The sequence below is a fragment of the Candidatus Hamiltonella defensa 5AT (Acyrthosiphon pisum) genome (genome assembly GCF_000021705.1).
GTDB classification, from domain to species: domain Bacteria; phylum Pseudomonadota; class Gammaproteobacteria; order Enterobacterales; family Enterobacteriaceae; genus Hamiltonella; species Hamiltonella defendens.
The window spans coordinates 1038085-1153427 of record NC_012751.1 but is presented as its reverse complement, the minus strand read 5'-3'; the positions used below and the strand labels follow the sequence as shown (position 1 = coordinate 1153427).

The following is a 115343-nucleotide window of genomic DNA, read 5'->3' as shown; positions in this document are numbered from 1 at the left end:
CACATTAACAATATGGTCGATTGTTTCAGTAGGGTCGAAGACCTGGAAAAAAGCAGGAATGAATTAAAACAGGAATTGAAAAATCGGTATGGAAATAACTGGGAATGGGTTTATCAAAACCTGGAATTCGTAGAAACCAGTGAATACTATCATACCCCAATATTTAAGGAAGTAGATGATATATTTGACGCTTCTGACACTGACTCTATAAAAAATGCCTTTTCATTAGATAATCTGGATAATAACAGAGCGGATGGCAGTATTCTGTTTAATCTCGGGGATGGCAATGACCAGGCCATCGGTTATAGAAGAAGGCGTAATATCTTTTTAGGCGGGAAAGGGGCAAAAAAATACACAGGTAGAGCTTTAAATGATCTGTTTTACTTAGGCGGTAGCAGTCAGGATTCTACTCGTGAGGACTTCATCGGCAGTCATTTTGATGGTCAAGGGGGCGAAGATACTCTGGTCATTCAAGCCACCCCTGAAGAGGTTGACGGTTATTTGGTTAGACTTGTAGACGGATATATTTACTACAAGGGAAGAGGGAAGATTCCCCGTATGGAAAAAATGGCCCAAATTACCGATATTGAGCACATTATAGGGCATGCTACACTCAATGACACAATCATGGGTAATGAGCATGACAACCAGCTCAATGGTCAAGGGGGTGAAAGTTTGCTTTATGGTTTAGGGGGAAATGATACCTTAACCCTAGAACAAGGTTCTGCTTACGGAGGGGAAGGAGAAGACAGCTACATCATCCTGCAAAATGACACCGGGAAAGATGCCTGTATAGACATCATAGACGGAGGAGCAAAAGGAGAAAGAAGCCACGTCATATTGAAACACAGTGTGAAGCAAATCAAGTCAATCACCCTGGTTAAAAAAGGCTCAACCGAAGGCCATTATTCCCTGCGTATCCTTCTGAATAACGATAATGGTACCCGCACCCAACTGGATTTAGCAGATGGCTATCGGCGCTCTGCAGATGGCGCGCAACTTGAGTTATGTGGTCGCTACAGCTTAACTACCCACGACGGTGTGCAACTTGATACAACGAGCTGGCCTGAGCGCATCAAAGTAGATGATAACAATACAGAAATCTGCCCACTCCCCGTGCTGTCGGCTCAATATGTGGCATCTTTAGATAATACTCAAAAACAGGACTCTAACTCTGCTGTTATTTTTGATCTTTCAAAAAAACAGTCTGGCGCTTCTTTGCCTGTGCCAGATGCCCGAGTTATCAAGATGAGCAGGCTGATCGGGGATACGTCATTACATAACCGGATGTATGGTGATGAGGATAATAACCAGCTCATTTCTCCGAGGGGGCGCAGTGTACTCTATGGTATGCCGGGCAATGATATGCTCGCATTATCGAATGGCCTGGCTGACGGAGGTCTGGGAGAAGACAGCACGAGCGTTTTGCAAAATACCGACAACCGAAAAGCCGAGATAGACATCATAGATACCGGTAGTGTCACAGCAGAACACAATCACGTTGTGCTGCAACACGATGTAACACAAATTCAATCGATTGTATTGATCAAAAAAGACGCGGCTTGGGTAAACCCAAAATGGGAATACAGAGACAATTACACCTTACGTATTCTGCTCACCAATGACAACGGAACCACCACCCAAGTTGATTTAGAAGACACTTACAGGCTTTCCAAAGATGGCACGCAACTGCAATCCCATGATCGCTATAGCCTCACCACGCGTGATGGCATACAGATTGATGTGATGAGTTGGCCAGAAACCTTAAAAGTCGCCGATAAACAAAAACAGCAAGGTGTAGATACCTGGCCACTTCCATTAATTTCTGGGCAATATGTCCCTGTCTACGATCTTAAAAGAAGCGCCTTTCTTGGCAGCCCGGCCGCAGAAAACGGTGTGATTGAATTCATACAGAAAAATCCTGAAGGATACAGTGAAATCAACGTGGGGGAGCAAAAAACGGTCCTACCGAAATGGCTAACATTGAGCTTAAGAGATACTGGGTATAACGATAAAATAGAGGGTCATCATAACGATGAACTATTATCCAGCACGCTCGGTAATGACCTTTTAAAAGGAGGGCCGGGCGCTGATATCTATGAGATTGACTCTACACCTTACATGAAAAAAACCATCACGATTGATAACGAGGATGAGACAGACAGCCCCAAGACAGATTTGATTGTTCTCAAGTCTGTTTCTATGGATCAATTGAATACACTTACTGTCAAAGATGACCATGATCTGGTGTTAAGTGCGGCGACACCCCAAATTGCCGTAGGTATCCTTGAACTGCGCCTTCGTCGTTTTATGCAGGATAAACGTTATCAACATATGGTCATCATCGATAAAACAGGGGACAGCTATCTTTTAGAGAAAGGCGCAGACGGCCAGGCCCATATTTACATGGCTGACTTTGATGAGCCCACTGGTGAATTCAAAAAAGGCAAGCAACAAGATAACTTTAAAGAGCAGGCCAGCTCGAGCAACGATCTGGTTAAATTATCTAATGCGGCGGTATTGACCGAAAATACTTTTCGTGCGTTGGCGGGTGATGATAGCGTAATCGATGAAAGCGACCTGGATGTCAAGGTCTATGGGGGCACAGATAATGACATTGTGATCGTGGCTAAAGATCGAACGGGTCAGTTTAGAAAAGTAGACAAAACCTTCTATGGTGAAGGCGGTGATGATTTTCTTGCCGGTGGGGCCGGCAGTGATCATCTCTATGCTGGCATCGGCAAGGATACCCTTCAAGGTAACGCAGGAAATGACCGACTGGAGGGAGGCGAGGGAGATGATACCTACCTTTACACAGTGGGTGATGGCGATGATGTTATCAAAGAAATCGGGGGTAATAATGTCCTGGTATTACTGGGTGAGATCACTGAAAAGGACGTTAAACTACGAAAACAAGGTGACCATCTCTATATTTTAATTGCGACAGGTGAAGGCAAAAAGGCGGGTGACATCAAGATCGAGGATTACTTTGCTTCAGAGAAACATCAAATCGAAAAATTATGGATAGCGAATAAGGAATATCATATGAGAGCGCTGCTCAAACGCAGTGCCACCGAAAATGGGTTTCATCAAGATTGGCCAGTCGCGCTCAGTGATTTACTCGATCATGCTGACCGCTCGCTGAGTGGGATCACTCAGGCAATGAGTGCATTCCATCAGCCGCACGTCGTGAATACCGTTTTTGGGCGACAGGACATGGGTTCAGTTTTTGGGCTGCCGTTAAGCTTTGTCGAATTAACTCCTTAGTGTTCCTCACGCCGATCAAGTAGCACACACCGAATGCTGCATTTTGATAAATTAAATAAAAAAGCGGATCGGTTTTTGATATTTATCTTTATTAAAAGGATATAACATTTAGACAAAAAACAACCAAAATTAAATCAAAAATACACGAATTATGCCTATCAAAAGCGTAATATAAAAATACTTGGAGGCTTATTCAATTTATCAATAAATTCCCTAAAAAATATTAGGGAATTTAAAAATGTTTGTTAATAAAAAATTTGTACTGAATCAATCTAATAGAACCTCCTTTTTAGAAGTCAACCCTAAAAATTTAAACTCTTTTGAATCTATCTCTGCATCTAATACACCTACACCTAAAAATTTGCCAAAATCCGGTTACACACATAATCATTTCCTGGCTACATTAGACTTCTTCGGAAACTCTCATTCATGTAGGAATTTTGGTAAAAATCTCCCGAAAAAGGAGCCCCGATGAAATATGAAGTAATAAAGGGACTGGAAGAGGAAAAATTTCGGCGCTTAACCGGAGTGAAACGCAGTATATTTGAAAAGATGCTCAAGATATTGAATGACTCAGATAAGTGTCAGCAAGGGAAAGGAGGTCGGAAACCCAAGCTGTGTATAGAAGACCGATTATTAATGGCTCTTGAGTATATAAGAGAATATCACCCTTATTTTCATCTGAGCCAAAGCTATGGGGTGAGTGAGAGCAGCTGCTGTGAAACGATTAAATGGATAGAGAATACGCTCATAAAGCATCCTGATTTCACCCTACCGGGACGCAAAGCGTGATTAAAAAGTGATAGGGAGTATGAGGTGGTTCTTATTGATGCCACAGAAATGCCAATTGAGCGTCCCAAAAAAAACAAAAGCGGTTTTACTCAGGGAAAAAGAAATGACACACCTTAAAAACCCAGGTAATCGTGGATAAAAAAAGCAAAGCAGTGCTCTGTACAGCCTTGACTCATGGGAGAGGTCATGATTTCAGGTTGTTCAAGGAGTCTGGTGTAAGAATACATCCTGAAATCAAAACAGTGACAGATACAGGTGACCAGGGGCTTGGCAAGATTCATTCAAACTCGGGGTTGCCTAAGAAAAAGACAAAGAAGAATCCGTTAAAAAGAAGACAAACGGAACAATCGTGAGTTATCAAGCCAGGGGGTATTAAACGAAAATGTCATTGGTATGATTAAAAGATTTAAAATAGTATCAGATCGGTATCGAAACCGGCGAAAACGTTTTGGATTAAGATTTCATCTCATTGCCGCAATTTATAACATGAAAATGAGATAAATGAGAGTTTCCGAAGAAGTCTATTCAATACTACTGCCAAGAAGAAGATACCGACACACAACGGCCCTATAATTCTCGTTACATAGGCTCTTTAGTGGCCGATTTTCATCGTAATTTATTGAAATGGGGAATTTATATTTATCCCAATACAACTTGTCATCTTGAGGGTAAATTAAGATTACTTTATGAATGCAACCCTATGGCCTTTTTAGCAGAGCAGACCGGAGGCAAAGCCAGTAATGGAAGCCATAGAATTTTAGACATCACGCCAGAGACGCTTCATCAAAGATCTCCTTTTTTTGTCGGCACCGAATCAATGGTAAAAGATTCAGAACGCTTTATGACGCTGTATCCGAATCAATAGCAGTACATTAGGAGCGTTGCTTGTTGACGCGAAAAGCAGTTCTTTTATATTGCACGAGAACTTGCGCATCAAGAACAAGAAATGATGATAGCCTGTGGAGTATTAATTCACTCGATTGGCATGCCACAAAATCATAGAACCACCTAAAATTTAGAATAGGAAGTCAATTACGAGTAACCGAACAAAGCCCTCTTTTTATGGGATAATGTCTGTCTGTTTCTCATTTTTTATCATTCTCAAAAAGACAGAGCTTATCTTAAGACTTTGTTAACACTGCCACTGCTAAACGAAATAATATTAATCGTATAAAGTGAATAACTCATAGTAAACTCATTCGAATTGATTCTTTATGTCTTATACTAAATTTAAATCGCTTAGCCACAGATCATGAAATCTTATTTATCGTCATTTTACAGAGGCAAAATTTATTTACAAAAAATTAAATAAAAATTACATCAGTAAACTTCACTATTTTTAATGAAAATGATTCTCGTATGAAATATGGATACATGATATTAACTGATCACTTTAATAATGAGTTAGATATTAATCATTCTGTACCTGGGGCTAAAAAACTAAATATAAAAGAAAATTTTCCAGATTTTTTTGATGACTGTGATTATCAGAGCTTCAAAAAAGTAACAGATCTCCATTCAAGCAAAAATCCAATATTTTCATATCAGCATATGAAAGAAGCTCTATCTTTAAACATGATTAACGAATTAAGAGAAATAGATAAAATCTTTAGAAATTTTGCTCTCAATTGCCTTCCAGGAAGTTCAGAGCTCAATACAGGAAGACATATTTTTTTCAACCAGAATTTCATGTTCCCAGGTTAGCATCAACGTACGAGCCAATTAGCGCTAAGATTTTCGAAGAAAATTAAAAAAACAGCCTTAATAGTTTATTAGAACTCAATAATGTATCAAAAGCCTGCAAGAGGAAATAGTTGAAGTTGCTACGGCTCAGCATTTTTCAAAAAAAATAAGGGCAACTTTGAGGCTGCTCTATAACCCGTTCATGAACGGCAATGAATAATGACGAGTGTGTTCTATTGTCCAGAGATTTTTGAGTTGTTCAAAAATGGTTTCAATCAATGAGCGCTCCTTCAAAAAGGCTTCATTAAATTCAGTGTGATTAAGTAGGGAAAAATACCCACTTTAAAGGAATGGTATAGTTATCCTGTGCCGTAAAATGTAATACATCGCAATGCCTCCTCCACCAATAACAAAGATAATCCCTTTTAATTTATGCAAAAACGCGAAAGTGGCAATATGCAGCATATTGGCAAATGTGGTACGCAACACAAAACACAAACAGCGAAGGCCGGTTATCAAAATTTGACCTGTACATGAGGATTCCGAGCACCGGGCAACGCAGAAGTCGCGACCTTCTCTACGGTTTCGAAAGAGGTCTATTTTAATAAAATTGAAAATATCTTCGCTCTGTATGCCATGCTATGGGATGTAACATCCATTTATTTAAAAAATAATGATGAATAAAAAAAATAAAAAATCTTTATCTGCTGCCTCTTTGGCGACCATTGGCATCGTTTATGGCGATATAGGTACCAGTCCGCTTTATACATTACGCGAATGTTTTTCGGGCTATTATAATTTTAGTGTTCAACCTGATGTCGTGTTTGGTTTTTTGTCGCTCATTTTTTGGGCACTGATTTTAATCGTTTCCCTAAAATATTTAGTTCATGTTATGCGTGCCGACAATGAAGGTGAAGGAGGTATTTTAACTCTGATGTCTTTGGCGGGACGCAATACAACTCCTCGTGTGACGTCTATTCTTGTGATGATTGGGCTGATTGTTGCTGGGTTTTTTTATGGTGAAGTGGTGATCACTCCCGCTGTCTCTGTGATCTCTGCGATTGAAGGGCTCGAAATAGCCGCTCCCTCCTTGGAGGCTTATATTGTGCCCTGTTCTATAGGGCTGTTGACTCTGCTTTTTTTAATTCAAAAACACGGTACTGGCAGTGTCAGTCGATTTTTTTCGCCTATTATGTTGATTTGGTTTTTAACTTTAGCTTTACTGGGTATTTCCGGTATTTTAATAAATCCCGAAGTCCTGAAAGCTGTTCATCCTAAATGGGCCATTTCCTTTTTTAAAGAATATCAACTTGCCTCTTTTTTTGTTTTAGGAGCCATCGTCCTAGCCGTTACAGGGGTTGAAGCACTCTATGCAGATATGGGCCATTTTGGTAAATCTCCGATTCGTTTAGCTTGGTTCAGTATTGTATTGCCCTCTTTAGTGCTCAACTATTTTGGTCAAGGTGCTTTGCTGCTAAAAAACCCCGCCGCTATTAAAAATCCTTTCTTTTTATTAGCACCAGAATGGGCTTTGATTCCTTTATTAATATTGGCAACGCTAGCTGCTATTATCGCTTCACAAGCCGTTATTTCTGGCGTGTTTTCATTGACAAGACAAGCGGTACGTTTAGGTTATTTGCCTCCCATGAAAATTATTCATACTTCAGAGATGGAATCAGGTCAGATTTATATCCCGATGGTGAATTGGACACTGTATATCGGCGTTGTTTTGGTCATTATCAATTTTCAACATTCTAGCAATCTGGCCGCAGCTTATGGCATTGCTGTCACAGGCACCATGGTATTAACGAGCATTCTTATCTGTGCTGTTGCACTCAAAAATTGGAACTGGAATCCAGTTTGTGTTGGTTTGCTTTTATTTTCATTTTTAATCATTGATATTCCCCTTTTTTCAGCCAATTCTCTGAAATTTTTTTCAGGTGGCTGGTTACCGCTGACATTGGGCTTGCTGATATTCATTATTATGATCACTTGGAAAAGTGAACGTTTTCGGATGCTCCGCCGCATGTACCAGCATAATAATTCTTTAGAAGCCATGATCTCTTCTCTTGAAAAAAATTCTCCCATCAGAGTGCCAGGGACAGCGGTATATTTATCTCATACTGTGAATGTGATCCCTTTTGCTTTTTTATATAACTTAAAACACAACAAGATCTTACATGAAAGAGTGATTCTCCTCACATTACGTACGGAAGATGTGCCTTATGTACATAATATTCGAAGAGTCACGATAGAAAAGTTGTCTGGCACTTTTTGGCGTGTGGTTGCCTATTATGGTTTTAAAGAAATCCGGAACGTAGAAGACATTTTTCATCGTTGTGGTTTAGAAGGTTTATCATGCAAAATGATGGAAAGTTCTTTCTTTATATCTCGCGAGACTTTAATTCTCAGCAAACGGCCATGGTATTTATTTCTGCGCGGTAAATTATTCATTGCACTCAGTCGTAATGCTATGTATGAGCCTGATGAATTTGAAATTCCCCCAGACAGGGTGATTGAATTAGGTTCTCAGGTAGAAATTTGACCTGATTTTTTACGCGGTTTATGGAAGTTTTTTGACAACAGATCTTTTAATCAAATTCTCTCCATCTTGGGGTTTTAAGAATAAAAAGAACCAGCCTGATAATATCGTGATCATCCCCATTGTAATAAAGGTGTAATGAAAATAATCGACCTTACTACCGGCAGTCTCTGTATTGAAGAACTGTAAAGCGATGGCACTAAAAGCCACACCATATCTAATCGCAAGTTGTTGGCTGACCGGCCAATTGTTCTGGCCTGATAAATTTGGACAGTAAAGAGAAGGTATCAAAAAATGTTTAGTCAAGAATTTACGCCAGAATTGAAACGAGAAGTCACCAATTTGGTGATGAAAAAAAATTACACGCATTGCCAAGCGGGTGATTCAAGCGCATCAAGCCTCAGTGTTATTGACTTCCAGACTCAAAGTGCTCCGTGCTTACAAAAATACCTAGAGCAAAGAAGCGGATAAAACTGAATCCGACTTCATTAAATACTGTAATGGTCAAGTAAAACCGGACACATTTTTAAGACACATTGATTAATGGTATTCGCTCAAACTGCATGGGTGAAAGATATCCCAGTACACTGTGGGGACGTTTACTATTGTAATAAGCCAAATAATCCAACACACTCAACTTGGCATCAAGATGATCTTTCAGCTTCGTAGTGCAAATATGGCACTGTTAACAAAGTTAATGTTAAGATATTCTCTGTTTTTTAGGGGGATAAAGAAATGAAAAACAGGCACTATCCGCTCAAAGAGTGTGATTTTATAAAAATAATCGAACCTCATATTATAAAATATGATAAACGTCCAGGTAGACCTGCAAGCATCAGTCATTATCAGTTTTTTTCAGCTGTTTTGTACGTATTGAGAACGGGTATCCCTTGGCGTGATGTACCTGATTTATACGGTCATTGGCATACGATTTATATGCGCTTTAAAAGATGGAGTGAAAATGGCTTGTTCTGGAACTTGCTTTATCGTTTACAACAAAAAAAGAAAATCAAAATGGACTGTACATGGGTAGACAGTACGACGGTCGCCATCCACCGACACGGCTCAGGAAGCCTTAAAAAAAGGGACCTCAATCGATAGGGCGCGGCCGAAAAGGCGTGAGCACTCAAATTCACGTGGGTCTTTCAGGCCGCTTTCTCCGGAGTGCCTGTCTATCTGAAGGACAGCGCTCCGATATGAAAGCCTTTACTGAGCTGTGGATAAAGGGAAATGGGAGGAAGGTGAGCTACATCATCGCTGATAAGGGAGTTGACTTTTTTGATGTCAGAAAATTAATCCGGGATAGTGGAAAGAGCCCTGTGATACCCCGACGAAAAGGGGCTGTTTGCACCGGCATTCAACCTAATGATAAAGAAAAATACAAAACACGCTCTGCGATTGAACGTTTCTTCTTCAGCATAAAAGAACAAAAAAGACTCGCTTTACGCTTTGATAAACTCGATATCACCTTCTTTTCTTTCTTCGCTATCGCTTGTCTTAAGGTCTTTAATTTACTTTGTTAACACTGCCATATAATAACTATAGGCGATATTTTAAGTGTGATTTTACAATCACTTAATTTTTATTATGACCTGTGATTTTGCTCATTTTCCCGCCTTTATATTAACTATTTTAAACCCATATTCAGGTTGTTTCCTGATATTTTTATGATTTAAAATTTATTTAAAATATCTAAGCAATCTAGAAAATGGCTCAATTTCTTTTGTTTCGCCTTTATTTTTTTTATGTGACAAAAGTATTTTAAAGAAAACTTTCATAAATACGAAGTGTTTGAAACTATTGACTAAAATAATTTAATAGTTATGAATGTAATTATAAATAATTTACCGAGGGTAAATCATGTTTACAAAGAATGTTAAGTCTTTAATATCCGATATGAGTTTTTTTACCTATAAAAAAATCGGTGAAAATAAAAAAAATTCAAAAAATTTTGAGCATTTTACTAACGTTGTAAATTCTTACCATAAGATTCAAATTGAAAATTTAGATCAAAGAGAATTGCAGTATCTAAAAAAATCTGCCTTGTTAGCACAATATGGTGATAAATTCTTGTTTGATGAAGATATTCTGCCTTCTTTTTTAGATTGCAGTAAAGAGATATTGAATCAAGAAAATAAGAATATGACTGTCAAAATAGCTAAAGAATCAAGAGCTCCAGGTAAATTAAAGCAAAAAAATATAGACGAAACTGTAGAGGAACATGGCGGCAAAGTAATTAAACATTATCAACAAGACACTGGAAAGTTTGCATCTATTCTTGATTTTTCTGATTCAACGAAACCAGGTGTTTGTCTTGGTTTTTCAATACAACAGTTAATAGAGTTCTCTAAAGGAAAAACAATAGATACAGATATGCGAGTTGTTAGTAAAGAAAACGGAAAATCAAAGATCAAAATTTCAAAAGTTAACGAAATCTGCAAATTGCAAATCGAAGCTAATGAAAAGAAAAAGAATATGATTTCATAGATGAATTGTTAGAAAAGAATGATCTTACAAAGATTGATTGTAATCAGGTTAAAAATAACGAAACTCATGATAAATTTGTTTCACGTTCAATCGATTTGATAACTCTTAATAAACACAAAGGAGAAAATATTTATATATTATTTTCTTCATCAAGTAGTAAGTATAAATCAGGCCATGCAGCAGCTATTATGATTGAAAATCAACAAAATAAAGTAAAAATTATTTTTTCTGATCCAAGCCATAAATTGTTTATTTTTGATTATCCAGAATACTTTGAAAAATGGTTTCGTTTTGCTTGTTCAAATCATTTTTGGTATAAAAACTGCGATTTGTTTAGAATAGAAAGTCATATCAAATTAAAAAAATAACTCGGCACTTCCGGACAAGCTATTTCCCCCTCCTAGGGGTCGAGGGGCTTTCCAGATGAATCGGGGTATTCTACAAAGGCATCCACCTCAAGCGCCTCGAACAATGTAGTTGAACGCCACATTACGGGGTCGGTTTTCGTGGGCGGTGGGGACGACCCGAGACGCATCAAACGCAGAGACGGAGCCCCAGTTATCGGGGTCGCCTCTTTTGATGGCCGCACTAAATGTCGAGGTCTGATAAAAAGCCCCAGTGGCGGTCACCTAGGGTCCCCACTGCCCTTGCCTCACATACCCGAATTGGCCCGTGATGTTTCTGATAGCATCGCCCTGTGCACTCAGTACCTTTCTGCCCGTATCAATTTTCCTGCCCGCATCCGCGCCCCGAATAAATTCTCCCCATTAAGTCCGGCAATTGTCCTGAAGGATAGGCTGAGGCCAGAAGGGGATAGCGTGTTTTGTCAAATTGTAGTGGTCAAGTAAAACAGGCCAGTATCTTGTGTTTTTTCCAGTACAACCGCTGCGGTTCATTTGGCGTTCATCCCCCGTTGTATTGATGAGGCCGCGTTTGACTGTAGTAGCCAATGAGATCATCAACAAGATCCCGCCTGGCTTCTTGTTGAGTTGGATACCCTGCTTTGGGTACCCATTCTGTTTTGAGGCTTCTGAACAGGCGTTCGATAGGAGAGTTGTCCCAACAATGACCTTTACGGCTGAGACTTTGGGTCATACGATAGCGCCAGAGTGGCTGCCTGAACGTCAGGCTCGTGTCATGGCAACCTTGAGCTGAATGAAACCTGACGCCGTTGGGGCGTCCTCTTGATTCATAAGCCATCCACAATGCCTTGCAGGTGAATTCACTGTCTGGGGAAGAAGAGAGGGCCCATCCTGTCGGTTTACGTGCAAACAGGTCTATCAGTACGGCTAGACAGGTCCAACGATTCCCTGCCCAGAAGAGATAGGTCACATCTGATGAGGGGCAGCCACAGAAAACTGACGCGCTCACACGTCAGGAATAGCCTGATGTTCCTGTCTCGCCTTTTTATATTGATGAGTCGGTGGCTGATGGCTGACCGGTTCCAACTGACGCATGACTCTCGTTGCCCGATAGCGACTTGGCGGAATACCCCGTTCTGATACCATGACAGACATCGTTCTTGCTCCTGACGTACCTGAGCTTGTCACTCTATCTGTTCAGGCTTGATTCTATTAACCCCCTTTACCCAATATTGATAACGGCTTCGATGTATCCCAAACACTTGACATCAGCGTGTCACTGCATGGCTCTTCTTAAGTTTCTCTACTCACGGGAAGTGTTCAGGAACTCTGACATTAAGAGAGATGAAGCCTTTTTGAGGATATCTTTCTCCCGTTCAACCTTGCGGAGTTTGGCTTCCAGCTCTTGAATCCGTTGTTGGTCTGCTGTCATTGTTTTACCTTGGGAAATAGTTTGTCCACTTTTTTCGCTCATTGACCGCCTCACCCCATCACGGAGGGCGATGATACTCACGCCCATGGCTTTTGCTCCTTCTATCCCCCTATATCCTTGTTTTGTCACTCATTGAGCCCCTTCTAGCTTAAATTCAGGGCTGTAGGGGAGTTTGTGTTTTTTGTTCATTGTTCCCCCTTTTTTGATAACGTGAGTTTATCACCTGGTTTTTATCAGGTGGCCAAATTAACTATGCCACTACAGTGTGGGATGCAAGGGGTTATTCACGATATCCCCAAAAATCATCACTAACATTTGCCGGGATAAATCGCCACTGCGCTTGGCGGCGTCAGATCAGTTTTAAGTTTTGAAAATTGACCTCTTCGGCAAAAAGTGACCTAGAAAACAGCATCAGCGCCAAGACATAAGACGGAAGGTGTTTTTCATCTTTATTTTTCCCGATAAGCCCGGTGTGGGGATAAATTTGACATGTAGCTACAAAAAAGCTACATTAATTCAAATTAATCGGAGGTTTTTATGACGGATACTGTTGTACGTGCCAGAGTGTCTTCTGCATCTAAAGTTGCCGCAATGGCTAATGCCAAAGTCTTGGGTATGGATCTCTCGACTGTGATCCGGATGCTTGTTAACCGTTTGGCGGTGAGTGCCGAATTACCCAAAGATTTACTTCAACCCAATCAGGAAACTTTACAAGCTATTCGTGATTTGGAAAGGGGTGTCAAGGTTCACAGGGTGGATACGATTGAGGAACTCAAACGTGATCTCGGTTGGTGATCATGCTAAAAATTGTTTATCAAAGCCGTTTTAAAAAAGACGCCAAACGGTATGAAAATAATAAAAAAGCTCAAAAAATCATTTTAGAAACGATAAACTTATTACAAACTGGAAAACCACTCCCAAAAAGATACAAAGAGCATTCCTTGATAGGGAACTATATTGGCTATATTGAATGTCATGGTATGTCAGATGTATTACTCATTTATCAACGTACCGACACTGAACTAAAATTATATCGGGTCGGCAGTCACTCTGATTTATTTTAGCCTTTGTCGGCTCTGACGAAAGGGTTCGTAGTGCCCATAGCACACCAAAGAGACTTAACGCGGTGACCAGGGCGGGTAATCCGCTCTCCGGGGACAGCAGAAAACGAAAGACGGCTCCGGTCACACCAAAGGCCAGAGTAAAACAGCGCGGCAAACACCGGCTGGCCGCATCCAGATAGATGAACAGGGATAAAAAAGCGAGGAAAACCAGAGAAAACAGCCCCTGTAGTGCGGAGGGCGACAACAGGGCCGATAGAAAGGATAATCCCGTAAAAATCACGCGAGTGACTATCACCCCTCTACCGATGGCTGACAGCGGTCGCTCGTGATGAACCTCCAGAAAATGCCGGGCGACCATGACCGCGACGCTTTGCATGAGGACGGCACAGAGTCCCAGCCCCACCAGACTCACCGCGCTCACGGTGTTCTCCTGTCACCGCTGACCACCGGCCAGTAGCGGGCATAAACCTGTTGGGCATAGTGCAGGCGTTTCTTTTCATGACGGGGGTGGAAGCCCGCGTTATACGACCCCAGACAGGCCCAGTTGACGCCACATGCACGAAGATGTTTCGCCAGTATCCACGCGCCAATCTTGACGTTCAGGCAGGGCTGATGGAGCAAATCCTCAGGGTGGCGGAGAACCCCCATTTTCTGGAGTCTGGGGATATGCGTCGAATTCACCTGCATCAGCCCGTCATCTACGCTCAACACCCGACCCCTTTTATCCCGATTGGTGTTTACGGCTTTCGCCGACAGGCGACTTTCCTGCTGTGCGATGGCTTTCAGCAGTGTCGGGTCAATCTGGTATATCGCCCCCGCTTCATTAAAACAAAACGCCTGTGCCGCCGGGGTTAAACTGATGGCAAGCCAAAAAGTCATCATTGTCACGACATCTGCTCCTTAAATGCAGAAAAAGCCACCCATGCCCTTTCTGCATCAAAAGGCGTTAAACATGAAATAAAGAAGGGAGGGATTAATGACTGGATTTAAAAATGAGGGTATTCACGCCGACAGAACCGTTATCGGGTTTGCATTGCGCCCCGGCTTTTTCTGCGGTGACTCCCCCCACGTTATGACTGCCAGAGATGGAGACCTCCTGTATCATGGCGCTGCCACTGAGTTTCGTCGCCATCACGCTACAGGCTTCCTGCGGGACATTTTTATAGGTCACGGAAAAGCCCTTGTTATTCACAGAGCCCTGCACCTTTTCTGGCGCAATCATCACCTCACCGCCCCAGCCGTTAGTGATTTTTGCCTCGCCTTTGGATTTATCGCCGTTAATGGTCATGTTGCCGGGCACACCGCCAAACTGCACCAGGGTGCCCGTCATTTTTGCGCCATTGCTGAAGGGATATTCCCCCTGGGTTTTTAACAGGCCACGAGATTGTGTCACTAAGGATTGTACATTCGCGATTTCATCGTTGAGCGTGCTTTTGTTAAACAAACTCGACACGGTGCCGACTGCCAGGACAATCGCGAAAGAAATCACGGCTAACACCCCCATCGCTTCCAGACTGAGAAACCCTCGATGACAGTGGGACGGTGTGTTCATACTGTTCTCTTGGGTGGGGTGATAACATCTCACTGAATGGTTTTTCATTTTTACCTCATTTGATTGACCAGGGTACTTAAATCGTTGCTGGCCAATAACAGCAGCAACATGTAACCGAACACCAGTAAGAAGCAGAGTCCGGTTAAATAACGTGATGTTGTCCTGACCTGTTGAATGGTGATGGCCAACCATCGGTCGGCATACTGCTCAAGGCTGTTTTCCGCGCCCGTGCCTTCGGTTAACAACATCATCTGATTGACACAATCGCGTGAGGGAAAGTGGTAGCCGGTACTTTTTAAAGCCAGCCCCAGATGTTCGCCCTGTCGCATATAATGGAGCGTTTCATTAATTCGCCTTTCCAGCCATGGACTGGCGGTTTCACCCAGCATATGGACCGCCTGCATCACCGGGATATTGACCCGTAGCAACGCGGCGATATTCAGCAAAAAGTAAACCCCCTGTACGGCGCGATACACGGACCACGGCGGCAGACGGTCGGCGATTTTTCGCGTTGTCCAATGCCCCATTGACCATGCCATCAGTCCGAACAGTGCCAGCAGGCCAAACAGCAATAACCCCTCAAAATGAACCATAAATTCAGAAAGGCCGGTTAACAGGCTGAGCGGCCCTTCCCATTTTTCACGCGGCACCAGTCTGGCCAGCTTGGGGGTAAACTTCTCACACACCATATGCATCATCAGCACCACGATACCCAGCAGAAAACAGGGGTAGCCCAGTGCACCGAACAGGGCGGAGAGCATCGTTTTCTTGCCTTCGACCATCTGTCTGGCACGGCGCAGGGCATCGGAGAGCTTTCCGGAGAGCATACCGGAACCCATCAGGGTGGCTTCCTGAACCGGCACCCATTCCAGCAAGACCTTTTCAAACGCACTTTGTCCCTCATCGATTGCAGACAGGCAATCGGTCAACAGCACCGAGCAGGGATGATGTTTTCGGCCAAAATCGGTGACCACGTGGCGCATATCGATAAAGGCCTGCTGCAACGATTTGTTGTTATCCAGCAGGAAGGCCAGCATGTCGTAAAAGGCAATGCGGTCTCTGGCGGAAAAGGTTTTTTGGTAAATCCATCTCAGTGTGGCGTCAATGCGAGGTTTGACGGCAACAACGGTTGACGTTAATAAGGGCAACATGGTTTTTTTCTCAGGTTGAGGGGGGCGCTTGAAAACGTCTCCACTGCCCCTATATGAAGGGTGTGAGGGGAATGTTTTATTCACTGTGTATTATTAAAGGAGGAGTCTATGGCCAATCGTTCTTTCTCTCTTATCCCGGCATTCAGCCATCATCCGCTTTCTGACCGGCTTTCGCAGATAGATAATCTGTTCAGTCGTCTGACCGGCGAAAAACCGCTGGCAGACTCACCCGCCTATAATCTGCTGCAAAAAGACAAAGCGCATTATGAGCTGACAGTGAGCGTACCGGGTTATGTTCGGGATGAACTCGATATTTCCGTGCTCAATAACCAGTTAACCATTACCGGCAAGCCGCACGTTGAAAAAACAGATTCTGTCGAGGAAAAAGACGGCATGAAATGGGTGCATCAAGGCATGACAAGAAGTGAGTTTTCCTTAAGTTTTAGCCTGGAGCATCGAATCAATATCCAGAAAGCGTATCTGGATAAAGGGCTACTCACTCTGGAATTTACCTACGATATTCCAGAACAGGAAAAACCCCAGAAAATTTCCATTGGCGTTAAAAATGAATCCGGTCGTGTGCTTGAACACAACGCCGCTTAACAATGACGCCCATGATTGGGGCGTCATTTATCAATGATTAAATCACAATTTTTTGCTTAACGCCTAGACGTTCAATAATCAAGGTTAACTTGTTTTTTGGGGTTAATGATAAAATTTCACCGACTTTTTTAATTTCTCGTGGTGAATAATTTATGCCGTTAATGCTTTTAATGACATCACCATCTTTAAGATGATATTGATCAAGTTCTTTTTTGTCATTATAGAAAATCTCGAGGTGCTCATTATAATACCTGACACCAATGTGCCTGATGGGGTATTGATGTTCTTTATAGAATGAGTTTGTGTTATAGCAGAAAAGCATTTTGCTCGGCATAAAAGCATATTGATTAAATCGTGACAGGAAATTCATCCCTAAAAAATATTGATTGTTGTTGTTTTCTGATATGATCATTTCCCCAACCGGATGATTATTAAAGGTTAAACCCGTAATTATATACTGACGGATTTTAATCAGCCCTGTTGCCTCAGCTGCTGTAACGCTATATTCGATAGGTGTTATTTTCCCTTTTTGTTTTTTTGCGTGCTCAATAAAATCGTTTCCAAAATCACTGCCATTGTGCCCTGTATCAATTTGCATCTTAATAAAATCATTATTTCCATAATCTAGATAAAAGTATGGGGATTTTCCATAGGCATCTTCGTATGCTACACAGTGTGAGTAAGTTGATATTGGAGGTGATTTTCTCGATATGGTTAAACGTCCTTTTTTATTATCAACAAGCCAGTTAAATTTTCTAAAGGTATCAATCCCAATAATACCATCTATCATTTGTACCGGATGCTTGAGTAAGAAGACTTAAATCTTTTGCAATCCAGATTTCATTATCACTGACTTCTTCATTACCAATAAACATCTTCACTGGCTTAAGCAATTTAAGATTCTCAACGTCGATTTTATCGTGAACCGTTTTAACGTTAGAAAAAATTTTCTTATGGAATGGATGCAGCGTTGAGTATGAAACTTCCTGTGTTATTTCTTTAGCTGTTCCTTCGTTGATAACGGTAGTACTAGCCCCAGTATCAACTAAAAAACGATATGATTTATTATTGATGGTGACAGGAATAACCAACAAACTACTATAAAACTTTTCATTTAAAATATCATTGGCAGCTTCATTTGATTTCTCTGGTTTTTTAACCAGACATCCAGATAAAGATGAAGTTAAAAGAGCCATAGAGAAGACCGCAAATGTTGTTTTTTTATATATATTCATTACTCATGCACTCATACAATGATAAAGTCATCATAATACACATAAACAACAATGTGTGTAAGTTATTGAGGCAACAACGTATAACTGTCTTCATCGATTGGACAAATACAATGGGCGGCCAGTGGGTCAACTTCTCCTGCATGGATGTAGTGCAATACGTACTGATTACGGGTCATGCCACCTAGTTTACGATGCCAGTAGGTTTTCGCGGCCGCCTTGCTTTTTGTCAGGTACAGTTCAAAAAAGGGGGCATCCGGGGCAATCACTTCTGCCACCACCATCCGACCGATAATCCCGTGATAACAGTGTGCGCAGCCTTCCACATGGCGCATAAACACCTTTTCAGGCTGACAGTGATTAGGTAAGCAGGCCGCAAGTGCCCACTCCCTCAAGAACCGTACGTGCGAGTTACCCCGCATACGGCTCACGCAACTTACTCACTTCAACATTTTTCCTTTTTTTGCTATGTAATTGTCTGTGGCAATTAGCATGTAACAATCTTAGATTAGCCAGCTTGTTGTCACCCCCTTCAGCTTTAGGCTGAATATGATGAACATGCAATTGTTCACCATTGTCCAACTCTTGATCACAGAGAGGACAATAACCTTTCTGTCGCTTATAGAGGTTAACTTTGACACCGTAAATAAAAGGCTGTTTACGTGCCTGCCTATTACGCCAATAGTCACGCAATTCCGGATTGTCGGGGGAAGCATTTTTTGGAACTAGCCAATGACGCTGTATTTTTGTCCATGCATGCTTCCAAAGAAATCCACCGGTTGATTTATCCATAAATACTGAATAGTCTTCTCTACCTGGTATCTTGCCTAAGTAGTGTTTTCTTCGCCACCACCAGTGTTTATTGGGATGACGTCGATACAAATATCTACGTTGGCGGATCCACATCCATTGGTCTAATGCACTGAATGTTCTTTTTGAAGCACCAATACGATAGTAATTACACCATCCTATTATCTTGGCATTCAGTTGTCTTATTCCTTCTTGTGTCGGCATACCGATAATACCTTTCCAGGTCATTCTCATTTGCTGTTTGTACCTTTTCATCGACTCCTTTGAGGGCTTCGTTAACAATATATATCCCCGTTTTCTGTGGCGATTGTCATAATGTCGTATATTAAATCCCAGGAAGTCGAATCCTTCCTTCAAGTGTTTGATACTGGTTTTTTCTTCAGAAAGAGCTAACCCTCTCTGAGCTAACCAAATTTGCAACTTTATTTTGGCAGTTTCGCACTCTTCACGGGATTTACCGAATACGACAAAATCATCCGCATAACGAACTACTGCATAAGGTTGCCCTTGTTTTGGCGTGCCGTTTTTCCAGTATTGAATACCCAGTAAGGTCTCCATTCCGTGGAGTGCAATATTGGCCAGTAGTGGACTGATAATCCCGCCTTGCGGAGTACCTGCAACATTGGGTATATAGTTGCCATGTTCCAGCACACCGGCTTGTAACCATTGTTTAATCATGTTTCTTTCGGGGAATCCCCCGATTTTTTTTATGAGAAAATTATGGTCAATGTTGTCAAATGCGCCTTTAATATCTGCATCTAGTACCCAGTGCCGTGTCCCTCGTGCTCTGGCAATACAGAAAATTTTTTGTATTGCGTCATGGGCACTTCGCCCCGGTCTAAATCCGTAGCTGACTGGTTCAAATTTTGCTTCCCAATAAGGTTCCAGCGCCGATTTAACTATCGCTTGTCTACAGCGGTCGAGAATGGTTGGGATCCCAAGAGGGCGTTTTTTTCCATTCTTTTTTGCTATGTAAACTCGTTTTACTGGATAAACCTTTTCTGAAGTTGTTTGGCTTAATAACTTATAAAGATGTTCTCGTCCTTTATGGTCATTAATTACCTGATTATCTACTCCAGCCGTGTGTTTTCCCCGATTGACCTGAGTGACTTTCCTGATAGCCAGAAGATGGTTAGCTCTTGATTTCATCATGAGTTTTTGCAGATTTCTGACTTTCTTTAAGTCACCTGTTGCTGAAGCCCTATATATTCTTTGCCTTAGATTATTAATCATGGCTGTCACAACACGCCAGTTAATAGCATGCCATTCCAGTTGTTGTTCATAGTTTTGATTTATTACGTTTGCCATAGGCATCTAACTCTTCTAAATCAATTCATAACCTTGGTAAAGGATTATATGGGTAAGTCACCCGTTCCACGTCAGCCTCTTTTCAGAGTAAAGTAATTACCTCTATCAATCCTGTTATGATTTCCAGTTGCCTTTCGGCTGATTGCCTTCGCTTTTTGGAACGTCTTATGCCCACTGTCTCTTAGTATTTACATCAACACTAAAAGATTAATGGGGTTACCGTGTTTCACACCATGAAGATACATTGAGTGGGCTGCCTCCTCTATGCCGGGGAACGGGATCCGTCGTAAAGAACGAACACTCTTCTTTACCCGTTTCTAACTGTCGTTAAATTTCCCCTTAACACGTCACATCTGATTTCGTGTTTTCGTTGCTGACGACATTTTAATCACGGAGATTCACTTTATTCAGCCCATTTCAATTTTGCCTAGCCCCTATTTCTTATTCAGCTTAATACTTTAGTTAGGCTTTCATTCTCGCTTAGCACAAGAGAATTACTCCTCTTGCACCGAGTAAGTGGCAATAAGGTTTCGGATCAACCTTACCCTTTTTCAAGGGACTTCTGTGGTGCAACTTTCACGTCGCACATGCTCTTCAATAATATAACGAACAGACAAAGCAAAACATAATCCGTCTTTATCATAATATGTCGACAAATGATTAATATTATTTATTCGATTTTTTGCTTTTATAAAAATATGGTGATGCTGGCTAAAATCAAATGAATATTCTGGAACGAAGTGAGTGCTGAAATCTGAATGAGGTGATGAGAATGAGTGGTTTGGCATATATTGAATCCTTTTAATATATTTTTATTAACTTGTTGATGTGAAAGTGAATTTCAGTTTTAAAAATGAATCATCAAATTTTTTTGAGATAATTTTGTCAGAATAATTTGTCCCATAAAGCAATATCAATAGATACTGCTTTGCCTATCATGATTCAATTGGTATTTTTGCATCGAAAGGAATCCTTGATTTTAAATAATAATACTTCGCGTGAGATCAACGTTTCATCGCCGCACATGCCTGTTTTTCCTTTTAATTTCTCTCGATATTTCATTTTTGATTACTTTATTGCCTTTATTTTTTTGTAAAGTTACTTAAAGTTATTTCATTTTTATGATGGATGAATATCGTTAAAAATTCTTAATAATATGTTTTTACTAATGTATTTTTTTATTATTTTGAATACTGATGAAAATAAAATAATTCATCATATTTTAATCATGATGGCCAATAAAAATATTGTTAATGTTTATCCGAAATATCGATTCTGAAAATTTAAACAGGCTTTTATAAAAATGATAGAGACACAGAATAATCAAGAAATCCAAGAGCCTCAAATGATTATCCGCCTTCTCAACGGAGTTCTAAAAGGATATGAATTTGAATTAGGCAAGGGTAAAACATTATTTGTGGCAGGTAAAGAAGAAGCCATTCTTAAAAAAGAAAATGAGGCGAAATTACCTGAAAATACGATTTTTATTCCTTTTGATGTAGAAGAATTTCAATTCGAAATAGAAGTTGATTCAAGCAATAAGATTTTATTACGAGAATTTATTCATCATGCAAGTAAAGAAAAAACGATTGATTTTAATCACATTGTTTCTGTAGAAACATTAAATTTTGCGATTAAAGCCATCAATACAGAATGGGACGAAGCCATTCTAACGGGTAAGAAAAAAGAAATGGCTGTATCGAAACAGTCTAAAAAATCATTCGTGAGACTTTTAATGACATTGTTGATATCCGGATTCGTCGTTGGGCTGATTTTTTTCATGCTGTCTCATTTCAAAACGACAGACGAAGAAAAAAAAGAAAAAGAGAAAACCAAAGAAATCAGTCAAATTTCTTATGTGCTTGGCGATTATCAAGGGAAATATGAAATCTTGGGGGCTCATGATCATTGGATGTATGTTTTTGCAAAAAATGAAAAAGAAGCGACCTGGGCCAGGCAATCTTTAACACGGGCGGATATTAAAAACCCCATTCGGGTGATCAATTTACAGGATGAAGAAAAACGAGTGGCCGCCTGGTTATCAGAAAATTGGTCTTGGGTGAAATATCACAGGGTAAAAATAGAAACACCTTTAGTGCCGGTGTTATTGATCAGTCAGGAACGCACCGTTTTAGATGCTCAAAAAAGTTTGAATTTAATGCAAAGTTTAAAAGAACAAATGCCTTATGCAAAAGAGATCAAAATCATTGATATCAGTGATCAGGAAGTGGCGTCTCAAGCAGAGGCAGGTATTCAAAAAATCTCGGTCCCTTATATCAGACAAGATCACGGTAACAGCGTCACCTTTGTGATTAAAGGGGCTTTAGAAGATGGCCATATACAACAGCTTCGCCGTTTTGTCGTCAATTACAACAAAGCCTGGGGCCAACAATATGTGCAATTTTCTATTGAGCTACAAGACGATTGGCTGAAAGGCAAATCATTGAAATATGGTCATCAGGGGAGTTATGTCAAGGTGTCTCCTGGTTACTGGTACTTCCCTAAACCTTGATAACCAAACAATAAATGAATAGTGAGGAAAATAATATGGCAGACAGTACAGTCAGCATCAATTTAGAAAAAAGCAGTGAAGATTTGAGGAAAGATCCGGGAATGATAAAGGCTATGAATGCAATAATTGCAGACACAGGAGGAGACACATATATAAAAGCACACACAGATGCCTTTGCTCAAAAAATTATAACTTCGGAAGCTCAATATAAAACACACTTAAATGCCTTGGAGAAAGCCCCTTCTGATCCCGTGGCTTTATCAAACGTGCAAAGAAGCCTGAGTGCGCTTCAAATGATGATCAATGCACAAACCAACGCCATCAAAAAATTCACTGACAATGCGATGGCGATTATTAATAACTTCCGTTAGTCAATAAACAATATTTTATTTAGATACTCCCTTTTTTATTTTAAATAAAGAGAAATGATGCATGCAAAATATAGCCCATATTAGAAAAATAGCGTCAGAGGCGCTGAGTGTCACAGAAAGCACACCAAGCGTGGTCTCTCTGGAAGATAGGCTAATCCACAACTATGCTCAATCGATGGTCGAACTGGCTGATCAAAAAATGGACCTAAAGAGCCGTTTAACGGATTTAAATAGATTGATGGATCCCAAACTGTCGATCAGAGATCAAGAAGATTTATCAAAACATAATATCGAGCTGAGTGCATTATCGACGCTGGTTAGAAAGGCAACCAGTGCTATTGAGACGGTGTTAAGAGCATGATGAAGAGAATACGTTTCGTGATTTGTTTTTGCTTTATAGGGCTTTTAGTCGGCTGTAAAGAGCAGAATTTGCTCAAAGGGCTAGATCAACAACAAGCCAATGAGGTTTCTGCATTATTATTGCGTCATAATATTCCCGCTCAAAAAACAGACCAACTCAAAGAGGGGTATAGCATCAGTGTGAACCCTGAGGATTTTGTCGCTGCGGTAGGTTTAATTAAAACCTATAATTTACCTTCTAAACCGAGAGTCGAAATTTCTCAAATGTTTCCTGGCGATTCTTTGATTTCCTCTCCTCGACAAGAGAAAGCCCGTTTATACTCGGGCATAGAACAGCGGCTTGAACAATCATTACAAAGCATGAGGGGCATTGTGACAGCCAGGGTTCATGTGAGCTATGACCTTGATTCAGGAGAAGGGGGTCGCAAAACGCCGGCCATACATCTATCTTCATTAGTGAATCACGATCAAGGGATGGATACCAGCTTGTTAATTGGGGATGTCAAACGTTTTTTGAAAAACAGTTTCAATGATTTGGATTATGAAAACATTTCAGTGATTCTGTCAGAACAAGCCCCAATGCAGCACCAGGCGCCCGTTCAAAAAGCAGCTCAAGTTAATTACAGCTTGATTTATACGATGATGGCGTTGCTTTTTTTGATAAGCAGTTTTTTATTATTTACAAAATTCTCCTTCTTAAGAGAAAAGATAGAAAATTTTGTCTCTAAAAGTAAGGAAAATAAAAAATAGATGTTGAAGATCACTGCATTGGATAAAGTGTTATTTGATCCGGTATCCTATTTTCATCACACCTGGTTTCATTTACCTGCGAGATTTAATAGGCCTTCATCCAAATCGATATGGAATGATTTATTAATCGAACAATATGAATTAGAGGTGAAACGCCCGGTGATTAAAAATACCAGTGTGGCAGAAAAATGGTTAACTCATTGGTTCTACCTGCCTCAAATTGCTTTTATTATGGCTTGCCAGAGGCATCGCACTATTTTACTGAAAAAAGGCATGTTATTGCGTTTACCATTATGGGTTCAGCAATTTGCAAAACTTGAAATGGTCGAGGCATTGCCTTATCAATTTAACCAGAAGATGAATTTTTTGCAGTTATTGGCTTACGGTGCGAAAGAATTAAGTTTATGGGAGAAGGAATTGCCTGGAGCAATATCACAAAGAATGCCTTTTTTATTCCCTTTTTCTATGAACGCTGTTTTGGATTTTGATCGAAAAATATCCCCTAACTTATTATTTATCAATTTGGCCATTCAACATGTCAAAAAAAATCCCCAATCTCTCGCCTTTATCGGCGCGTGAAGGCGTATTACTGACTTATGCTCAGATCCAGCAGCATAAGCGCGCCAAAAATATTTTGAATGAAGCATATCGAAATGCAAAAAAAATCATTCGACAGGCAGAAGAAGATGCAGAAAAAATACAGAAACAAGCTTATATGGACGGCTATCAGCAAGGGGTTATGAGCGCTATTAAGCATATAGTAGGGTATATGAATAATACTAAAAATTTAATGCATCAATTAAATCTTGATTTAGAAGATCATGCTCGACAAATTTTCTCTACCGCTCTGGATCATCCTGATATTTTAATCGTTTTACTGGATGAATGGTTAAATACATTGCCTTCACAAAACGAAGGCTCCCAGTCTGTCTTGCATTTGATTTTTCCAGAAAAATCGAAAATCGAAAAAAAAACATGCGGATTTATTACATTTTTTGAATGAAAAATGGAATCATCCCATCAAAATTGAATATCACCCTGCTTCCCGATTCGTCATTAAATATCAAGATCAGATTGCGGAATTCATTCCTGAAGAATTTATGGAGCTGGCCGTCAAACGGTTATTGTTAACTCAGGATACGATGAAAGCGTGCCGTCAACTTTCGCAGGGCAGTTTGGAACAACTTTTTGACTATTTTAAAACCCACTTGCCTGAGCAAGGCACACAAAATGAGGCTGATGAGCTAAAACCATGACCACTCCCATAACCGGAAATTCAAGTCATCCCAAAGTGGATGTCTCTGATAAAGAAGAAAAACCTTATGTCATTTTGGATAACATGGTCAGAGAACTCAGAGAAGAGTTATCAAAGAATGTGACACCTGGAGAGACGCACTCAGCAAGGTATGGCGAATTTCTGCATATCTTTAAAAAATATGAAAAACTTCAGGCTAAGATTCATGAAACAAACAACATTAAGACAACCACAGATGAAAGAATCAATATTCTGTCAGAAAAATTTGAAAAAAATGTGGTTCCCGATGACACAATTGAAACAAGAAAAAAAGCCGCAGAAAGAGCATTGAAGTATGACGAAAATTTAGAAAAATTGATTATGAATACTTTTATTATGCCTTGGCAGCAACAGATGTTTAATGTAGGCAGCTCGGCGACCTTTGACAACGAAGAATGGGGCATCGGTGACAATCAATATGAATAGTTCGTTTCCTGATGGTGATACATTAAACAAAGAGCAAAACACGACTCATCAAATGAGGCGAGAAGCGAGGATTCGTGACATATTAATCGATTGCCTGGGTTGCAATGAGGAAGATATTACACCTGAAAAACACCTGGTGGATGATTTGTATGCGGATTCTGTGGCGCTCATCGATATGGTCATTATGATCAGTGAAAAATTTAAAATTGAAATGACAGAAAAAGACTTTATGCACATTAACACAGTCAAAGATCTTTATCGTTGGACTGAAAATCATTTCCAATAAATCGTCGGAGGAGTCAAATACCCCGAAACGCGATGAGAACATTTGCTGTGTCAATGGAATCATTACTCTGTCACTTTAAATTGTGTTTCTGATTTTTCAAAGCGATCCAGGATTTTTTGATGCGGTTTTTTGCCGTATAAACTGACGAAGTAGATCGTGATAGAAGAAAATAAAAAACCTGGAATAATTTCATATAAACCAAACCATGCGCCTTGCTTCCAGATGATAACGGTGGCCGCGCCCACCAGCATCCCTGTTAACGCCCCATTGCGTGTCATATTCTTCCAAAAGACAGAAATGAGTATCACCGGCCCAAACGCGGCTCCAAAACCAGCCCAGGCATAGCTGACTAAACTGAGAACGCGGTTGTCAGGATCAGATGCAAGGCTGACGGCCACTAAGGCAACCAGCAACACCATAGAACGCCCTACCCATATCAGTTCTTTTTGGCTGGCATTTTGACGGAAAAAAGGTTTATACAAATCTTCAGTTATCGCACTGGAGCACACTAATAATTGGCAGCTCAGGCTGCTCATGACGGCAGAAAGGACCGCGGATAATAAAATACCCGCTATCCAGGGATTAAAGAGTAATTTCGTTAATTCAATAAATACACGCTCTGAATTTTGTGATACGCCTATAGCATTTTCTGGATGCTGTGAAAAGTAAGCAATCCCAAACAAGCCCACTCCGATGGCACCCGTCAAACACAAGATCATCCACGTGATACTAATACGACGCGCTCTGTGAATCGTGTGATGGGAATCGGCGGCCATAAAGCGAGCCAGGATATGAGGTTGGCCAAAATATCCCAAGCCCCAACCAAGAAAAGAAATAATCCCAATACCATTGAGCCCCTCAAACATGTTCAAATTCGCGGCATTTTTCGCTTTTATCATGGCGATGGAAGCATCAAAGCCTCCAACTGATAACATCACCATGATGGGCGTCAAAATTAAAGCAAAAATCATTAACGTCGCCTGAACGCTATCCGTCCAACTGATGGCCAAAAAACCACCAATAAAAGTATAGGCAATCGTCGCGGCAGCACCTAACCACAGCGCAGTTGAATACGGCATCTCAAAGGTGGTTTCCAGAAGACGAGCACTGGCCACTATTCCTGATGCACAATAAATAGTAAAAAAAACCAAAATAACAAACGCGGATATCACTCGTAGAAGCTTGCTTTGATCATTAAATCGATTAGAAAAATAATTAGGTAGGGTGAGAGAATCTTTGTTGACCTCTGTGTGTACACGTAAACGTCCCGCTACGAATAACCAATTAAGATAAGCGCCAATAATTAAACCCACAGCAATCCAGCTACTTGAAATACCATAAAGAAAAATAGCCCCTGGCAAGCCCATTAATAACCAACCGCTCATGTCTGAAGCGCCTGCTGATAAAGCCGTCACCAGGCTTCCTAAACGACGCCCCCCTAAAATATAGTCATTAAAGCTATGAGTGGCTTTATATGCGATGAATCCAATAAAAATCATCCCAAAAATGTAAATCAAAAAAATGACTAGCATTGGCGTGCTTATTGTCATACAAAATCTCCATAATGTAACAAATAGTCCAGAGTGATATCTGGATGTCTTTGAGGCGGGTAGGTATGTTTGTAGGAATGCCTTTATATCATCCATTCTTACGATCAAGCCAGATGAATGACTTGGCAAGACGAAATAATATATATATAAAATGTTTAAGATAGGATCTATATCATCGTTATTTCTTCAAAAAAATAAAAATGGGAATCACAAATGCATAAAAATATCAGCGATATCGAATCTACAGAGCCTATTCACGCGCCTTTTTCTTATTTTTACGATCCGCTTTACACACCATCCGATTTACAAACAGCCATGAATCTGGCTTATCGTCGTCCAGAATCTGACGCAATTCGTGAGTGGCTTGAAGATGCGCGATTGACGCCTGATTTGGCTCAAGCAACCCAAAATTTGGCCTATAGGCTTTGTAAAAATTTACGTGAAAACAAAAATGACCGTCTTTTTTCAGGCATCGTCCAAAATTTATTACAGGAATTTTCTTTATCGTCTCGAGAAGGCATCGCACTGATGTGTTTGGCAGAGGCCCTATTGCGGATCCCTGATAAAAAAACTCGCGATCTGCTGATCAGAGATAAAATCACTCAAGGGGAGTGGGGAGATCATTTGGGTCGTAGCCGTTCTATTTTTGTGAATGCAAGTGCTTGGGGTTTATTACTGAGCCGTCGTTTCGTCAGACAATATTCTGTCTCATCAGAGCTCACCCTTAAAAATGCGCTCAGTCGTGTGATTAAAAAAAGCGGGGAGCCTGTGATTCGTAAAGCATTAAATGTGTCCATCCGTTTGATGGGAGAACAGTTTGTCACGGGTGAAACCATCGAAAAAGCGCTGAAAAAATCCAAAAAATATGAAAATAAAGGATTTCTCTATTCGTATGACATGTTGGGGGAAGCCGCGCTCACAGAAGAAGATGCCAAGGCTTATTGGATGACCTATCACAACGCCATTGATGTCATAGGCGCCGCTTCTAAGCACAGGGGAGTTTATGAAAGTCCTGGAATATCTATAAAATTATCCGCTTTGCATCCTCGTTATACTCGTTCGCAATATAAGGTGCTCGTGGAGGAGCTTTATCCCCGTTTATTATCATTAGCACAAAAAGCACGGCGTTATAACATCGGTATTAATATTGATGCAGAAGAAACAGAACGATTGCCCATCTCGCTGAGTTTTTTGGAAAAATTATGTTTTGAGCCAGATTTAAAAGGTTGGAGTGGCATTGGTTTCGTGATCCAATCCTATCAAAAGCGTTGCCCCTTTGTGATTGATGCTCTGATTGATTTGGCAAAACGCAGCGAACATCGTTTGATGATTCGCTTGGTCAAAGGGGCATATTGGGATAGAGAAATAAAACATGCTCAGGTCGAGGGGCTAAGCGATTATCCTGTTTATACACGAAAACCTCATACCGATATTTCATATTTAGCCTGTGCTCGTAAGTTATTGGCTTTCCCTGAGCTTATTTACCCTCAGTTTGCCACTCATAATGCCTATACTTTGGCCTCCATTTATTATTTAGCTGGAGGGGAAAACTATGCGCCTGAACAATATGAATTTCAGTGTTTAAATGGCATGGGAGAACCCCTTTATCAACACGTGGTTGGGGCTGTGTCAGAAGGTGGACTCAATCGGCCTTGTCGTATTTATGCCCCAGTGGGGAGTCACAAAACATTATTGGCGTACCTGGTCCGCCGCTTATTGGAAAATGGTGCCAATACTTCTTTTGTGAATCGTATTGCGGATTTAAACATACCTTTAGAGCAGCTGATACAAGATCCCGTTGAATGGGTAGAAAAAAAAGCGGCTTCGGAAGGAACGTTAGGGTTGATGAACCCAATGATCCCTCTTCCTCGAGATCTATATCATGACACTTTTTGTGATAAAAAACGTGCCAATGCTTGTGGCGTCGATTTATCTGATGAACAGGTATTAGCCTCTATTTCTGAAGGATTATTCGCCAGTGCCAAAAAGGTGAAAAGCGCTTATCCGATAATAGGGTTAGAGCCAGGAAAAGGAGGGGTTGAAAAAAAAATCTTTAATCCAGCCAATACAGAGGATCTTGTCGGTTATGTCAGAGAAGCCACGTCAAGTGAAGCCATTCGGGCTTTACATTTTGCTTGTACTACACAAGCAGAATGGGCTGAAACTCCGCCTGCTGAACGAGCAGGCTTTTTGTTAAAAGCCGCAGATGCTATGGAAAGCGAAAAAGGCAGCTTGCTTGAGTTGTTAATACGTGAAACGGGTAAAACCCTTGAAAACGCCATCAACGAAATTCGTGAAGCCGTTGATTTTTTACGTTATTACGCTGTGATTGTCGAGCAACATTTTTCCAATAAAACGGAAATCCCTTTGGGGCCTGTTGTCTGTATTAGCCCTTGGAATTTTCCGCTGGCCATTTTTACAGGGCAGGTAGCCGCCGCCCTGGCTTCAGGTAATTGTGTGTTAGCAAAGCCCGCAGAGCAAACGCCTCTGATCGCCACTGAAGTCGTTCGTATTCTTTTTGAAGCTGGGGTTCCTCGAAAAGCATTGCAATTATTACCAGGGGCGGGCGAATCTATCGGGAGCTTATTGGTGAAGGATCCGCGTGTGGCGGGCGTGATGTTCACAGGCTCGACCTCAGTGGCTCGTTTGATACAAAACCATCTTTCAGAACGTTTGAATAAAAAGAACCATCCCATTCCTTTTATTGCCGAAACAGGTGGATTAAATGCCATGATCGTCGATTCTTCGGCCTTAACGGAACAGGTGGTCACGGATGTGATGAAATCGGCTTTTGATAGTGCCGGTCAACGTTGTTCCGGCTTGCGTATTCTTTGCCTTCAAGAGGACATTGCTCATAAAACGTTACATATGTTGCGGGGAGCGATGGCCGCGTATCGTGTGGGAAACCCTGAGCATTTTTCCACCGATATAGGGCCTGTGATAGATGCCCGGGCAAAAGAGATGATTGAAGGTCATATTCAAGCGATGAAAGAAAAAGGGCGAACCGTTTATCAGGCCGCTCATTTGAATAAGTTAGATAAAAACACGGATTCGAAGGGGTATTTCATCAAGCCAACTTTAATTGAACTCGACACGTTTGACGAATTACAAAAAGAAATTTTTGGGCCTGTGCTCCACGTGGTTCGTTTTAAACGCACGGATCTCATGACTATGGTGGATAAAATCAATGCCACAGGTTATGGCTTAACATTAGGCATCCAAAGTCGTATTGATGAAACCATTTCTGAAATAACGGCCCGTGCAAAAGTAGGAAATATTTACGTGAATAGAAATATGGTCGGCGCTGTGGTAGGGGTACAACCTTTTGGGGGCGAAGGCCTTTCTGGGACGGGGCCTAAGGCTGGGGGCCCACTTTATCTATATCGGTTGTTGGCGTCTCGTTCCAATAAAGCCTTAAATCAGACTCTGCTTCAACAAACAAAGGAGCAAATATCGGATGTGGATCAAGATAAAACAAGGCTAAACGCTCAAGAGGCTTTTAAAGAATGGTTGCGAGAACAAGACAAATCAGAATTATTAGAGCTCGCTCAAGAGTATATGAAATATACAGTATCGGGTCAGGCTTTTCTTTTGTCTGGTCCTACTGGGGAATCTAACACTTATCAACTCTGTCCTCGTGAAAAAGTGCTCTGTTTAGCAGATGACGAAAAAGATGCTTACATTCAGCTCACTGCTGTTTTAGTCGTTGGAAGCCAAGTGATCTGGCCGAAAAAAAATCTCCAAACTCAATTTTTTGCGAGTCTGCCGCCCTTGGTCCAACAGCGTATCAGCTTTGCTGACAATAACGACTGGTCCTCTGATAGCCTGTTTTTTGATGCGGTTATCCATCATGGAGATCATGAGACACTGACTGTTTTGTGTCAACAGTTGGCCAAAAGATCAGGCCCTATCGTTTCTGTTCAAGGCTTATATCAAGGAGACCCACAGATTCAATTAGAAAGGCTTGTCATTGAGCGTTCTTTGAGTATTAACACCACTGCAGCAGGAGGTAATACTTATTTAATGACGATGAGTTAAAAATTAAAAATAATAAAAAAAGAGAGCCCAAAAAAATCTGCTTATATGTAAAACACCTCATTCAAATTGCGATTTTTGCGATCAACATCCCCATTTTTTTTATTTTTTGTAAAATTAAAAAATAAAATTCGATCTCGATCTCAATATTTTAATCATTAAGTAGAAATTATTTTTTAATCAGTAGATAGTCTTTTTGTTATAAAAAATTCTGTCATTAGAGCGGGGTTTTATTGAGTCTGATTAAAAAAAATTTTATTAAAATTTAAATAAAACATATGGATGAATATCTATTTCATTAATCAAAATCAATGGAAGCCGCTCCAGGTTTTTGGATATACCATCATTAAACAAGCAAGAGAGATTATTAATTTATCCATAGATAAAGCGGCCTTTGCCATTATTTTAGGTATTTGTCCTCTTATTTTTTTACCAAAATTACCTGAACAAAAATTATTATTTTATTTTTTAATATTGTTTTTATTGCTGAATATAACAAAAAATTTAACCTGTCATTTTTTAGCTCTCGTGAGCATCAGCTTTTTGTGGGGATGTTTGCATGCCAAAACGTTATTAACACAGGTGGATTTTCTCACTCAAGGTCAGAAAAATATCGTTGCAATAGTTAAAAGCGTGCAATTGCAAAAACACCATCAAAAAAATGAAAAGCCAAGAGTTTTATTACGTATTCACAAATTAGAAGGGAAGTATTTATTTCCTCCGATTTTTGTATCTGTCATTTGGAATGACCACTTGCCGTCGTTTTGCTCAGGCCAAAAATGGCAACTTAAAGTTCGAATGCGCGCAATACACAGCACTCTTAATGAAGGGGGGTTCGATAGTCAACGTTGGGCTGTGGCCAATAAACAACCTTTATCCGGAAAATTAATCTCTGCTAAACCTATTGATCTGCAATGTGATATGCGACAAAAAATGATCAGCGGTGTGAAAAACAGTATCAATATTTATGATTACGTCCGTATTCTGATCGCATTGGCTTTTGGTGAGCGAAAATTACTGAATAAAAATGATTGGGAACAATTGAAAAAAACTGGCACCGCGCATCTTATCGCCATTTCCGGTATGCATATTGCCATGGCGGCTCTTTTCGGTGCTTTATTTGCACGAGCCTTACAGTTTTTCTTCCCTATAACCTGGATACGGCAAGGCTTCCCACTCATGATGTCATGGTGTTCAGCCTTATTTTATATGTGGCTCGCCGGGGCCAGTGCCCCCACATTAAGGGCGATGCTGGCATTAACATTGTGGCTACTGTTAAGCGTTTTTAGAAAAAAATGTACGGCATGGCAAGTCTGGTTATGGACTGTGAGTTTGATTTTGATCATTGATCCTTTGGCCATTTTGTCAGATAGCTTTTGGTTATCTTGTTTTGCAGTAGCCGCTCTGATTTTTTGGTATCAGTGGGTCCCTTTAAGATTGTCTGAAAATCGTACCTGGTACCAATGGCTGCGGCAATTATTAATGAAATGGCTTCATTTACAATTAGGTATGATGTTACTGCTCCTGCCTATTCAAGTGGCATTATTTCACGGCATCAGCCTGTCTTCTTTGATAGCCAATTTATGGGCTGTCCCTATCATTTCGTTTATCACGATCCCTGCCATCTTATTAGCATTTTTAACTACCTTTATCCCTTTTATTGCTTCAATTTTTTGGTTTTTAGCGGATTTTTCTATCGGCCTTGTTTTTTCTCCTTTATTATTTTTATCTAAGGGCTGGTTATCCATCAGCAAAGCAGGGCAACTCATCAGTTACAGTGGTTGGTTGGCTGTCATTATTTGGCGTTTTCAATTTTGGAGGAGTCACCACATCATATCAGTTGTTATATTTTGTATTCTTTTATGGATATTTACTGAACGCTCTGAATATAAAAGATACAAATGGCGGGTAGATATGCTGGATGTTGGCCATGGTTTAGCGGTGGTGATTGAGCGTGGAGGAAAAGCCACCATATTTGATACTGGAGTGCGTTGGAAGACAGGCAGTATGGCATCTTCAGTGATATTGCCTTATTTAAACTGGCGTGGACTGGAACTTGAACATATTATTCTCAGTCACGATCATAATGACCATATAGGCGGCTTATATGAACTGTTAAAATTTTTCCCAAAAGCAAAGGTCACAGCCCCTTTTAATCCCTTAAAAAAATCAGATTTGATCACTTTTTCAGTTTGTAGCGAGGGCAATCAATGGGAATGGCAAGAGCTCAATTTTGAAGTATTTTGGCCTAAAAAACGCGAAAAAAACGCTAAGAATAACGATTCCTGTGTCATTCGGATTGACGATGGTCAACATAGTTTATTGCTCAGCGGTGATTTAGAAGCTAAGGGTGAATATCAACTCATTCAACAAGCGGGCCATAAATTGGCCTCTACTTTTTTACAAGTACCTCATCATGGTAGTAAAACGTCATCCACCTCACCTTTTTTAAGGGCAGTGAAGCCTACTTTCGCTTTCGCTTCGGTCTCTCGTTATAATCAGTGGCATTTACCAGCACAAAAAATAATCAAACGTTATCAAAAAAATCATATTTTATGGCGAGACACTTCTGTTTCTGGGCAATTGACCGTGTTTTTTTTTGATAAAACGTGGAAAATTCGGGGTTATCGCGAAGAATTCATGCCTCGTTGGTATCATCAACCACTTGGTGTTTTCAAACATCAATAAGCTTTGGATATTTTAATGATAACTGATCAAGATCTCTCTACGTGGCAAACCTTTCGTCGCCTTTGGCCAACCATAAATCCTTTTAAAATGGGTTTAATCGTTGCCGTTGTCGCATTAATTGTTAATGCGGGCTGTGATACTTTCATGTTGTCATTGCTAAAGCCTTTATTAGATGATGGGTTTGGTAAAACGAATAGTACAATAATGACTTGGATGCCATTGATGATTATTGCTTTAATGTTTATGCGTGGCACGACAAGCTTTATTTCAAATTATTGTATTTCCTGGGTATCAGGAAAAGTCGTCATGAATATCAGGCGCCGTTTATTTAGCCATATGATGGCCATGCCAGTCACATTTTTTGATCAGCAGTCTATTGGCACTTTATTGTCCAGGATTACTTATGATTCAGAACAGGTCGCCTCTTCTGCTTCCAGTGCTTTAATTACCCTCGTGAGAGAAGGGGCCTCTATTACTGGTCTATTTGTCATGATGTTTTATTACAGCTGGCAATTATCAGTGATCCTTATTGTTATTGCCCCTATTGTTTCAATCATCATACGAATAGTATCTAAACGTTTTAGAAACATCAGCAAAGATATGCAAAATACGATGGGTCAAGTCACTGCTACTGCAGAACAAATGCTTAAGGGGCACAAAGAAGTGTTGATCTTCGGTGGCCAAAAAACGGAAAGAGAGCGATTTAATAAGGTTAGCAATGATATGAGGCAACAAGGCATGAAAATGGTTTCAGCTTCATCCATCTCTGATCCTATCATTCAGTTAATTGCTTCTTTTGCATTGGCGTTTGTCTTATATGCAGCGAGTTTTCCTTCAATAATGGAAACCTTAACAGCGGGTACCATTACCGTGGTTTTTTCCTCCATGATAGCTTTAATGCGTCCTCTGAAATCTTTAACGAATGTGAATGCTCAATTCCAGAAAGGCATGGCCGCCTGTCAAACTCTATTTTCCATTTTGGATATGCAACAAGAGCAAGATTCAGGAACATTAGAAATCAAACGATCAAAAGGTGAAATTGAATTTCGTAATGTCACTTTTTATTATACGGGGAAAAATACCCCGACCCTTATTGACATCAATCTACATCTTGAATCCGGGAAAATGGTGGCTTTAGTAGGTCGCTCTGGTTCAGGTAAATCCACTATTGCTAACCTATTAACTCGTTTTTACGATGTCAGTTCTGGTCATATTTTAGTAGACGGTTGTGATTTGCGTGATTATAAGCTGAGGTCTTTACGTAATCAGATTGCATTAGTGTCTCAAAATATTCATCTTTTTAATGATACGGTAGCAAATAATATTACTTACCCTTTTAATGAACACTACAGTGATGAAGAAATAGAAAAAGCTGCACGTGTATCTCATGCTATTGATTTTATTAAAAAAATGGATCGAGGACTCCATACTCTTATTGGAGAAAACGGGGTTATGTTGTCAGGAGGAGAGCGTCAGCGCATCGCGATCGCACGAGCGGTATTACGTGATTGCCCCATCTTGATTCTTGATGAAGCCACTTCAGCGCTAGATACAGAGTCAGAAGGAATTATTCAAGAAGCCTTGGAACAATTAAAAAAAAATCGGACTTCGTTAGTGATTGCTCATCGGTTATCAACGATTGAGAAGGCAGATGAAATTTTGGTGATAGAAAATGGTTGTATTATTGAACGAGGGCGACATTTTGAATTGCTGGCTCAAAAAGGCGCTTATGCTCAACTTAATCGCCTCCAGTTTGGGAATATTTCATGATCGAGTTGTTTTTTCTTTAACCAATCCTTTTTATTTTACAGGAGCCCACTTTCACGTCGCAAACTGGTCAGATGTCAATTAAACTGCTCAGACTTTTTCTATTATTTCTTTTGGAGAAGCCAGATGCCAAAACAGGTAACATGGACCTTGCAAAAAGCTCAGGCGTTTTTTGAGCAACCCCTGCTTGAGCTTTTATTCACTGCCCAGCAGATTCATCGTCAACATTTTGATCCCCAGCAGGTACAAATTAGCACTTTATTATCTATAAAAACCGGTGCCTGCCCTGAAGATTGTAAATATTGTCCGCAAAGTGCGCGTTATCGCACGGGTCTTAAAAGCGAAAAATTAATGCAGGTGGAACAGGTTCTGGCTTCAGCGCGTCAAGCTAAAGCCGCAGGGGCGACTCGTTTTTGTATGGGTGCGGCCTGGAAAAATCCTCATCCCAGGGATATGCCCTATCTAGAACAGATGGTGAAAGGGGTGAAAGCCATGGGGATGGAAACCTGTATGACACTTGGAACCTTGGACAAAACCCAGGCAGATCGCCTCGCGAACGCCGGTTTGGATTACTACAATCATAATTTAGATACTTCTCCTGAATTTTATTCGAGTGTGATCACAACCCGTACCTATCAAGAGCGTCTCGATACCTTGGATGAAGTCCGTCAAGCAGGGATTAAAGTGTGTTCTGGAGGGATTATTGGGATGGGAGAAAGCCCCAAAGACCGCGCCGGTTTGTTGGTACAGCTCGCAAATTTATCGCCTCCGCCTGAAAGTATCCCTATTAATATGCTGGTCAAGGTGAAGGGAACCCCTTTTGAGCATAAAGAAGATTTGGATGTGTTTGATTTTATACGGACCATCGCGGTTGCGCGTATTATGATGCCTGCTTCTTATGTTCGTCTCTCTGCAGGCAGAGAAAAAATGAACGAACAAACACAAGCCCTGTGTTTTATGGCCGGCGCCAATTCGATTTTTTATGGCAGTAAATTGCTGACCACGTCAAATCCATCGGAAGACAAGGATGTACAGTTGTTTCGTCAACTAGGATTAAATCCACAATGGACTCAAGTAAAAACCGCTCCGCCTGAAAAAATTTTCGTCAACACCCTCTCAGAAAACTCGTCTCTTTTTGCACAAAACCAGGAAGTTGAGCAAAAAGAAGATGCCTCTTCTTTTTTTTATAATGCAGCCATTTAAATGAGCTGGCTGAAAAAAATAGATCAGGCCTTACAAAAAAGGCGGTATCAGGGGCTTTATCGCACTCGGTTCGTTAATCAAACAGGTACAGGTCGGTGGTTACAGATCAACGATCGGCGCTATCTCAATTTTTCAAGCAATGATTATTTGGGGCTCAGCCAGAATAAAGAAGTGATCAAAGCCTGGCAAAAAGGAGCAGAACAGTATGGCGTCGTCAGTGGCGGATCGGGGCATATTACAGGATATACAAAGCCTCATGCTGTGTTTGAAGAAACTCTCTCAGACTGGCTGGGTTACCCGCGCGCACTGTTGTTTACTTCTGGCTATAGTGCCAATCAAGCTTTATTGGCTGCGCTGCTGGAGCCAGGCGATCGGGTTTTGGCGGATCGTTTGAGCCATGCTTCTTTACTGGAAGGAATGCTCTATTCCGCTACTCGATTTTTTCGCTTTGAGCATAATCAAATCGATTCATTACAAAAACACTTAAAAAAGCCTTGCTCTGGAGAGACCTTAGTGATCACCGAGGGTCTGTTTAGTATGGACGGAGATTCAGCGTCTCTGGGCCTCTTACATCAACACAGTAGCGCGGCGGGTGCCCTATTATTAGTAGACGATGCGCATGGTATAGGCGTAAAAGGCGTAGAAGGGAGAGGGAGTTGCTGGCAAGAGGGAGTCAAACCGGAACTGCTGGTGGTCACTTTTGGAAAAGCCTTTGGTTTAAGTGGTGCTGCGATTTTGTGCTCAGAAGATCTTGCACAGTACTTCTTACAATTTTCACGACATTTAATCTACAGCACGGCGATGCCGCCAGCTCAGGCTTACGCGTTGTCGGTGGCGTTAAAATGCGTGCGAGAAGGGAATCATTTGCGTCAACAGCTTCAAGCAAATATTGTGCGATTTCGCCAGGGAATGCAGGGTTTCAGGAATCTATTGAGCACTTGTAGCGATTCTGCTATTCAACCCATTTTTTTTAAACATCGACCATCAATACAAGAAGTGGCACTGAAATTACGTGATTATGGGCTATGGGTGCCTGCAATACGCCCTCCTACAGTGCCGAAGGGGACAGAAAGACTGCGTATTACGATCACTGCAGCACAGGAATTTGATGATATTGATCGGTTATTGGAAGGAGTTCACTTGGTTTTATTATGATCTCAAAAAATTTTTTCATTGAATCGGTTAATAAAACCGCTATTGCTTCAGCCTTCAGCCGAGCTGCTCATAGCTATGAGCAAGCCGCTTCATTGCAAAAAGAGGTGGGCTTTCGTTTGTTACAGATGACCGGAGATATTAAAAAGTCTTGGGTGCTTGATGCGGGTTGCGGTACAGGATATTTCAGTCAATTTTGGCGCCAAAAGGGAAACAGGGTATTGTCACTGGATTTGTCTTTTGAGATGTTGAAAAAAGCGAAGAAAAAATCAGCGGCACAGGCTTATTTATTAGCAGATATTGAACATCTGCCTATTTTAGATCAAAAAATAGATCTGTGTTTTAGTAATATGGCGATTCAATGGTGTGATGATTTAAAAGTAGTTTTAGCAGAATTTCATCGAGTGACTCGATCTGGGGGCGTGATTTTATTTTCAACTCTGGCCATGGGTTCCCTTAAAGAACTTGCTCAAGCGTGGCAAAAGGTGGATGAGGAACCACATATTAATCGTTTTTTATCCTTCGAGGAAATCCAGCAGATCTGTACTCCTTATCACTCTGAATTAAAAATGTGCTTATCTAAAGTGTGTTTTCCTGATCTGAGATCACTCATACAGTCTTTAAGAGGTGTTGGGGCGACTCATTTACATCGAGGGCGTAAAGTGGGCTTAAGCAGTCGTGCACGCATCCAAAAACTGGAAAACGCTTATCCTGTCAAGTTCGGAGAGTATCCGCTCAGTTATCAATTAGTGTATGGGATTATTTATCGTGATTAAGTCTTGGTTTATAACCGGGACAGATACACATGTGGGTAAAACCTTTGCCAGCTGCGCATTATTGCAAGCCGCGGCTCAACAAGGCCATCTTACCGCGGGATATAAACCAGTCGCTTCAGGAAGCCAAATGACGCCAGAGGGACTCAGAAATCAAGACGCGATATTTTTGCAAGCCTATAGCACTCAAAAATTTACGTATGAACAGGTCAACCCCATCACCTTTTTAGAGGCTACAGCTCCTCATATTGCCAGCCGATCAGAAAGAAAAAAAATCACCCTCTCTGACTTATCTCAGGGATTGAGGCAATTAGAACGTTCAGCCGATTGGATATGCATTGAAGGAGCTGGCGGTTGGTTCACGCCTCTATCGGACAGCATCACCTTTGCAGACTGGGTTCAAAAAGAAAAGTTAAAAGTGATCATGGTGGTGGCGTTAAAACTGGGCTGCCTTAATCACGCGCTCCTTACAGATCAGGCCATTCGTCAAGCGAATCTTCCATTAGCGGGCTGGATAGCCAACACACTTTCCCCCGCTATGGATCGCCAGGAAGAATATCTCTCAAGCTTGGAAAAAAGATTAGCATCGCCATTATTAGGTGTGATCCCTTACCTTCCTATTGATTTGAAGGATACAAAAAAAAATCATCTTGCTGATTATCTCAATATTTGTTTATTAAATGAATAATATTAAAACGTGATTTTAATGAATGAACCGGGTAGTCTTTATTAATCTAATAAGCAAGACAGTTAATATCACAAATATGAATAAAAAAATTCAAATTAATATGAAAAAATTTTAAAAAATAAAAAAATTTTTGTAAAAAAAATTAAGTATTTTTATCAGTTTTAATCACAGATAGAGGGAATAGAGTTATCCACCATTCCTGTGGATAACCTTGTGTATTATCCATAAATAAATGCTCAAAAGCCAAGCTAGAAAGGGTTTCTTTTTAGATTGATGTTATTCTGTCCTGATTAAAAAATATTTTTAATAACAATAAATTAATAAAAATCAAGCGATAATCTTTTTGAAAAAAAGTTTTACAAAATTATTTTCTTTTTTATAAAAATGTAGCGTTCAGGACAGTTTCTGATTTGTGTTAAAAGATCATAATCAGTGAGATTCAAGTTTCTCAATTTAAAAGAGGCAAATGATGGCGATCGAACCGCTCCTTGGCTATCAATCCTTAGCTGATCTTATAAAATGCATTTTTAAAAAACTCGATAAAACTTTTTTGGGTGATTTATAAATCCTCTTTTTTAGAAGAGGTCAGTAGGTTTTCTAAGCAGTTTATTCAGAATTTTGCTCACTGATTTGATCCAGAGATAACGAAAAACTAGGAAGAAAGTGGTTCATAAAATAATCCATTTCAGGACTATTTATCATTTTGAGTTTTTTTTCTAGCCGTTTTTTTGCTTGAATAAACTCGTTGTTACCTGCTGATAATTCCTCTAAACATTTGATATAAGCGCATAAAGAATCGGCCTGTTTTATTAACATTTTTTCTTCTTCAGTTTGGTAGCTGTCATCTAATAAACTGTGAAAATCTTCTTGTAACTCAACGGGTAACATGTTGATCAATTGTTGTTGTGCGATTTTTTCTATTTTTTTATACGCATCAGAAATATCATCATTATAATATTTGATGGGTGTAGGAAGGTCACCCGTGATCACTTCACTGGCATCATGGTAGATCGCTAATAATGCAATACGTTCAACATTGAGATGGCCTTTGAATTGACGATTTTTGATGATAGCGATGGCATGAGCGACAAAAGCAACTTGTAAACTGTGTTCAGAAACATTTTCAGTACGTACATTACGCATTAATGGCCAACGATTAATGAGCTTTAACCTGGATAAATGTGCAAAAAAATGACTCATAGAAAATCTTTTCCATTTTATTCATGTTTTAATTGATAGGGAAACGCTGAAGAACTGAGAAATAAATTTGATATTAGGCGCGAACAGTGTCATTTCTAAAAATAATCTGATAATGAAGACTGAGTTTAGACAGAATTTTTTCCCTAATGGTAATCACATTCATCTGGGTTAAAAAGTCAGCGCGTCTTGTCCATTTCGTTTTCACTTCACTATTCACCTAAAAAATGATGGAGCATAGCATAGACTACTTTTGTCGGTTCTTCAGCGTTTTTATATTTAAAAATACGATTTCAATCACAATTGAGAGAACCAATCACTGGTTTCAATGATATTCGAATCGTTGCCAGAATTTTCGATAATTTTATTGACATTTGCTAATAAATTAACCTTCACTTGCTCAAATGTATTTTGATTAGGATATGTAACGTTTATCACTGTGTTTATCTTGTTGCCCTTTTTATCATTAATTTCAAATGTGACTGATTGAATTTTATCTTTATCGTCTGCTATGAGAACATAATCAATCACCTTTGCTGTTACTGTTTTAAACGCAACCAAAGTCTGCTGTTCTTTTAGTGTTCGGAAAAATGTTTCACCATCAGTTGCATAGCCTTTCAATTGATTGATTGCTTGATCAAAATTCGTTATACCCGGAAAGGTAATCGAGGTTTGTTTATTCTCCTTATCAGTAAGCTGAAATGTCACTGACTGGATTTGTTCAAACCCATTATCATCCTTGGTTAAAGTATAATCAGTGACCTTTCCAGTCATCTCTTTTTCTAATTTAAAGGAGATGTTTTGTTCTTTCAAGGCACGGAATAAGTAGCTTGATTCATTATGCCAAGCCACTTTCCAGCTATTGGCATCAATAATTTCTTTTTCGTCAAACTCTCCTTCAAAAAATTCATTATAATAAACTAAATAATCCTGGCTCGGTTGTGTAAAGTTATATCCAAACGCTGGCCAAACTTCATGTAAGTTATCCATAAAATCTCGAAAATCCTTGTAGGTGTTCACTGCCTTGGTACCTTTGTTAGGATCGTAAAATGACCAGATGCCGGGATCTTCTTTGTTTTTTTTATGGATGCTAATAACCATAGCGTGATTCGGTGACCCGAAATGAATAAAAGTGTTTTTATTGATTTGGCGTAGTCTATCCATAAAGGATTGATAGCTATCAATGCAAAAATCTTTTGTGGAATGGTTAATCTTGTGATTTGAAAAAAGCCCACTTTTATTCAACTGATCAATGTAGGCTTTTTTGGCCGCATCGCTGTTTAAAGGTAAGCACTGACTAAAGTGTAGCGATAATACATCTTTAAGCATGGGACCTAATAACTGACGGTAGTAACGATTAAGTAACTGATTTTTTACAGCATTAATGCTGGCGTCTTTCCTTGAAACTGTTTTGGAATATTGATCCGCAATATACTCAAGCATGAGCATATACTTCCTCCCACCGCCTGGTCCATGAACCCGTTCTTCCATGAGATAACGTGCAGATAAACCAAGACAGAGTCCTTGCAAGAAATTTTCTGCGTTTTTCTTATCACCATTAGTCATTAATACTTCAGCTATTTCTGGGATGATATCCTTAAGCTTATGAAGTAAAGCAGGACCTTGGTTGAAATCAAATGAATACTCTTTGTTTTCAATTCCATCTAATTCTTGATAGTAATGATTTATTTGTTGTTGTGCTTGTTGTTGTGCTTGTTGTTGTGCTTGTTGTTGTGCTTGTTGTTGTTTGATTGCTTTTTTCTTTGCTGGAGTGGTTAAAAGCCATTTTATATTTTTAATAAATTGCTTTTTGTTAATAAGACCCTTACTGGTTTTTTGTTTAAGAGCCACAGGCGTATTAGTGACTGAAACACAGGCTAACCTTTTCTTAGGATTATCTTCTGTTTTAGGCAGAACTTGATTTATATGGTGCGCATTTCTTATTCCAAATATATTACCTGGCATGATAAAAAATCACTCTTTATAGTGTGTCATTCTTCTGTAATTTAAAATTTAAAATTTAAAATTTAATAATTTAGTTTTTAATTTTGGCCTTTTTAATTCAAAAAGATTTTATTAAATTTAATTTAAAGAAACGTCAAATAAAGTTTCTTTTTGTAATTTTTAATTTATTAATTAAATTAATTAGCAGTGGATACAGTGCGGGGTAAAATAATCTTGATTATCAGCTATGGAAGTGTTAACAAAGTCAATTAAAGATTTTAATCCAAGCAATGGCGAAGAAAGAAAAGAAGGTGACATCAAGTTTATAAAAGCGTAAAGCCCTGCTTTTGTGTTTTTTTATTTTGCCAAAAAAACGTTCAATAGCAGAGAGGGGAATCATCATATTGATTTTGTTCACAGTGGCATCGCAAACACGTTTTAAATTTTAGGCGTTTTTATATGAATGTTAATCCGTCTGATGCAAATCAGCCCTTACTTAAAGATGATAAAGTTTACAATGACTCAAAAGGCAGACCTGTTGGCATCGCCACTCAAATAAACAAAGTGACCAATTGTGTCACAGATCCCAAAACAGATCCCACAAAAATTCCACCCATGACACCTGAAGATAAAAGAAAAATGGACGAGATTTTCAACCGCTGTTTTGCTGCTGGGGAAGCATTATTAGACCTCAAAAAGTAATCAGTTAGAGCTCATTATCCTACCCCTTAGCGGCTTCAGGCCACTCTAACTTCCCCCACCTTGGGGTCGGACGCGCTAGGTTTTCCAAGCGTGAAGGGTTTGGGTTTCTTCAAGCGCTCTGCCGAGAAAAACAAAGGCTCAGGCAAAAGACAACTCAAACCATCATCGTCCCCTCTCCGCTTCGAAAGCCTATACAGCATCGCCTTCATCGCATCGCGACCCCTCGAAGGGGAAATAAAGTGGCCTTAAGCATCAGGGGGATTAAAGTAAGCACCGGCATCTGGCACCCCGGCGGATTTTCTTTTTTAGGGTTCTGAAAACTATCCCTTCTTTAATTTTACCTTCAAAACAATTCCATTCTCGTGTTTTTAATCTCGTCACAACAATATTTAAGTTATTTACTGATATTTTTATGATTTATTTTTTTGATTAAATGTAAAGATAGAACAAGCCACTCGCCTAATAGATGTCCGCTTGCTTTCTTGTAGTGGCGCTGATAGAGAAACAGAGACTTCTTTTGATAAAAAAGCATTATTAGCCAACTCAAAAACTTTAGATGGAAAAAGTCCACTTGGACAAAATATGGCAAATGTTTTTGCTCGAGAAGGCGTTAGTAATGTCAGGGTGCAGGCGTATCATGGTGTAGGGATTATGCGTTGTTCAAGGACACAATGCTTTGATGGCAGAATTTCAAAAGTCAATTGAAAGTAGTAAGCAACGTATTGAATCTTATAAAAGAAAAAGCAGAAAGAAAAAGAGAGTCCTTAAAATTCAACTTAGATATGGAGCAACTGAAAGAGAAAAATAAGGCAGCAATAGCAAAATTAGAGAAACCAAAAAATAATATTCTTAAAAATCAGCGTATTGATGAAAAAATGATGCTGTACAAATTCGATGCCTGTCGCTATGGCTCAATATTTCATGACGACACTATGCAGGAACTGGCGTTTATGAAGAGAGTCTTATGTGGATAAAAAAATCGGGTTTACACTTCTCCCTAATTCCATTTTTATCTTCAACGAAGTTTTTATTAGAATGTGATTAACACGGCTGATTTTATATACATCCACAGAGAAACCCTCCGCATTACCAAAAAAATTGTACCCCTTGTCTCAACAAATTTTTCGGAACATAGTGATTGAGTCCATTTGTGTGACAATATTCTATCAATCCAGAGAGCGAAGTGACCCCTGTTTTTTCATAAATTCTTTGTAATCTATTCTCGATAGTTCTATGAGATAAGCACAACTTTGTCGCGATCTCTTTATTGGAGTTCAAGTCCCCTTATCGCTCAAGTCAGTCGTGATTTTTTGTTGACAGGGTTCAATTTTCGGCTGAAGGGATTGATCTACCCTTCAAAACGGTACCAGTTGTTGAATAAGTCCATTTTATCCTCCTCAATGAGATGTTCAATGGCGGCCATTAATGTTTCTTCTGTCGCAAAGCCTTGGCCAGTGGTGGAATTAAACCCCGCTATCTCAACGAAATCTCTTAATGCCTGGTGCTGTTTCACTAGGTACATTCGTTGAGAGGGGCGCACGCCTTCAGACATTTCTTTTTCATCCCATTGACGAGCTTTTTCTGGGCTCAGATGAAACAGCTTAAATAAGCGAACGATGATGCGAAGTATAACGTCGATGAAGAACAGGGAGATTGATAGGTTTACATCATAAAATTAACCATTAATATTGCTTAAAGCGACATTCATTGATTTTTATTGACATTCACACATCACAAGGAAGTGACTTTATGCCTCAGAAGTATTCAACGACTTTCATTCCACCCTCTCATTTTTTTACATTTAATCAATACGATTATTTTGGCATCAAAACCAGAGACAGAATTGATCTGATCAAACAATTATCGCCCTATTATGAAAAAAAGGGGTTATGTCTGGCCTTATCGATTCGCTATCTGATTGAAGAACGCCATCATCCTATGAGGGGCGGTAAAAATTATCTGTTTTGGTTAAAAAATCTGGTGAACAGTGAAACTGATGCCGCCCTCACCACAAAAGACGTGGAAGATATTGATGCTGTTCAGAAAAAAATCCTCAATCACTATCGTCGTCAACATTTATCCACGGAACTTGAAAAGCTGGTCGCCCTCAACAGCAGCCAGGAGATGGAAATCGCCGCCAGAGAATTAAAAAAGGAGTTAAAAAGCCCTACAGATTCTACATCGTCTCAACGTAACAAAGATTTGAGAAATTATACTCAAGATTTGTTTATTCAAGCTCGTCAAGAGTACGCAGACAGTGTCGAGGCCAGTGGCTTAAAATTTGATATTCAGCAGACTAACATGATCACGCATTTGAGTTCACGTATCCACATTTCCTATTTACATTTTCTTCATCAACTCAAAGATCTCAATGAAAATAAATATTATTTACTCTGTATTGGCCAGCATGCCATGGCCGTCAGTTTTATTAAAAAGAACAATAAACATTACTGGACATTCTTTGATCCGAATATCGGCGCCTTCTCTTTTGAACATTATGAACAATGGCATTATTTTATGAGTCATACTCTTTTTTATAGTGTGATCCCAGGGACTGAAAAAAGAAGATATGATTTTTCTGATTTAAAGAATATCAAAAATGCAACTATTGTTTACACCCCGTTCGTTTCCAGAAAAAATGATATTGACAAGACGCCCTGGAGAAAAATATTTGATTATCAAGAGCATTATTTAATACTTTCTTTGTTTAATTTACACAGACAAAATAAAAAATTCCGGCTGAGTGAGGACATTGAAGCGCAGATTACAGGCTATATTCAAGATAAAAAAAGAAAAAAAATCCATCAAATTGAACTCAAAATTTTTTATCAAAATACAGAAAAAAGACTCATATTACCCTTTCATTCATGGAATGAAATACGTCAGTTGATGAATAAACGAATCGACAGCCGCGGTCAATTGATACTCAATGATGAGCTCATTCAGGGCCCCTTCAATGTGCAGCTGATCAGTGATTTAACCCCTGCTGACACGCTGTCTGGTAGGGTCAGACAGGCCATCACCCTCATCAGTAAAATTGCTGAGGGGAGGTTGGCGTATGATTTTATTGCGCAGGATGGAGGCATGCATCAGTTATTCAAAGGATTTTTTCAAAATGACCAGAATGGTTTGGATAAATACGCCTTGATGTCGGTGATTTTCAATATCAGGGAAAATCAGCAATGGATGTCTCAAGCGAAAAAGTTATTAATGATGGAGAGCCTTCACGGTAAATTCACGCAGGTCACCGATCAGCAGGCACTGGAAATCTGTTCTCAAGCCAACATCCTTAAAAATAAACACACCCTGGATTTGATTTCTTTATTGTTCAAGGAAAATCATCCCGATTTTTCTTTACGCGCCATTGCTCAAACGGTGTATGTTTTTAATGGCTATCAAGATTCACATCGGGATACCCATACCCTGGGCCTTTTATGGATGAAAAATCAAATGAGGGCTCAGGGAGAGGCCGACTTTTTTTCAAATGCCATCAGCACCCATACTTTCCTGAATCATCAAAAATCAGATATCCCGCTCAATCAGGAAGATGAGCATCGATTAAGCGCCTTCAACGAAAAATTTTCCTCCTTAAGACAGAAGATAGAAAAAAATGATCCCCATTTTTTTCAAACCAATGACGCTTTGACGGTCGAATTACCTCAAAAAAAGGGGTTTTACTGGATACTGTCTGATAAACACCTCCTGGGATTCACCATCAAGGAAGAGAAGCTCACGCTCTATGATCCGAATTTTGGGGAAATCATTCAACAAAAAAAAACCAGCCCTCATCGATTGACCCGGTTTCTGAAAGCGTATCTGGATTGTAAGGTCGATGGTCATCAAACCCGGGGAGAGCTGTATGGTTTTACACAGTTCGAAGGGCATTACCGCTTCACCATCAAGGAAGCCCATCTCGATCGTCTGACCTCATCAACAAAGACAGAGCTGGACCACTTCAATACCTTGATGGCCGGTTATACCGCTGAAAAAAAGTGGATTGAAAAATTGCCTGAAGTCACGATGGAAGGACTGTCTTTTGCGCCTGCCCTGATGGATAAAATGGGGGTAATGAAAAAAAACAGAACCCTGTCATCCCGTGATTTTAAACAGACGGAATTTTCTTTCTCTGATCTGCAGTTTCATGCTCAAAAATTAACCTCTTATTTCTCTGAAACAGAGATTTCCGATCCCCATTTTAAAACCGCGATAGACATATTGAGAAAAAAATCACAGCAGGCTTCTCAAGGGAATTTCTTAATGGGTGGGAATATGGAAGACAAAATGGACGCCACTGCTTTAAAAGCATTACTCGCAAGAGAGTCCTTTCAGTCTTCTTCCGACGGCGTCAAAAAGACGAGCCTCCTGAAAACGTTATCCTCCCCTCATCATGCAAAAATCATGACCCGTCTCCATCATTCAATGCAATTTTATGCGTACTGGCTGGCGTTTCGTGAATGGATCACAGTCAGTGAACTTCTGCACAATATCCATTTAACCCAGGAACAGAGAACCCATTTCAACGGACAACTGACCCTGCTCAAAGCCGCTTTAAGTGCGAATATGTTGACGGATCTGGCCGGGCTGGCGTTACATCAATGGGGAACGCATTTAAATAAAATGAGTCAACATGGGATGTTGTATTCTGGTATCAAAAAAATACAGTTTGACCTGGGGCGGCTCTTAACCCGATACGGTGCCCCTATTTTACCCATTTTTAATGCCGGATTTGATATTTATGAGGGGGTGAATGCATTGAAGGCGTTATCTGGCACGGCGGATCGTGACAAGAGGCAGGATTTGATTGTGCACGCGACGCTTTCTGGGGCTGGGGCACTGCTCTCCATTTCTGTGGCGATGGGGTATCTGATCGCCGCCACGACAGCGTCTGCCACCGCGGCGACCCTGGCCGCCTTCGCGGGCCCTGTCGGCCTGGGGGCGGGGGTCGTCTTGCTGTCCGCCAGTCAGCTCTATACGGGATTTCGTCAGCTGGAAGATCTTCAAAAACACATTGAATTGACCACCACAGAAAAGTGGCAAAACCTGGGGCGGGCGCTTTTGGGACTGGATATCAGTGCCCCCGTCAAGGAGCGATATGACCAGACCCGCACCCGCACCCGCACCCGGGTTCGGGTTCGGGCAGACTATGACGGGAAATTACGCAAACAGGCAGAGGCCCTGTTTGATCAACCTGCCTGGTCGGATATCGCAGAGTACTACTACAGTGCAGGGGACTTTACACTCACAAAACGCTTTTTTAAAAAAATTATTCGCATAAAAAACCGTCTTCATGTCCCTATTCATAATCTGGGTTCATATGATGTCATGACGACATTAGAGGATAATATTTATCCTGATGATGTAGCAAGTAAATTAACCGACCATTCTGCTTCTGACGATGTACAAAAAAATCTCATCGAGATTGTGGACAGTGAACATTATTATTTTGAAGCCTCTCCTCTACATGGGGTAAACGACCTCATTGAGGCGACTTCTCACTCAGACAGGCCCGAGCCACCTTTACAAAACGCCACCCTCTTCAAGATAGAACGAGGAGTGAATCAGGGGCCCCTGACCGCCTTGTTTCATTTGGGGGATGGCAATGACAGGGCCAGAGGCAGAGCCGGGAGAAAAAATATTTTTAAAGGGGGACAAGGGTCGAAGCATTATACGGGAGGCAATCAAGCCGACGTCTTTTATTTGTTCACGGCCACTGTGCCTGAGACGCGAAGTTATTTTAACGGAGGTGAGGGAGAAGATCTGATCATCGCGGAGCACGATTTAACGGGCACCCCTTATCAAGGATATGGGATTAACTTACAGAAAAACGAAGTGCGGTTCCGTATCAATCAAACAGAAAATTTTTGGCCCTTAATAGCGAATTTAAAAGAGATTGAGCATATTCATGGACATATGACAACCCGAGATTATTTAGTGGGGAATGAAAAAAACAATATTCTGAACGGTTTGGGGGGCAGAGATGAAATCTGGGGGCATGGAGGAAACGACACCTTAATCCTGGAACAGGGCATCGCCAGCGGTGGCCCCGGCATTGATCACACCATTATCCTGAAAAATACCCAACCTCATCCGGTGAATGTCAGCCTTCATGACGACGGAGAGGAGTCGCTGTCTTTGATCACTTTTCAGTACAGATATGATGAAATCAAGGACGTTACACTTCATCTCAATGATGATGGACAATATGATCTGCAAATTCTTTTAAAAGCAAAAGATAAGGCAGAAACGACTGCCATCATAAAGAATGCGTATCAATGCGAGGGGGCAGAGAAAAACCAGTGGTTGTTAAGCAGTGCCTATATTTTCAATACATCGGATGGCATCTCCTTATTTGCCCAATTTCCTGAGTTGATTCAAAAAAATGCTCAAGGAGAGTTTCCCTTTATTCCCCGGTTCCAGGCCCAGTACACGACCCTGCTCGATGCCCCCCATCAAGACTATTTTAAAATGCAAGAGCCAGACAACATCAGACTGAGCCTCAACAAAAGCCCTGACGGGGATTTTGTGAGTGTGGGTAAAGACACCCTTCGACTGAGCCTCAATACCCAGTTGGTCCTCAACGATACGCCTTTTGATGACATTTTAAATGGCGACAGGCAGGATAATGTGCTGATCAGCAGCAGAGGCAACGACAAGTTAAGGGGAGGAAAGGGTCAGGATATCTATCAGATTCAAATGAAAGACAGCGCTCAGACAGAGCGCACCGTCTCTATCGATAATAAGGATGATCAGGCGGAGCTTGAGGTCGATCTGCTGATGTTACCGTTCAAGATAGAGGACCTTAAGATCGAAACCAGCGGTCAGCATGTGATATTAAGCCCATCGAATGAGCCTCAAACAAACCTCAGGATAAAGCTGCTCGACTTTATACGCGACAAGGCTTATCGACACCTCATGCTGATGGATGTTGAGCAGCAGTTATTTGAAATTTCCCTGAATCAGGAGAATCGCCCTTATTTTTTTCATCCTCAGAGCCACGTGAATGCGACAGAAAACGCCGATTTTTTGCGGATTTATGGAGGAGATGTTCTGGCCGATAACACCCTGGATGCCAAGGAAGGCAATGACAATATTTTCGACAACAGTGATCGTTTACATACCCTCAGAGGAGGGGAAGGTGACGACACCATTGTTGCCCCGAAAGGCAATAAAAAGCTTTTTGGGGGGGCCGGTCATGACCAGTTGTTTTCAGGAGAAGGGGATGATGAACTCAATGGCGGCCAAGGAAACGACCGCCTTTCAGGAGGGAAGGGAGATGACACTTATGTCATTCACCGTCAAGACGATCGCACCTATATTGAAGACAGTGGGGGAACCGATGAGATCGTCTTGATGGGGATGGCCCTGAAAGATCTCAGAGTGGTCAAAAAGGATGAAGATATGTATTTATTTTCAGCGCAGGAAGAGGCCCGAACCCCTTTTTCTATCAAAATAAAAAAAGGGGCCAGTTCTTCTGAACATAAGATAGAACATTTATTTGTAAACGGACAAGTCGCTTTAATAGAAGAAATCGCTTTATGGGATGCGAATGAAAAACAGGCATTCATCGATCAGCATAATCACGCTTTCCTGTTTCAAGGTGGGCCTTTCAGTGGATTAGGAGGCGTCTTTTAATCCCGATTTATTTCAACACCCCAATTGATGAGATCAATTGATCCCAGATATGACAATAGACTAAGCCAATTAAGGCAAACCAGTACTGAATTTTTAAAGATAGAGCAAGTCTTACATGTTCCTCGCCAGAAAATTAGAGACAATCATACCCCACTATTATTTTATCTTAAATCATCGATAATCGGAATGGGTGCATATGCAGAGATGTCTTAAACGGTATCATCTCGCTATCATCAACGGTGCTGAAATGGGCGTTGATGAACGATCATTTTAAAGCCATAAAAAGCATCACTTAAAGCTGAGTAGTTCTATATTTTTTATAAACAAGAGTGTAGCTATATGAACGTGAAACTGACTTTAACGGCTATTTTGTTTGCCTTGGCAAGCTAGGTTTGAGCGAGTCCTTCTAAAAATACAATCAATGCCTGTGAAAATTTGGAGACATTTGTTAATAAGCCGAATAATTTAAAAAACCTGAGATCCTCTAAAAAAATGGTCGATTTTTCGCTACATCAGAACTCCTTGGTGAGATGAAAAAGCGTCCAAATTGTCCAGTTGCATTTAAAGACATTGGCCTGATTGACTCGCTTTTTAACTTCAGTAATCGCCAGCTTTGCTACTTCTAATGTAATAGATATTGGTTAGTTGCTTTTGAGCGACCCTGCTGTTGATAGTCCACACCATGCAATTATCCACATGAGAAGACGTTCTTTTCTAGATCAGCCACTTCGATAACGCTCTTCAGTCTCTGTTTAAATATTTCGGGCACAGTAGCTAATCAGCAGAACCGGATTAGTGAAAATATTGGCATAGACGGTTAATCCGATTCTTAGTCATGACTAGCGCGCTCGGCTGACGTCAACAGCCATTGTTCTGCCGCATTTCCACCTGTTATGCCACTACTCTTTTAGTAGATGCGATTGTGTAGTGGTCAACTAAAATTGGCCATCCTACCTGAGTGTTCATGGAACAGCCGCGCTGATTCATTTGGCGTTAACCCACCGTTATACCAGTGGGGTCTTACATCGTAATGGGTAATGGAGCCTTAGGCCGACACCAATAGCGGATGAAACGGACATCAAGATCAAAGGTCAGTGTAAATATCTTTATCGGGCTGTTGACTCCTACTATTCGGGTTTTAAAAAAATTGAAATCATTTAAAAATAAACACTGTATTAATTGAAGTCTTATATTTTAAATTTTTAGATAAAATATACATCGCTTATATTAATTATTCTTAATAAGGTGTTTTGTTTATTTAAAAATTTTAAATTCATCCAAAAAAACAAAAGTGCTACACCTCTATTAATAAATAGTGACGATGACTTGTTCTTTTAAATTAATTTTGAATAAATTTTTTTATTAAAAGGCTAAACAACCTATCATAAATTTTACATTTGACGTTAATACGCACGACTAAAAATCATGTGAATAAGCAAAAGAGTTCAATATATTTTTTCAACATAAAGACAGCAGAAAAATAGGTTTTTTAACGAAAAGAGATTTATCATAACACTGTAAAAAAAGTAATGTAACTAACTAAAATAAAACAACAAAAATTTTTTATTAAAAAATTTGAAGTTTTTCATTTTATATAAAAAATTTTGAAAAGTTTTTTTTAATAAAAATTATTAATTAATATTAAAATTATTATCATAAAATTGATTGATTTCAATAAATACATTATTAATAAGGACTTCTTAATGAAAGAATGGGAGTTCTTATTAATGTTGAATAATATTATGAAATCGAATACTAACCAGTTTGAACTCAGCGAAAAAATTAACAGTGAGTTGTTTAATTCAGATCCTTTGTCTTATTTAAATTTTAATAAGATAATAGATGAGATTGCTATAAATAATATTAAGGATATTATTAATAATAACGATATTCTTGAACAAGAAATTATAAAATCTGATGGGCAAGGAAGACCCTTAAAAATAAATATTAAATCGAATTCAATTATCGCTGAATCATTTAATCAAGAATCAATCATTAATATCAAAATAAATAAAAATGATGATTTATCACATAATAGTAAAATTAAAATTTTTGATAAAAAAGAACAGTTAAAAGAAATAATAAAAATTACAGAAAATTCAAAAAATTCATTTAAAATATATCATGAAACCTTTAACTCAAAAGGAATATTAATCAATAAAAAAGAAATTGAAAAAAATCCTGATAACAGATTAGAAGAACGTAATCATATTTTTGAATATTCAGAAGAAAAATTAATTAAAAAAATTGTTACAGAAACATCTTATAATTCATCTAAACAAAAAATATCTTTTTTTAAAAAAACTAAAAATTTAAAGTCTGGACAGGCTGAAGAAATTAAAGAATATTACGATAATGATTTTTTATTAAAAAAATCCAAAATAAAATTTTTTGGTAATAAAAAAATTAAAGAAACTGAATTGGATTGTAGCTTGACAACCAATTCTTTAAAAGAGCCCCAAAAAACAGAAAAAAAATTTGATGACTTGGGTAGAATAATTAAAGAAGTGATAAGTTTTTACGATTCATCAACAGATAAGATGACGTCTCAAAAAACCATAAAAATAAAGTTTGATGATTTAGGAAGAGTCACTGAAGAAACTACAAAAATGGATAAAGTATTAGAAAATAAAATTAAAATTAAAACAAAATGGGATTACGTGAATAGAGTAATAGAGATTAAAAAGGTTTACCGTCAATCAAAATATATTACAAATATAAAAACAACGAAAAAATATTATGATAGAAGAGGTTTGTTAATCAGAGAAGAAGAGAAAGAAATCATTAAGGATCACCGTGATATAGAATCAAAAAAACTGATCAATGATTTAATTAAAGAATATGATCATGATTCATCAGTAACAAGACCAACTATAGCACAGGAAGACAACATTAAAAATGTTGAATCAACGCTAGTCAATGAAAATATTGAGCCTGCCGTAAACAGTTTTATAGATCGTTCCTCGGTATTAGGGTCATTCGTATTAAGTTCATTATGTAAAGAAATTAAAAATTTCTTTACTGCTCCCGCAGAACCTGCTCAAGCGAATAGGATACCTCAAGCTCATGTTTTTGAAAAAGTGGATATGCTCCCGCAAAATATTGCGGGGTTTTCGCATGCTGAAAAAGTGACGCAGAGTTTAGAAAATAAAAAGGCAATCATGCCAATGGTAAATGATTTTACGTCTCCTGTTAATTAACCATAGGCATTTTTTTTGATGAAAATATTTTAGTGATTAAATATCGATCATTGGTTCTGTTGAATTAAGCGATTGCATACGGCGTTACAAACGCTGTATGACTATCCTATTCAAGGATTAGATGGAATTGAAAACAAAGAGTATTCATTTGATTTCAACCAAGGTTATGCCTTACTTCATAAGCTTAAGGATATCATCCCAGAAATAGCTGAAGTATTAATGACTAATGGTGATAAGGAAAACGCAAAAAATTTATTTAAAGGCCTCTGTTTTGGCTTATCTACACGTTATCTCATGGAAGAACGGATTCATGGACCAGGCGGTGGGAGGGATTATATGCTCATGCTTGAGTATATTGTGGATCAATATTCCAAAATAAATTTGATGATTTTTAACGTTTTCTGGCTAACTTGCGTGCAGTATCCCGGGGTCTACATAGTGTCGTCATGAAGTTTTGAGCCATAGAGCCAGGCATCGTATTTGCACGGCAGCGAGAAAAGAGGAGGTATTCTTTGCATCATAAAGAGTGGCAATCCCGCGCCCGCGCTTGAGGTGTAGAAAGGCATTCTCCATGAGGTGCCGGATGTTTGTGCTTTATCATAGTGACGTTGAATTTGACGATTTTTTTAGGCGGGATGACGATTTTCATGCCAGTTCAGAAATGACGATGAGGCAATAGTTGAGATGTTGATAAAGGACATTAAATTTGCCAATGCCTATATTCATCAGCTTTTTTTTGTTTGAACTTGATGAAGAAGGAAGGCAAGAAGCTTTTCTGATGGCTTTGTGTCATATTGTCGAACCCCGTGGAGGTATGACCGTCATTGCAGATAAAGCAGACGTATATAGAAGAAAAAAATTCTACAGAACGCTATTCGAAAGAGGAAACCTGATATTAAAAACAATGCGGCAGGTCCTACATGCCGCAGGATTCCATTTTTCAAACATGATTTCCTGTTAATTTCATTTTAAATAACTCTGATGTTCTTGAACACTGTATAGCACATACCGAAAAAAAATCTTTGCGGGTTAAAAAAATTCTCTTGGGAAAGCCAGCAAAAGAAACCGTCATTTTTTAATCATTCACAATTTACCAAGAAGGATCATTGTTCTTCCTGTTTTTCATAGCATCTTATCCCCCCTGTGCTCCAATTCTCCGAAAACCTATCCTAATACCCCTCAGCGAAAATCAATCCCTTGAATTAATGCTTGTTAAGGCTCCTTGGAATACAGGCCAAGAATGAATAACCTATTTTTATCCCCACAACCCCTTACCGAGACACATAAACTCAATGGGTTTAGTTGTGATGAACCCTCATTAGCCGATTGGCTGATGCTCGTATTAAAAAATTACTTTAAAAACAGAGTAAACGAGTTGTTCTTAATTTAATAAGGAACCCTAAAAATGTCTAAAAAACATTTTTTTAACTCTATATATGGCACTTTGATAATTATGCAAAAGATTGCTTGTTCTATTAGGGGGGGTGATATAGACTTAGTTTATTAAACTTGACTCATATAAGGCAGCCATGCAAACCTATAATATCCATGACGCTAAAACGCAGCTTTCCAGACTGGTCGAGATGGCCTCTAGAGGCGAGTCGTTCGTGATCGCTAAGGCAGGTAAGCCAATGGTGAAGGTGATCGCACTCGACACACCGGAACCGTCTCAAATGAAACGATTTGGTTTTATGGCTGGTCAGATCAAGGTGCCAGACGACTTTAACACGATGGGCGCGGACGAAATTCAAAACCTGTTCGAGAGCCAGTAGTGAAGCTGCTGCTGGATACCCATTTGCTGATTTGGGCGGCAGAGAGCATTGAGCGCTTACCGACAGATGCTCGTCACCTGATGGCCAATCCGGAAAATGAATTGATTTTCAGCGTAGCAAGTATATGGGAAGTTGCCATCAAGTCCGGGCTGAACCGGCCCGATTTTCAGGTCGATGCGCGCATGCTGCGTCGTGGCCTGATCGACAACGGATACTGCGAACTGCCGATACTCAGCCAGCATGCGGTTGCAATCGATGCCTTGCCTATGATTCACAAAGACCCGTTCGACAGACTTCTGATTGCTCAAGCAAGGGTCGAGGGAATTACATTGTTAACCGATGATGCCACCTTGGCAAAGTATCAAGGTTCGGCAAGGCTGGCTTGATGATCAGCTGGGGAGAATCAACCATTGAAGGTTAATGATTAATATATAAGGTTTCAGTTTGTAGCATTCCTGCATAGACTGCCATGGCGTTTTGTTACTCAATGCCGATTGAGGCAATTGTGGGTTCTAAAGACAGACATAAACGTCAATTTACGTTCAAATTCCCTTTTGTATGAAAAAACCACAGAGACCCAATCCAGATTTTACCAAAAAAATGCCACTCCTTGTCTCAGCAAATTTTTCGGAACATGGTTATATAGTTATTAAGTGCATTTGTGTGACAGTATTCTATCAATCCAGCCAGTGAATTGACCTTCATTTTTTCATACATCCTTTGCAATCTATTTTCGACAGTTCTATGGGAGAGAGATAACTTTGTCGCGATGTCTTTGGAGGACAGCTTCTGAAGGGCGTAAAATATGACATCAAGCTCTTTTTCTGTAAAAAGTGTCTGAGGAGCTTTGGCCAATAGCCATGAGGGCTATCGTTTTCGCCTACTTCAGGCGCTCCTTTAAATGTGTGTCATCTTTTTTCTCTGTTTTTTCGTACACTGAAGATATTTTTTCCGAAATTTTGTTTGAAATTTCATTCTTTTCTCTCGCGTCTTCTTTATACATTGAATGTATCTTTTTATAATCTGAATCAGATATTGCTCCATAAGATTTAAGAGCAGCATCTGATGTTTGTCTGAAATCATTCGACTTGAATTTGTGAATTATTGCTGCGTTCTGTTCTTCTTGAGTCTTTTCGGGGTCTTTAGATATGTCAAGCGCTGAGTCAAGAATCTTCACAAATGTTAACGCTGGGTCTTTTGCTGATAGGTTTTTTGCCCTCTTATTTTTAAAGTGATCTGATAAAGGATTTTTATTAAGCTGTTCTCTCGCTGGTTATACAGGCAGTTGATTTAACTGAGAATCTTTTTTTTGTTCAGTTAACTGATTTTTGTCAGGCTCTGTTATCTCTGGCTGTGCAGGCGTCTGACCTAATTGATCATGCTTTTTTTGTTCTTGTTACAACTCATTTCTTTTAGCTTTGTTGTCCATTATTATCCTGTTTTCACGAGCGGCATTATCAATCATCGTTATGCTCGCGTCAGCTTTCATTTGCCGGTCTTTATTGTTATCTGATATTTTATTCTACATAGCTCTTTGATTTTGAAACTCATGATATTTTTGTCTTTTCCTGCTATTACTCCATGTAGCTATTGCTTCATTATTCCATCCAATTTCGGTTAGAGCGGCTTTATCCGCTTTTCTTTCGGCCTTTTTTGTCTTGCTCAACTTGCGACGGGCCTGATGCGCCTACCGTTTGCCCGAGGTCTTGATAATGTTCAATCAGTTTTTCACCAGACTTGACGTCTTCTTCAATGGCTGACTTTACATCAGAAAGCATGTTCTCTATACGTACTGTGATGCGCTGGTCATTGGAGACACCCCTTCTAAATGAGGCCAGAAGTTCATTCGCTTTTTTAATTTCTTTCTTGTTTTTGATGAAGAACCACCGACTCTTCTCGAAGGATTTCAAACAATGCTTTGAAAAACTCTCATAGTTGTCGAATCCCAATTTCAATGACTGGAAAGGCGCATTGGCCGCTATGGTAAGAAATGAGAAAGTCTCAAAGTCCTTGTTGCCCATGTTTTGCTGAATCAGCGCTGTCGGAGATGTATCATATTTCTCAGCCTGCTCAATCCAAGCTTCATAACCTTGAGTGGGAAGCTCGCCAGATTGAGCAAGTTGCGAAACAGTATAACAAGCCCTGTTAAATGGCGTGTAATATAACCGTTTATCTTTCGACACACTACCATGGAGAGGCACTTTAGCCACTAAAACACACTCCTTGACAAAATCTTTGTCATAACACATGCGTTTAAATTCTTCACTATTTTGTGATGTTTCAAACATTATCTTTGATAACTGATTGGCATAGTCAACATGAATTCTGACTCCTCCTTTTTTTAGCGCCTGTAACCTGGAGTGAAGCGGTATCGCCTCTGAGACATCAGACTGAGCGACGGATTGATGAGGCTTTAAGGACTCTGCAGGCAATATGGCGGAGGCAGCATAACAGTTAGATAAGGTGGTTTTACTGGGTGTTTTTATGGTCTTTTTAACCACAGCTGTACTGACGGCCTGATTGGTTTCCTTGGATATTGATTCAGGTGTCACTGAATATTTTAAATGTTCTCTGAGATTTTTTACAGCCCGCCGTGTAGCTTGCTCTATTTTTTGATGATTTATCGAATCGTTTTTTAAGATTTTAAGAATGTTTTCACATAAAGGTGTTATTTCTTCTGTTTTAGTTATTTTTTGCCATTTATTTTCCTCTTCATATAATTCTGGTTCTTCAAGTTCTGCAACAACGGCTCTTATGAATAACTTTGTCGTAATTGGAATCTCATCTGAAGTTGAGGGATGACTGGCGCTAGCAGTGCGCACATATTCTCTATAGGAATTATTGATGTATCCAGGACCCGTTATACTCTTTTTTGACTCAATATCCCTTTTTTCCTCTTCAATATACTTTTGTACCTCATTTTTTTGTGGGAAAATCATACGAGGTTTGGCAACTTTGATAGACCTTAAGTCTTCATTTCCTATTTTACGTGTAAAAATTTTATTTCTTTTTTCAGACAATTTCATGAAATCTTCCCCTATTGATAAAACATGGCCAGAAGAAGAGTAGATATTTATACATCTATTTAATCTATTTGCTAGCTCTATAGCTGTCTCGTCGTTCATGTTACATGCTATAAGATGTAATGGTTTTCGAGTACCCGCTGCTTTATTGATTTCTTGTGCCACATTTGAGTGACTCTTTAGGTAAGCAACGAATTGTTTAGCATTCATACCTATACAATTTTCATGCCTTCTTAATGTAAATAGACCGTCTCTAGAGTGTATTGCAATAGCGTCTTCATTTTTTTCTCTAAAATTAACCAGATAACCTGTGCTTATGGTTTTTTGAGAATCCTTTGTTCTCTCACTCTCAAAAATGACATAATTTTCAGTTTTTTCAGGTAATTTTGAATTGGTGTCTTGAGATTTTTTAAAATGATCAACCAATTTGGCACAAGAAGATTCAGATGCAGATTCAGATGCAGATGCAGAATTGTTTTCTTGTCGATGAGAAGGGAATATTTTTTCACCTATAGCTTTTAATATTTTTAACATTCCTGGTTTTAATTAATTAATTTAATATGTAAAAATTTTATTTAAAATTGATGGACTGATTCACTTATGGCCGATCCATAAATAAAAGATGCAAACTTTTTATTTTCTTAATATTTTTAAAAAAAATTATTGATAAATTTAAGCCCCTAAGTATTTTTATATTCCGATTTTTAGAGGCATGATTTGTGTATTTTTGATTTAATTGTGGTTTTTTGTTATTCCATTTTACTTTCCTTCAATAAATAATCGATATCAAAAAACGCTCATCTTTTATGTAATCAGAATAAAAATCATCAAAAAATCACGAAATAACCTGAATAGAGTTCTGAAAGTGTCATATACGTGATGGGAAAGTGGAAAAGGAAGATAATGGAGTTCGATCTTCATCCACAATGCAAGAGTATGTGAGCAGGAGGAGAGATAAGAGCGTTTAACGAAGATTAATGATCTGATTTTAAAATAAATAGCCATTTAAATTGGCTGATTAATAGCGTTTCTGGTTCCGTTACTCCCCAAACCCCTAATATCTCTGATTTACGTACAGAACAATTTTTAAAAATTACAGATTTAGCATCAGTATGATTCATGGGTTGCATCGATTTTCTTGGTTCTAATCAAATTCAGTGCGGACCTGACTTGCTCTCATGCGCACATTAGGCTGATGAGCCAGCCACCGGATTTTATTATAGTATCCCGAGCCTCCGGAAACACCGTCACCATGGTAGCCATAAACTTTTGCTTCTACTTTTTGATTGTTGAATTCATTACGAACATGTTCTGCTAGAGGTTTAATCTCACATAAATTTTTTTATTTTTATCTGACTTCAGTATTTTTAAACGATCTGATCGTATAGGCGTCAGCACTTTCGCAGGAGGTTAAGCGTATGTCTATTGATTGATCTATTTTTATTAACTCTTTAAGTTCACCAACCATATCAGCAGCGCTTTTCGTTTGACTGTCAGACCTGGCTGTATCGTAAATATTTTTATCTCCAGCGTTTCCATGCCCCAATACATACACCTTAGAGAGCTTTAAATTTGAAGTTTCATCTTTAGATATAAATATTATCTGACCTAAGGCTAAATATTCACCTGCAAGCTTGGTCAGTTCGCTGTTTAGGCTGTGAACATATTGTATACCTTCTTTGGTAAAATTATTCTTTTGTTGTTGGTAAAATTTTTCTCCAAAATCCAATTCGTTCTTCCTGGATTCTATAAATTTTTTTTGTTCTTTTTTTATCAAAAATTTTGATGATGTGCTTAATACAGGGAGGGGGGGGTCCTGATAAAACACGAGGGACGTTAATGGAAAGAATTTGCAAAAACATATCTTCATTAGCAGGAAAAGGCATATAAATAATGTCTTTTTTTTCTAATTCAGCTACTTCTTTTTTCTTACAATGAACTGTATTTGTAGAACTTATAGAATTTATAAGTTTAGTAAAATCAGAAAAATTTGTTGGGTTTTGTTTATTTTTGGCCCCTGAATTGTAAGTAAATAAATTAATCTCTGATGCAAAGTTTTTTAAAGTTCTTATTTTAAACATAATTGTTTTTTCGCGCTGGTAATTAAATAGAATCAATCTTTAATCGAATAAAGAGAATAACTTGATGGTATTTTTATATTTAAAAAATATAGGCCATAAAAACATCAGGGAATAACCTGAATAGATTTTTTAAATGGGTAACATAAGGGACCGGAAAGTTGGGGTTGTCTCATAATTCGGAATTAAAGTACGTTAAGCGTAAGTAGAGGCAGGCACCCAGCGGTAGAGTGTGAATGGTCAACTTGAGGTTTTTAGTAACATTCTTGGCAGGAGTCCTACAGGGCTGTCCCATTAAAAATTTTGGTGCAAATAGTAAACAAAGTTGAATTTCCCTAGCCTACTTGGTTGTGTCGCATTAATGGAAAAAGATAAACCGAAAGGGGTGTGGCTTATTTTTTAGGCAGTCAGAAAATAAAATTGTTCTGCAGGGGATAATTTTTCCCCTTGTGGATGGATTAATTGTCCTTTACGTATCATCTCTATCAGTTCAATCCCTGCGAACCCTGTCTGAGCTCGCCTAAAGGAAGAATCGCAGCATGGGTCGTGTTCGGCGTTTCATATTACGCTTCACTTGCTCAATTAAATTGTTTAGATATTTGCTTTGTCTGATTTTGATGGCTTCCTCTTGACTTTTCCCTTTGTTGATTTCCGTCAAAGTAGCAGTATTAGCCCCACTTTTATCAATAGTGATGACTTTCGGATTACCCTGGCTTCGAAAAAAGCCTGTCGAAAAAAACGCAGAGCTGCTGCTTTATCCCTGTTAGCCGGCAGAAAGTCGATAGTCTGACCTGAGGAGTCAACAGCACGATGTTGACACAAGCGATCTCCGTTTTTATCGCCCGCCTTTTGAAAAGCCGCTTTCGGTTTGACCGCATATGCTTTTATGACCTACTCGTTAACCAAATTTATGTAACCTACTCTATCTGTCGAGACTTTGGGTCTTCATATTTCATCTGATATGGCACTGTTAACAAAGTAAATTAAAGACTTTAAAAAGCCATAGCGAAGAAATAAAAGAAGGTGATATCGAGTTTATTGAAGCGTAAAGCAAGCCTTTTGTGCTCTTTGATTTTGCCAAAAAAACGTTCAATAGCAGAGCGGGCAATCATCGACTCTTTTCCATTTTCACGAATTAGGTTTCTCACTTCACTCAAGTCATACCCCCTGTCTGCTATCACTTCTTTCACCTTTTCCCAGTTTCCTGCTGCCCATAGCTGAGGAAATGTCCTCATATCTGTCCTTTGGCCTTCGATAAACAAGCACTTCTAAGTAGCGTGCCTGAAAGGCCGACATCAATTTTAGGGCTCACGCCTTTTCATAGACCCCCAACGCAGTATTCACCGGCTCAATCAGCCCGGATACGGGACTCATCATCGTGGGTTGACTCGCGCTGCTGGACAACACGCACAGAAAAAGCACGACGCTTGTATTTTCATGTGCATATTCTTTGATAAATAAAATGAGGAGATGAAGATATCCTTTCCGGCAGATAAGCGAAGGTTTCTGGTTTGCATGTCTGACATGCATGAGGTAATGTGTTTTTCTGTGAATGATTATTTATAATTGATTGTTGGTGTGTATGTTATACTCAGACTGTAGGCTGAGTAAATCTGATTTTAATTAATTTATGGAATCTGATAATGAATGATATTAAATCAAAAAACATTTCCTCAGAACTGTCGAGAACAGATTACAAGGAATTTATGACAAAATTAAAGTCAATTCACTGGATGGATTGATAGAATACTGCCACACAACCGGACTCGATCACCATGTTCCGAAAAAGTGGTTAAGAGAGGGGGTGGGATTTTTTTGGTAATACTCGAGGGTTTCTTTGTGGACGTTTATAAAATAACCGATAGCGACGCCATTTATCTATAACAACGTCAGTTAGGCCTAAGCAAAGTCAATTTTTACTGTAGATTTCTACAAATCAGATGCAATTTGGTTTACAAGGTTTTAACCAATAAACCACTCTGCCGCAGAGTCAATTGACAATAAAATCAGGGATTTTACGATGAAGAGAATGTTCTATTTGACAAAGGTTTTTGAGTTATTCAAAAATGATTTCAATATCAATGAGCGTTTGTGCAATAAGGCTAGATCAAATTCAAAGTGCTTAATGGGGTGCATATTTTGATTTTCAAAAATATACCTTACTACCTTACGGGATTGACAATTTTTTTTCTTCTTTTTAAGTCTGGTCTGTGCCTGGCTTCTTCCCCTAAACTTGAAATTGGCATTTTATTCTCTCTGCCCCACAATGTGCAGGAGGAGAGCCAAAAACTTTCAGGGGAGGTGACACGCCGGTTAATCGCTCATTTTCCAGAAAATCCCCCAAAAAATATCCCTCATATTTCGCTGTTTCAATTAAAAATAGAGGAAAGCCGTTTGCCGGAATTGATTGAAAATCTTGGCGTTTTTCTCAAAAAAAATCCATTTTTGCCAACTCTGACAATGCGATCCTCTTTAACCGATACCCAAGAAAATATTTTTTGGACTGTTGAAAGAATCGATGATGAAACGAATCTGAATGACTTTCACAAAAGCATTGTAGAGATAGCAGCGGCATATCGTTCGAGTGAGCTCATGGAACAAGTGCGTATGCTTCGAAATCTTTCACTAGACCAACGCGAGAAAGTTAAAAATTATGGCATTTTTTGGGGCCTTCCAGGCAATCTTAATCCTCATATCACTCTTTTTTACGATTCAGGAGTAGACCGAAAAGATCAAAACAAGACATTCATTTCTATAAAAGATCTCATTGGAGAGATAGCGGTCACACCAGGGATTGTTTTTAAAGCTCAAAGTCTGGCTATTGGAAAGCTTGGGCGTTCGGGTAACGTTGAGAAGATCCTGTACAAATTTGAGTGAATCACTAATTTCACGTAGTCACTTCGGTAAACCAGGACGCCCTAAGCGAGCTAATTCAGGATATGGTGAAAGCAGGGATATTTTATGGTTATGTCGCGCATTAAAGAATGCCTTTTCTTTGAAACAGGTTAAAATGTATACCGGTCTTTCTGAAGACAGTTTAAACAAATTTCTTCATTAGCCATCCACTTTAAAAAAACAAGATCCTATGCCTGTTAATTTTTTATATCGATAGTCGCCCAAAATGATGTGTCCTGAGCTGTAATACACTGCCTCTATAAGCAATTTTCGCGCCTTCCATTGTTGGCTCTTACCATCTGGAAACGGGAAACGCCACTACAGGTTTTCCATGGACCTTAAAATCGACAAATAACGTACCCCTTAAGTTGACCCGTTCGCCACAGCTTTGGCTGAGGCGTACCGCAGGAGCGGAGCGACAAGGAACGAACTGTACTGATCAACTAAATTTGGCCACCACAACCAGGGAAATTCCAAACCATGGATCGTCTCAGAAAACGGAAAAAATCGTACGCCAACCCGAGGTTCAGTTAAGTACTCACGCATGCTGTCTGGCACGAACCAGTTACGTGAAGCTGGCAACGTCAATCAACCATGTCTGCTGGGATGGCGTATAGGTCTGGTACAGACTTCGCGGCAGAACGAGCTGCAGTCGCTTTGCTGCCATTTCATCGGTCTGGTGCGTGGAGATTTCTGTTTCCAGAGTCAGCAGATGCTTGTTATCAATCCTGTCTGCTTCAGCAAGAACCTGCCGCCAGCGATCCTTGCAGGTCGATTTCACGCCAGGCATGGTCAGTTTCAGCGGGTCGAAAGCCGGGTTATGGTATTCGGTCACGCCAGGAAACAGAAAATCAGGCTTGGCCTTGTTCTCTGTTACGGCTGTTCGCGTATAGCGGAGGCCGTTTTCCGAAAACAGCACTTCCAGATGGTTTTCCAGGGCAAGGCCGACACGACTTTTGCGCCGATTTTGCACAGACAGGGAGAAGGACAGGAAGCCATCAACATCAACCGCCGCGACGCTGGCCTTGCCGGAGAATCCCTGCGATAGCCGGTCGGCGATAAGGTAGCTCTCAAGCGTGCGGAAAAGTATTTCCTCTCGCTCCATCCACGTCATCAGAACAAGGTCTGGCTGATCCTGTGGGGAAAGGTCTTTGAGTGTAGAGCGCGCATAAGCCGAAAATTCGCGTGTAGTCGAGCGTCCAGCGAAGCGGGAAAGCATATCATCAAGGTAGGTGTCCTCGGATGTTTGAACCTCAATTCCGATGTTTTCCAGAATGAACCGGGAGGGAAAATCGATGCGGAACTGTTCTGTTTTCAGCCCGGACTTTACCGAGAAGTCGCAGCGCGCCAGATCGGCAAGGCCAAATAGCCATTCAATCTGCCGCCCAATGCTTGAACCATTCTCGGCAATGATGACAAGCAGGCCGCCGTCCCGCTTTTTGGCGATAACAAGCAAATCACCTTCGTATGCGTTCAGGGATACATTTGTGGTAGGAAAGTACAGATGGTATTCCGGGGCGCGTGGTTTTTCCTTGCGGCAGTTGTACAGCGTCAGAAACGCATCTTCCACGATGGGGTCGGGATCGTCGTCGGTGAGATAGAGGAAACGGGCGGGTATTCTCGTCTTCTCTTCAGGACTGCCAAGGAATACCCGCACATTCTTTGTGGCGTGGTATTCGTGCTGGTTTGAACGTGTCTCATCAGCCTCTACCGCGCTTAGCTTCTTGGCGGCGACCCCTTCAAAATACTCTGACAGATACCCTGGATTCATTGCCTCACCTCGATCAATGGGGCGACGCTACGAAGCCATTCTGAAAGACTCTGTGCTACGCCCTCAATATTTTTCCCAGCGCCGCGAAGGGCGCATTCCCATACGATGCCTACTCGCCAGCCATTTGCCAGCAGGGATTCTCTGACAAGGTTGTCCTTAGCCTGGTTTCGCCTGATCTTCTCGCGCCAAAAGTCCGGGCGTGTTCCGGGCCATTTGAACAGTGGGCAGTCGTGCCCATGCCAGAAGCATCCATGCACAAATACTATCGCATGGTAGCGAGGCAGAACTATGTCAGGCTTGCCCGGCAGATCGCGGACATGAAGGCGAAACCGGAAACCGTGAAGGTGCAGAAGGCGGCGGATCAGGATCTCCGGTTTTGTATTTCGCCCACGTATGCCTGACATCATCCGCCTACGTGTCGCGCGGTCTACTACGTCAACCATCAGGAAAACAGGGGCAATGCATCTGAGCCCGCACGTGAGGCGTCATGATGCGGGCGACTTCCTGCATGACCGGCATGACGACGCTATTGCCGAACTGACGGTAAGCCTGCGTATCACTGACAGGTATCTGGAAAGCGTCAGGGAAGCCCATCAGGCGGGCGCATTCGCGTGGCGTCAGGCGTCTCGGCCGTTTGTTCCTGCCCTGTGCCATACAAGGATTTCTGACCCGTCCTTGTGATACCGGGCTGACAGTGTGCGTGTCACACTGTCGGGATAGGCCATACCAAAGCCGAACCCATTGCCGGCGGCGCGGTGCTTGTCTGCATAGGCCTGAAGGTAGGCCCACAGGTTGGGCGTCAACGTGTATCGGAGCGGCACGGGGCCCGCCTGTCGTGATCGAAAAAGCGCTCTCCATCCCAGGGGAGCACCGGCTCTGTGCCATCCGTCCTGTGCAGAATTGACGCAAGGCGCGGACCTTCTTCCGGTAGTTTCAGGTCATCCCATGAGAAGCCCGTTTTTTCGCGGAAACCGACGATGATGATTCGTTCGCGATGCTGCGGTGTGAAGTGCTGCCCGTCGATTACCCTGTAATGCACATCATAGCCCAGCTCGTCCCTGAGCGTTTGCAGGATGACGTTGAAGGTGTGGCCCTTGTTGTGTGAAAGCAGGTTCTTGACGTTTTCCAGCAGGAACGCCCAAGGGCGTCTGGTGGCGATGATACGGGCCACGTCAAAGAACAGGGTTCCCTGCGTGGTGCATTCGAAACCATGTGGGCGGCCCAGCGAATTCTTTTTGCTGACGCCCGCAATACTGAACGGCTGGCAGGGGAAGCCGGCGAGCAGTACATCATGGTCCGGCACGTCCTCTGCCGGATATGGAACGATGTCACCCACAAACGGATGAGGGGCGCCGTAGTTCTGAATGTAGGTCTTTTTTGAGAACCTGTTCCATTCGCTGGTAAAAACGCATTCACCGCCCTGAGCATCGAAGCCCATACGGATGCCGCCAATGCCGGCGAACAGGTCAATGAAGCGGAAGCGGGGGCTCACTTTTTTTGTGCGGGCGGCGGGTTGTTGCAACAGGTCGCGCAACACGGGTTCGAGCATTGACGGACAAGGCGTTTCGCCTTTTTCCCATCGCCTTGCGGTCCTGGTGTCCTTGCCTGCATGTTCTGCTATTTCGCGTTGCGTGAACCTGCTGCGAGCCTGTTTCAGGAGTTCTGGTGGCTGGGCATGTGTCATATCTTGCTCTCTGGGAATTTTTGCGGACATTATGTCTTATAATATTCCCTTTTACCAGGATCTTGTGAAAGCTCTGTGTCATTTTGAGTCATGCTTTAATCATGGCAGCAGCAGGGGCTTTAGTTGATGACAAATCAATATAAGAAATCAACAAAACATGGCATGACCCGCACGGCTCTCGGCGCCCAAAACAGGCTTGGCAGGGGTCTTAAAATCGAATGAAGCTGAGGGTGAGATAATCACTCCCAAGGATATTGTAACTGGCTGCATACCGTCAACCCATACCTATCAAGACTATCTGAATGCCTGGACACACTTTTGCTCCAGTCAGGCTGTAACCGACGCAGACCGCCACATTAGTGCGCGAGTCAGTGTGTTCCTATTCAGTGGTGAACCCCTGCAAAGCTCTGAAATAAAGAGTCTGGCCTAAAAGCTGAGCTCTACGATGCTTTATCAATGATGCTTCAGGAGGTTTGCCAAAACCTCAACTGAGCGCCCTGGCAGTCCTATCGGTATTGCCGGTCGTCAGCCAAGTAACTTTGAATCTCTTATTCCATCCAGTCTTAACCTCAAAATTTTTCACATGTGAAAGTTCATTCTTGTTTTATTCGGCTAGTACAAATTATTTTGCCCCGAAACAATCTATTATCCAACCTCTGCTGGCGCCCATTTTGGGCAATTATAGATTCAATATTGGACGGATTATAATTTGATTCTGTAGAACAGTATAGCCGTTTCACGTTACAGAGCGCATTAGCAATGCGTGACAAAAATCCTTGTCTCTGTCCGATTGATTCACCCTAAACTCATTTAATACCATTATTGTTTTGAAGATAAAGCCTTGTCGGAGCGTATTTATACCCAACCTTTCAGACTGGCGGATTTGACGACACTGAGCGATGGAGAAATTATGAAGCATCGCCGGATGGCGTTATTAGAACTGGTTCAACAACACATTCGCCGACGGGATATGAGCGAGTTACTCAATGAAATTGTGGCCGTCAGAAAAACACGATGGGACTCTGATGACGATGGCTGAAGCATTAAGACAAGAAGGTATTCAGCAAGGCCTTCAAAAAGGTAAACAAGAAGGTTATCAAGAAGCGACTCGACAACTCGCTCAACGACTTGTTGTCAATCGTTTAGAGTACTCAGTGGTTAAAATTCTACCGGGTTGACAGATGAAGAATTAAAAGCCCTTTCTCAAAAAAATCCTCAGAATGATTAGATGCCGACATTGATATAAAAACTCCGCCCCGGAGCGTAATGCTATACATCCAATTAATTTGGCCGCCGCGATCTGGATGTTCTCACCAGTTTGGGGGTTCGCCCAGTTCGCGCTGCGCGTTCCTTGACCTGAAAAGTACCAAATCCAGTGAGCGCCACTGCCCCACCCGCTTTAAGCTCTTCTGTCACCGAGTTGATCAAGGAATTAACCTCAGCTTCGGCCTTGGCCTTGCTGATTTCTGCATCTACTGCCACTTTCGTAATCAGTTCGTTTTTTTTCATGTCGTCCCCTTAGTTCAAATGAATTTGAACAATATATAATGATGACTAACAGCCAGCGCCAGCACATGATCCAATTGCTGCCCGAATCAAAAGGTAAACCCAAGGCTCTTGTTGCAAGGAGCGTTTTTTCCTGTGCCGGGCCGTCCGACCAGAAAAGGGATTTTACCCTGATTGAGATCATTGCTTATCGCGTTTTCTACCCTTGGATTTCTGTTATCTATACCGGCAACAAATTTTTATATTGCTTGTTCTTTTGATTCTCTCATTTTCATACCTGCTTTGTTTCTTCGTTACTATTTGGCACCCGCAAAGCTACGGTGTGGTTAGCGCTTCCTGGACAACTCCCAAGGAAGGGAGAGTTCTTTTCGATTCAGGTAACGCCCAAAGGCCTCTCTTGTCGGCTTTTGCCTCTGCTTCCAGCCTGAACAGCTCAGGTGTTTTGGCGTACTTGACGGTACACCCAGGCACTACCAGTACGGATTATTTCGGCTTTGACCAATGACCATCTACTCTTTGGATAACCGAACAACGCCCGATTTTGGGCAGATACTTGACGTCGACATGTAGAAAAATTACTTCTGTGAACGCACCAAGTTTTAAAGCGGCAAAAGAATTTGAAAGAAACGGTTCAATAACCTATAACTTTAGAGTGATTTATCTAAAGTTAATAAATCCCTTAAAAAAATTACAGTTAAGAATGTAATTTAAATAAAGTAGCTTAGCTATATGATGCAAAATCAATTCGTATTTTAAATACAGGAATGTTATGAATACTCTCGACGCCATTATTCAACGCCGTGCCATTAAAAATTTTGATTCTAAATATGTGATGACTCTGGAAGAAAAAAAGTCCCTTTTGAACATTGCTCTGCAAAATGCTCCAAGTGCCTTTAATTTACAACACTGGCGGCCATTATTGATAGAAGATCCTGCTCAACGAGTTGCTATCAGAAAAGTTGCATGGGATCAACCGCAAGTTACCGATGCTTCTATGCTGGTTGTCTTGTGTGGTGACTTATCCAGTTGGGAATCAAAGGTGAAAAATATTTTGGGTGAAGCAGATGAGCCCGTTCGAAATTTCATATTTCCAGCAATTGACAAATATTATCGTAATAAACCGCAGGTACAGCGTGACGAAATTATGCGTAGCAATGGCATTTTTGCCCAAACACTCATGTTAGCAGCCAAAGCGAAAGGGTATGACTCCTGCCCAATGGATGGTTTCGATTTTGATGCAGTGAGTCGTATTATTAACAAACCCGATCACTATGAGATATCACTGATGGTGGGAATTGGTAAAGGTATCAGTCAAGCGTACCCCCGCATAGGGAAGCTGTCCATTGATGAAACTACAAAGATTGATCGTTTTTAATCCGCTTTGTAGAATCCAAGTTCTGTCGCAAGAACTTCTTACCCAGGTATTCGAAACCTGGAAAAAATAACAGACTTCTTTCCAAACCGCAGAGAAGGTTGTGAATTCAAGGCACAAGACCACAGAAACCGGAGTGTATACAGACGGTTCTGTTGAATTAACTGCTTGCAGGCGAAGTATGATAGTGCTGAATTCTTTTTATCCACTGGCGCTCCTCCCTGTCTCTGACGAGAAACGCCTTCAAATGCTGGCATTATCCGATAGCAGAATCCATAGAACCGACTGAAATTATTTATAAAGACAGCTTACTGGATGAGTAACCGAACACCCCCGGCCCAAATAAACCCATGTCCTGCGGCCCCAAAACGGTATTCACGACGGGCGGCTCATGGAATGCATTCATTGCCTGAGTTAACCCACTCACCGAGCGCCCATCTTGATCCAGCAAGTCGATGAGGGTTTGTCTATTACCTGGATTAAAGAGAGCACCGCGTTTGAGCAGTTCACTCATATGATACTCTTTACTTCCTATCTGTAATTTTTCCAGTCGATACTTCTCTGAAGCAAAGTAGTCCTCGACCTTGATTTCACCCGCCTCTCTGCCTTCACGTGCAGCAATGAATAGGTAAAGATGGTCATTTTGTCTTTCTAGTTGAACATCCTGTTCAGTCACGCCGAGTAACACCAGGACATCATTGCCTCCGATTTCTTTGATAGTGTCATTGCCATGACCCACTGTGTACAGGTAAGTATCATCTCCCTCGCCTCCTTCGAGTCGGTCATTGCCTGTGTTACCTTGAAGGGTATCGTTGCCGATGCCACCATAGAGATGATCACTGCCGGCTCCACCGGCAAGAAAATCATCACCGGCTTCGCCATAGAATGTTTTGTTTCCTTTTCTGGCCTTATCCGTTCGATCTCTACCCACAAGCACATTATCATTACCTGTTCCAGCATAGACCTTGAGATCAAGGTCACTCTCATCAATCACGCTATCATGACCCTCCAGGGAACGAAAAGTATTATCAGGCAATACCGCCGCATTAGATAATCTCACCACGTCATTGCCAGAAGTGGCCTGTTTTTCCAGGTTATCTTGTTGTTTACCCTTTTTGAATTCACGACTGGGCTTATCAAAGTAAGCCGTATAAATATGCGCCTTGCCGTCCTCTCCTTTCTCTAAAAGATAGCTATCGCCTACTTTATCGATGATGATGATATGTTGATAACGTTTATCCTTCATAAAACGACGAAGGCGCAGTTCAAGGATACCCACATCCATTTTTGGGGTCGCCGCACTTAACACCAGATCATGGTCATCTTTGACAGTAAGTGTATTCAATTGATCCATAGAAACAGACTTCAGAATAATAAAATCTGTATCCGGGCGGGCTGTCTTGTCCTCATTGTCAATGGTGATGGTTTTTTTGATCTGAGGTGTATGGTGAATCTGATAGCCATCAGAGCCCGCGCCGCCTTTTAGGAGGTCATTACCCAGCGTGCTGGATAATACGTTATCGGTGTCATCACCTTCTATTTTATCGTTATACCCAGTATCTCCTAAGCTCAATGTTATCCATTTCGGTAGGACCGTTTTTTGCTCCCCCACGTTGATTTCACTGTATCCTTCAGGATTTTTCTGTATGAATTCAATCACACCGTTTTCTGCGGCCGGGCTGCCAAGAAAGGCGCTTCTTTTAAGATCGTAGACAGGGAAATATTGCCCAGAAAGCAACGGAAGTTGCCAGGTATCTAAATTTTGATCTCTGTGTTTATCGGCTACCTTTAAGGTGTCTGGCCAACTCGTCATATTAATTTGTATGCCATCACGGGTGGTTAGGCTATAACGATTATGGGATTGTAGTTGTGTGCCATCCCTGGAGAGCCTATAAGTGTCTTCTAAATCAACTTGGGTGGTGGTTCCGTTGTCATTGGTCAGCAGAATACGTAAGGTGTAATTGGCTATTTTTTCCCATTTTGGGTTTACCCAAGCCTGAGCTTTTTTTATCAATACAATGGATTGAATTTGTGTTACATCGTGTTGCATGCAGTACAACGTGATTGTTTTCTGCAGTGACACTGCCGGTATCTATGATGTTTATCTCGGCCTTTCGGTCGCCAGTATTTTGCAAAACGGTAATGCTGTCTTCTCCTGCCCCCCCGTCAGCCATGCCATTTGATAATACGAGCATATCATTGCCTGCCATACCATAGAGTACACTGCGCCCCCTCGGAGAAATGAGCTGGTTATTATCCTCATCACCATACATCCGGTTATGTAATGACGTATCCCCGATCAGTCTGCTCATCTTGACAACGCGGGCGTCTGGCACAGGCAAAGAAAAGGGAGATTGCTTTTCTGAAAAATCAAAAATAACAGCAGAGTTTGAGTCCTGTTTTTGAGTATGATCTAAAGAGGCCACATATTGCGCCGACAGCACGGGAAGTGACCAGGTTTCTTTATTTTTACCCTCTACTTTGATGGTCTCAGGCCAGCTCGTCTTATCAAGCTGCACCCCGTCATAGGTGGTTAAGCTATAGCGACTACATAACTGGAGTTGCGCGCCATCCTCAGAGAGCCGATAACCGTCTGCCAAATGCAGTTGCGGGTACCATTATTGTTATTCAGAAGGATACGCAGGGAATAATGGGCTTGGGTTGAGCCTTTTTTAACCAGGGTGATGGACTGTATTTGCTTCACGCAGTGTTTCAATATGACGTGGTTTCTTTCTCCTTTTGCTCCTCCGTCTATGATGTCTATACAGGCATCTTTCCCGGTGTCATTTTGCAGGATGATGTAGCTGTCTTCTCCTTCCCCTCCGTAAGCAGAACCTTGCTCTAAGGTTAAGGTATCATTTCCCCCTAAACCATAAAGCAAACTTTCACCCCCTTGACCATTGAGCTGGTTGTCATCCGCGTTACCTGTGATTGAGTCATTCAGTGTCGCGTGCCCTATAACGTGTTCAATCCCGGTCATTGTGGCAACCAAACCGATATCCACCCAGTTTTCATGGTAACTAATATATCCGTTTTTCAGGTCAACAAAGTAACCTTCAATCCCTACTGGGGTCCCTTGAATCACCAGAGTGTCTTCGCCATCTTGACCATCAAACTCACTCCCGATGAAGTCGCCACGGCTAGAATCTTGAGTGTTATTGCCTAAGTAAAACAGATCATTTAAAGATCTGCCTGTGTATTTTTTTGCCCCTTTTCCGCCGAAAAATGTATTACTCCTTCTTCTATACCCGGTGGCCTGGTCATTGCCGTCTCCGAGATTAAATATAACGCTGCCATCCGCTTTGGCATTATCCAGATTATCCAGAGACGTGGCGTTTTTTGTAGATTCAGGATCAGCAGGGTCAAAGACATCGTCTACTTCCTTAAATATCGGGGTGTAATAGTATTCATTGGTTTCAATGAATTTGAAGCGGTGATAAGTTGTTTCCCAATCCTTTCCATAATGCTTTTCTAATTTCTCTTTTAACTCATTTTTGCTTTTTTCCAGGTCTTCCTTCTTGATTTTACCAGGATTTAAAATAGAACCCTCTTTGATTTCAATTAGACCTACAAATGGCAATGATCCATATAATTTTGAATACTTCTCCGGTTTCAAATCAAAATCTTTCAGACTATAAACATAGCGATAAACCGTCTTGAGACCTTGTTCTGTCAGCATTTTCATCGCATTGTTTTCTAAAAATATATTGCACATCTCACGATACATTTCAAGCTGGCTTTGAGTGTTAGCCAATCTGTCCTGTATTTCTTTTGACGGTGGCAACATCCAAAATGCTCTCCAGCCCGTCTCCCATTTGTCGCCTACACTTAAATAAATCTGTTTCTCTATCTCTTCAACTTGACGTACCGCCGAATAGATTTGTCCCCCAGCCAGTAATACGCCACCAATAACAAGACCTAATGGCCCTGCGGCAGCCGCGGCGCTGCCGCCAACGATAAAAGCCCCAGTCACACCGATGCCAACGACAGCCCCTGCCACTGACAGGCTTCCTGAGACAATCAGATCCTGGCGAATATCAGGGTCCGTTTCAGTATCAAGTTTTGAGAAAGATTGATAGGCACTGTAGACATCAAGACCGACACCCACCATACTTAACGCGACTCCCCCCACTTTGATCAAACGCATTTTTGACCCTATCTGACCCACAGATTTCATCGCATTGTTTTTTATAGTAAAAGACGCCATTTTACTCATGCCATATTGCCCAATATCAACGCCTGCATTCAGGCCAACAGAAATGACGGCAAAATCTCGCTCAGATTCAAGCGCCTGCCTTTGTTCTGGCGTTAATCCCTCCTGCTTTAATGCGTTGTTATAAGAGTCGATAGCCCTGTATCCAAAATAATAACCGAGTACAGACATCCCCGGACCAGCATAATTAGCGCCTTTATTAATGCGATGCATAAGATTTTTTGGCTGTAGCGAGCGCATCAGTTTATTTTTTATAGTCACCGTTCCGTCAGGGTTAAGTTCGGTATGTTGATTCACTTTATCCAGCAAGGTTAATGTCTTTTTCGCAATCTTCTGATCTTCTGTTAATTCACGGGCTATTAAAGACGAGGAATTGCCATCTATCGCGCCCATTCTTTTCTTGATTAGCCTCAGCGCGGGTTCAAAGTCGGGATGGTCGAGATTATTTTTTGTTAAAAAGTCATACAATTGTTGAGGCCGAAAGCGGACTTCTTTTAACGAATCAGCATCAATGCGATTGATCTGCTGCCCGACAGTAACGACTCTGCCTTCAAAGGTGACCCCCATATCCAGCAGGGTTTTAAAGGGCAACCTGACATCATCGAAGAGAGTGACATGAGACGACAGTCTGTCCGTGGCCAGTTGATGATCCAGTGAGGTTTGAAATGTCTCGAGTTGGTGTATTTGCTTTCTGGCTTGTTCAATATTCACCTGATAGGCGTTAAAAGCATATTTATTACCCATTTTTTCAAAGCCGTACTGCTGGGCGCGGGTTCGCCCGTCCTTGTCTTTTCCCTGTAAATAGTGATCCAGCAGGTGGTATAGCGCGTCGCCTCCTTCGCTCGAAGTCGGGGTCAAATCAACATTCCCCACCTGAGGATCATACAGTGAATAAGTATGGCTTCCTGATTTTTTTTGTTTAATATTCAATGTGATAGAGTGGTGATCGCCCTTTAATAAATACGCCCCTGGGGTAGGCGTCATATCAAACAGATCCTGCACAGAGGGAGTAAAAATAGCTTTATTATTAACCTCAATCTCGGTTCGGTTTTTTAGCTCTTTGAACTGGTTGTCCAGGTGGTGGGCGTAAGCGATTTCACTGCCAGAGGCGCTGCCATCAATGATTTTCTGACGCCGTAAAGCATCGGCAGATAATCCGGAAGAAAAAATATCATATTTTTCTCCTGACTGTTTGGCGTCCAGAAACGCCAGGGACCAGGCATGGCTATCTTTGTGCGTGTCGATCCCTTGCCTGAGAAAATAGGTGGGTGACATCAACTTCATGTCAACGGTTATCCCTGGATGCGCTTTTTGTGTGTTTTTGATGGCTTCATAAAATGCCAGTGCCCGCTGTTTTTGCTGTTGGTGCGCTTGCGGTTGTTCCAGGCTGAACTGCCTTTCCTGGATACCTAAAGAGGCCTGTTCGCTGTGGGTGACCAGTTTTTGCAATCGTTCCCAGTTACCCTCATACCATGTTTGACGTCGCTCAGGGTGATGCGCGGTGAGCAGTACCCTCTGGATGTCCAACTGGCCATCAGATAAGTGGAAAGCTTCACGCAGTAGAGTGCGCTCAGCCATACCGAGCGATGGCACTGTTTGGGTTTCATCGGCTAATTGATTTAACAGTTGCATTATCCAGTCTAATTTAGTGGGCTCATCTGCCTTGATCTCAACACGTACTCCCTGTTGTTGATCTTTATGGTAAATGATTTTCCCCTGACGGGCATCATGCACGTTGCTCTGGTTATCTACGATAAACCTATGGCCATTGTCTGCCACCCCCAGCTCGTCTGTGTAGGCCGTGACTGAAACAGTTTCCAGGTTCAATCCACGGATCAGCCCGTCGGCAAAATCATTTTGTTTGTTTGGCCCCGCTAACGAGCAGCCGGCTAAAACCACACGGGATGGTTTGATCTCAACATTGTGATCATGTTTAAATTCATCGAGAAAGCGGTTTAAAGTGGTGGCTAATTCTGGATGTGTCTGGCCTGCAAAAGTGAGGTTATTCACCGCGGCTCCACCTTCTCGGCTATGAGCAACCACTTGTACACGCAGGTTCATTTTATCACGTAGCTGAGTCGTATCGCCATGTATGAGATGATAGTAACCATCACTATCGAGCTGCACTAACACCGAATCATGGTGTTTTCCAGCTAAATCAGCGGCGGCCTTAGCAACAATCGCATCGTTTTCCATCTGAATAATCAGATGGCCATCGTAGTCGGTGCTACCCCCATCTGTTTTTGTTGTCACCTCGGGTGTTTCCCAATCCTCCACATCGGTATTTTTAACCGCGTGATGGGTATCTGAGGCCGTCGTAGTCGTACTCGCCAGAGTGTTATGATGCACTACTCGGTCAGTATGAGTTTTTCTGACATTATTAGTAGAAAACTTTTTAGAAGGTTCTGCTTTAACCGTGTTAATTTTTTCAAAGTGATCTACAAAAAATTTTTTATTTAATGTATTTTTGTATAAAGATTTGCTCCAATATTTATCAACAAACCATTCTATAAAATCATTTTTTTTATTAAATTCAAATTCTCCAAAGTTAGGATCAAAATATATCACGGTATTTTTATTGATATAAGCAGAAACACTGTGTCCAAGCATGCTACCGTGTAAAGCTATTTTTTTATATTCTCCATCTTTATTGTGGCTTGATTAGGTAAGCAGGCCGCAAGTGCCCACTCCCTCAAGAACCGTACGTGCGAGTTACCCCGCATACGGCTCACGCAACTTACTCACTTCAACATTTTTCCTTTTTTGCTATGTAATTGTCTGTGGCAATTAGCATGTAACAATCTTAGATTAGCCAGCTTGTTGTCACCCCCTTCAGCTTTAGGCTGAATATGATGAACATGCAATTGTTCACCATTGTCCAACTCTTGATCACAGAGAGGACAATAACCTTTCTGTCGCTTATAGAGGTTAACTTTGACACCGTAAATAAAAGGCTGTTTACGTGCCTGCCTATTACGCCAATAGTCACGCAATTCCGGATTGTCGGGGGAAGCATTTTTTGGAACTAGCCAATGACGCTGTATTTTTGTCCATGCATGCTTCCAAAGAAATCCACCGGTTGATTTATCCATAAATACTGAATAGTCTTCTCTACCTGGTATCTTGCCTAAGTAGTGTTTTCTTCGCCACCACCAGTGTTTATTGGGATGACGTCGATACAAATATCTACGTTGGCGGATCCACATCCATTGGTCTAATGCACTGAATGTTCTTTTTGAAGCACCAATACGATAGTAATTACACCATCCTATTATCTTGGCATTCAGTTGTCTTATTCCTTCTTGTGTCGGCATACCGATAATACCTTTCCAGGTCATTCTCATTTGCTGTTTGTACCTTTTCATCGACTCCTTTGAGGGCTTCGTTAACAATATATATCCCCGTTTTCTGTGGCGATTGTCATAATGTCGTATATTAAATCCCAGGAAGTCGAATCCTTCCTTCAAGTGTTTGATACTGGTTTTTTCTTCAGAAAGAGCTAACCCTCTCTGAGCTAACCAAATTTGCAACTTTATTTTGGCAGTTTCGCACTCTTCACGGGATTTACCGAATACGACAAAATCATCCGCATAACGAACTACTGCATAAGGTTGCCCTTGTTTTGGCGTGCCGTTTTTCCAGTATTGAATACCCAGTAAGGTCTCCATTCCGTGGAGTGCAATATTGGCCAGTAGTGGACTGATAATCCCGCCTTGCGGAGTACCTGCAACATTGGGTATATAGTTGCCATGTTCCAGCACACCGGCTTGTAACCATTGTTTAATCATGTTTCTTTCGGGGAATCCCCCGATTTTTTTTATGAGAAAATTATGGTCAATGTTGTCAAATGCGCCTTTAATATCTGCATCTAGTACCCAGTGCCGTGTCCCTCGTGCTCTGGCAATACAGAAAATTTTTTGTATTGCGTCATGGGCACTTCGCCCCGGTCTAAATCCGTAGCTGACTGGTTCAAATTTTGCTTCCCAATAAGGTTCCAGCGCCGATTTAACTATCGCTTGTCTACAGCGGTCGAGAATGGTTGGGATCCCAAGAGGGCGTTTTTTTCCATTCTTTTTTGCTATGTAAACTCGTTTTACTGGATAAACCTTTTCTGAAGTTGTTTGGCTTAATAACTTATAAAGATGTTCTCGTCCTTTATGGTCATTAATTACCTGATTATCTACTCCAGCCGTGTGTTTTCCCCGATTGACCTGAGTGACTTTCCTGATAGCCAGAAGATGGTTAGCTCTTGATTTCATCATGAGTTTTTGCAGATTTCTGACTTTCTTTAAGTCACCTGTTGCTGAAGCCCTATATATTCTTTGCCTTAGATTATTAATCATGGCTGTCACAACACGCCAGTTAATAGCATGCCATTCCAGTTGTTGTTCATAGTTTTGATTTATTACGTTTGCCATAGGCATCTAACTCTTCTAAATCAATTCATAACCTTGGTAAAGGATTATATGGGTAAGTCACCCGTTCCACGTCAGCCTCTTTTCAGAGTAAAGTAATTACCTCTATCAATCCTGTTATGATTTCCAGTTGCCTTTCGGCTGATTGCCTTCGCTTTTTGGAACGTCTTATGCCCACTGTCTCTTAGTATTTACATCAACACTAAAAGATTAATGGGGTTACCGTGTTTCACACCATGAAGATACATTGAGTGGGCTGCCTCCTCTATGCCGGGGAACGGGATCCGTCGTAAAGAACGAACACTCTTCTTTACCCGTTTCTAACTGTCGTTAAACTTCCCCATAACACGTCACATCTGATTTCGTGTTTTACTTGCTTACGACATTTTAATAACGGAGATTCACTTTATTCAACCCATTTCAGTTTTGCCTTGCCCCTATTTCTTATTCAGCTTAATACTTTAGTTAGGCTTTCATTCTCGCTTAGCACAAGAGAATTACTCCTCTTGCACCGAGTAAGTGGCAATAAGGTTTCGGATCAACCTTACCCTTTTTCAAGGGACTTCTGTGGTGCAACTTTCACGTCGCACGTGTACTTACAATAGATTCGGCTAAATTTTTAATTGCTTCATCAGTATTTTCAGATCTTTGATACTTGTTTTTGGTTCCTTTATTTTTAAAATACCCATCATCTTTATAAAATTTTTTATAATCCAGTCCTTGAGAATTTAACCAATTTTTGTGAGCTAGAAAAGATTCTTCATAATTATTAAAATCAACTTGTAATTTTTTAATTTCAAAAATTTTATTTTTATTTAATTTATTTTCATCACCAGTGATGATTTCTTTAAATAAATTTTTACCTTGAGCATGTAATGCTATCCAGTAACTGGTTAAAGCATCACATATACCCGCACTGGTCTGTTTATGCTTAATAATTTCTTTAAAAAAATCTGTTTGAACTTGAGAAAATGCAAAATTAACTTTGCCATGATACTTGGTCACTGACTTACGTACTTTTTTAACAGCAAATAATGCAAGCGCGGAATTAATTAAATAATTCTTCAATATTACAGGATTTAAAATACTGTCATTTTGATATATACTTATAGTGGATTTATCTATAAATAAATTATCTGTTTTTTTTCTGTTGTTAATATTAGGCATTTTTTCCCCTGGTTTAAAATTTATATTTTTATATTTTTATATTTTTATATTTTTATTAATAATAACGAAAAACAGGATTTTATAATCTATATTATTAAATAACACGCTTATATTACTTAATAATAATTTTTTATAATTAATAATCACTATTATTATCTTATTTATGCTGCGAAAATGATGGGTAAAAACGGTGTGTCGGTCGCATTAAGTGGTTTTAAGAGAACAGGTTCTGTCGCATTAAGAAAAATTGAGCCTGACCAATCACAACATACAGTGTTATCTTGTAGACTAAAAAACAATCGCCGGTTATTTAGACGGCATTCCCGCAGGTTGGTATCAAGATCATCGCATTCATAATCGTCAAAGACGATATATACCCCTCTGTCGAAAAAACAAACTCTCCCCGCACATTGTTCGATACGCTACTCCCCGTCACTCGGTTTTCTCGCAAATAACGATTAATCACATTATGGCTAATTCCCTCAAGTGGAAAGTGCCCCTTCCATTCATCCATCAATACATCAATCCCTCCAGGCGGATTACGGGGAAACGGGGCATGAAATCTTGAACAAAGCCCTGGGGCTCCAGCAGACGCTGGCCTGGGATGATGCCGAAGGCAATTTGTTGATAGGGAAGGTGGGAACGGATAGGGCGACCACGGCGCTGGTTTATGGAGAGAATATCTTGACCTGTGACAGCGAGCGCAGTCTTCGTGACCGTTTTTCAGAGTATCAGGTGGCGGGACAACGCAGTGGTGACGATGCCGATTTTGGCGAAGCCACCTTAAAAGCGCTGAGAGACAAAGCGAAAGACAGCCAAATCACACGTTATCGCCCGTATCACCTTCAACAATCGGGGAATGCGACGGGTGACAGTTGCCGGGAATGGGGTGAATTTGAGGTCAGACAACGAGCGGCGAGAAACGAAGAGACCACCTACAGAGTTCAAGGCTGGCGACAGGGGGATGGGAGTTTATGGCAGCCAAACCAGCGAGTCATGGTATTTGATCCGGTTCTTGGGTTTCACCATCGAGAGCGGGTGATTGGAGAAGTCGTGTATACACAGAATGAGGGTGGAACCCTGTGTGAACTCCGCGTGGCCCCCGAAGCGGACTGTATCCCCCCCTGAAGGAACAAAAAATAGAAGAGGATTTTTTTGAATGAAAAACGCCCTATCAACATTCCAGCGGGGATTATTCCGCCTGTGGTCTCGAGTGGTCGCTCAAAGTGTCAACAGCACCGCGGCTTGCCAGCGAGTGGATGTCTCCTTGATGGCAGGGGAAACCAAAGCAGGGATGGAATACCTGTAGCCTTATGGCTTCACCTCCACAGCGCATGCCGGCGCGGAAGGGGTGGCCCTCTTTCTCTCTGGAGACCGCTCGCATGGCGTTGTGATTAACGTAGCGGTGTTCTGGTCAAATAATTTCGGAGAAAACTCAAGAAGTTTTACACCACTGAAAGTTTAAATGCTTTCATCAATGGTGTTTGGTGATCATTCACACTGTGCGGCCTGACTCGATTGTCATCATGAGTGAGGCAAGGCAGTACATGAGTTTGTGCTTGTTGAACAGTGTTGTAGCCCTACTTTGGGCGCCATTCTGACTTTAAACAGCCAAAAAAACGCGCCATGGGGGCATTATCCCAACAGTTTCCCCGGCTGTTTTATCTGATACTGCCACAGATGTGGTCGATACGATAAGCGACTATAATGACTCCCCTGGTCTGAATGAAAGAGGACATTTTTCGGTCTTCCCCGTGATTCGCAAGCTAACATGAGTGCCTGTTGAGTCAGTTGACTGTGGGGAGAAGTGGAAAAAGCCCCCCCCAGGATTTTTCTTGCATATAAGTCGAGTACAACCGAGAGATAAAGCCAGCAAGTACCGGACCAAATGTCAGTAACATCGCCACACCCCACCTGATTGGGTGCCTTGACGGTAAACTCACGATTCAAGTGTTCAGGAGCATAAACGGCTTTTTTACCACTGGGTTGATAACGAGGCTGGCGTGGCTTGCTTTCAATGCCTGCCTCACGCATCATGCTCTCCTTCCTGCTTCAGCGCGGCCGATAACGTGCGGGACCCTGCCGCGCCCCGGCTATTTCTGTGTCATTCCATCAGCCGTATTTTCAGGCGTTCACGTTCAGGGGTGCCTTTTTTCTGCCGATGACATTGATAATAGTCAGTACTTCGATTGATGCCAAAGACATCACATCATTCTGTTTTAGGGTAATCCTCACTTCAGTCATTAATGAGGCTTATCGATTGTAAAAGTCTGACATTAAGAGAGCTGAAGCCTTTTTGAGGATATCTTTCTCCCGTTCAACCTTGCGGAGTCTGGCTTCCAGCTCTTGAATCCGTTGTTGGTCTGCTGTCATTGTTTTACCCTGGGAAATAGTTTGTCCTCTTTTTTCGCTCATTGCCCGCTTCACCCCATCACGGAGGGCGCTGATACTCACACCCATGGCTTCACTGCCTTGACGAAACGGGTAATTTTGTTCGATAACCAGATGGGCTACTTCGCGTTTCAATTCTGGTTTAAATGTTGGCTGAGACATTTTCTTGTACTTCCTTTGTTCAGTAACGCTTTCGGGATTAATTTACTGTCTGAATTCATTAAGCCAGAACAGTTCTGGCTCATCCCTTACCTGGAAAGCCTATCGTGTTGCCCTTCATCGCCTACCCCAAGGCATAGGTATCTACACATCTTTATGGATATCTGCTATTAGGTTGTAGCATGATCTGAACTTACCTATTGGCGGGATTGATGCCCGCCTCAAAACCGAAGCGGAAAGACAAGAACACGGGCCGGCGAGTGAAAGTACAGCCAGGCGTAGCTCTGACGCTCAGACTGGTTGCGGTTCGCCTTACCGATACTGACGGTAATTTTATCGGACGCTGGACGCTGCTCACAAACGTAAGCCGCGAGAGCATCAGCGCAGAAGTCGCTCGCTGGTATTACTGGCGCTGGAGTATCGACTCCTTTTTGAAGCTGCTCAAAGGGGCTGGACATGACGTAGAAAAATGGCGTCAGCTTAGTGCTGGAGCTGTGCTACGCAGGTTATTGATAGCCAGTATGGCATGTGTACTGGTATGGAGACGACAACGCTCTGAAGACGACGACAATGTAGCCGCCCGTCAGTTAATTTGTCGATTATCCGGACGACAACAAAAACGAGGACGAATAGAAAGCGCTCCAGCTCTGCTCGCAGGACTATCCATCTTACTCAATACCTTGACTTTATTAGCAGAATAGACCCCTGAAGAACTTGCTCATTTCGCGATGGCGGTTCTTAACCCTACATGATCTGTAGATAACTATGCGACATAAGGCAGGAGGGGAATGATAAACTGTTCGGCAGTCATTATATCGTGTCAGGCGGTGCGGGAGAAGATATCTTGCAAGGCGGTACGGGCAACGATGATCTGAGGGGGGCAGGGGGATGATGTTTACCGATTTGCTCTGGGTGACGGGCACGATACCCTGATTGAGGAGGGAGGCCATGACATTCTGGATTTGACGGACTCAAAAGAGATCACTCGAGAGAAGATATGGCTTCAAAAAGAGGGTCCTGATTTAAAAATTGGGGTTGATGGTCCCTTTTCTGGTGACAGTGTGACGATAAGAGATTATTACAATCCTGACATGGCCCGTGATCTGAAAGTAGACACCCTACAGGTGGCGGGGTATCAATTAACAGGCGATCATATTGAGAGACTGAGATAGGCCATGGCGTCTTTTCCTCTCACTGAAGGGGCACCGTCGTCCCCTGGGCCAGAGACTCATCGAAAGTGGGCGTAGTTCTGGACGGTGATACCTGAAGTGAGCTCGCGTTAGGAACATTCATCTTGTGGCTTCGATAGAAGATAGACATCCACCCACGCAATCGTCCGGCGCTACCTGACGCGGCCTCTATAGACTTGCCTCTTTATTAGCAATGTCTGTGCAATGATATTTTTTTCACTCTAAAATTGTATTAGTTCATACTTATTATTTCATACTTAATACTTAATTAATAAGTATTAAGTATAAGGATTTAGATTGATAACTATTTTAGGTTGTAATAAAGGTAGCGCCGCTAAAAAAACAACTGCAATAAATATCGCCGTTGGATTAGCATTGCGTGGAGAAGAGATTTGCATGTCATCGTCGATGTTGCTGGAGGAAGAAATAGTCGAGAGCTTATCACGGGGAGTACAGTGGCTCATCAAATCATTGCGCCTCATCAATGTTCCCAACTTGATTTAGATACATTAATAGAATTACAGCAACAATTGCAAAGTATTCGTGATTTAAACCCAGAAATTAAAGCCTATTGTTATCAAAGCATGGCGACCAATAATCCTGTTTTACGTGAAAAAGAACGGGCTGAATTTCTTGATTTTGTAAAAAAATTCAAAGAGCTTGTTCCTCTAAATTCTGTGGCACATTATCGTAAAGTTTATAGGGATGTAATGAAAGAAGGAAAATCTGTATTAGAGTCTTCTAACGAGAATGCCAAATATGAAGTATTGAGTTTGCTTGAGGAGGTTTTTAAATCATGCTGAAAAAACCTAAACAACGTAATGAAGTCACCTGAGAAGAGGCGGATTTATTAGCTAATAGGCTTGCAGATAGACCTTATGGAGAAGAAAAAAAAGGACAGGGATCTGAAAATGAGATGGCGAGAACTACCATATCACTTCCTCAGAGTCTATTGCGAGAAATTGAAGATAAAGCCTTATTTAACAAACGTTTAGGAATTGAACCAAAGAATGTCAGCGCCATCATTACAGAGGCGCTGAATAAATGTTTTTATTAAATTAATCAGATTTTTGACTGAAGGATTTCGCTTTTTTAGATCCTGTTTTTTTCAGATGATCTGAAAATATTAACTGGGAGTCATTGAGAAGAGATGAATCTTTTTTCGTTATGTGATGAATAGACGCCCGTCAGTTTTTTGGCCCTGCGTTCCTGTTTGGATGTGAGATTGGTTCTAACATTCAAGTAACGAGACAAACCCGGCGTAAAAAAAGTGTTCAGGTTGACAGAGTGGCCGTATTTAACTGATGAAAAATGCTTAAAGTAGTCAATCTGCTTTCAACCCTAATTTGGGTTTAATTATCTTCGCGCAATGACCTATTAAGACCTTTTTTGCAGCTTTAAAAGATGAAGAACGGATGCTTGTAATATCTTTTTCCCAAAGTGGGTTTGACGGCACATAATATCCTGCATCTTTTGCGTGCTGTACGAGATTTTTTAATTCATCAACGTCTTTTATTACGCAGATTTTATCAAACTTTCCTAGAGTCTCAGGCAGAACAAAAGCAGCAGGGAAGTTTGCTTTCATATCAGTCGCAGGGCTACCTGTGTCGCTGTTATGGTGAACAACCTTTTCACCGTTACCAACCAGGTGCTGATTAATATCACTGATCATGTCACGGATACGTAAGGAGGCATTACCAATCTCTTCGTCTTCGGGTGCATAAAATGTATCAGGATCTGAATACAGCTCTTTAAGAGGCTCTGAAAGGTCTTTGATGTATTGCTTGACTCTTTTTCTAAAAATACTATGTGAGACGTCTTTAACCGGTAAAATATCCTGAAAACCAAAATCCGTTACTGAAGGAGCAATCATAAAAAGATCATAATCAGCTGTCAGTGGTTTTTTATTGTCTCCTATTGGAGCGAGTACTTCAATCGGTTTGCCTTTATACTTGACCTCATATACTCCGGGCTCTTTATCAGAAGGATCCAGAACAAATTTATGCACCTTATTATTCGAAGTTTTGGCCTTTAATTTAACTAAGCCATTAGATTCATATTTTATATCGAAGACAATATTTTTTTGTTTAAGCAACTCAAGCCGATTTTTTGTTATCTTTAACTGTACTTTCTGGGCATATCCTCCAGACAGACAATTTTGTACCTCCTTATTAAATTTACTCACTTTCTCTGGCTGATCTGCCAGCTTACTTAATTCTTGATTGACACAGATAAAAGCTGTTTGGGGGCCCCAATTCGCACTTTTGCCTTTGATCTTAAATCCCTTAGTCGGATAACCATCTCTTATCAGATCTGTTGCCATCAGATCAACAGGGCGAATGCCAATAATACAATTTTTCTGTTGAGCTAAAGTTTGCAATTTAATGAGATGCTCTGGTAAAACGCCTACGCCTTTTTTCTCACAGAGCTTTTTAAGCTTTTTAAAATACAAATTGTTATCAGCACCTATACTTTTTTCATTTTTTGATAACGAATTAGTATTGATATTTATCGCACGTCTCAAATTTTGAATATTACTTTGCTTATGACATTTTTTGATTGTTTGAAAAAACTTCAAATTTGAAGTTGAGTTTTTTTTTATATATGTAGAAGGATTTAGAAAATTTTTAATTCCCATTTAATTTCCCTTTATTTAATATAATATAATATAATATATTCAAAATTTCTTGTGATTCTGTTAAAATAGACGGCACTATTTGATTGATAAAAATTTAATTTTTTATTAATTTTAAATTCTATTTAAATCGATTTTTGATTAATTTAAATTTTATTTTTACTAAATACTACTTTTTGTATATTTAAATTCAATTCAATGTATTACATGTTTGGTTTTGAAAAAGAGATTTGTTTTGATTGTTATTTTAATAAAAGATCTTTATTAGTAACCTTTTGTTCTATAAATTTTTTAAAAAATTTACTTATATTCTTTGCTATTTGTAAGTGAAGAAGCGATTTTTCACGTCCAATCATTAGTCTTTGTATTAATTTTTTATTTATGTATAAAGTTATTTAATTTAAAAAATTTAATAATTGATAGTTTATTTTAAATAAAAATTTTTTTGTTATAGCTAACAGGCCTTAGTGAAATAGCCCAGATTTTTAAATTTAATTTGTGTCTATTAAATTTAATTTAAAATAATTTATTTTATTTTATTGAATTTATTTTTAAATTTTAAGATTTTTTAATTCAAAATATTTTACAAATTCCAATTCAAATAAACGTAAAATAAAGTTTATAAATATAATTTTTTATGTAAATTTATAATAAATATATTCCTCCCTCTCTCCAAAATGCTTTTTAGTGACATAGTAAAAATGTCACATCCCGTAAGGTAGTATGGTGTGCTTTTGAAGAGTTCAGGTTTGAGTTTGTACCATTCCTGCATAGACTGGAATGGCGTCTTGCTACCCAATTCCGTGGGTTTTGGCCATTTATTGAGTCCATAAATTTTGGATTTTAACTTAATATGGGTCTTTTTCGTACAGAAGATTTCATTATGTCACGAGTTTTTGCCTACTGCCGGGTCTCCACTCTGGAACAAACCACCGAAAATCAGCGCCGGGAAATCGAAGTCGCTGGTTTTAACGTCAGACCTCAGAGACTGATAAAAGAACATATCAGCGGCTCAGTTACTGCCAGTGAACGACCCGGTTTCACCCGGTTGCTTGATCGCATGGAAAATGGCGATGTACTGATTGTCACAAAACTGGATCGTCTTGGACGTAACGCGATGGATATCAGGAAAACGGTGGAGCAACTAGCCGCATCAGACATTCGGGTACATTGCCTGGCGTTGGGAGGCGTTGATTTAACGAGCCTCGCTGGAAAAATGACGATGCAGGTGATTTCAGCGGTTGCTGAATTTGAGCGCGATCTACTTCTTGGGGTCTGAGGCTCAGTGGAACGAAAACTCACGTTAAGCAATTTTTTCTTCCTCTGACGTTGCTTTTAATGGCCTCAGATGCCCTCTGATCACCCGTTCTGCCAGCGTGAAGGAATAATGGCCGAGCATATTGATATGTCCGTGGCAAAGCGGTGAGAGGCGTGCAATATCGGCCTGGAACCCCTAATAAGGTCAAATGTTCCAGCTCTGACCGGACACAGGCTGAACTGGATAAAAGCAAACTACCTGCGGGCTGAAACTATCACCAGTGCGAATGCCAGACTGGTTGATTTTCAGGCAACACTGCCACTGGCCCGGGTCTGTGGTGGCGGTGAAGTGGCGTCTGCAGACGGAATGCGCTTTGTTACGCCGGTCAGAACAATCAATGCCGGACCCCAACCGTAAATACTTTAGCCATAACAGAGGGATCACCTGGTACAAATTTATGTCCGATCAGTATTCCGGTTTTCATGGCATCGTTATACCAGGGACAATGAGGGACTCTATCTTTGTGCTGGAAGGCCTTCTGGAACAGGAGACAGGGCTGAATCCCAGCGAAATTATGACCGATACCCCGCGCTGGGGCCAGCGATCTTGTCTTTGGCCTTTTCTGGCTGCTCCGATACCCGTTTTCCCCGTGTCTGGCTGATGCCGGTGCTTCGGTTTTCTGGCGCCTGGACAATGACGCCGATTATGCTGTGCTGAATGATATTGCCAGAGGGCAATCAGATCCCCGAAAAATAGTCCTTCAGTGGGACGAAATGATGCGGGCTGCAGGCTCCCTGAAGCTGGGCAAATTACAGGCTTCCGTGCTGGTCCGTTCATTACTGAAAAGTGAACGCCCCTCCGGACTGACTCAGGCAATCATTGAAGTGGGACGCATTAACAAAACGTTGTATCTGCTTAATTATATTGATGATGAAGATTACCGCAGGCGCATTCTGACCCAACTTAACCGGGGAGAAAGCCGCCATGCCGTTGCCAGAGCTATCTGCCACGGACAGAAAGGTGAGATAAGAAAGCGATATACCGACGGTCAGGAAGATCAACTGGGAGCACTGGGGCTTGTTACTAACGCCGTCGTATTATGGAACACTATTTATATTCAGGCTGCACTGGATCATCTCAGGGCACACGGTGAAACCCTGAATGATGAAGATATCGCACTCCTCTCACCGCGCTTTGCCACGGACATATCAAATATGCGCGGCCATTATTCCTTCACGCTGGCAGAACGGGTGACCAGAGGGCATCTGAGGCCATTAAAAGCAACGTCAGAGGAAGAAAAAATTGCTTAACGTGAGTTTTCGTTCCACTGAGCCTCAGACCTCGTATATGAAATATAATAATTTTTACGAAATGTTGGTTTTTAAATCACAGTATTTAGGTTTTTAAATCACAGAAACGAGCCAATCAAGTGCTGCTAACACCTGACCAGCTCTGACCAACAACCCTAGACACTAGATAGGATTGAGGCTATGGCAGATCATACAATTAATCAGAGAGTAAGCAAATTGAGAACGTTACGTCCCCGTAAACATGAGTTAGAATTTTTTATTGCTGATGAGGTCGAGCTTTCGAGTTTCAGGGATGAGATGGCAAGCATGGAACCCCCTTTTTTTGCCTTGAAAGGCGGAGATACCAAGGTTAGAAAATACAAAAATGGGAATGTAACCGTTATTGTTAAGGCTACGGCTGATGGATTAGCCACTGTTTTTGATAAAGATGTCTGGATTTATAGTATATCAAAACTACAGGAAGCGATTAATAATCATCAAGAAATAAGTAGAACAATTTGTTTTACGCCTTATGATTTTTTTGTAACCACGAATAGAACAATTAGTGGTAGAACTTATCAAGAATTAGAAAGGGCTTTAGATAGGTTAAAGGGAACAACAATTAAGACCAATGTTTTTTATTCAGAAGAAAAGCAGGAAAGTATTGGCTTTGGTCTTATTGATAGTTGGCGAATTCTTGATGAAAAGAAAGGTAATCTTGATATTGGTATGATTGAGATAACGTTACCTGATTCGCTTTATCAGGCATTGCATAAAAAGAAAATGCTGAAAATCAGTCCCGACTATTTCCGTATCAGAAAAGCAATAGACAGGCGACTTTATGAAATAGCGCGTAAGCATTGTGGTCATCAGGGAGAGTTTACGATAGCCCTTGAAAAACTGCATTTAAAAACGGGCAGCACCGCCTTGTATCACCAACACGTCAGACGGTTTAGTCTTGAGGGGAAATCCCACCACCGGGGACTGAAAAAAACACTGTCAGCGCTTCTTTGACCCAATCGGGGAAAACACGAAAAAGAGACAGGAATTCTTCAGCGGCTCTGTGCCAATGATGAATCGCTTCCACCCGTAGTGACCAGTTTCGTTGACCTAATGAGGCATACCCATTAAAAGATTGATGCACTAATTGACATTTTCCGTGACGCCTTTGAATGAGTTGGCTCTCGAGGGCTTTTTCTATGACCAGTTTTTCCAGCTCTTCAGGCGAAACCGGATTGATAAAATCAGATATCGCTTTTTTTAAAAAGACAGGCTGTTTCTGCCAGTGGTGTTGTAAAAACTCTTCCCAGTTGATGATGAGATACATTTACTACATTCTCCCTGTTGATGATCAAAATGAATAAAATACCTTCCGGCTTTATTGAAGGAAGAGTATATCATTAAAAATGATGATATTAGAGAAGAAAATGATTGACTTTTCTTATTGTTAGCGTGCCAGAAAAACAGGAATGGCGTGATTAAGCAAAACCAGACATTTCAGAAGATCAAAAATCAGTCAATTTTAAAGTAGGGTTGACAACATCAGAGAAGTTGTCGAAGAGGTTTCCTAAGATGATGCAGATTGTTGGCTCCTTTGCTGAATTTGAACGCACCATGCTTCGTGAACGGACACGGAACGGACTTGCAGCGGCACGCCAGGACGGTCGTGTTGGTGGACGACGCCCCAAATTAACGCCCCCGCAGCAAAAAAAATTGTCTCTCTCGTCACATCGAGGCAGAAAAAAGGCGCTGATACAGACCGCCTGTTCCGTGTTTAACCTTCGACCGTGGTACGGCTTCTCGCCAGACACCGGGTGATTGAGATCAGAAAGACATAAATCTATGCGGGGGACTTACAGCAGTTTGCAACGCATGCTCGAGACTACCTCACAGGCGCTGGAACACAACGACAGGGTCTGTCAGAACTTGAGCAATCAGGTGAACGGATTATACGAGCAGGTAGAACGCTTGAGCAGCGATCTGAGCCGGTTAATGCGCTCGTGAAACAGCATGAGCAGCAGTTACGGCAGGAAAAGCAGTAGGCGCGCTACTATGGTCCTTCGATGTAAGGTTTGAACAAACGTATTTCTGAGGTTTCAGTATGCTGATTATTGGTGTACTATGTACATCAATAATTAACAGGAGACAGCCGTGAGTCATGCGATTGAGTTTATCGAGACAACGATGTTCACCCGTCAGATAAAACAGATCGCCACGGATGATGAACTCAAAGAGCTTCAGAAAGAGCTTATCGAATCACCGGATAAAGGGGATCTCATCCAGAAAACGGGCGGCCTACGAAAAATCAGGATGGCGACGGGAAATCAGGGAAAAAGCGGCAGTGTGCGGGTGATTTACTTCCTTGCCACATCCGAGGTAATTTATCTGGTGATGGCCTACCCGAAAAGCACCAAAGACAGCCTCACTGATGCAGAAAAAGCGGAACTGAGGAAACTGACCCAGCGACTGAAAGACGAGGTGTAAAATGAGTTTTTTTGACGAGCTGAAAGCCTCTCTGGAAGAGGCCATTGAAATCAAAAACGAAACCAAAGAGCCTGCCCGTGTTACCTGCTACGCACTGGCTGATGTGAAGGCTATCAGGGAAAATCTGAATGTTACCCAAAGCGAAATGGCGAAAGTACTGGGAACCAGTCTGGCCACCATCAAGAGCTGGGAAACAGGACGCCGTAACCCGACCGGACTGGCGGCAAAAGTGCTGGCCACCATTCAGGCTAACCCGAAATTCTTTGATGAACTGGCGGCGCATTAAGCTGATGTGACAGAAGAAATTCGACAGGCGAGGCCGTTCGCGTGTAACTTTAACGGCAACAGAAAAAAGAAGCCCCGGAAATCAAAAGCACATTCGTCGACGGGATATGAGCGAGTTACTCAATGAAATTGGGGCCATTTTATCGTATAATGAGTATACGGAAAAACAAGTCATCACCATGATGAATTATCTGATTCAAGAGGGGAACGCGACAAACCCGATGGAGTTTATCACTGAGATAGCGAAGAAATCAGAAAAATATGAGGGGACACTGATGACAATGGCTCAAGCCTTAAGACAAGAAGGCAGACAAGAAGGTATTCAAGAAGGCATTCAAAAAGGTAAGGCAGAATCTGCCAGAACTATAGCTCGTCAGCTTCTGGCTAACGGGGTTGATCGAGCGATTGTCAAAATGTCGACGGGTCTGTCTGATGCTGAGATGAATGCGCTGATGGGCCGGGTAAACTCTGCAAAAAATTAAATATCACAAAAAATAATAACCAGATTGATTTAACACAGTCTCATGATTTTTGTGTTTACAACTTCACTATTCAACCTGAATACATTGTAACGCCAAGAATGGGAATAAAAGTGGGCACTGATAAATTGTGGCGTTTAAAGACAATATAAATTGTGAGCAAAATCCTCAAAGTACACCCACCTCCATTAATATTTCCTTGCTGCTTTTCCGACCAGTCGCTATAATTAAGGCGTTAACCCTCAATGGTTAATCGGGCGTCAGAACCCGTGTGTCTTACTGGCGACACCAGACGCGCCATGCGTCTTTTTTTATGTGTTGCAAAACGCCTAGGTATACCTGAAATAATGGTGACTCAGGCGGGGCATCCTTCGGGATGGCCGGTGTTCAGTAAGGCCGGTTTCTGACCCCCGTCTGGGCTAACACCCTATGAGTGTCAGAACTCCAGTGGTAGCGAAAACCAACTACTTACTGAGGTTGCTATTATGGCTACTACCCTACTTAACACTTATCCTAAAAGTCTGCATCCCATTTTTTGTCAGCGTATCTGTAACGCTCGACCCGCCATCCTGGCTAAATTTGCCCGCATTTCTAAAAACTTAACGCCTCGCCAACGTGCATCCCTTCTGAAAATAGGGGGTGTCGCATGAATAGTTCCATCAAGCAATTTTGCCAAAGTTTCACGATCCCCTGTGGCTTTACTGATGAGGAATCTCAGGTTTATACCAATGCCGCGATGACGGATATTCTGGAGATGACGGCGGAGTCTTCTCAAGTTCTGGATGTTTTTCATGCGCACGAAGAGGTTATGCGCGATAAGAAATTGCCGTTATCGCTGTTGAGTACGTTACCCGGTGGTGACAAAGAACCTCGGGCCGGCCGTCAGCCTATGAGGGAGGGGGTCTTATGAGAACTTTTGACTTCACGAGTGTTTCTGATTTACATGACGTGTTTCCTGCACTGACCTCTGCCCAATTTGAAACCGCCCTGTTGTTTTCTTTAGGTCTCACAAAAAAAGAAATTGCTTCTACACGCGGCGTTTCCTATCCGGTGGTCAGAGATACCTTCAAGAGATTAAAAAGAAGCTTCAAATGTTCTCCTTAAGCCATCTGATTTCTCTGTTCCATATACGGTTAGTCTTGTTTGCCTTACATCAAACTGTTTTAACCTATACAAGACAAACCCGAAACAATTAGACTGGTTGTACCCTACTTCATATTCAGTATATTCATACCCTAAATCACCACACTAAAAATATAGAACCCGGCTGAACTTTATTATTGACAGCTCACACCAGGGATTTTTCACTTAATTAAGGCTCTTTTCAAAAAAAGGGGGGAAGAGTGGGATGCATTCCAATCCAAAAAAAATTTGTCCGCAGATAATTTATTACCTGAACCCTCATCCTCATCCCCAGCACATCCGCGATAAAGCCTCTCGTTATCTTTATATGAATCACGCGATGGCTGAACTATTGAATGTCCCCACAGGGGTTCCTGTTGAAGGGCAAGGGTTATCTGAAATCAAACCGGACATATCGGAATTGTTTGAAGGTATCAAGAAACAGGAGGAGAGGGTCATACAAAAAGAAACTGCTGTCTCTTTACTGATAACAGGTCATTTTGGAAAAAAAACCGTCTTCAACCCTACATTGTTGATATTCATCCTTTCTGTAATCAAGAAGGTGAACTTATCGGGAGCCCAAGCCAGACAATGTCAATTCTTTTCAGCTTTAGACTATATCCAGGGTAAATCACCCAAAACATTAACCCCTTCACTCTCCAATACAATATTGACTCAACGCGAACTTCAGATAAGTTTTTATTATTATCAGGGTGTAAGTCAAAAAGAAGTGGCAAAATGTTTACATCTCTCTCATAGAACGATTGACAATAAATTACGGGGGATTGATGAAAAAATAGGGGTTCATCATCAGGATAAATTCAAAAAATATATTGAAGAAATCGGACTGAATCAGTTTATTCCTCATCACCTATTGGCATCAAGTATTCAGCTGATTGATTGACTATAGAATAAGAATTGGCTCATCATGTCTTGGAGGGCAGTGATATCTTGCGGCAGAATTTCAGTGGGGTCTTCACGCAATAGTAAATCGGGCGAAGGGGAATACTCAATGCCTCGATGATGGTCATCTGAAAGGGACTCAGTCCAATTCCTTATCATAAGAAAGCTGTTGTCTGTCCAGAAGTGAAGGCAGTAAGTCATGGCCGCTTCGGACGAAACCGATTCATGGGAAAAGCCCTTGGGGATATACAAAATATCACCAGATGTCAGCTCTTCATCAATTATCTTTTCAGAAAAGTCGTTTTGACCACAATCAACCGGCGATGACCAGCGATTCCCTACACGCCAGCGGCGGCGGCCCATCCCTTGAATCATAAACACGTCAGACGGTTTAGCCCGAGGCCAATCCCACCCCCGGGGAGTGAAAAAGACACCCTCAGCTCTTCTTTGACCCAATCAGGAAAAATTCGAAACAGGGACATCAATTCTTCAACGGGTCTGTGCCAATGGTTCGTCGCTTCCACTTTTAGTGACCAGTTGCTTTGGTCTAAGGACGCATACCGATTAAAGGGTTTATACACGAATTGACATCTCCCGTGACGCCTTTGAATGAGTTGGCTTTCGAGCGTTTTTTCTACAGGAGAATTTAATGTAAGAACGGAGGATTTTAAATGATTAAAAAAATCACAGATAGAGATAAAACTGAACTTTTTAGCATAAAAAAAGTTCCTAAAACTCCTCCAGCAGCATCATATATTGGAAATTTGGGGGCATAATAGGGTTCAAGTTTAGCCTCTCGACCATAATATGATGTGCAAATGACCTCTGCACCATCATTAGCTTCTCTCTGTATGGATAATGGCTTATCTTAGGATAGCCTACCTGTTCGCTTATCATATTTAACAATATCTGGCTCAATTTCTTTGATAAAATCATATTCTTTGATGGGAGAGTGCGCCTGTTTTTTATCTTTTATCACCCTCAAAAAAACAGAGATTATCTTAACATTAACTTTGTTAACAGTGCCATAGCAGTTAAAAAGTGAGATACACGAGTGATTTAAGGGATACTCATCGGGAGATAATAAGTGGTAATTTTAAGTATGGAAATGATGGTAATCGGAGCAAATATGAAAAAAGGGCAGTTGTGAATGCGGGGTTTGCTATCAGTAAAACCGGTACTGGAGAAATTTGCCAAAATGCTGGCCACCTTGGCAAACCGTTTATAGCTTTTTTATAAGAGCAAAAGACAAAGGAATTTGGGAAAAAAGGAAACATGATGTGGTAGAAAAAAGCAGCGTGGCTTCTGGAAAAAAATCTCACCCCTCTTAGAGTCTGATTGATTCACAAAGTGTCAAAAAAACTGATGCAGCAAAAGGCACATAGTTACCGATACTCATGGCAATCTTTTACAAGTAAAAGTGCATCCAGCAAATATACCTGTTCCAAACCTAACTCGATTGACTTGGCTGCATAAGCTTATACAGGTAGTTAAAATTTACCAGGTGCAAACGGAGCAGTTTTTCGGGTAGTTTATTGCCAGTTTTACCAAAATGCCGCCACAGGCGATCCGAACTCGTTCTGATCGTTACGTTACGGGTAGCAGGCCTATGGTAAATCCGAGCGAAAAACCCGACTTTGTGTCTGATGGCAAAAGGTTACAGTCTGTGTTTTCTCATTTTTCAGAATTTATTTTTTTGGATGCATTTTAGACCGAATTTGCTCGCTAATAAGTGGGGTGGCGATATTAGATGATATTATTTTATCTAATTCCTTTTTTTTAATTGACTGCTCTGGATTCAGAGTGGTTTCTGCGGGGCTATACAAAGAAAATATTCTTTTCATTGGTGTTGTTTCAAGAAAAAATTTTCCTTCAAGATATTTTTTTAATTCACCACCACCAAGCTTTTGTATTGATTTCATCAAGTTGTATTTCCATATCTGCGTATCATAGTAAGGTAGAGTTTTTTTTAAGGTCAGGTACTCGCTAAGTGACTGGTCTCCGGTAGCCATTCCTGTGTCAGCTAATAGCATGAAATCATCATAGATATTTTTTGGTAGTTTATTTGTTAAAATAATTTTCACTTCTTTGGTTCCATTACCTTTAAGTTCCTTTCTCGTTTTTACGTCACCACTATCAGAGTCTATAACGATAATTGTGGCTTTTGAAAAGAGAGAGAGATAATCATAATTATTATCAAATTTAAGTATTTTGGTTATTTCGTCAATGAGGCTATCTGATTTATCATCTATATCAGGTCTAAAAGTACGCAGACTCATTATGAAATTTGCACTCCTTTTATCCCTGATTGTTTCGCAGAGCGTGTTAGCAATAAATACCTTTGTAGCAGTGACATAATAGGGTGAACTGATGTATCCTAGATGGTAGCTGCTGTCACGTGAAAGAGACATATTGTAACTGTCAAGCAATTTAATCAACTCACCTTCAAACCGATTTTTTATCTCATTAATAGTTTTTTCATCTGTGGGTATATATCCAATAGCTCCTTCACTAAACCCCAGACGATTTCCGGTAACTTCAGTGAACCCAATGTTTTTTAGCATGGATTGCTGTTTATTTAAACTGTTGTCTTTATCCAACATGTCCATTTCTTCAATAAGGATGGCATCTTTTGGTGTGAATTTAAACTTTTCGCACATGTCTTTTATGTGTGTTTCTAGACATTCTCTTGGGGGCAACCCCACAGGAGCGATAATGAATAGTGGGTTACTAAATTGGGATATATTGTGCGGTTCCTCATTCCGAAAAGAGTAACTTTGATATTTTTGATTGCATTCATTTGTGTTTTTGCGTGAAACATCTAGCGGAGATATGATAACTCTGCACCCTTGATCTAACGCGATGTTAGCTATTTTTTCTCCTAGAGCTTGATCACCACCGCCATCAGTACACGGATTTATTATAATCACATCTCTTTCGCGAATACTTTTCGAAGGTAAATTGCTCAAAAGTACTTTTTCAATAGGCTCTAATGAAGATTCAGTTGTCCTTGTAGCAGGTTGTTGAACTACTGGTTCAGGCTTTTGGGTCAGTACCTCGATTCTTTTACTAGATATTGGATCTGCTTGAGCAGCATGTTCTCCATTAAGAGAATCTTCTGAAGATATGATTGTGGTTTCAGAAGCAACAGTCGTGTTTGAAGAAATTGAATTAGCGGGAAGATTTTCTTTCTGCTGTGTTTCAGATAAAAGTGTACGATTATTAGGTGTTGATGCATCTTCTAAATCCGCAGAACCAAAAGAACATTTAACAGGTTTTTTTGATCCATTAGAAAGGGAAGTAACCTGTTCGTTAAAAACGTATTTTTTTAGATATTTGTTCGCAGAATCTAGGTCTTCTCTGCTCAAACCATTTGATGCCTGTTGTTTGTTTTTAAGCTCAAATTTTATTTTTTTAGGCTCAGAAGAATTAGTTATGTTAATCAATGAAGCGCTAAAAGTTTTTTCCGTAAACCTACCGTTTTCAAATAATCGATATACATGACTCCCATTATCTGTTTTTTCAAGCGCTAAAAATTTATCTGATTCACCATATTTGCCATTAAATTTTCCTCTATAATCAAGTGGTATGATAGTAGTATCTATTGCCGTGAATAAATTTCCTTTAAAAAAATTGTATAAATAAATCAAACTTTTGAAGTTTTTATATTAAGGACTTAAAAACTGAGTATAAAAAAATGCATCATTTTATGTTTAATCTTTTTTTGTTATTATGGCACTGTTAAAAAAGTAATTTAATTTATTGATATTCAATTTTTTAATAGAAAATATCTTCGTTTTATTTGTTTTAGTCATTTAAATAATTTTGTTAACACTGCGATATTCAGTTTTGGGTCAGTCTTAAAAGGAATACAAGCCTTACAAAAATAAAAAAACATCAAAAACCGCTCATTTTGTTATTTGACCAAAATAGAGGTCGTGAAAACATCAGGTAATCAACTGACTTTAGAAAATTGCATAATCTAAAGACAACCGATTTTTATGGGTTTTGTTGCATTAATCGGAAAAGATAAACACGAAAGAAGTGTCGTTTATTTTTTAAGCATACGAAAAATAACATTTTTCTACAGGGAAGAATTTTCCCCTTGTCGATGGCTAAATTGCCCTTTGTCTATGATCTGTATCAGTTCAATTCCTGCTAACATACATTGTTAACCTTGAGCCGGTTCATGTCGTACTGGCGAGCCCGCGATAAGTGCTCCCGATCTTTCAGAAACGACTTTGTATAGTCTGCGTCTTGCGGCAGTAGAGCGCGCTTACTTGCTGCAGTTTTTTTTCGAGGTCATCGAACAGCTTAGTAGAGGTGCCAAAACCTGCACGGCGAGTCAGAGCAATCTGGTTGGCCTCCGCGATTGCGTCACGCGTTTCCACTTTCGTTACCTTGAGCGCGAACGGCATTTGCTTTTCGGCGACCACGCGCATTAAAAACACGCGCAGGGGATCTGAAACGGACAGGCCAATTTCGGCGAGCGTCTCGATGGCTTGAACCTTGATTTTTTCGTCCACGTAAAAACAAGGAGTGCCTTCCTCTCATATTTCACAGAGCGTGAGATTGAGCATATAGTTTAGTTTGACGATTTTGGAGATGATGGGGTAGGGCGCGATCATGTTAAACGCTATACAGGACTGTCAGATGAACAACTCGATACGCTAACCCAATAAATAAAACCTTGATTTTTTGTTAAAATACTCTATCTGGTTCAATGAGCTTTTGGTATTGGCCAATAGATTGATTGTGAGCAGCCCCTTGTATGAAAAAACCACAGAGACCCAATCCAGATTTTACCAAAAAAATTCTATTCCTTGTCTCAGGAATTTTTTTGGAACATAGTTATTAAGTGCATTTGTGTGACAGTATTCTATGAATCCAGCCAGTGAATTGACCTCCATTTTTTCATAAATTTTTTGCAATCTATTTTCGACAGTTCTATGGGAGAGAGATAACTTTGTCGCGATGTCTTTGGAGGACAGCTTCTGAAGAGCGTAAAATATGATATCAAGCTCTTTTTCTGTAAAAGTGTCTACAGGAGGATTAAGATTTATTATAGAGGGTTTTAGGTTATTGAAGAAATCACATAACGAAATAAAGCTGAATTTTTTTCCGTAAAAAATAGTGCCTAAACTCTCTCCATCGGGATTATAAATTGGGATTTTTGGAAAATACCAGGGTTCTAGAACTGAATCACGAGTAAAATATGAAGTACATATTATCTCTGCTGTCTGATGACTCGTTTCAGCTTTTCTATCTTGTGCTCGAATCTCTGGCGCCAGTTCTGCCCATGCACATGGAAATTCTTCATCTAGACGTCCTTCAAAATCGAAGCCTGCTGGAATGTTGTTCATATCGAGTCCAGCTTTATTCAAATAAACAAATCTTGACTGATTATCCTTTACCCCCCAAGGCATATTTGAATGCTCCATCATAGATATCATGACTTCACCTAAATAATCCACCGTTAACTTTGTTACTTCAGTCATATCATATTCCTTTTTCCAGTTGAGAACTGACACAATTTAAACTGTGTATCACGGAGCCATAAAAGCGATTGATAAACGTCAGTACTATATTTGAAAATAGAATTCAACCAGGTTCATTAACATTGCATTGGGTAATCCCACTGATCAATTCACTGACAGAGAATTCGATAAAAGTATTGCATTAAACATAGACAAGGTAAATACGTTGACTGGATTCATTCACCTAAATACCCCTATATCCCCCTTACTGGATGATATCCACAGTTCCAACAGTAGTGAAACCCACTGTTCATGAGTCAGGTAGACCTGGACATCTCTATGCAAAAAGGAAGTCAACTCCTTCAAAGACCAAGTAAGGGATAGCCTGATTTATGCACTAAAAATACCAATACCCTTTATTTATAAGCAAGGTTAACTGTGTCATAAAACCGGAGTTGTCTATCACTTGATACATCATGTGGCCCTCAATCGTTCTGTGTCGTGCGACAATATTCCACGCGGCGGCATAATCTGAGTCAAGCGACTCTCCGTTGACAAAATAGCGGTTGCCGATGTGTAACATACGTAGCCCCATTAACCGGTGCAATGGATGTCCCTGTTGCAATAAGGTCTGAACCTGTGAAGGGGCGTACACCTCTGCCTCCGGCGACTTCGGTAACTCATAGGCGGTTTGAGACATCTCCTGAACAAACCAGGTTTCAAGATGTTCTCTCTTCTGGACCAAGAATTGGCTCATCATGTCTTGGAGGGCGGTGATGTCTTGTGGCCGAATTTCAGTCGGGTCGTCACGCAGGAGTAAATCGGGCGAAGGAGCATACTCAATGCCTCGATGGCTTTCATCTGAAAGCGACTCAGTCCATTTCCTTATCATGCGCAGGCTGTTGTCTGTCCAAAAATGAAGGCAGTAACTCATGGCGGCTTCGGACGAAATGGCTTCATGGGCAGAGCCTTTGGGGATATACAGCATATCCCCGGAACTCAGCTCTTCATCCATCATTGCTTCAGAAAAGTCGTTCTGACCATCATCAACCGGCGATGACCCTCGATCTCCTACACGCCATCGGCTGCGTCCCATTCCTTGTATCACCAACACGTCAGACGGTTTAGTCTGAGGGCCAATCCCACCGCCGGGTACTGAAAAAACCACCGTCAGCGCTTCTTTGACCCAATCGGGGAAAACACGAAACAGAGCTAGGAATTCTTCAGCACCTCTGTGCCAATGGTTGATTGCTTCCACCCGTAGTGACCAGTTCCGTTGGCCCAATGACGCGTACCCCTTAAAGGGTTTATGGACTAATTGATATTTTCCATGATTCCTTTGAATGAGTTGGCTCTCAAGGGCTTTTTCTATGACCAGTTTTTCCAGCTCTTCAGGCGAAACCGGATTGATAAAATGAGAAATCGCTTTTTTTAAAAAGACAGGCCGCTTTTGCCAATGGTGTTGTAAAAAATCTTCCCAGTTGATGATGAGATGCATGTACTACAATCTCCCTTTTTTACTATCAAACTGAATAAAATCCCTTCCGGCTTTATTGAAGGAAGAGTATATCATTAAAAATGATGATATTAGAGAAGAAAATGATTGACTTTTCTTATTGTTAGCGTGCCAGAAAAACAGGAATGGCGTGATTAAGCAAAACCAGACATTTCAGAAGATCAAAAATCAGTCAATTTTAGAGTCGCGTTGACAACGTAAGAGAAGTGGGCGGAGGAGTTTCCTGCAAGGGAATATTTAGAATAACAGTTCAATTTCAATAGAGTTTTTTCTAAAATCGAGATGATGACTGAACATTGATTTTGAGGGATCTTGGACATGTTAGTATTTTTTTATCAGGCACTTTTATAAGTCTTGGTTATCATATTATATGCTTTTAAAACGCCACAATTTATCAGTGCCCACTTTTATTCCGATTCTTGGTGTTACAATATATTCAGGTTGAATAGTAGAGTTGTAAACACAAAAATCATGAGATTGGGTTAAATCAATCTGGTTATTATTTTTTGTGATATTTAATTTTTTGCAGAGTTTACCCGGCCCATCTAAAGAAATCACTGTGGGTTTATATAAGTCGATGCCTCGAATTAAAACCGCCGCCGGAAAACCTTCACGTTCGGTCACAATATTCAGGCAATGATACATGCCGTAAATAAGATAAACATACGAAAATCCGGCAGCACCAAACATGACGGCTGTTCGTGGCGTGTAGCCTCTCGCGGCATGACAGGCCGGATCATCCTGCCCAACATAGGCTTCCACTTCGTTGATAACCCCGAAATAGTCAGCCAACTTTAAAACCTTTCCCAGCAAATCCTTTGCTACACAAAGCGTATCACGCTCATAAAATGAGCGAGGTAGAATAGCATCACTCGACATCAATTAATCCATCAGCGCATTAATCTCAGCATCAGATAGCCCCGTCGACATTTTGACAATCGCCCGATCAACCCCGTTAGCTAGAAGCTGACGAGCTATAGTTCTGGCAGATTCTGCCTTACCTTTTTGGAAAGAAGCGATCAGTGATAAAACACCTGCTAGCTCGATGGACGATGTATTGAATCGTCTCGAAAATAAATATCAGGTGATGGCTGACAAAGCGGATGCAAAAAAGTGAATCGATTGGAAATTTCCAGCTATATTGAAGGTGATCTGGAGAATACCGCTGATTATATCAGCCAAAATAATCCCCGCCGCGCAGTGACCTTCATTCGGGAGCTCCGCAAAAAATTTTATGACATTCAATTTAACCCGTTGATTTATCAACTGCGTCCAGATATTGGAGAGGAAGCCCGCATGGCTTATGTCGGGCGGTATGCCATACTTTTCCGTGTTATGGGTAATATTGTTCGGATTGAACGCGGCGCTTATTGTGGTCGAAATTTAGTCGATATTTTATCTTGTGAATAAATCCCCCACTTTGAACAGCGACCATTAATCATGGCGAAGAAAACCTTGATATATTTCAGCCCACCGAGTCGTATCCGATTCAAGCCCCTGTTCTGAAAAGAACCCCTTCCCTATGAATTTTTTGGGGGCAGTATCAGCGCCAGATGTCGCCATCGATGTTGATACTGTGTGCGTTGTTCCTCACTCGCTTGCTGGAGCGCTTTTGCAAAGGCTTTGGGCTGCGAAGTGCCCCAATTGTTCTGAACAAAAAATCGGGTCACGGTTAACCCCGCAGTCACCGCTGGAAAGTGGACCTGCAACTGCTGACACTGGTTAACCCCCTGATTCGCGAGCCGCTGGAAAAAATACTGGAGAAACTTGTAAAAGGTTGATTCATTTCTCATATTCCTTGACGTTAAGATAAATAGTTCGAAATGTCAGATTAAATTCAACCTTTTACATCTGATGCGCCCTTTTTTCATGGTCAGGATGGTTTTTTACCGTTTTTGGCTCGCGTGTATTTTTAGAGAACGCCATTTTTATTACTGGATTTTTTCAACTCCGTTTCCCTTAGATTATTTTTCACCATGCGTGACTCTGCTGCTTTGTGTAAAAAATCTCGCCTTTCATGAGATACTCTGGACTCCTCGTTCTTTTCACGTTGATTCTCTGCATCTGCCCACCGTTTCTCCTGTTTTGCTTTTTCTCTGTGCCTTTCGCTTTCTTGATAAAGTTGTGCAAGATTTTTTTGAGCTTCAGGCCATTGTGGCTGTTTTTTCTCGATGCGTGATTTCTCTATGTCATTTTCGGAATTGAATGAGATATTTCCTTTGACACTTGCTTCGGAGAAACTATTAGGCAAGGCCTGAGGCTGATCTCCGTTAGGTATGGCTCCTGTAGTAATCAATATGTTTTTTTGAGGGCTTGTATAATTGAAATTATCAAAGGCTTTCCAAGGCCAGGCCGTCTTCATTTCTGAGCCATCGGCACCTTTAATATGTATTCCAATACCCGCATCGCTTTTATTAAGACTATAAAGTGTCGCCAGCTGAGGTCCAGTCGCAGAATTTTCAGGCTCAATAGAGGTTGTATTATGAGCAGAATACACAGTCTTTGTTTTTTCCGGTTTCACCGTCACTTCGAGCCTTGCAGTCCCATCTTTATCGTTTTTTTGATTAAAAATTTTCGTTTGATTAGAGATGTGTAAATCTACTTTAAGGTCAAGAATAATATTATCACCATCTCTTCTCTCTATTTGCTCAGCCCCAGGAAGAGAAGAAATTGTCTGAATCAACAACTCTTTATTTAGAGCTGAATCATTTTCGGCCACACTCTCTAAGTGACCTTGAGAAGTAGATGGCTCATTTAACGCCGATGCGGATTGATTTTTGCCAGAGCCATTTAATGCGCCGTTGTTTTCAGACGCACTTCGTGCACCTGAGAGGTTTGGACCTTCTAATGCGGGCTTTTTACCAGCGTCATTTAATTTTTTCGCCTCCTCTGCGCGCTTTTTAGAAGCCTGTTGCTCTAATGCCAGTTTATTTTCATTGTGAAGATTATACGCAAACATGTCTGATTCAAGTTTTCTGCTGAGAATACTCTTTTTTATTTCAGATTGTTGAGACTCTACTGTCTTTTTATATTGAGTCTCCCTGTCTTCTCGCTCTTTATTCTGTTTAAATTCTACTGCTTTTCTTTGATTTTCCTGAAAAAACGCAGAAAGGCTTCTGTCGGATGCAATCTGTCTTGCTGCTTGTTTTTGTTGCGTTTGTGCGTTATTGACTGCCTCAGACGTGCGTTGTGCCTCAAGTGCTTCTCCCAATGTTTCATCTTCTCTCTTAAGTGCTTCAAAATTTTCTATTACGTTTTTTACTGATTTTTTCAATGCATCCAGGGAATTGACTGTAGTCATTTCATCTTTTCCATTGGCTGCTAAAAATCCAGGGGGGGCACTATGCTGAACGGAGAACGCGGCAAAACTTTCCATGATGTTTTTTATGTGGTCTTTATTTAAAGATTTTTCCTTCTTTAAATCTTTTAAAAAATGATTTAAATCTGCACCCAATCGTTTGAATGACGGTGATTGAGCACTTTTAAGTATGCTGAACAGGGGTTGTAATCTTTTGGGACTTGATTCAGAGTCATTTTTCCCAGAAATCTTTGGTGGGGAATCGTAGTCTTTGCCATAAATATTTAGTAGTAAACGTGTTGGAGAAAATGTCTCTTTATCATGAGTCCAGACCGAATAATATTCATTGGGAAGCTTACCCTCTTGAGCGAGAGAGGCCGCGCTCAGGTAAGTGATTTTTAATGGAGATAAGTATGCATCTTTGAACATTCCCCCATTAAGAGAGTGTCCAGCAAAACAAACCGCTTCCTTGACCAGATTTGGGTGGGCAAAAAGACGTTTAGAGTCTTCCAGCCCACAAGTGTCTAATATTTCTTGGGTTATTTTAAAATATTCCTCCAAACGTTGAACCGCATTTTTATTTTTTAACCTCATTAACCAGGGTTCAAGCAGTGCTGCATCAGAGACATCAAACCTAGCGACGGGCTGATGAGGCTCTAAGGACTCTGCAGACAACTCTGTTCCTGCACTCGTTATGATTTTTTGAGGCTCGATACGCTGTTTTAACGTCGTGCTCTTGGTGAGGCGTTTTTGGTTATCGGTGTCTTCTCTGTGTTTTATCGCGTTTTCTGCTTTCTCTTTTTGGCTTTTTTCTTCTATGCTCACCCGTTGAGAGGGTTCATTGTCAGCAAGGGGTTTAAACGGATTATCATATCCCCTTTCTGATGAGGTTAAAGCCAACGCGGCATGTGCTGTGGCATTCGATATGGCCGCGGTGTTTTGAGTCGTGTTATTCGCTGTCTCTGCTTCGCTGCCGGCACCTGGGATTGTGTTTTGGGTATCTGAGGAGGAGTTTTGTTGGGCAGAAGTGCCAGAAATCGCTGTTCTGTTGTGCACATCTCTGCTGGTAAGTTCACGAAGCAGTGGATGTGATTGTTTATTTTCGAAAAACATAGTAAATGTATTATCGTCGTGTATGAGAGATGATTCATGAGCATAGGAGACTCTGCGTGGAATACCAATCTCTTCACGAAATTTGTTTTCTGAAAAAACTTCTTCCGAAAATGAACCTAATCCAACGGTTCTTGCTTCTTCAAGTAAAAATGGAGAGTAAGTTTCTACTTCTGGTTGAAAAACTGCAACCTTGAGACGTTCACCATTTAAATTGTGAAAAACATGAAGTAATTCATGAAAAACAATACAAGCATCTAATTCCGTTTGTTCGATTCCTTTTCCGATGGATTCTTCTTGCACAGAATTCAGATTGCAATGAAGATAGGAACCGGTTCCCCGAAAGTTTTCAGCATTTTCAGCACAGTGTGCTGTCACACCCAACTCAGTAGAATCAAGACGTATTATCAATTTTTCTGACTTGAGCCGAGATACTGATTCAATACAGTTTAACAACTCTTTGCCTGTTTCAGTCGACTCGATTTTATCGAGTGCTTTTTCAAGTCGCTGGTAAATGTTTTTATTAGTACCATCAAAAGAGAGTTGGTGGTTGTTTTTTATCCAGTTTACACTAGACTTTTTTACCAGAGATTGAATGTCCGTATCTGAATTTGAAGATGAGGAAAAACTTAATGGTGTTAAATTTAGTTTAAGAGCACGCCGCATTATTATATCCTTTTTTTTGAAAAAATTAGTTTAGAGTATTGATAAGAACTTGCGCAGGTTGCATTTAGCTGGACCGGATTTTGGCAAATTTTTAGGTGTATTAGATGCAGAGATAGATTCACAAAAGTTTAAATTTCCAGGGTTGGCTTCTAGAAAGGAGATACTATTGAATTGATGTGAATCAATATAAGATTGATCCGGTACAGATTTTTTATTAGCAAACATTTTTTATTTCACTGATATTTTTAAAAAAAATATTGATAAATTTAAGCCCCTAAGTATTTTTTATATTCAGCTTTTTAGAGGCATGATTTGTGTATTTTTGATTTAATTGTGGTTTTTTGTTGTGTAATTTTATCTACCTTAAGTAAAAATAAATATCAAAAATCGCTCACTTTTTTATCAAAAAAATACCTTAAGAAGAGGAGGGGATCATTTGTCTTTGGCAAAGACGGTAACATTGATGCGGCATGAGAAATCAGGTGTAAGATCCCGTATTTTGATGGTTATAGTTAATGGTGAATTTTCAGGGTACCTAGTCAACTGTTGACAAATAAATTCATGGGGCGTGAGGCCTTTGAGGGTTTTTAGAGGTTGAACAAGATGTAATCTAGAAAGAACTATTGAATATGCTGAGTGAGTTGTTCATGTGAATCGTAGTGATAACGTTTTTACCGTGGCTTTCTTAAGGGTTCTGTTCATGCGCTAGACTTGCCCGTTTGTCCAAGACGAATGGATGGGCGTTAATCGCGGTGTACAATGGTGTTTTGTCTGCATATGCGGTCAAAGATGTGTTCCACAGGAGTTATTGAGTTGCCCTACCATTGCAAAATTGGATGCCGTTATCCGTTAACACCGTATGAATCTGGTAGGGAACCGCCTCAATGAGGTTTCTCAGAAACTGAGCGGCGGTCATCTATTCTTAAAGCAGAGAATAGGAATTATGATACAGAAATAAATGGACAGATGGCAAAAAAATAATGCTAGAAACAAACTCGGTAAAAAAAAATAACAAGGGTATTCCTAAAAAAGTAACAGAATCCGCGTCCCAGACAAAAGCAGAAAAAGAAACAGAATTAGACAAAACAATATCAGGGCTGAATAAAACAGTAGAAAAAATAGAAAAAAAACCACAAGAAAAAAGCTATTAAACACAATGTCTGAACTTAAGAGGAGATATAAAAAAACTAAACAAATCAAAAATACCAGAAACAATAATAGAAGAAACACCAGAAGAACTAGCATCAGAAACTCATGTGAATGTCACTAATACATCTGAGACCCCTAACACTATAGCTAATCCAAATAAGCCTTTATTTAAAAAAAATGATAAAACACTCTTTTTGAAGCGTACTTTTAATTTCATTACTGCCCCATTTCGCTTTATATTTTCAGTGTTTTTCTGGACGGTAGAACTCATTCAAGCCTATTTTAGGCCTCAACGTAAGCTTAGGAACTTACAACTGAAAAACCTGGAATTGTTGGCTCCTCACGGTAAGACTTCTGCTTTTTATGGAGATAATCAATTTTGGTTTATAAGTTAAGGTTATGATTTTTCTATCAAGCTACAACTGCCCCCGACAATAAAGATGACTGATTTAAGTATGAAGGTATTTAAATTAACTATACCCGCTTCTATTTTTTTATTCTATCAATCTGCACCTAAAGTGGGCGTCGTACAAAAACAATATCGCTTAACAATAGCCCAGGGCGATCACCTCCGCGTGGCACTGAGCTCAGCCCATTACCACCTGAGCAGTGATATCAGAATCGATCTGTCGAATTAACGCCCCCCGCTCTACACTCTTCTTTCATTGAAATCAACCTGGAAGGACATCATGCTGAATCTCAATCCTGTTTTGGTGATGGTTTTTATCGTTTCAGGGGCGGTAATACCCTAAAATACATTGATTTTGACATCCCTTACAGGAAGAAAGCATGAACCTATATATAGCAGAAAAACCTTTTGTGGCGAATGATATTGCCAAAGCATTGGGGGGCTATTTCCAGAAAAAAAACGGCTATCTTGAGTCAGCCGATCACATCGTGACATGGTGCTACGGGCATCTACTGAAATCAATTGAGCTGGAAGCCTACCATCCGGCTTACGCACAGTGGAAAGCCGAGGATTTGCCGTTGCAGCTTTACCCGTTACGCTATGAGCCGATGGCCGGAAAGGAAGCGCATACCCAAACCGTCATCGATCTGATTCACCGGGCTGTAGTGGTCAAGTAAAACAGGCCAGTATCTTGTGTTTTTTCCAGTACAACCGCTGCGGTTCATTTGGCGTTCATCCCCCGTTGTATTGATGAGGCCGCGTTTGACTGTAGTAGCCAATGAGATCATCAACAAGATCCCGCCTAGCTTCTTGTTGAGTTGGATACCCTGCTTTGGGTACCCATTCTGTTTTGAGGCTTCTGAACAGGCGTTCGATAGGAGAGTTGTCCCAACAATGACCTTTACGGCTGAGACTTTGGGTCATACGATAGCGCCAGAGTGGCTGCCTGAACGTCAGGCTCGTGTCATGGCAACCTTGAGCTGAATGAAACCTGACGCCGTTGGGGCGTCCTCTTGATTCATAAGCCATCCACAATGCCTTGCAGGTGAATTCACTGTCTGGGGAAGAAGAGAGGGCCCATCCTGTCGGTTTACGTGCAAACAGGTCTATCAGTACGGCTAGACAGGTCCAACGATTCCCTGCCCAGAAGAGATAGGTCACATCTGATGAGGGGCAGCCACAGAAAACTGACGCGCTCACACGTCAGGAATAGCCTGATGTTCCTGTCTCGCCTTTTTATATTGATGAGTCGGTGGCTGATGGCTGACCGGTTCCAACTGACGCATGACTCTCGTTGCCCGATAGCGACTTGGCGGAATACCCCGTTCTGATACCATGGCAGACATCGTTCTTGCTCCTGACGTACCTGAGCTTGTCACTCTATCTGTTCAGGCTTGATTCTATTAACCCCCTTTACCCAATATTGATAACGGCTTCGATGTATCCCAAACACTTGACATCAGCGTGTCACTGCATGGCTCTTCTTAAGTTTCTCTACTCACGGGAAGTGTTCAGGAACTCTGACATTAAGAGAGATGAAGCCTTTTTTAACAGGCTGTTCTCTTCTTCTATTCGTCTCATTTTCTTTTCTCATTCGCGGCTCTTTTGCTGTTCTTGTGTCATAGGAGACCCCGAGGGGCTTTTCCCTTCTCATTCCCCTTTTCACTGATTCACCCAGGAACTCATGGCGCTTTTACTCACGCCCATGGCTTTTGCTCCTTCTATCCCCCTATATCCTTGTTTTGTCACTCATTGAGCCCCTTCTAGCTTAAATTCAGGGCTGTAGGGGAGTTTGTGTTTTTTGTTCATTGTTCCCCCTTTTTTGATAACGTGAGTTTATCACCTGGTTTTTGTCAGGTGGCCAAATTAACTATGCCACTACACCCCGCCCGACTTGCTGACCCCGCTCAACGGGATTATTTCCGCCTCCGAAACAGAATCGACATCGCCGCGCAGCAAATAAACGGCTTGCAGGATTATGTTCGGAAGGTCTGTTTGAATAAACCATAAAGGTTATTCCCATGCCGGCCCTCATCCCCCGAGCTTGCCGTAAGCCCGGTTGCCCTGATACCACGACCGAGCGTTCCGGCTATTGCACAACCCATCGTCACGAAGGCTGGCAACAGCATCAGCAGGGTCAAAGCCGACAGGCGCGGGGTTATGGGGCTCAGTGGCAACGGCTCAGAGCCCGTATCCTGGCCAGAGATAACTATTTGTGCCAGCCGTGCTGGCGGCAAGGTGTTATCCGAAGCGCCCAGGCCGTGGACCATATCCAGGCCAAAGCGTTTGGCGGCACCGATGAGGAGAGAAATCTGGAGGCCATTTGCCACGAATGTCATAAAGCAAAGACAGCACGTGAGCGATTTAACTATCAACGTTAAATATAATATGATGAAACGAAATAAAGAAAATGCAGGGCAAATCCAGAGCGAGCGCATCCAGACGATTTATGGCAATTTTATTTTTAACAAGCAGTTTATGCTTTAATGCTTTGATACCTATAAGTGGTCCGTAAATAGTAGCAAATTTTTTTTATGTTCACGAATCACTATCTCAAGAATAAGAGATATGAATAAGCCTTATCATCTTGATAGGTTGTAGTCCGATAAGGATAATTGTTTTTTGAATATCTACAAAACAATCTGAATAAACAGACATTATCTTCGTTAATTTTAAAAAATCAAATTAACTCAGTGATATCCTGACCCATCTGGACGGGATGGCCCTGGAACTGCTGATTGGTGCTTATGTGGAGTGGCGACAGCACAGAGACGGGATAGACAAAGAAGGTCATTTCTACAAAACCCAATCGCAGGACGGCAATGTCATGATCCGCCCTCATCCGCAGGTGGCCATGATGGCCGATGCCTGGAAGCGGTTAAGGTCCATGCTCACGGAATTCGGCATGACCCCTGCCAGTCGGTCTAAAGTCCCTAGTCCCGAACCCGGGTCACTCGACCCTTTCAGCAAATTTTTAAGCGCGCGGGAAGAGTAATGGCCACGGTCGCCGACAGCATTCGCTATGCCGGGCGTGTTGTGTCGGGTGAGATTCTGGCCGGGGACTATGTTCGACTGGCCTGTCAGCGCTTTCTCGATGACCTGCAAAACGGGGAAGAGAGGGGTGTAGTGGCATAGTTAATTTGGCCACCTGATAAAAACCAGGTGATAGACTTAAGTTATCAATACAGGTGTAAAAATGGATAAGAAACACAAACTCCCCTACAGCCCTGAATTTAAGCTAGAAGCGGCTCAATGACTGACAAAACAAGGATATAGGGGGATAAGAAGGAGCAAAAGCCATGGGCGTGAGTATCATCGCCCTCCGTGATGGGGTGAGGCGGTCAATGAGCGAAAAAAGAGGACAAACTATTTCCCAGGGTAAAACAATGACAGCAGACCAACAACGGATTCAAGAGCTGGAAGCCAAACTCCGCAAGGTTGAACGGGAGAAAGATATCCTCAAAAAGGCTTCATCTCTCTTAATGTCAGAGTTCCTGAACACTTCCCGTGAGTAGAGAAACTTAAGAAGAGCCATGCAGTGACACGCTGATGTCAAGTGTTTGGGATACATCGAAGCCGTTATCAATATTGGGTAAAGGGGGTTAATAGAATCAAGCCTGAACAGATAGAGTGACAAGCTCAGGTACGTCAGGAGCAAGAACGATGTCTGCCATGGTATCAGAACGGGGTATTCCGCCAAGTCGCTATCGGGCAACGAGAGTCATGCGTCAGTTGGAACCGGTCAGCCATCAGCCACCGACTCATCAATATAAAAAGGCGAGACAGGAACATCAGGCTATTCCTGACGTGTGAGCGCGTCAGTTTTCTGTGGCTGCCCCTCATCAGATGTGACCTATCTCTTCTGGGCAGGGAATCGTTGGACCTGTCTAGCCGTACTGATAGACCTGTTTGCACGTAAACCGACAGGATGGGCCCTCTCTTCTTCCCCAGACAGTGAATTCACCTGCAAGGCATTGTGGATGGCTTATGAATCAAGAGGACGCCCCAACGGCGTCAGGTTTCATTCAGCTCAAGGTTGCCATGACACGAGCCTGACGTTCAGGCAGCCACTCTGGCGCTATCGTATGACCCAAAGTCTCAGCCGTAAAGGTCATTGTTGGGACAACTCTCCTATCGAACGCCTGTTCAGAAGCCTCAAAACAGAATGGGTACCCAAAGCAGGGTATCCGACTCAACAAGAAGCCAGGCGGGATCTTGTTGATGATCTCATTGGCTACTACAGTCAAACGCGGCCTCATCAATACAACGGGGGATGAACGCCAAATGAACCGCAGCGGTTGTACTGGAAAAAACACAAGATACTGGCCTGTTTTACTTGACCACTACACCCACGAACATCGACCCCTTAATGGGCTTTCAACTACATTGTCAGGGCGGCCTGAGGATGATGCCTTTGTAGAATACCCCGCTTCGCCTGGAAAGCACCTTGATCCCAAGACGGGGGAAATACAGTGGCCAAAACCCCCAAGAGGAGAATGAATGGGCTGTTTTTATTTGTTTGGCCGCTGAAAATTATCCTATCTCTACACGCTCAAAACACGCCATCTTTTTTATTAGAAATAACACATCAAACAACCCCTACTCCAGCTTATTCAAACCTCCCCGCTCTATATATGACCCTTTTAAAAGCCATATTCAGGTTATCCCCTGATGTTTTTATGGATGAAATTTGTTTAATGTAAAAAATCATCAAGTTATTTTTTTTGACTTAACCAAAAAATGAAAAGAGAACTATGAATAATATAAATACTTTTACAAACTTTATATCGGGGATTGGTTTATTAACTTATAAATCAAGGGCCGAAAATAAAAAAAATACAAAAAATTTTGATCATTTTACTGGAATCGTCAATTCAAATTTTGGGATTAAAATTCGAGATTTAGATGAAAAAGAATTGAACGATGTAAAACGCTTTTATTTATTAGAGCGATATGGTGATAAATTTGAATTTGATGAACCAATTTTGCCTGGGTTAAATTGCAGTTCAGAAGTGCAAAAAGCATTGATGAGTAGATATGATACAGAAAAAAAAAATGACACCCAAAACAGCTAAAAAACTCAGAACTGAGGATAATTTAGCTCAAAACGAAATCGACGAAACTGTCAAAAAATATGGGGGTACAGTCGTTAAACACTATAATCAAAATACAGGAAAGCTTGCATCTATTATTAAGCTTTCTGATTCAACAGCATTAGGTATTTGTGCTGGTTATTCAACGAAACAGCTAATCGCCTTATCTGAAGGAAAAACAATAGATAGAGACATGCGAGTTGTTAATAAAAATGATAAAAAATCAAAGCTCAAAATTTCAGAAGTTAACAAAATTTGTCACTTGCAGGCCGAAGGCGACGAAATTTTTTTAAAAAACCCCGATTTCAAATTCGACGATCAAGTATTAGAAAAAAATAATTTTTCAATAATCGATTTTATTGATATTTCTAAAAAAGACGATGAAGAACGTCACGTTTTTGCTTTACGTGTAGCAGATTCTATTATCTCTAATAAAAATAAAAAAAATATTTATGAAAGAATTGCTTTAGAAACTAAAAATGCGGCTCACGACATATCTATTATGATTGAAAATCAAAAAAACAAAACAAAAGTTATTTTTTCTGACCCGAACCATAGATTGTTTACTTTTTATCATGAAGAAGACTTTAAAGCTTGGTTCATTTATTTTTGTTTAAATCATTATTGGTATTCAGCTTGTGATGATTTTAAAATAACAATACTAGATAAAAAAAATAACCTAGGGAGTTAAGGTGTAACAACTTAAATTTACCTCCTGATAAATAAAATTTAAAGTATTAACTTCTTTATGTTTTAAAAAATTCAATAACGGATAGATTATTTCAAATAAAAGTTTTATGTTATGTTTAATAAACCTCAGTGAGGGGGCCAGACTTTTAAATATCATTTACGTTTCTTAAATCCAGTTTTGGATAATTTATTTTATTAAATCATTTTTAAACTTTGAGATTTTTTAATTCAAAATATTTTATAAGTTTCAATTTAAAAAAACGTCAAACACCGTTTATTTATGTAAATCTGTCTTGAATTATCTGTAAATAAATTAATTTCTCTCCAAAATACGTTTTTGTATTTGCACTTACTTCCTTCGGCTACGTGTCGCGCGGTCTACTACGTCAATCATCAGGAAAACAGGGGCAATGCATCTGCGCCCGCACGTGGGGCGTCATGATGCGGGCGACTTCCTGCATGACCGGCATGACGACGCTATTTCCGAACTGACGGTAAGCCTGCGTATCACTGACAGGTATTGTTCTGGCGGCTGGGCATGTGTCATATCTTGCTCTCTGGGAATTTTTACGGACATTAATCCGTGCGCGTTTACATCTATGGGGCCATGTGGCGCAACAAATCGGGAAAAAAGAGTACGCCGACACCCGAGGTACCATCGGGGTCAAATATCATTTTCAATGACCGCCGTGCCCTCACTGCTTATATGATGACGGCGTCCGGCTGGAAGGAAGTTTAAGAAAGGAAAGTGACTGGAAAATGAAAGACTGAAAAAAGCACTGAATGTCCTGATTTTGAGCAAAATCACAGGTCATAATAAAAATCAAGTGATTGTAAAATCACACTTAAAATATCGCCTATAGTTATTATACCTGTTCAGCCCAGTCCATATGATGTGTGGGCTGCGCAGGAAGTCATTGCTCTTATCAATGAAGCTAAAATTTATAAAGAAAACATTAAATCCGTATTTGTTGTTAATCGCAAAATCGCAAATACGGCCATTGGGCGTGACGTGTGTGATGCGTTAGC

At 40.8% G+C, this 115343-nt stretch carries 111 protein-coding genes and 21 pseudogenes (2 of these 132 only partly in view); 79 read left to right on the top strand and 53 right to left on the bottom strand.

The annotated features are described in order from the left end of the window. From HDEF_RS05675 to HDEF_RS05655, 4 genes and pseudogenes are all read left to right on the top strand, one after another. Nucleotides 1-3267, top strand: the 3' portion of a protein-coding gene (locus tag HDEF_RS05675) for an RTX-family protein-16 (RefSeq protein ID WP_015873695.1). Its footprint begins 2127 nt before the window's first position; 3267 of the gene's 5394 nt are visible here — the last part of the coding sequence; its start codon lies off the left edge, out of view; the stop codon is at nt 3265-3267. A gap of 471 nt (nt 3268-3738) precedes the next feature. Then, nucleotides 3739-4560, top strand: a pseudogene (locus HDEF_RS11540) (IS5 family transposase). Between the two features lie 13 nt (nt 4561-4573). Then, nucleotides 4574-4924 (top strand): annotated as a pseudogene (locus HDEF_RS05660) (class 1 fructose-bisphosphatase); the annotation flags it as partial. A gap of 509 nt (nt 4925-5433) precedes the next feature. After that, nucleotides 5434-5763, top strand: a complete 330-nt coding sequence (locus HDEF_RS05655) for a hypothetical protein (RefSeq protein WP_095033944.1) — start codon at nt 5434-5436, stop codon at nt 5761-5763. A 189-nt stretch (nt 5764-5952) separates the two neighbouring features. Here HDEF_RS05655 and HDEF_RS11535 read toward each other — a convergent pair. Then, a pseudogene (locus tag HDEF_RS11535) lies at nt 5953-6048 on the bottom strand (transposase); the annotation flags it as partial. A 370-nt stretch (nt 6049-6418) separates the two neighbouring features. Here HDEF_RS11535 and kup point away from each other — a divergent pair. Further along, a complete protein-coding gene (kup, locus tag HDEF_RS05650) occupies nt 6419-8287 on the top strand; it encodes a low affinity potassium transporter Kup (RefSeq protein ID WP_015873691.1) in 1869 nt (622 codons plus the stop codon). A gap of 18 nt (nt 8288-8305) precedes the next feature. Here the strand turns inward: kup and HDEF_RS05645 are convergent, their stop codons facing one another. Next, nucleotides 8306-8590: a hypothetical protein gene (locus HDEF_RS05645; RefSeq protein ID WP_100141692.1), complete on the bottom strand. Its 285-nt coding sequence runs from the start codon at nt 8588-8590 to the stop codon at nt 8306-8308. On the opposite strand from HDEF_RS05645, the gene HDEF_RS12535 reads away from it, so the two are divergent. Beyond that, a complete protein-coding gene (locus HDEF_RS12535) occupies nt 8579-8755 on the top strand; it encodes a hypothetical protein (protein ID WP_015873690.1) in 177 nt (58 codons plus the stop codon). The genes HDEF_RS05645 and HDEF_RS12535 overlap by 12 nt on opposite strands. A 55-nt stretch (nt 8756-8810) precedes the next feature. Here the strand turns inward: HDEF_RS12535 and HDEF_RS11530 are convergent. Next, a pseudogene (locus tag HDEF_RS11530) lies at nt 8811-8927 on the bottom strand (IS3 family transposase); the annotation flags it as partial. Nucleotides 8928-9019: 92 nt separating this feature from the next. On the opposite strand from HDEF_RS11530, the gene HDEF_RS05640 reads away from it, so the two are divergent. The 4 genes from HDEF_RS05640 (at nt 9020) to HDEF_RS05625 (ending at nt 11139) form a co-directional block, all read left to right on the top strand. Further along, complete coding sequence (locus HDEF_RS05640; RefSeq protein ID WP_012737981.1) at nt 9020-9385, top strand: transposase; 366 nt, start codon at nt 9020-9022, stop codon at nt 9383-9385. A 17-nt stretch (nt 9386-9402) separates the two neighbouring features. Continuing rightward, nucleotides 9403-9807, top strand: a complete 405-nt coding sequence (locus HDEF_RS05635; RefSeq protein WP_158530960.1) for a transposase — start codon at nt 9403-9405, stop codon at nt 9805-9807. A gap of 337 nt (nt 9808-10144) precedes the next feature. Beyond that, nucleotides 10145-10771, top strand: a complete 627-nt coding sequence (locus HDEF_RS05630; protein ID WP_015873689.1) for a hypothetical protein — start codon at nt 10145-10147, stop codon at nt 10769-10771. 5 nt (nt 10772-10776) lie between these two features. Next, nucleotides 10777-11139 (top strand): histidine phosphatase family protein, encoded by a 363-nt coding sequence (locus tag HDEF_RS05625; RefSeq protein WP_015873688.1) that lies wholly within the window; start codon nt 10777-10779, stop codon nt 11137-11139. An 87-nt stretch (nt 11140-11226) separates the two neighbouring features. On the opposite strand, the pseudogene HDEF_RS13195 reads toward HDEF_RS05625, so the two are convergent. Further along, nucleotides 11227-11587: pseudogene (locus HDEF_RS13195) on the bottom strand (phage tail protein); the annotation flags it as partial. Between the two features lie 24 nt (nt 11588-11611). Next, nucleotides 11612-12694, bottom strand: a pseudogene (locus HDEF_RS11520) (IS3 family transposase). A 408-nt stretch (nt 12695-13102) separates the two neighbouring features. Here HDEF_RS11520 and HDEF_RS05600 point away from each other — a divergent pair. Then, on the top strand, nt 13103-13360 hold the full coding sequence (locus tag HDEF_RS05600; RefSeq protein WP_015873685.1) for a type II toxin-antitoxin system RelB/DinJ family antitoxin: 258 nt from the start codon (nt 13103-13105) through the stop codon (nt 13358-13360). Between the two features lie 2 nt (nt 13361-13362). Continuing rightward, nucleotides 13363-13629 carry a type II toxin-antitoxin system RelE/ParE family toxin gene (locus HDEF_RS05595; RefSeq protein ID WP_015873684.1) on the top strand — a complete coding sequence of 89 codons (267 nt, stop codon included), beginning with the start codon at nt 13363-13365 and terminating at the stop codon, nt 13627-13629. 417 nt (nt 13630-14046) lie between these two features. Here the strand turns inward: HDEF_RS05595 and HDEF_RS05590 are convergent, their stop codons facing one another. The 3 genes from HDEF_RS05590 to HDEF_RS05580 form a co-directional block, all read right to left on the bottom strand. Next, complete coding sequence (locus HDEF_RS05590) at nt 14047-14508, bottom strand: lytic transglycosylase domain-containing protein (protein WP_015873682.1); 462 nt, start codon at nt 14506-14508, stop codon at nt 14047-14049. A 94-nt stretch (nt 14509-14602) separates the two neighbouring features. Continuing rightward, nucleotides 14603-15181 (bottom strand): type 4 pilus major pilin, encoded by a 579-nt coding sequence (locus HDEF_RS05585; RefSeq protein WP_044612525.1) that lies wholly within the window; start codon nt 15179-15181, stop codon nt 14603-14605. Between the two features lie 50 nt (nt 15182-15231). Next, nucleotides 15232-16332 (bottom strand): type II secretion system F family protein, encoded by a 1101-nt coding sequence (locus tag HDEF_RS05580; RefSeq protein ID WP_015873679.1) that lies wholly within the window; start codon nt 16330-16332, stop codon nt 15232-15234. A 108-nt stretch (nt 16333-16440) separates the two neighbouring features. On the opposite strand from HDEF_RS05580, the gene HDEF_RS05575 reads away from it, so the two are divergent. Next, complete coding sequence (locus tag HDEF_RS05575) at nt 16441-16935, top strand: Hsp20 family protein (protein ID WP_015873678.1); 495 nt, start codon at nt 16441-16443, stop codon at nt 16933-16935. A 37-nt stretch (nt 16936-16972) separates the two neighbouring features. Here the strand turns inward: HDEF_RS05575 and HDEF_RS05570 are convergent, their stop codons facing one another. The 5 genes and pseudogenes from HDEF_RS05570 to HDEF_RS05550 all read right to left on the bottom strand — a co-directional run bounded on the left by HDEF_RS05570 (nt 16973) and on the right by HDEF_RS05550 (nt 21073). Continuing rightward, nucleotides 16973-17725: a PDZ domain-containing protein gene (locus tag HDEF_RS05570; protein ID WP_044612320.1), complete on the bottom strand. Its 753-nt coding sequence runs from the start codon at nt 17723-17725 to the stop codon at nt 16973-16975. Next, complete coding sequence (locus tag HDEF_RS05565; RefSeq protein ID WP_044612319.1) at nt 17700-18170, bottom strand: retropepsin-like aspartic protease; 471 nt, start codon at nt 18168-18170, stop codon at nt 17700-17702. The genes HDEF_RS05570 and HDEF_RS05565 overlap by 26 nt, the downstream gene beginning before the upstream one ends. A gap of 62 nt (nt 18171-18232) precedes the next feature. Further along, a pseudogene (locus HDEF_RS05560) lies at nt 18233-18523 on the bottom strand (type II secretion protein E); the annotation flags it as partial. A gap of 55 nt (nt 18524-18578) precedes the next feature. Continuing rightward, nucleotides 18579-20291, bottom strand: a complete 1713-nt coding sequence (gene ltrA, locus HDEF_RS05555; RefSeq protein WP_015873676.1) for a group II intron reverse transcriptase/maturase — start codon at nt 20289-20291, stop codon at nt 18579-18581. 545 nt (nt 20292-20836) lie between these two features. Further along, complete coding sequence (locus tag HDEF_RS05550; protein WP_015873675.1) at nt 20837-21073, bottom strand: hypothetical protein; 237 nt, start codon at nt 21071-21073, stop codon at nt 20837-20839. 515 nt (nt 21074-21588) lie between these two features. Here HDEF_RS05550 and HDEF_RS05545 point away from each other — a divergent pair. From HDEF_RS05545 to HDEF_RS05505, 9 genes are all read left to right on the top strand, one after another. After that, entirely contained in the window at nt 21589-22797 is a 1209-nt protein-coding gene (locus HDEF_RS05545) for a PrgH/EprH family type III secretion inner membrane ring protein (RefSeq protein ID WP_015873672.1), read from the top strand. Nucleotides 22798-22832: 35 nt separating this feature from the next. Continuing rightward, a complete protein-coding gene (locus HDEF_RS05540) occupies nt 22833-23168 on the top strand; it encodes an EscF/YscF/HrpA family type III secretion system needle major subunit (RefSeq protein ID WP_044612316.1) in 336 nt (111 codons plus the stop codon). 61 nt (nt 23169-23229) lie between these two features. Then, nucleotides 23230-23529: a type III secretion system inner rod subunit SctI gene (gene sctI / locus HDEF_RS05535; RefSeq protein ID WP_015873670.1), complete on the top strand. Its 300-nt coding sequence runs from the start codon at nt 23230-23232 to the stop codon at nt 23527-23529. A gap of 8 nt (nt 23530-23537) precedes the next feature. Beyond that, nucleotides 23538-24278, top strand: coding sequence for an EscJ/YscJ/HrcJ family type III secretion inner membrane ring protein (locus tag HDEF_RS05530; RefSeq protein ID WP_274376881.1), 741 nt, complete (start codon nt 23538-23540; stop codon nt 24276-24278). Next, a complete protein-coding gene (locus HDEF_RS05525) occupies nt 24279-24857 on the top strand; it encodes a type III secretion apparatus protein OrgA/MxiK (protein ID WP_015873668.1) in 579 nt (192 codons plus the stop codon). Further along, nucleotides 24814-25281, top strand: a complete 468-nt coding sequence (locus tag HDEF_RS05520; protein WP_015873667.1) for an HrpE/YscL family type III secretion apparatus protein — start codon at nt 24814-24816, stop codon at nt 25279-25281. The genes HDEF_RS05525 and HDEF_RS05520 overlap by 44 nt, the downstream gene beginning before the upstream one ends. Then, complete coding sequence (locus tag HDEF_RS05515) at nt 25274-25534, top strand: hypothetical protein (RefSeq protein WP_015873666.1); 261 nt, start codon at nt 25274-25276, stop codon at nt 25532-25534. The genes HDEF_RS05520 and HDEF_RS05515 overlap by 8 nt, the downstream gene beginning before the upstream one ends. After that, nucleotides 25531-25998 carry a hypothetical protein gene (locus tag HDEF_RS05510; protein WP_015873665.1) on the top strand — a complete coding sequence of 156 codons (468 nt, stop codon included), beginning with the start codon at nt 25531-25533 and terminating at the stop codon, nt 25996-25998. Before HDEF_RS05515 ends, HDEF_RS05510 begins: the two co-directional genes overlap by 4 nt. Continuing rightward, nucleotides 25991-26284, top strand: coding sequence for an acyl carrier protein (locus HDEF_RS05505; RefSeq protein WP_015873664.1), 294 nt, complete (start codon nt 25991-25993; stop codon nt 26282-26284). Before HDEF_RS05510 ends, HDEF_RS05505 begins: the two co-directional genes overlap by 8 nt. A gap of 62 nt (nt 26285-26346) precedes the next feature. Here the strand turns inward: HDEF_RS05505 and putP are convergent, their stop codons facing one another. Further along, complete coding sequence (putP, locus tag HDEF_RS05500) at nt 26347-27834, bottom strand: sodium/proline symporter PutP (RefSeq protein WP_015873663.1); 1488 nt, start codon at nt 27832-27834, stop codon at nt 26347-26349. A 213-nt stretch (nt 27835-28047) separates the two neighbouring features. Here putP and putA point away from each other — a divergent pair, with 213 nt between their 5' ends. The 7 genes from putA (at nt 28048) to bioD (ending at nt 40140) form a co-directional block, all read left to right on the top strand. Then, entirely contained in the window at nt 28048-31872 is a 3825-nt protein-coding gene (gene putA / locus HDEF_RS05495; RefSeq protein WP_015873661.1) for a trifunctional transcriptional regulator/proline dehydrogenase/L-glutamate gamma-semialdehyde dehydrogenase, read from the top strand. A gap of 279 nt (nt 31873-32151) precedes the next feature. After that, the gene (locus HDEF_RS05490) at nt 32152-34557 is read left to right on the top strand and encodes a ComEC family protein (RefSeq protein ID WP_100103900.1); all 2406 of its coding nucleotides are present in this window, start codon (nt 32152-32154) and stop codon (nt 34555-34557) included. Nucleotides 34558-34572: 15 nt separating this feature from the next. Further along, nucleotides 34573-36327 carry a lipid A ABC transporter ATP-binding protein/permease MsbA gene (msbA, locus tag HDEF_RS05485; RefSeq protein WP_015873657.1) on the top strand — a complete coding sequence of 585 codons (1755 nt, stop codon included), beginning with the start codon at nt 34573-34575 and terminating at the stop codon, nt 36325-36327. A 123-nt stretch (nt 36328-36450) separates the two neighbouring features. Then, nucleotides 36451-37527 carry a biotin synthase BioB gene (gene bioB / locus HDEF_RS05480; RefSeq protein WP_015873656.1) on the top strand — a complete coding sequence of 359 codons (1077 nt, stop codon included), beginning with the start codon at nt 36451-36453 and terminating at the stop codon, nt 37525-37527. Then, a complete protein-coding gene (locus tag HDEF_RS05475) occupies nt 37528-38682 on the top strand; it encodes an 8-amino-7-oxononanoate synthase (RefSeq protein WP_015873655.1) in 1155 nt (384 codons plus the stop codon). Further along, entirely contained in the window at nt 38679-39455 is a 777-nt protein-coding gene (gene bioC, locus HDEF_RS05470; RefSeq protein WP_015873654.1) for a malonyl-ACP O-methyltransferase BioC, read from the top strand. Before HDEF_RS05475 ends, bioC begins: the two co-directional genes overlap by 4 nt. Continuing rightward, the gene (bioD, locus tag HDEF_RS05465) at nt 39433-40140 is read left to right on the top strand and encodes a dethiobiotin synthase (RefSeq protein WP_015873653.1); all 708 of its coding nucleotides are present in this window, start codon (nt 39433-39435) and stop codon (nt 40138-40140) included. Before bioC ends, bioD begins: the two co-directional genes overlap by 23 nt. A 606-nt stretch (nt 40141-40746) precedes the next feature. Here the strand turns inward: bioD and yfbR are convergent. Next, nucleotides 40747-41340 carry a 5'-deoxynucleotidase gene (gene yfbR / locus HDEF_RS05460; RefSeq protein ID WP_015873649.1) on the bottom strand — a complete coding sequence of 198 codons (594 nt, stop codon included), beginning with the start codon at nt 41338-41340 and terminating at the stop codon, nt 40747-40749. A 294-nt stretch (nt 41341-41634) separates the two neighbouring features. After that, the gene (locus tag HDEF_RS05455) at nt 41635-43302 is read right to left on the bottom strand and encodes a hypothetical protein (protein WP_015873647.1); all 1668 of its coding nucleotides are present in this window, start codon (nt 43300-43302) and stop codon (nt 41635-41637) included. 438 nt (nt 43303-43740) lie between these two features. Here HDEF_RS05455 and HDEF_RS05445 point away from each other — a divergent pair, with 438 nt between their 5' ends. The 3 genes from HDEF_RS05445 to HDEF_RS05435 all read left to right on the top strand — a co-directional run bounded on the left by HDEF_RS05445 (nt 43741) and on the right by HDEF_RS05435 (nt 44957). Further along, nucleotides 43741-43983, top strand: coding sequence for a hypothetical protein (locus tag HDEF_RS05445; RefSeq protein WP_015873644.1), 243 nt, complete (start codon nt 43741-43743; stop codon nt 43981-43983). Nucleotides 43984-44457: 474 nt separating this feature from the next. Then, complete coding sequence (locus HDEF_RS05440; RefSeq protein ID WP_015873643.1) at nt 44458-44688, top strand: hypothetical protein; 231 nt, start codon at nt 44458-44460, stop codon at nt 44686-44688. Nucleotides 44689-44705: 17 nt separating this feature from the next. After that, the gene (locus HDEF_RS05435) at nt 44706-44957 is read left to right on the top strand and encodes a hypothetical protein (RefSeq protein WP_123875459.1); all 252 of its coding nucleotides are present in this window, start codon (nt 44706-44708) and stop codon (nt 44955-44957) included. Nucleotides 44958-45069: 112 nt separating this feature from the next. On the opposite strand, the gene HDEF_RS11515 is transcribed toward HDEF_RS05435, so the two are convergent. Continuing rightward, a complete protein-coding gene (locus tag HDEF_RS11515) occupies nt 45070-45261 on the bottom strand; it encodes a response regulator transcription factor (RefSeq protein WP_015873641.1) in 192 nt (63 codons plus the stop codon). A 70-nt stretch (nt 45262-45331) separates the two neighbouring features. Then, nucleotides 45332-45505, bottom strand: a complete 174-nt coding sequence (locus HDEF_RS05430) for a hypothetical protein (protein WP_425475038.1) — start codon at nt 45503-45505, stop codon at nt 45332-45334. A gap of 227 nt (nt 45506-45732) precedes the next feature. Between HDEF_RS05430 and HDEF_RS05425 the strand changes: the two genes are divergently transcribed. The 3 genes from HDEF_RS05425 (at nt 45733) to HDEF_RS13185 (ending at nt 55265) form a co-directional block, all read left to right on the top strand. Further along, entirely contained in the window at nt 45733-51615 is a 5883-nt protein-coding gene (locus HDEF_RS05425; RefSeq protein WP_044612315.1) for a YopT-type cysteine protease domain-containing protein, read from the top strand. Between the two features lie 1703 nt (nt 51616-53318). Then, entirely contained in the window at nt 53319-54815 is a 1497-nt protein-coding gene (locus HDEF_RS05420; RefSeq protein WP_148207013.1) for a hypothetical protein, read from the top strand. A gap of 72 nt (nt 54816-54887) precedes the next feature. Then, a complete protein-coding gene (locus HDEF_RS13185) occupies nt 54888-55265 on the top strand; it encodes a hypothetical protein (RefSeq protein WP_015873637.1) in 378 nt (125 codons plus the stop codon). Here HDEF_RS13185 and HDEF_RS12095 read toward each other — a convergent pair. Next, nucleotides 55260-55441 (bottom strand): annotated as a pseudogene (locus HDEF_RS12095) (IS5/IS1182 family transposase); the annotation flags it as partial. The gene HDEF_RS13185 and the pseudogene HDEF_RS12095 sit on opposite strands and share 6 nt — an antisense overlap. Before the next feature lie 58 nt (nt 55442-55499). Between HDEF_RS12095 and HDEF_RS05410 the strand changes: the two are divergent. The 3 genes and pseudogenes from HDEF_RS05410 to HDEF_RS05400 all read left to right on the top strand — a co-directional run bounded on the left by HDEF_RS05410 (nt 55500) and on the right by HDEF_RS05400 (nt 56973). Then, nucleotides 55500-55776: pseudogene (locus tag HDEF_RS05410) on the top strand (helix-turn-helix domain-containing transcriptional regulator). A 568-nt stretch (nt 55777-56344) separates the two neighbouring features. Then, nucleotides 56345-56587 carry a type II toxin-antitoxin system Phd/YefM family antitoxin gene (locus HDEF_RS05405; RefSeq protein ID WP_015873635.1) on the top strand — a complete coding sequence of 81 codons (243 nt, stop codon included), beginning with the start codon at nt 56345-56347 and terminating at the stop codon, nt 56585-56587. Then, nucleotides 56587-56973 carry a type II toxin-antitoxin system VapC family toxin gene (locus tag HDEF_RS05400; RefSeq protein WP_015873634.1) on the top strand — a complete coding sequence of 129 codons (387 nt, stop codon included), beginning with the start codon at nt 56587-56589 and terminating at the stop codon, nt 56971-56973. The genes HDEF_RS05405 and HDEF_RS05400 overlap by 1 nt, the downstream gene beginning before the upstream one ends. Nucleotides 56974-57202: 229 nt before the next feature. Here HDEF_RS05400 and HDEF_RS11510 read toward each other — a convergent pair whose 3' ends face one another. The 8 genes and pseudogenes from HDEF_RS11510 to HDEF_RS05370 all read right to left on the bottom strand — a co-directional run bounded on the left by HDEF_RS11510 (nt 57203) and on the right by HDEF_RS05370 (nt 62923). Continuing rightward, nucleotides 57203-57442 carry a helix-turn-helix transcriptional regulator gene (locus HDEF_RS11510; RefSeq protein WP_407078885.1) on the bottom strand — a complete coding sequence of 80 codons (240 nt, stop codon included), beginning with the start codon at nt 57440-57442 and terminating at the stop codon, nt 57203-57205. 25 nt (nt 57443-57467) lie between these two features. After that, nucleotides 57468-57764 carry a hypothetical protein gene (locus HDEF_RS05395; RefSeq protein WP_044612313.1) on the bottom strand — a complete coding sequence of 99 codons (297 nt, stop codon included), beginning with the start codon at nt 57762-57764 and terminating at the stop codon, nt 57468-57470. A gap of 451 nt (nt 57765-58215) precedes the next feature. After that, on the bottom strand, nt 58216-60144 hold the full coding sequence (locus HDEF_RS05390; RefSeq protein ID WP_015873632.1) for a hypothetical protein: 1929 nt from the start codon (nt 60142-60144) through the stop codon (nt 58216-58218). 440 nt (nt 60145-60584) lie between these two features. Beyond that, the gene (locus tag HDEF_RS12520) at nt 60585-60731 is read right to left on the bottom strand and encodes a hypothetical protein (protein ID WP_158533948.1); all 147 of its coding nucleotides are present in this window, start codon (nt 60729-60731) and stop codon (nt 60585-60587) included. Nucleotides 60732-60958: 227 nt separating this feature from the next. Then, nucleotides 60959-61339 (bottom strand): hypothetical protein, encoded by a 381-nt coding sequence (locus HDEF_RS05385; RefSeq protein ID WP_044612312.1) that lies wholly within the window; start codon nt 61337-61339, stop codon nt 60959-60961. Continuing rightward, nucleotides 61299-61691, bottom strand: coding sequence for a hypothetical protein (locus HDEF_RS05380; protein WP_044612311.1), 393 nt, complete (start codon nt 61689-61691; stop codon nt 61299-61301). The genes HDEF_RS05385 and HDEF_RS05380 overlap by 41 nt, the downstream gene beginning before the upstream one ends. Nucleotides 61692-62087: 396 nt before the next feature. Next, nucleotides 62088-62501, bottom strand: a pseudogene (locus tag HDEF_RS05375) (DDE-type integrase/transposase/recombinase); the annotation flags it as partial. Between the two features lie 179 nt (nt 62502-62680). After that, entirely contained in the window at nt 62681-62923 is a 243-nt protein-coding gene (locus HDEF_RS05370) for a transposase (RefSeq protein ID WP_015873628.1), read from the bottom strand. Between the two features lie 440 nt (nt 62924-63363). On the opposite strand from HDEF_RS05370, the pseudogene HDEF_RS13180 reads away from it, so the two are divergent. The 3 genes and pseudogenes from HDEF_RS13180 to HDEF_RS12085 form a co-directional block, all read left to right on the top strand. Continuing rightward, a pseudogene (locus HDEF_RS13180) lies at nt 63364-63510 on the top strand (helix-turn-helix transcriptional regulator); the annotation flags it as partial. A gap of 353 nt (nt 63511-63863) precedes the next feature. Next, the gene (locus tag HDEF_RS05360) at nt 63864-64565 is read left to right on the top strand and encodes a hypothetical protein (protein ID WP_234809339.1); all 702 of its coding nucleotides are present in this window, start codon (nt 63864-63866) and stop codon (nt 64563-64565) included. Then, nucleotides 64558-64746, top strand: coding sequence for a hypothetical protein (locus tag HDEF_RS12085; RefSeq protein WP_100103899.1), 189 nt, complete (start codon nt 64558-64560; stop codon nt 64744-64746). Before HDEF_RS05360 ends, HDEF_RS12085 begins: the two co-directional genes overlap by 8 nt. 402 nt (nt 64747-65148) lie before the next feature. Here the strand turns inward: HDEF_RS12085 and HDEF_RS05355 are convergent, their stop codons facing one another. The 3 genes and pseudogenes from HDEF_RS05355 to dcm all read right to left on the bottom strand — a co-directional run bounded on the left by HDEF_RS05355 (nt 65149) and on the right by dcm (nt 68068). Then, nucleotides 65149-66354 carry a type II restriction endonuclease gene (locus HDEF_RS05355; RefSeq protein WP_015873624.1) on the bottom strand — a complete coding sequence of 402 codons (1206 nt, stop codon included), beginning with the start codon at nt 66352-66354 and terminating at the stop codon, nt 65149-65151. Then, nucleotides 66351-66758, bottom strand: a complete 408-nt coding sequence (locus HDEF_RS05350) for a very short patch repair endonuclease (protein ID WP_234809484.1) — start codon at nt 66756-66758, stop codon at nt 66351-66353. Before HDEF_RS05350 ends, HDEF_RS05355 begins: the two co-directional genes overlap by 4 nt. A 31-nt stretch (nt 66759-66789) precedes the next feature. Beyond that, a pseudogene (dcm, locus tag HDEF_RS05345) lies at nt 66790-68068 on the bottom strand (DNA (cytosine-5-)-methyltransferase). Between the two features lie 811 nt (nt 68069-68879). Between dcm and HDEF_RS10955 the strand changes: the two are divergent. Together HDEF_RS10955 and HDEF_RS12510 are read left to right on the top strand one after the other, a co-directional pair. After that, nucleotides 68880-69077 carry an Rpn family recombination-promoting nuclease/putative transposase gene (locus tag HDEF_RS10955; protein WP_048901564.1) on the top strand — a complete coding sequence of 66 codons (198 nt, stop codon included), beginning with the start codon at nt 68880-68882 and terminating at the stop codon, nt 69075-69077. Beyond that, complete coding sequence (locus tag HDEF_RS12510; RefSeq protein WP_234809338.1) at nt 69064-69216, top strand: hypothetical protein; 153 nt, start codon at nt 69064-69066, stop codon at nt 69214-69216. The genes HDEF_RS10955 and HDEF_RS12510 overlap by 14 nt, the downstream gene beginning before the upstream one ends. Before the next feature lie 11 nt (nt 69217-69227). Here the strand turns inward: HDEF_RS12510 and HDEF_RS05335 are convergent. Next, a pseudogene (locus HDEF_RS05335) lies at nt 69228-69547 on the bottom strand (HU family DNA-binding protein). A gap of 38 nt (nt 69548-69585) precedes the next feature. Between HDEF_RS05335 and HDEF_RS12080 the strand changes: the two are divergent. The 3 genes from HDEF_RS12080 (at nt 69586) to HDEF_RS13880 (ending at nt 71205) form a co-directional block, all read left to right on the top strand. Continuing rightward, nucleotides 69586-69804, top strand: coding sequence for a hypothetical protein (locus HDEF_RS12080; RefSeq protein WP_148207011.1), 219 nt, complete (start codon nt 69586-69588; stop codon nt 69802-69804). 509 nt (nt 69805-70313) lie between these two features. Further along, nucleotides 70314-70919 carry a nitroreductase family protein gene (locus HDEF_RS05330; RefSeq protein ID WP_015873619.1) on the top strand — a complete coding sequence of 202 codons (606 nt, stop codon included), beginning with the start codon at nt 70314-70316 and terminating at the stop codon, nt 70917-70919. A 100-nt stretch (nt 70920-71019) separates the two neighbouring features. Then, nucleotides 71020-71205: a hypothetical protein gene (locus HDEF_RS13880; RefSeq protein ID WP_158530927.1), complete on the top strand. Its 186-nt coding sequence runs from the start codon at nt 71020-71022 to the stop codon at nt 71203-71205. A 6-nt stretch (nt 71206-71211) separates the two neighbouring features. On the opposite strand, the gene HDEF_RS05325 is transcribed toward HDEF_RS13880, so the two are convergent. The 5 genes from HDEF_RS05325 to HDEF_RS05305 all read right to left on the bottom strand — a co-directional run bounded on the left by HDEF_RS05325 (nt 71212) and on the right by HDEF_RS05305 (nt 80711). Continuing rightward, the gene (locus tag HDEF_RS05325) at nt 71212-72930 is read right to left on the bottom strand and encodes a calcium-binding protein (RefSeq protein ID WP_234809337.1); all 1719 of its coding nucleotides are present in this window, start codon (nt 72928-72930) and stop codon (nt 71212-71214) included. Beyond that, nucleotides 72848-73516, bottom strand: a complete 669-nt coding sequence (locus HDEF_RS05320; RefSeq protein ID WP_148207009.1) for a hypothetical protein — start codon at nt 73514-73516, stop codon at nt 72848-72850. Before HDEF_RS05320 ends, HDEF_RS05325 begins: the two co-directional genes overlap by 83 nt. After that, nucleotides 73450-77739: a C80 family cysteine peptidase gene (locus HDEF_RS05315; protein ID WP_015873616.1), complete on the bottom strand. Its 4290-nt coding sequence runs from the start codon at nt 77737-77739 to the stop codon at nt 73450-73452. Before HDEF_RS05315 ends, HDEF_RS05320 begins: the two co-directional genes overlap by 67 nt. Nucleotides 77740-77870: 131 nt before the next feature. Beyond that, nucleotides 77871-79553, bottom strand: a complete 1683-nt coding sequence (gene ltrA / locus HDEF_RS05310) for a group II intron reverse transcriptase/maturase (protein WP_012738021.1) — start codon at nt 79551-79553, stop codon at nt 77871-77873. Between the two features lie 570 nt (nt 79554-80123). Continuing rightward, nucleotides 80124-80711 carry a YopT-type cysteine protease domain-containing protein gene (locus HDEF_RS05305; protein ID WP_015873615.1) on the bottom strand — a complete coding sequence of 196 codons (588 nt, stop codon included), beginning with the start codon at nt 80709-80711 and terminating at the stop codon, nt 80124-80126. Nucleotides 80712-81197: 486 nt separating this feature from the next. Between HDEF_RS05305 and HDEF_RS05300 the strand changes: the two genes are divergently transcribed. Beyond that, a complete protein-coding gene (locus HDEF_RS05300) occupies nt 81198-81839 on the top strand; it encodes a phage baseplate assembly protein (protein WP_015873614.1) in 642 nt (213 codons plus the stop codon). 31 nt (nt 81840-81870) lie between these two features. Next, nucleotides 81871-82116, top strand: a pseudogene (locus HDEF_RS13785) (phage baseplate assembly protein domain-containing protein); the annotation flags it as partial. Between the two features lie 230 nt (nt 82117-82346). Here HDEF_RS13785 and HDEF_RS05290 read toward each other — a convergent pair. Together HDEF_RS05290 and HDEF_RS05285 are read right to left on the bottom strand one after the other, a co-directional pair. Next, nucleotides 82347-82748 carry an IS3 family transposase gene (locus HDEF_RS05290; protein WP_015873612.1) on the bottom strand — a complete coding sequence of 134 codons (402 nt, stop codon included), beginning with the start codon at nt 82746-82748 and terminating at the stop codon, nt 82347-82349. A 216-nt stretch (nt 82749-82964) separates the two neighbouring features. Further along, the gene (locus HDEF_RS05285; protein WP_015873611.1) at nt 82965-83264 is read right to left on the bottom strand and encodes an IS3 family transposase; all 300 of its coding nucleotides are present in this window, start codon (nt 83262-83264) and stop codon (nt 82965-82967) included. A gap of 209 nt (nt 83265-83473) precedes the next feature. Here HDEF_RS05285 and HDEF_RS05280 point away from each other — a divergent pair, with 209 nt between their 5' ends. The 4 genes from HDEF_RS05280 to HDEF_RS05270 all read left to right on the top strand — a co-directional run bounded on the left by HDEF_RS05280 (nt 83474) and on the right by HDEF_RS05270 (nt 85254). Continuing rightward, a complete protein-coding gene (locus HDEF_RS05280; protein ID WP_193432913.1) occupies nt 83474-83962 on the top strand; it encodes a transposase in 489 nt (162 codons plus the stop codon). Nucleotides 83963-84078: 116 nt separating this feature from the next. Continuing rightward, nucleotides 84079-84153 (top strand): hypothetical protein, encoded by a 75-nt coding sequence (locus HDEF_RS13780; RefSeq protein WP_407078899.1) that lies wholly within the window; start codon nt 84079-84081, stop codon nt 84151-84153. A gap of 70 nt (nt 84154-84223) precedes the next feature. Continuing rightward, nucleotides 84224-84433, top strand: a complete 210-nt coding sequence (locus HDEF_RS05275) for a hypothetical protein (protein WP_044612309.1) — start codon at nt 84224-84226, stop codon at nt 84431-84433. Between the two features lie 410 nt (nt 84434-84843). Continuing rightward, entirely contained in the window at nt 84844-85254 is a 411-nt protein-coding gene (locus HDEF_RS05270) for a P-loop NTPase family protein (protein ID WP_015873609.1), read from the top strand. A 521-nt stretch (nt 85255-85775) separates the two neighbouring features. Here HDEF_RS05270 and HDEF_RS05260 read toward each other — a convergent pair. After that, entirely contained in the window at nt 85776-87089 is a 1314-nt protein-coding gene (locus HDEF_RS05260) for an anthrax toxin-like adenylyl cyclase domain-containing protein (RefSeq protein ID WP_015873608.1), read from the bottom strand. Between the two features lie 880 nt (nt 87090-87969). Here HDEF_RS05260 and HDEF_RS05255 point away from each other — a divergent pair. The 3 genes and pseudogenes from HDEF_RS05255 to trfA form a co-directional block, all read left to right on the top strand. Further along, a pseudogene (locus tag HDEF_RS05255) lies at nt 87970-88356 on the top strand (recombinase family protein); the annotation flags it as partial. Nucleotides 88357-88512: 156 nt separating this feature from the next. After that, nucleotides 88513-89654: pseudogene (locus HDEF_RS10950) on the top strand (Tn3 family transposase); the annotation flags it as partial. Nucleotides 89655-89834: 180 nt separating this feature from the next. Then, on the top strand, nt 89835-90647 hold the full coding sequence (trfA, locus tag HDEF_RS05245; protein ID WP_015873603.1) for a replication initiator protein A: 813 nt from the start codon (nt 89835-89837) through the stop codon (nt 90645-90647). On the opposite strand, the gene HDEF_RS05240 is transcribed toward trfA, so the two are convergent. Then, nucleotides 90586-90960 carry a cupin domain-containing protein gene (locus HDEF_RS05240; RefSeq protein WP_015873602.1) on the bottom strand — a complete coding sequence of 125 codons (375 nt, stop codon included), beginning with the start codon at nt 90958-90960 and terminating at the stop codon, nt 90586-90588. The two genes, trfA and HDEF_RS05240, sit on opposite strands and share 62 nt — an antisense overlap. A gap of 260 nt (nt 90961-91220) precedes the next feature. Here HDEF_RS05240 and HDEF_RS13635 point away from each other — a divergent pair. The 10 genes and pseudogenes from HDEF_RS13635 to HDEF_RS05205 all read left to right on the top strand — a co-directional run. Continuing rightward, a pseudogene (locus tag HDEF_RS13635) lies at nt 91221-91411 on the top strand (recombinase family protein); the annotation flags it as partial. A 40-nt stretch (nt 91412-91451) separates the two neighbouring features. Continuing rightward, a complete protein-coding gene (locus tag HDEF_RS11490; RefSeq protein ID WP_425475037.1) occupies nt 91452-91637 on the top strand; it encodes an MbeD/MobD family mobilization/exclusion family protein in 186 nt (61 codons plus the stop codon). A 147-nt stretch (nt 91638-91784) separates the two neighbouring features. Next, complete coding sequence (locus HDEF_RS05230) at nt 91785-92117, top strand: type II toxin-antitoxin system RelE/ParE family toxin (RefSeq protein WP_015873600.1); 333 nt, start codon at nt 91785-91787, stop codon at nt 92115-92117. 1 nt (nt 92118) lies between these two features. Beyond that, nucleotides 92119-92403 carry a NadS family protein gene (nadS, locus tag HDEF_RS05225; RefSeq protein ID WP_015873599.1) on the top strand — a complete coding sequence of 95 codons (285 nt, stop codon included), beginning with the start codon at nt 92119-92121 and terminating at the stop codon, nt 92401-92403. Between the two features lie 106 nt (nt 92404-92509). After that, nucleotides 92510-92884 carry an RpnC/YadD family protein gene (locus HDEF_RS05220; RefSeq protein ID WP_015873598.1) on the top strand — a complete coding sequence of 125 codons (375 nt, stop codon included), beginning with the start codon at nt 92510-92512 and terminating at the stop codon, nt 92882-92884. A gap of 2 nt (nt 92885-92886) precedes the next feature. Then, nucleotides 92887-93033 carry a DNA-3-methyladenine glycosylase gene (locus HDEF_RS11485; protein WP_086935040.1) on the top strand — a complete coding sequence of 49 codons (147 nt, stop codon included), beginning with the start codon at nt 92887-92889 and terminating at the stop codon, nt 93031-93033. A gap of 333 nt (nt 93034-93366) precedes the next feature. Beyond that, nucleotides 93367-93531 carry a hypothetical protein gene (locus HDEF_RS12495; protein ID WP_157791411.1) on the top strand — a complete coding sequence of 55 codons (165 nt, stop codon included), beginning with the start codon at nt 93367-93369 and terminating at the stop codon, nt 93529-93531. Next, the gene (locus HDEF_RS05215; RefSeq protein WP_234809336.1) at nt 93528-93791 is read left to right on the top strand and encodes a hypothetical protein; all 264 of its coding nucleotides are present in this window, start codon (nt 93528-93530) and stop codon (nt 93789-93791) included. The genes HDEF_RS12495 and HDEF_RS05215 overlap by 4 nt, the downstream gene beginning before the upstream one ends. Further along, nucleotides 93788-93985, top strand: a complete 198-nt coding sequence (locus HDEF_RS05210) for a helix-turn-helix transcriptional regulator (protein ID WP_015873597.1) — start codon at nt 93788-93790, stop codon at nt 93983-93985. The genes HDEF_RS05215 and HDEF_RS05210 overlap by 4 nt, the downstream gene beginning before the upstream one ends. A gap of 244 nt (nt 93986-94229) precedes the next feature. After that, nucleotides 94230-94907 carry a helix-turn-helix transcriptional regulator gene (locus tag HDEF_RS05205; protein ID WP_015873596.1) on the top strand — a complete coding sequence of 226 codons (678 nt, stop codon included), beginning with the start codon at nt 94230-94232 and terminating at the stop codon, nt 94905-94907. On the opposite strand, the gene HDEF_RS13540 is transcribed toward HDEF_RS05205, so the two are convergent. From HDEF_RS13540 to HDEF_RS13975, 8 genes are all read right to left on the bottom strand, one after another. After that, nucleotides 94892-95269 (bottom strand): JmjC domain-containing protein, encoded by a 378-nt coding sequence (locus HDEF_RS13540; protein WP_158533947.1) that lies wholly within the window; start codon nt 95267-95269, stop codon nt 94892-94894. The genes HDEF_RS05205 and HDEF_RS13540 overlap by 16 nt on opposite strands. A gap of 8 nt (nt 95270-95277) precedes the next feature. Continuing rightward, nucleotides 95278-95487 carry a cupin domain-containing protein gene (locus tag HDEF_RS13535; protein ID WP_254591571.1) on the bottom strand — a complete coding sequence of 70 codons (210 nt, stop codon included), beginning with the start codon at nt 95485-95487 and terminating at the stop codon, nt 95278-95280. A gap of 1107 nt (nt 95488-96594) precedes the next feature. Then, a complete protein-coding gene (locus HDEF_RS05195; protein ID WP_015873593.1) occupies nt 96595-98556 on the bottom strand; it encodes a hypothetical protein in 1962 nt (653 codons plus the stop codon). Nucleotides 98557-99135: 579 nt separating this feature from the next. Then, nucleotides 99136-99432 (bottom strand): type II toxin-antitoxin system RelB/DinJ family antitoxin, encoded by a 297-nt coding sequence (locus HDEF_RS05190; protein WP_015873591.1) that lies wholly within the window; start codon nt 99430-99432, stop codon nt 99136-99138. A 276-nt stretch (nt 99433-99708) separates the two neighbouring features. Then, nucleotides 99709-100404: a helix-turn-helix transcriptional regulator gene (locus tag HDEF_RS05185; protein ID WP_044612308.1), complete on the bottom strand. Its 696-nt coding sequence runs from the start codon at nt 100402-100404 to the stop codon at nt 99709-99711. A gap of 376 nt (nt 100405-100780) precedes the next feature. Next, the gene (locus HDEF_RS05180) at nt 100781-101881 is read right to left on the bottom strand and encodes a JmjC domain-containing protein (protein WP_015873589.1); all 1101 of its coding nucleotides are present in this window, start codon (nt 101879-101881) and stop codon (nt 100781-100783) included. Nucleotides 101882-102265: 384 nt separating this feature from the next. Further along, nucleotides 102266-102778, bottom strand: coding sequence for a DNA-3-methyladenine glycosylase (locus tag HDEF_RS05175; RefSeq protein ID WP_015873588.1), 513 nt, complete (start codon nt 102776-102778; stop codon nt 102266-102268). A gap of 3 nt (nt 102779-102781) precedes the next feature. Next, nucleotides 102782-102919: a hypothetical protein gene (locus tag HDEF_RS13975; RefSeq protein WP_487249501.1), complete on the bottom strand. Its 138-nt coding sequence runs from the start codon at nt 102917-102919 to the stop codon at nt 102782-102784. A 93-nt stretch (nt 102920-103012) separates the two neighbouring features. On the opposite strand from HDEF_RS13975, the gene HDEF_RS05170 reads away from it, so the two are divergent. Then, nucleotides 103013-103309: a type II toxin-antitoxin system RelE/ParE family toxin gene (locus tag HDEF_RS05170; protein ID WP_015873587.1), complete on the top strand. Its 297-nt coding sequence runs from the start codon at nt 103013-103015 to the stop codon at nt 103307-103309. 110 nt (nt 103310-103419) lie between these two features. Here the strand turns inward: HDEF_RS05170 and HDEF_RS12485 are convergent, their stop codons facing one another. The 3 genes and pseudogenes from HDEF_RS12485 to HDEF_RS13775 all read right to left on the bottom strand — a co-directional run. After that, nucleotides 103420-103569 carry a hypothetical protein gene (locus tag HDEF_RS12485; protein ID WP_158533946.1) on the bottom strand — a complete coding sequence of 50 codons (150 nt, stop codon included), beginning with the start codon at nt 103567-103569 and terminating at the stop codon, nt 103420-103422. Between the two features lie 242 nt (nt 103570-103811). Beyond that, nucleotides 103812-106973, bottom strand: coding sequence for a type III secretion system effector protein (locus HDEF_RS13530; protein WP_015873585.1), 3162 nt, complete (start codon nt 106971-106973; stop codon nt 103812-103814). A 623-nt stretch (nt 106974-107596) separates the two neighbouring features. Further along, a pseudogene (locus HDEF_RS13775) lies at nt 107597-107889 on the bottom strand (IS481 family transposase); the annotation flags it as partial. Nucleotides 107890-107953: 64 nt separating this feature from the next. Between HDEF_RS13775 and HDEF_RS12480 the strand changes: the two are divergent. From HDEF_RS12480 to HDEF_RS05150, 4 genes are all read left to right on the top strand, one after another. After that, nucleotides 107954-108124: a hypothetical protein gene (locus HDEF_RS12480; protein ID WP_015873584.1), complete on the top strand. Its 171-nt coding sequence runs from the start codon at nt 107954-107956 to the stop codon at nt 108122-108124. 105 nt (nt 108125-108229) lie between these two features. After that, nucleotides 108230-108517 (top strand): hypothetical protein, encoded by a 288-nt coding sequence (locus tag HDEF_RS05155; protein WP_044612306.1) that lies wholly within the window; start codon nt 108230-108232, stop codon nt 108515-108517. Nucleotides 108518-108562: 45 nt separating this feature from the next. After that, nucleotides 108563-108760 carry a hypothetical protein gene (locus HDEF_RS12050; protein WP_015873583.1) on the top strand — a complete coding sequence of 66 codons (198 nt, stop codon included), beginning with the start codon at nt 108563-108565 and terminating at the stop codon, nt 108758-108760. Between the two features lie 151 nt (nt 108761-108911). Further along, nucleotides 108912-109208, top strand: coding sequence for a DNA topoisomerase III (locus HDEF_RS05150; protein WP_015873582.1), 297 nt, complete (start codon nt 108912-108914; stop codon nt 109206-109208). Here the strand turns inward: HDEF_RS05150 and HDEF_RS11470 are convergent. Then, nucleotides 109201-110280: pseudogene (locus HDEF_RS11470) on the bottom strand (IS3 family transposase). The gene HDEF_RS05150 and the pseudogene HDEF_RS11470 sit on opposite strands and share 8 nt — an antisense overlap. A 123-nt stretch (nt 110281-110403) precedes the next feature. Here HDEF_RS11470 and HDEF_RS11465 point away from each other — a divergent pair. From HDEF_RS11465 to HDEF_RS05090, 7 genes and pseudogenes are all read left to right on the top strand, one after another. Continuing rightward, on the top strand, nt 110404-110541 hold the full coding sequence (locus HDEF_RS11465) for a lysis system i-spanin subunit Rz (RefSeq protein WP_086935039.1): 138 nt from the start codon (nt 110404-110406) through the stop codon (nt 110539-110541). An 11-nt stretch (nt 110542-110552) separates the two neighbouring features. Continuing rightward, entirely contained in the window at nt 110553-110912 is a 360-nt protein-coding gene (locus tag HDEF_RS05130) for an HNH endonuclease (protein WP_015873580.1), read from the top strand. A gap of 317 nt (nt 110913-111229) precedes the next feature. Then, entirely contained in the window at nt 111230-111526 is a 297-nt protein-coding gene (locus HDEF_RS05125) for a phage terminase small subunit P27 family (protein ID WP_268802497.1), read from the top strand. 261 nt (nt 111527-111787) lie between these two features. Beyond that, nucleotides 111788-112871, top strand: a pseudogene (locus tag HDEF_RS11190) (IS3 family transposase). Further along, nucleotides 112816-113031 carry a hypothetical protein gene (locus HDEF_RS12475; protein WP_015873575.1) on the top strand — a complete coding sequence of 72 codons (216 nt, stop codon included), beginning with the start codon at nt 112816-112818 and terminating at the stop codon, nt 113029-113031. Before HDEF_RS11190 ends, HDEF_RS12475 begins: the two are co-directional and overlap by 56 nt. A gap of 254 nt (nt 113032-113285) precedes the next feature. After that, nucleotides 113286-113606 (top strand): hypothetical protein, encoded by a 321-nt coding sequence (locus HDEF_RS05095; protein WP_015873573.1) that lies wholly within the window; start codon nt 113286-113288, stop codon nt 113604-113606. Beyond that, the gene (locus tag HDEF_RS05090; protein ID WP_044612304.1) at nt 113569-114315 is read left to right on the top strand and encodes a YopT-type cysteine protease domain-containing protein; all 747 of its coding nucleotides are present in this window, start codon (nt 113569-113571) and stop codon (nt 114313-114315) included. Before HDEF_RS05095 ends, HDEF_RS05090 begins: the two co-directional genes overlap by 38 nt. Nucleotides 114316-114700: 385 nt before the next feature. Here HDEF_RS05090 and HDEF_RS13155 read toward each other — a convergent pair. After that, nucleotides 114701-114835 (bottom strand): annotated as a pseudogene (locus HDEF_RS13155) (hypothetical protein); the annotation flags it as partial. A 19-nt stretch (nt 114836-114854) separates the two neighbouring features. Here HDEF_RS13155 and HDEF_RS13150 point away from each other — a divergent pair. Further along, complete coding sequence (locus HDEF_RS13150) at nt 114855-114998, top strand: autotransporter outer membrane beta-barrel domain-containing protein (protein WP_015873571.1); 144 nt, start codon at nt 114855-114857, stop codon at nt 114996-114998. Between the two features lie 211 nt (nt 114999-115209). Then, nucleotides 115210-115343: the start of a hypothetical protein gene (locus HDEF_RS13145; protein WP_015873569.1), read on the top strand. 160 nt of this gene lie beyond the right edge of the window; only the first 134 of its 294 coding nucleotides appear in the window; it begins with the start codon at nt 115210-115212; its stop codon lies beyond the right edge, outside the window.

Excerpts from the sequence above, each read along its gene's own strand:
- HDEF_RS12480 (WP_015873584.1), top strand. The coding sequence starts at position 107,954 with ATGCTAGAAACAAACTCGGTAAAAAAAAATAACAAGGGTATTCCTAAA.
- HDEF_RS12080 (WP_148207011.1), top strand. The coding sequence starts at position 69,586 with ATGATGACTAACAGCCAGCGCCAGCACATGATCCAATTGCTGCCCGAA.
- HDEF_RS05390 (WP_015873632.1), bottom strand. The coding sequence starts at position 60,144 with ATGTTAAAAATATTAAAAGCTATAGGTGAAAAAATATTCCCTTCTCAT.
- HDEF_RS05585 (WP_044612525.1), bottom strand. The coding sequence starts at position 15,181 with ATGAACACACCGTCCCACTGTCATCGAGGGTTTCTCAGTCTGGAAGCG.
- HDEF_RS05350 (WP_234809484.1), bottom strand. The coding sequence starts at position 66,758 with ATGTCAGGCATACGTGGGCGAAATACAAAACCGGAGATCCTGATCCGC.
- HDEF_RS05570 (WP_044612320.1), bottom strand. The coding sequence starts at position 17,725 with ATGATAGATGGTATTATTGGGATTGATACCTTTAGAAAATTTAACTGG.
- nadS (WP_015873599.1), top strand. The coding sequence starts at position 92,119 with ATGAGTTTTTTTGACGAGCTGAAAGCCTCTCTGGAAGAGGCCATTGAA.
- HDEF_RS13540 (WP_158533947.1), bottom strand. The coding sequence starts at position 95,269 with ATGGGCCGCCGCCGCTGGCGTGTAGGGAATCGCTGGTCATCGCCGGTT.
- HDEF_RS12510 (WP_234809338.1), top strand. The coding sequence starts at position 69,064 with ATGACGATGGCTGAAGCATTAAGACAAGAAGGTATTCAGCAAGGCCTT.
- HDEF_RS05600 (WP_015873685.1), top strand. The coding sequence starts at position 13,103 with ATGACGGATACTGTTGTACGTGCCAGAGTGTCTTCTGCATCTAAAGTT.
- HDEF_RS05565 (WP_044612319.1), bottom strand. The coding sequence starts at position 18,170 with ATGAATATATATAAAAAAACAACATTTGCGGTCTTCTCTATGGCTCTT.
- HDEF_RS05520 (WP_015873667.1), top strand. The coding sequence starts at position 24,814 with ATGTCAAAAAAAATCCCCAATCTCTCGCCTTTATCGGCGCGTGAAGGC.
- HDEF_RS05355 (WP_015873624.1), bottom strand. The coding sequence starts at position 66,354 with ATGAATCCAGGGTATCTGTCAGAGTATTTTGAAGGGGTCGCCGCCAAG.
- HDEF_RS05185 (WP_044612308.1), bottom strand. The coding sequence starts at position 100,404 with ATGACTGAAGTAACAAAGTTAACGGTGGATTATTTAGGTGAAGTCATG.
- HDEF_RS05455 (WP_015873647.1), bottom strand. The coding sequence starts at position 43,302 with ATGCCAGGTAATATATTTGGAATAAGAAATGCGCACCATATAAATCAA.
- HDEF_RS05130 (WP_015873580.1), top strand. The coding sequence starts at position 110,553 with ATGCCGGCCCTCATCCCCCGAGCTTGCCGTAAGCCCGGTTGCCCTGAT.
- HDEF_RS05550 (WP_015873675.1), bottom strand. The coding sequence starts at position 21,073 with ATGCCAAACCACTCATTCTCATCACCTCATTCAGATTTCAGCACTCAC.
- yfbR (WP_015873649.1), bottom strand. The coding sequence starts at position 41,340 with ATGAGTCATTTTTTTGCACATTTATCCAGGTTAAAGCTCATTAATCGT.
- bioD (WP_015873653.1), top strand. The coding sequence starts at position 39,433 with ATGGGATTATTTATCGTGATTAAGTCTTGGTTTATAACCGGGACAGAT.
- HDEF_RS05315 (WP_015873616.1), bottom strand. The coding sequence starts at position 77,739 with ATGCTTGGACACAGTGTTTCTGCTTATATCAATAAAAATACCGTGATA.
- HDEF_RS05590 (WP_015873682.1), bottom strand. The coding sequence starts at position 14,508 with ATGACTTTTTGGCTTGCCATCAGTTTAACCCCGGCGGCACAGGCGTTT.
- HDEF_RS05210 (WP_015873597.1), top strand. The coding sequence starts at position 93,788 with ATGAGAACTTTTGACTTCACGAGTGTTTCTGATTTACATGACGTGTTT.
- putA (WP_015873661.1), top strand. The coding sequence starts at position 28,048 with ATGCATAAAAATATCAGCGATATCGAATCTACAGAGCCTATTCACGCG.
- HDEF_RS05220 (WP_015873598.1), top strand. The coding sequence starts at position 92,510 with ATGAGCGAGTTACTCAATGAAATTGGGGCCATTTTATCGTATAATGAG.
- HDEF_RS05290 (WP_015873612.1), bottom strand. The coding sequence starts at position 82,748 with ATGATGCGTGAGGCAGGCATTGAAAGCAAGCCACGCCAGCCTCGTTAT.
- HDEF_RS05655 (WP_095033944.1), top strand. The coding sequence starts at position 5,434 with ATGATATTAACTGATCACTTTAATAATGAGTTAGATATTAATCATTCT.
- sctI (WP_015873670.1), top strand. The coding sequence starts at position 23,230 with ATGCAAAATATAGCCCATATTAGAAAAATAGCGTCAGAGGCGCTGAGT.
- HDEF_RS05330 (WP_015873619.1), top strand. The coding sequence starts at position 70,314 with ATGAATACTCTCGACGCCATTATTCAACGCCGTGCCATTAAAAATTTT.
- msbA (WP_015873657.1), top strand. The coding sequence starts at position 34,573 with ATGATAACTGATCAAGATCTCTCTACGTGGCAAACCTTTCGTCGCCTT.
- HDEF_RS05090 (WP_044612304.1), top strand. The coding sequence starts at position 113,569 with ATGATACAGAAAAAAAAAATGACACCCAAAACAGCTAAAAAACTCAGA.
- HDEF_RS05180 (WP_015873589.1), bottom strand. The coding sequence starts at position 101,881 with ATGCATCTCATCATCAACTGGGAAGATTTTTTACAACACCATTGGCAA.
- HDEF_RS05640 (WP_012737981.1), top strand. The coding sequence starts at position 9,020 with ATGAAAAACAGGCACTATCCGCTCAAAGAGTGTGATTTTATAAAAATA.
- HDEF_RS05475 (WP_015873655.1), top strand. The coding sequence starts at position 37,528 with ATGAGCTGGCTGAAAAAAATAGATCAGGCCTTACAAAAAAGGCGGTAT.
- HDEF_RS05150 (WP_015873582.1), top strand. The coding sequence starts at position 108,912 with ATGAACCTATATATAGCAGAAAAACCTTTTGTGGCGAATGATATTGCC.
- ltrA (WP_015873676.1), bottom strand. The coding sequence starts at position 20,291 with ATGCCTATGGCAAACGTAATAAATCAAAACTATGAACAACAACTGGAA.
- HDEF_RS05205 (WP_015873596.1), top strand. The coding sequence starts at position 94,230 with ATGCATTCCAATCCAAAAAAAATTTGTCCGCAGATAATTTATTACCTG.
- HDEF_RS05430 (WP_425475038.1), bottom strand. The coding sequence starts at position 45,505 with ATGTACCTAGTGAAACAGCACCAGGCATTAAGAGATTTCGTTGAGATA.
- HDEF_RS05405 (WP_015873635.1), top strand. The coding sequence starts at position 56,345 with ATGCAAACCTATAATATCCATGACGCTAAAACGCAGCTTTCCAGACTG.
- HDEF_RS05215 (WP_234809336.1), top strand. The coding sequence starts at position 93,528 with ATGAATAGTTCCATCAAGCAATTTTGCCAAAGTTTCACGATCCCCTGT.
- HDEF_RS05525 (WP_015873668.1), top strand. The coding sequence starts at position 24,279 with ATGTTGAAGATCACTGCATTGGATAAAGTGTTATTTGATCCGGTATCC.
- trfA (WP_015873603.1), top strand. The coding sequence starts at position 89,835 with ATGGCAGATCATACAATTAATCAGAGAGTAAGCAAATTGAGAACGTTA.
- HDEF_RS05580 (WP_015873679.1), bottom strand. The coding sequence starts at position 16,332 with ATGTTGCCCTTATTAACGTCAACCGTTGTTGCCGTCAAACCTCGCATT.
- HDEF_RS05380 (WP_044612311.1), bottom strand. The coding sequence starts at position 61,691 with ATGTTTAAAATAAGAACTTTAAAAAACTTTGCATCAGAGATTAATTTA.
- HDEF_RS05510 (WP_015873665.1), top strand. The coding sequence starts at position 25,531 with ATGACCACTCCCATAACCGGAAATTCAAGTCATCCCAAAGTGGATGTC.
- HDEF_RS05370 (WP_015873628.1), bottom strand. The coding sequence starts at position 62,923 with ATGAGGACATTTCCTCAGCTATGGGCAGCAGGAAACTGGGAAAAGGTG.
- HDEF_RS12535 (WP_015873690.1), top strand. The coding sequence starts at position 8,579 with ATGTTTAGTCAAGAATTTACGCCAGAATTGAAACGAGAAGTCACCAAT.
- HDEF_RS11465 (WP_086935039.1), top strand. The coding sequence starts at position 110,404 with ATGCCACTACACCCCGCCCGACTTGCTGACCCCGCTCAACGGGATTAT.
- HDEF_RS05305 (WP_015873615.1), bottom strand. The coding sequence starts at position 80,711 with ATGCCTAATATTAACAACAGAAAAAAAACAGATAATTTATTTATAGAT.
- HDEF_RS05285 (WP_015873611.1), bottom strand. The coding sequence starts at position 83,264 with ATGTCTCAGCCAACATTTAAACCAGAATTGAAACGCGAAGTAGCCCAT.
- HDEF_RS12520 (WP_158533948.1), bottom strand. The coding sequence starts at position 60,731 with ATGAATCATACTGATGCTAAATCTGTAATTTTTAAAAATTGTTCTGTA.
- HDEF_RS13530 (WP_015873585.1), bottom strand. The coding sequence starts at position 106,973 with ATGCGGCGTGCTCTTAAACTAAATTTAACACCATTAAGTTTTTCCTCA.
- HDEF_RS05505 (WP_015873664.1), top strand. The coding sequence starts at position 25,991 with ATGAATAGTTCGTTTCCTGATGGTGATACATTAAACAAAGAGCAAAAC.
- HDEF_RS05595 (WP_015873684.1), top strand. The coding sequence starts at position 13,363 with ATGCTAAAAATTGTTTATCAAAGCCGTTTTAAAAAAGACGCCAAACGG.
- HDEF_RS05175 (WP_015873588.1), bottom strand. The coding sequence starts at position 102,778 with ATGTCGAGTGATGCTATTCTACCTCGCTCATTTTATGAGCGTGATACG.
- HDEF_RS05260 (WP_015873608.1), bottom strand. The coding sequence starts at position 87,089 with ATGGGAATTAAAAATTTTCTAAATCCTTCTACATATATAAAAAAAAAC.
- HDEF_RS05240 (WP_015873602.1), bottom strand. The coding sequence starts at position 90,960 with ATGTATCTCATCATCAACTGGGAAGAGTTTTTACAACACCACTGGCAG.
- HDEF_RS05630 (WP_015873689.1), top strand. The coding sequence starts at position 10,145 with ATGTTTACAAAGAATGTTAAGTCTTTAATATCCGATATGAGTTTTTTT.
- HDEF_RS05540 (WP_044612316.1), top strand. The coding sequence starts at position 22,833 with ATGGCAGACAGTACAGTCAGCATCAATTTAGAAAAAAGCAGTGAAGAT.
- HDEF_RS05280 (WP_193432913.1), top strand. The coding sequence starts at position 83,474 with ATGCCCGCCTCAAAACCGAAGCGGAAAGACAAGAACACGGGCCGGCGA.
- bioB (WP_015873656.1), top strand. The coding sequence starts at position 36,451 with ATGCCAAAACAGGTAACATGGACCTTGCAAAAAGCTCAGGCGTTTTTT.
- kup (WP_015873691.1), top strand. The coding sequence starts at position 6,419 with ATGAATAAAAAAAATAAAAAATCTTTATCTGCTGCCTCTTTGGCGACC.
- HDEF_RS05545 (WP_015873672.1), top strand. The coding sequence starts at position 21,589 with ATGATAGAGACACAGAATAATCAAGAAATCCAAGAGCCTCAAATGATT.
- putP (WP_015873663.1), bottom strand. The coding sequence starts at position 27,834 with ATGACAATAAGCACGCCAATGCTAGTCATTTTTTTGATTTACATTTTT.
- HDEF_RS05095 (WP_015873573.1), top strand. The coding sequence starts at position 113,286 with ATGAATAATATAAATACTTTTACAAACTTTATATCGGGGATTGGTTTA.
- HDEF_RS12050 (WP_015873583.1), top strand. The coding sequence starts at position 108,563 with ATGACTGATTTAAGTATGAAGGTATTTAAATTAACTATACCCGCTTCT.
- bioC (WP_015873654.1), top strand. The coding sequence starts at position 38,679 with ATGATCTCAAAAAATTTTTTCATTGAATCGGTTAATAAAACCGCTATT.
- HDEF_RS05445 (WP_015873644.1), top strand. The coding sequence starts at position 43,741 with ATGAATGTTAATCCGTCTGATGCAAATCAGCCCTTACTTAAAGATGAT.
- HDEF_RS12475 (WP_015873575.1), top strand. The coding sequence starts at position 112,816 with ATGAACCGCAGCGGTTGTACTGGAAAAAACACAAGATACTGGCCTGTT.
- HDEF_RS05490 (WP_100103900.1), top strand. The coding sequence starts at position 32,152 with ATGAATATCTATTTCATTAATCAAAATCAATGGAAGCCGCTCCAGGTT.
- HDEF_RS12495 (WP_157791411.1), top strand. The coding sequence starts at position 93,367 with ATGGCTACTACCCTACTTAACACTTATCCTAAAAGTCTGCATCCCATT.
- HDEF_RS05425 (WP_044612315.1), top strand. The coding sequence starts at position 45,733 with ATGCCTCAGAAGTATTCAACGACTTTCATTCCACCCTCTCATTTTTTT.
- HDEF_RS05575 (WP_015873678.1), top strand. The coding sequence starts at position 16,441 with ATGGCCAATCGTTCTTTCTCTCTTATCCCGGCATTCAGCCATCATCCG.
- ltrA (WP_012738021.1), bottom strand. The coding sequence starts at position 79,553 with ATGCCTATGGCAAACGTAATAAATCAAAACTATGAACAACAACTGGAA.
- HDEF_RS05420 (WP_148207013.1), top strand. The coding sequence starts at position 53,319 with ATGAAAGAATGGGAGTTCTTATTAATGTTGAATAATATTATGAAATCG.